Origin of the sequence: Vibrio sp. AIC-3 (assembly GCF_013114515.1) — a bacterium.
Taxonomy (GTDB): Bacteria; Pseudomonadota; Gammaproteobacteria; order Enterobacterales; family Vibrionaceae; genus Vibrio; species Vibrio crassostreae_C.
The window spans coordinates 115,344-230,686 of sequence record NZ_VTXG01000001.1; the positions used below are offsets into that span (position 1 = coordinate 115,344).

92 protein-coding genes, 1 pseudogene and 1 riboswitch (2 of these 94 cut by a window edge) are annotated in these 115,343 nt (G+C 44.3%); of the genes and pseudogenes, 42 read left to right on the forward strand and 51 right to left on the reverse strand.

Annotated features, from left to right (window positions below; translation table 11 throughout):
• From cydB to aspS, 7 genes are all read right to left on the reverse strand, one after another.
• Nucleotides 1-172, reverse strand: partial view of a cytochrome d ubiquinol oxidase subunit II gene (cydB, locus tag F0229_RS00540; protein ID WP_171732038.1) — the 5' portion only. 965 nt of this gene lie to the left of the window's left edge; 172 of the gene's 1,137 nt are visible here — the first part of the coding sequence; its start codon is at nt 170-172; its stop codon lies beyond the left edge, outside the window.
• 14 nt (nt 173-186) lie between these two features.
• A complete protein-coding gene (cydA, locus tag F0229_RS00545; protein ID WP_017630634.1) occupies nt 187-1,773 on the reverse strand; it encodes a cytochrome ubiquinol oxidase subunit I in 1,587 nt (528 codons plus the stop codon).
• A gap of 552 nt (nt 1,774-2,325) precedes the next feature.
• Nucleotides 2,326-3,342, reverse strand: a complete 1,017-nt coding sequence (gene ruvB, locus F0229_RS00550) for a Holliday junction branch migration DNA helicase RuvB (RefSeq protein ID WP_171732039.1) — start codon at nt 3,340-3,342, stop codon at nt 2,326-2,328.
• Between the two features lie 164 nt (nt 3,343-3,506).
• Nucleotides 3,507-4,118: a Holliday junction branch migration protein RuvA gene (gene ruvA, locus F0229_RS00555; protein WP_008219934.1), complete on the reverse strand. Its 612-nt coding sequence runs from the start codon at nt 4,116-4,118 to the stop codon at nt 3,507-3,509.
• Between the two features lie 92 nt (nt 4,119-4,210).
• Nucleotides 4,211-5,671, reverse strand: coding sequence for a methyl-accepting chemotaxis protein (locus F0229_RS00560; RefSeq protein ID WP_136973579.1), 1,461 nt, complete (start codon nt 5,669-5,671; stop codon nt 4,211-4,213).
• A 196-nt stretch (nt 5,672-5,867) separates the two neighbouring features.
• Nucleotides 5,868-6,389 carry a crossover junction endodeoxyribonuclease RuvC gene (ruvC, locus tag F0229_RS00565; RefSeq protein WP_004736470.1) on the reverse strand — a complete coding sequence of 174 codons (522 nt, stop codon included), beginning with the start codon at nt 6,387-6,389 and terminating at the stop codon, nt 5,868-5,870.
• A gap of 172 nt (nt 6,390-6,561) precedes the next feature.
• Nucleotides 6,562-8,340, reverse strand: a complete 1,779-nt coding sequence (gene aspS / locus F0229_RS00570) for an aspartate--tRNA ligase (RefSeq protein ID WP_017062081.1) — start codon at nt 8,338-8,340, stop codon at nt 6,562-6,564.
• Between the two features lie 314 nt (nt 8,341-8,654).
• On the opposite strand from aspS, the gene F0229_RS00575 reads away from it, so the two are divergent.
• From F0229_RS00575 to F0229_RS00600, 6 genes are all read left to right on the forward strand, one after another.
• Nucleotides 8,655-9,560 carry a DUF72 domain-containing protein gene (locus F0229_RS00575; protein WP_029235140.1) on the forward strand — a complete coding sequence of 302 codons (906 nt, stop codon included), beginning with the start codon at nt 8,655-8,657 and terminating at the stop codon, nt 9,558-9,560.
• 139 nt (nt 9,561-9,699) lie between these two features.
• Nucleotides 9,700-10,428 carry a carboxy-S-adenosyl-L-methionine synthase CmoA gene (cmoA, locus tag F0229_RS00580; protein WP_017062083.1) on the forward strand — a complete coding sequence of 243 codons (729 nt, stop codon included), beginning with the start codon at nt 9,700-9,702 and terminating at the stop codon, nt 10,426-10,428.
• A 186-nt stretch (nt 10,429-10,614) separates the two neighbouring features.
• Nucleotides 10,615-11,586 carry a tRNA 5-methoxyuridine(34)/uridine 5-oxyacetic acid(34) synthase CmoB gene (cmoB, locus tag F0229_RS00585; RefSeq protein ID WP_171732040.1) on the forward strand — a complete coding sequence of 324 codons (972 nt, stop codon included), beginning with the start codon at nt 10,615-10,617 and terminating at the stop codon, nt 11,584-11,586.
• 312 nt (nt 11,587-11,898) lie between these two features.
• Nucleotides 11,899-12,639, forward strand: a complete 741-nt coding sequence (locus F0229_RS00590; protein ID WP_171732041.1) for an ATP-dependent zinc protease — start codon at nt 11,899-11,901, stop codon at nt 12,637-12,639.
• Between the two features lie 17 nt (nt 12,640-12,656).
• Nucleotides 12,657-14,162: an inactive transglutaminase family protein gene (locus F0229_RS00595; protein WP_029235671.1), complete on the forward strand. Its 1,506-nt coding sequence runs from the start codon at nt 12,657-12,659 to the stop codon at nt 14,160-14,162.
• A 3-nt stretch (nt 14,163-14,165) separates the two neighbouring features.
• The gene (locus F0229_RS00600; protein WP_171732042.1) at nt 14,166-15,146 is read left to right on the forward strand and encodes an alpha-L-glutamate ligase-like protein; all 981 of its coding nucleotides are present in this window, start codon (nt 14,166-14,168) and stop codon (nt 15,144-15,146) included.
• Between the two features lie 124 nt (nt 15,147-15,270).
• Here F0229_RS00600 and fdhF read toward each other — a convergent pair whose 3' ends face one another.
• From fdhF to cmoM, 5 genes are all read right to left on the reverse strand, one after another.
• Nucleotides 15,271-19,500 carry a formate dehydrogenase subunit alpha gene (gene fdhF, locus F0229_RS00605; protein WP_171732043.1) on the reverse strand — a complete coding sequence of 1,410 codons (4,230 nt, stop codon included), beginning with the start codon at nt 19,498-19,500 and terminating at the stop codon, nt 15,271-15,273.
• Between the two features lie 347 nt (nt 19,501-19,847).
• Nucleotides 19,848-24,308: a chromosome partition protein MukB gene (gene mukB / locus F0229_RS00610; RefSeq protein WP_171732044.1), complete on the reverse strand. Its 4,461-nt coding sequence runs from the start codon at nt 24,306-24,308 to the stop codon at nt 19,848-19,850.
• The gene (mukE, locus tag F0229_RS00615) at nt 24,305-25,111 is read right to left on the reverse strand and encodes a chromosome partition protein MukE (RefSeq protein ID WP_017067527.1); all 807 of its coding nucleotides are present in this window, start codon (nt 25,109-25,111) and stop codon (nt 24,305-24,307) included. Before mukE ends, mukB begins: the two co-directional genes overlap by 4 nt.
• Complete coding sequence (gene mukF, locus F0229_RS00620) at nt 25,092-26,429, reverse strand: chromosome partition protein MukF (protein WP_017055049.1); 1,338 nt, start codon at nt 26,427-26,429, stop codon at nt 25,092-25,094. The genes mukE and mukF overlap by 20 nt, the downstream gene beginning before the upstream one ends.
• Before the next feature lie 125 nt (nt 26,430-26,554).
• Nucleotides 26,555-27,340, reverse strand: coding sequence for a tRNA uridine 5-oxyacetic acid(34) methyltransferase CmoM (gene cmoM, locus F0229_RS00625; protein WP_017063509.1), 786 nt, complete (start codon nt 27,338-27,340; stop codon nt 26,555-26,557).
• Nucleotides 27,341-27,455: 115 nt separating this feature from the next.
• Between cmoM and elyC the strand changes: the two genes are divergently transcribed.
• Nucleotides 27,456-28,307 (forward strand): envelope biogenesis factor ElyC, encoded by an 852-nt coding sequence (gene elyC, locus F0229_RS00630; protein ID WP_171732045.1) that lies wholly within the window; start codon nt 27,456-27,458, stop codon nt 28,305-28,307.
• A 166-nt stretch (nt 28,308-28,473) separates the two neighbouring features.
• Here the strand turns inward: elyC and torR are convergent, their stop codons facing one another.
• Nucleotides 28,474-29,187, reverse strand: a complete 714-nt coding sequence (gene torR, locus F0229_RS00635) for a two-component system response regulator TorR (protein WP_017067841.1) — start codon at nt 29,185-29,187, stop codon at nt 28,474-28,476.
• Nucleotides 29,188-29,472: 285 nt separating this feature from the next.
• Here torR and torD point away from each other — a divergent pair, with 285 nt between their 5' ends.
• From torD to F0229_RS00660, 5 genes are all read left to right on the forward strand, one after another.
• The gene (torD, locus tag F0229_RS00640; protein WP_017062095.1) at nt 29,473-30,120 is read left to right on the forward strand and encodes a molecular chaperone TorD; all 648 of its coding nucleotides are present in this window, start codon (nt 29,473-29,475) and stop codon (nt 30,118-30,120) included.
• Nucleotides 30,121-30,436: 316 nt separating this feature from the next.
• Nucleotides 30,437-31,441, forward strand: a complete 1,005-nt coding sequence (gene purR / locus F0229_RS00645) for an HTH-type transcriptional repressor PurR (RefSeq protein WP_017063507.1) — start codon at nt 30,437-30,439, stop codon at nt 31,439-31,441.
• Between the two features lie 170 nt (nt 31,442-31,611).
• Nucleotides 31,612-31,697, forward strand: a riboswitch (cyclic di-GMP riboswitch).
• Nucleotides 31,698-31,824: 127 nt separating this feature from the next.
• Nucleotides 31,825-32,415 carry a TfoX/Sxy family DNA transformation protein gene (locus F0229_RS00650; protein ID WP_019820997.1) on the forward strand — a complete coding sequence of 197 codons (591 nt, stop codon included), beginning with the start codon at nt 31,825-31,827 and terminating at the stop codon, nt 32,413-32,415.
• 134 nt (nt 32,416-32,549) lie between these two features.
• Nucleotides 32,550-33,230 carry a TVP38/TMEM64 family protein gene (locus F0229_RS00655; RefSeq protein ID WP_017072239.1) on the forward strand — a complete coding sequence of 227 codons (681 nt, stop codon included), beginning with the start codon at nt 32,550-32,552 and terminating at the stop codon, nt 33,228-33,230.
• A gap of 64 nt (nt 33,231-33,294) precedes the next feature.
• On the forward strand, nt 33,295-33,612 hold the full coding sequence (locus F0229_RS00660) for a DUF2007 domain-containing protein (RefSeq protein ID WP_017062099.1): 318 nt from the start codon (nt 33,295-33,297) through the stop codon (nt 33,610-33,612).
• A 131-nt stretch (nt 33,613-33,743) separates the two neighbouring features.
• Here F0229_RS00660 and F0229_RS00665 read toward each other — a convergent pair whose 3' ends face one another.
• The 4 genes from F0229_RS00665 to topA form a co-directional block, all read right to left on the reverse strand.
• Complete coding sequence (locus tag F0229_RS00665; RefSeq protein WP_017062100.1) at nt 33,744-34,541, reverse strand: alpha/beta fold hydrolase; 798 nt, start codon at nt 34,539-34,541, stop codon at nt 33,744-33,746.
• Nucleotides 34,542-34,826: 285 nt separating this feature from the next.
• Nucleotides 34,827-36,281, reverse strand: a complete 1,455-nt coding sequence (gene glgA / locus F0229_RS00670) for a glycogen synthase GlgA (protein ID WP_171732046.1) — start codon at nt 36,279-36,281, stop codon at nt 34,827-34,829.
• On the reverse strand, nt 36,271-37,500 hold the full coding sequence (gene glgC, locus F0229_RS00675; RefSeq protein WP_080582251.1) for a glucose-1-phosphate adenylyltransferase: 1,230 nt from the start codon (nt 37,498-37,500) through the stop codon (nt 36,271-36,273). Before glgC ends, glgA begins: the two co-directional genes overlap by 11 nt.
• Nucleotides 37,501-38,023: 523 nt before the next feature.
• On the reverse strand, nt 38,024-40,654 hold the full coding sequence (gene topA, locus F0229_RS00680) for a type I DNA topoisomerase (protein ID WP_171732047.1): 2,631 nt from the start codon (nt 40,652-40,654) through the stop codon (nt 38,024-38,026).
• Between the two features lie 439 nt (nt 40,655-41,093).
• Between topA and F0229_RS00685 the strand changes: the two genes are divergently transcribed.
• Complete coding sequence (locus tag F0229_RS00685) at nt 41,094-41,339, forward strand: YciN family protein (protein ID WP_017062104.1); 246 nt, start codon at nt 41,094-41,096, stop codon at nt 41,337-41,339.
• A gap of 61 nt (nt 41,340-41,400) precedes the next feature.
• Here F0229_RS00685 and aroA read toward each other — a convergent pair whose 3' ends face one another.
• On the reverse strand, nt 41,401-42,681 hold the full coding sequence (aroA, locus tag F0229_RS00690) for a 3-phosphoshikimate 1-carboxyvinyltransferase (protein WP_017062105.1): 1,281 nt from the start codon (nt 42,679-42,681) through the stop codon (nt 41,401-41,403).
• Between the two features lie 162 nt (nt 42,682-42,843).
• Nucleotides 42,844-43,299, reverse strand: coding sequence for a glycine zipper 2TM domain-containing protein (locus F0229_RS00695; protein ID WP_171732048.1), 456 nt, complete (start codon nt 43,297-43,299; stop codon nt 42,844-42,846).
• Between the two features lie 53 nt (nt 43,300-43,352).
• Here F0229_RS00695 and aat point away from each other — a divergent pair, with 53 nt between their 5' ends.
• From aat to infA, 3 genes are all read left to right on the forward strand, one after another.
• Nucleotides 43,353-44,063 carry a leucyl/phenylalanyl-tRNA--protein transferase gene (gene aat, locus F0229_RS00700; protein ID WP_017063504.1) on the forward strand — a complete coding sequence of 237 codons (711 nt, stop codon included), beginning with the start codon at nt 43,353-43,355 and terminating at the stop codon, nt 44,061-44,063.
• The gene (locus tag F0229_RS00705; RefSeq protein ID WP_171732049.1) at nt 44,063-44,761 is read left to right on the forward strand and encodes an arginyltransferase; all 699 of its coding nucleotides are present in this window, start codon (nt 44,063-44,065) and stop codon (nt 44,759-44,761) included. Before aat ends, F0229_RS00705 begins: the two co-directional genes overlap by 1 nt.
• 81 nt (nt 44,762-44,842) lie before the next feature.
• A complete protein-coding gene (gene infA, locus F0229_RS00710; protein ID WP_001040192.1) occupies nt 44,843-45,061 on the forward strand; it encodes a translation initiation factor IF-1 in 219 nt (72 codons plus the stop codon).
• A 208-nt stretch (nt 45,062-45,269) separates the two neighbouring features.
• On the opposite strand, the gene clpA is transcribed toward infA, so the two are convergent.
• Nucleotides 45,270-47,543, reverse strand: a complete 2,274-nt coding sequence (gene clpA, locus F0229_RS00715; protein ID WP_017062108.1) for an ATP-dependent Clp protease ATP-binding subunit ClpA — start codon at nt 47,541-47,543, stop codon at nt 45,270-45,272.
• Between the two features lie 39 nt (nt 47,544-47,582).
• A complete protein-coding gene (gene clpS / locus F0229_RS00720) occupies nt 47,583-47,903 on the reverse strand; it encodes an ATP-dependent Clp protease adapter ClpS (RefSeq protein ID WP_004737430.1) in 321 nt (106 codons plus the stop codon).
• Between the two features lie 585 nt (nt 47,904-48,488).
• Here clpS and cspD point away from each other — a divergent pair.
• Nucleotides 48,489-48,710: a cold shock domain-containing protein CspD gene (gene cspD, locus F0229_RS00725; RefSeq protein ID WP_004736548.1), complete on the forward strand. Its 222-nt coding sequence runs from the start codon at nt 48,489-48,491 to the stop codon at nt 48,708-48,710.
• A gap of 327 nt (nt 48,711-49,037) precedes the next feature.
• On the opposite strand, the gene F0229_RS00730 is transcribed toward cspD, so the two are convergent.
• Complete coding sequence (locus F0229_RS00730) at nt 49,038-51,263, reverse strand: NADP-dependent isocitrate dehydrogenase (RefSeq protein WP_017067848.1); 2,226 nt, start codon at nt 51,261-51,263, stop codon at nt 49,038-49,040.
• A 321-nt stretch (nt 51,264-51,584) separates the two neighbouring features.
• On the opposite strand from F0229_RS00730, the gene F0229_RS00735 reads away from it, so the two are divergent.
• Nucleotides 51,585-52,313, forward strand: coding sequence for a pseudouridine synthase (locus F0229_RS00735; RefSeq protein ID WP_017062110.1), 729 nt, complete (start codon nt 51,585-51,587; stop codon nt 52,311-52,313).
• A gap of 63 nt (nt 52,314-52,376) precedes the next feature.
• On the opposite strand, the gene F0229_RS00740 is transcribed toward F0229_RS00735, so the two are convergent.
• Together F0229_RS00740 and F0229_RS00745 are read right to left on the reverse strand one after the other, a co-directional pair.
• On the reverse strand, nt 52,377-53,084 hold the full coding sequence (locus F0229_RS00740) for a DUF2057 family protein (RefSeq protein WP_017062111.1): 708 nt from the start codon (nt 53,082-53,084) through the stop codon (nt 52,377-52,379).
• Between the two features lie 77 nt (nt 53,085-53,161).
• Nucleotides 53,162-54,154: a porin gene (locus F0229_RS00745; protein WP_171732050.1), complete on the reverse strand. Its 993-nt coding sequence runs from the start codon at nt 54,152-54,154 to the stop codon at nt 53,162-53,164.
• A 513-nt stretch (nt 54,155-54,667) separates the two neighbouring features.
• On the opposite strand from F0229_RS00745, the gene dinG reads away from it, so the two are divergent.
• The 5 genes from dinG (at nt 54,668) to F0229_RS00770 (ending at nt 59,567) form a co-directional block, all read left to right on the forward strand.
• Nucleotides 54,668-56,743, forward strand: coding sequence for an ATP-dependent DNA helicase DinG (gene dinG / locus F0229_RS00750; RefSeq protein WP_171732051.1), 2,076 nt, complete (start codon nt 54,668-54,670; stop codon nt 56,741-56,743).
• A 129-nt stretch (nt 56,744-56,872) separates the two neighbouring features.
• Nucleotides 56,873-57,652, forward strand: a complete 780-nt coding sequence (locus F0229_RS00755; protein WP_017062114.1) for a TSUP family transporter — start codon at nt 56,873-56,875, stop codon at nt 57,650-57,652.
• Between the two features lie 22 nt (nt 57,653-57,674).
• On the forward strand, nt 57,675-58,223 hold the full coding sequence (locus F0229_RS00760) for a primosomal replication protein (protein ID WP_017070024.1): 549 nt from the start codon (nt 57,675-57,677) through the stop codon (nt 58,221-58,223).
• On the forward strand, nt 58,213-58,383 hold the full coding sequence (gene rsmS, locus F0229_RS00765; RefSeq protein ID WP_017055021.1) for a pleiotropic regulatory protein RsmS: 171 nt from the start codon (nt 58,213-58,215) through the stop codon (nt 58,381-58,383). Before F0229_RS00760 ends, rsmS begins: the two co-directional genes overlap by 11 nt.
• A 50-nt stretch (nt 58,384-58,433) precedes the next feature.
• On the forward strand, nt 58,434-59,567 hold the full coding sequence (locus F0229_RS00770) for a cupin domain-containing protein (protein ID WP_171732052.1): 1,134 nt from the start codon (nt 58,434-58,436) through the stop codon (nt 59,565-59,567).
• A gap of 112 nt (nt 59,568-59,679) precedes the next feature.
• Here the strand turns inward: F0229_RS00770 and F0229_RS00775 are convergent, their stop codons facing one another.
• The gene (locus F0229_RS00775; RefSeq protein WP_171732053.1) at nt 59,680-61,797 is read right to left on the reverse strand and encodes a methyl-accepting chemotaxis protein; all 2,118 of its coding nucleotides are present in this window, start codon (nt 61,795-61,797) and stop codon (nt 59,680-59,682) included.
• Between the two features lie 499 nt (nt 61,798-62,296).
• On the opposite strand from F0229_RS00775, the gene emrD reads away from it, so the two are divergent.
• The 3 genes from emrD (at nt 62,297) to xthA (ending at nt 66,902) form a co-directional block, all read left to right on the forward strand.
• Nucleotides 62,297-63,502 carry a multidrug efflux MFS transporter EmrD gene (gene emrD, locus F0229_RS00780; RefSeq protein WP_017065927.1) on the forward strand — a complete coding sequence of 402 codons (1,206 nt, stop codon included), beginning with the start codon at nt 62,297-62,299 and terminating at the stop codon, nt 63,500-63,502.
• Nucleotides 63,503-63,835: 333 nt separating this feature from the next.
• On the forward strand, nt 63,836-65,926 hold the full coding sequence (locus F0229_RS00785) for a S9 family peptidase (protein WP_171732104.1): 2,091 nt from the start codon (nt 63,836-63,838) through the stop codon (nt 65,924-65,926).
• Nucleotides 65,927-66,095: 169 nt separating this feature from the next.
• Nucleotides 66,096-66,902 (forward strand): exodeoxyribonuclease III, encoded by an 807-nt coding sequence (xthA, locus tag F0229_RS00790; RefSeq protein WP_010437369.1) that lies wholly within the window; start codon nt 66,096-66,098, stop codon nt 66,900-66,902.
• A gap of 71 nt (nt 66,903-66,973) precedes the next feature.
• Here the strand turns inward: xthA and F0229_RS00795 are convergent, their stop codons facing one another.
• The 4 genes from F0229_RS00795 to F0229_RS00810 all read right to left on the reverse strand — a co-directional run bounded on the left by F0229_RS00795 (nt 66,974) and on the right by F0229_RS00810 (nt 70,152).
• Nucleotides 66,974-67,651, reverse strand: a complete 678-nt coding sequence (locus F0229_RS00795) for an ABC transporter permease (RefSeq protein WP_017062123.1) — start codon at nt 67,649-67,651, stop codon at nt 66,974-66,976.
• 2 nt (nt 67,652-67,653) lie between these two features.
• A complete protein-coding gene (locus F0229_RS00800) occupies nt 67,654-68,394 on the reverse strand; it encodes an ABC transporter permease (protein ID WP_171732054.1) in 741 nt (246 codons plus the stop codon).
• Nucleotides 68,395-68,473: 79 nt separating this feature from the next.
• Nucleotides 68,474-69,244 carry an ABC transporter substrate-binding protein gene (locus tag F0229_RS00805; protein WP_010437364.1) on the reverse strand — a complete coding sequence of 257 codons (771 nt, stop codon included), beginning with the start codon at nt 69,242-69,244 and terminating at the stop codon, nt 68,474-68,476.
• A gap of 137 nt (nt 69,245-69,381) precedes the next feature.
• A complete protein-coding gene (locus F0229_RS00810) occupies nt 69,382-70,152 on the reverse strand; it encodes an ABC transporter ATP-binding protein (protein ID WP_004736532.1) in 771 nt (256 codons plus the stop codon).
• Nucleotides 70,153-70,943: 791 nt separating this feature from the next.
• Here F0229_RS00810 and F0229_RS00815 point away from each other — a divergent pair.
• The 5 genes from F0229_RS00815 (at nt 70,944) to F0229_RS00835 (ending at nt 77,901) form a co-directional block, all read left to right on the forward strand.
• Nucleotides 70,944-72,485: a DUF3360 family protein gene (locus tag F0229_RS00815; RefSeq protein WP_008220142.1), complete on the forward strand. Its 1,542-nt coding sequence runs from the start codon at nt 70,944-70,946 to the stop codon at nt 72,483-72,485.
• Between the two features lie 307 nt (nt 72,486-72,792).
• Nucleotides 72,793-75,069, forward strand: coding sequence for a formate C-acetyltransferase (pflB, locus tag F0229_RS00820; protein ID WP_017066931.1), 2,277 nt, complete (start codon nt 72,793-72,795; stop codon nt 75,067-75,069).
• 200 nt (nt 75,070-75,269) lie between these two features.
• Nucleotides 75,270-76,271 (forward strand): lipid A deacylase LpxR family protein, encoded by a 1,002-nt coding sequence (locus F0229_RS00825; protein ID WP_017062129.1) that lies wholly within the window; start codon nt 75,270-75,272, stop codon nt 76,269-76,271.
• Nucleotides 76,272-76,435: 164 nt separating this feature from the next.
• Nucleotides 76,436-77,176, forward strand: coding sequence for a pyruvate formate lyase 1-activating protein (gene pflA / locus F0229_RS00830; RefSeq protein WP_010437353.1), 741 nt, complete (start codon nt 76,436-76,438; stop codon nt 77,174-77,176).
• Between the two features lie 224 nt (nt 77,177-77,400).
• The gene (locus F0229_RS00835; protein ID WP_017070032.1) at nt 77,401-77,901 is read left to right on the forward strand and encodes a YfbU family protein; all 501 of its coding nucleotides are present in this window, start codon (nt 77,401-77,403) and stop codon (nt 77,899-77,901) included.
• Nucleotides 77,902-78,009: 108 nt separating this feature from the next.
• Here the strand turns inward: F0229_RS00835 and F0229_RS00840 are convergent.
• A pseudogene (locus tag F0229_RS00840) lies at nt 78,010-78,150 on the reverse strand (MipA/OmpV family protein); the annotation flags it as partial.
• A 379-nt stretch (nt 78,151-78,529) separates the two neighbouring features.
• Between F0229_RS00840 and F0229_RS00845 the strand changes: the two are divergent.
• From F0229_RS00845 to F0229_RS00855, 3 genes are all read left to right on the forward strand, one after another.
• Nucleotides 78,530-80,464, forward strand: a complete 1,935-nt coding sequence (locus tag F0229_RS00845) for a PrkA family serine protein kinase (protein ID WP_017062132.1) — start codon at nt 78,530-78,532, stop codon at nt 80,462-80,464.
• A gap of 127 nt (nt 80,465-80,591) precedes the next feature.
• Entirely contained in the window at nt 80,592-81,863 is a 1,272-nt protein-coding gene (locus F0229_RS00850; RefSeq protein ID WP_171732055.1) for a YeaH/YhbH family protein, read from the forward strand.
• Between the two features lie 11 nt (nt 81,864-81,874).
• Nucleotides 81,875-83,437, forward strand: a complete 1,563-nt coding sequence (locus F0229_RS00855; protein WP_017062134.1) for a SpoVR family protein — start codon at nt 81,875-81,877, stop codon at nt 83,435-83,437.
• A 144-nt stretch (nt 83,438-83,581) separates the two neighbouring features.
• On the opposite strand, the gene sohB is transcribed toward F0229_RS00855, so the two are convergent.
• Nucleotides 83,582-84,649: a protease SohB gene (gene sohB / locus F0229_RS00860; protein ID WP_171732056.1), complete on the reverse strand. Its 1,068-nt coding sequence runs from the start codon at nt 84,647-84,649 to the stop codon at nt 83,582-83,584.
• A gap of 137 nt (nt 84,650-84,786) precedes the next feature.
• On the opposite strand from sohB, the gene F0229_RS00865 reads away from it, so the two are divergent.
• From F0229_RS00865 to F0229_RS00880, 4 genes are all read left to right on the forward strand, one after another.
• Complete coding sequence (locus tag F0229_RS00865) at nt 84,787-85,527, forward strand: YciK family oxidoreductase (RefSeq protein WP_017629695.1); 741 nt, start codon at nt 84,787-84,789, stop codon at nt 85,525-85,527.
• Nucleotides 85,528-85,681: 154 nt separating this feature from the next.
• Nucleotides 85,682-86,389 carry a translesion DNA synthesis-associated protein ImuA gene (gene imuA / locus F0229_RS00870; protein ID WP_171732057.1) on the forward strand — a complete coding sequence of 236 codons (708 nt, stop codon included), beginning with the start codon at nt 85,682-85,684 and terminating at the stop codon, nt 86,387-86,389.
• Nucleotides 86,390-86,392: 3 nt separating this feature from the next.
• On the forward strand, nt 86,393-87,862 hold the full coding sequence (locus F0229_RS00875; protein ID WP_171732058.1) for a DNA polymerase Y family protein: 1,470 nt from the start codon (nt 86,393-86,395) through the stop codon (nt 87,860-87,862).
• A gap of 94 nt (nt 87,863-87,956) precedes the next feature.
• The gene (locus tag F0229_RS00880) at nt 87,957-91,049 is read left to right on the forward strand and encodes an error-prone DNA polymerase (protein ID WP_171732059.1); all 3,093 of its coding nucleotides are present in this window, start codon (nt 87,957-87,959) and stop codon (nt 91,047-91,049) included.
• 319 nt (nt 91,050-91,368) lie between these two features.
• Here the strand turns inward: F0229_RS00880 and F0229_RS00885 are convergent, their stop codons facing one another.
• The gene (locus F0229_RS00885) at nt 91,369-92,310 is read right to left on the reverse strand and encodes a chemotaxis protein CheV (protein WP_076656977.1); all 942 of its coding nucleotides are present in this window, start codon (nt 92,308-92,310) and stop codon (nt 91,369-91,371) included.
• 167 nt (nt 92,311-92,477) lie between these two features.
• Nucleotides 92,478-93,695 carry an ROK family protein gene (locus F0229_RS00890; protein ID WP_048607464.1) on the reverse strand — a complete coding sequence of 406 codons (1,218 nt, stop codon included), beginning with the start codon at nt 93,693-93,695 and terminating at the stop codon, nt 92,478-92,480.
• 319 nt (nt 93,696-94,014) lie between these two features.
• Between F0229_RS00890 and pyk the strand changes: the two genes are divergently transcribed.
• Nucleotides 94,015-95,463, forward strand: a complete 1,449-nt coding sequence (pyk, locus tag F0229_RS00895; RefSeq protein ID WP_171732060.1) for a pyruvate kinase — start codon at nt 94,015-94,017, stop codon at nt 95,461-95,463.
• 159 nt (nt 95,464-95,622) lie between these two features.
• On the opposite strand, the gene F0229_RS00900 is transcribed toward pyk, so the two are convergent.
• Together F0229_RS00900 and F0229_RS00905 are read right to left on the reverse strand one after the other, a co-directional pair.
• Nucleotides 95,623-96,837, reverse strand: a complete 1,215-nt coding sequence (locus F0229_RS00900) for a patatin family protein (RefSeq protein WP_171732061.1) — start codon at nt 96,835-96,837, stop codon at nt 95,623-95,625.
• 41 nt (nt 96,838-96,878) lie between these two features.
• On the reverse strand, nt 96,879-96,968 hold the full coding sequence (locus F0229_RS00905; RefSeq protein ID WP_100214626.1) for a YnhF family membrane protein: 90 nt from the start codon (nt 96,966-96,968) through the stop codon (nt 96,879-96,881).
• A gap of 145 nt (nt 96,969-97,113) precedes the next feature.
• Here F0229_RS00905 and F0229_RS00910 point away from each other — a divergent pair, with 145 nt between their 5' ends.
• Nucleotides 97,114-97,707, forward strand: a complete 594-nt coding sequence (locus F0229_RS00910; RefSeq protein WP_017067207.1) for an outer membrane beta-barrel protein — start codon at nt 97,114-97,116, stop codon at nt 97,705-97,707.
• Between the two features lie 91 nt (nt 97,708-97,798).
• Here F0229_RS00910 and F0229_RS00915 read toward each other — a convergent pair whose 3' ends face one another.
• The 15 genes from F0229_RS00915 to yceD all read right to left on the reverse strand — a co-directional run bounded on the left by F0229_RS00915 (nt 97,799) and on the right by yceD (nt 110,904).
• A complete protein-coding gene (locus tag F0229_RS00915; RefSeq protein ID WP_017062144.1) occupies nt 97,799-98,203 on the reverse strand; it encodes a hypothetical protein in 405 nt (134 codons plus the stop codon).
• 229 nt (nt 98,204-98,432) lie between these two features.
• A complete protein-coding gene (gene ptsG, locus F0229_RS00920) occupies nt 98,433-99,863 on the reverse strand; it encodes a PTS glucose transporter subunit IIBC (protein WP_048610590.1) in 1,431 nt (476 codons plus the stop codon).
• 445 nt (nt 99,864-100,308) lie between these two features.
• The gene (locus tag F0229_RS00925; protein ID WP_017067206.1) at nt 100,309-101,076 is read right to left on the reverse strand and encodes a TatD family hydrolase; all 768 of its coding nucleotides are present in this window, start codon (nt 101,074-101,076) and stop codon (nt 100,309-100,311) included.
• Nucleotides 101,067-102,032 (reverse strand): DNA polymerase III subunit delta', encoded by a 966-nt coding sequence (locus F0229_RS00930; protein ID WP_171732062.1) that lies wholly within the window; start codon nt 102,030-102,032, stop codon nt 101,067-101,069. Before F0229_RS00930 ends, F0229_RS00925 begins: the two co-directional genes overlap by 10 nt.
• A 6-nt stretch (nt 102,033-102,038) precedes the next feature.
• Nucleotides 102,039-102,671 (reverse strand): dTMP kinase, encoded by a 633-nt coding sequence (tmk, locus tag F0229_RS00935; protein WP_171732063.1) that lies wholly within the window; start codon nt 102,669-102,671, stop codon nt 102,039-102,041.
• 10 nt (nt 102,672-102,681) lie between these two features.
• Nucleotides 102,682-103,698: an endolytic transglycosylase MltG gene (gene mltG, locus F0229_RS00940; protein ID WP_171732064.1), complete on the reverse strand. Its 1,017-nt coding sequence runs from the start codon at nt 103,696-103,698 to the stop codon at nt 102,682-102,684.
• On the reverse strand, nt 103,695-104,573 hold the full coding sequence (pabC, locus tag F0229_RS00945; RefSeq protein WP_171732065.1) for an aminodeoxychorismate lyase: 879 nt from the start codon (nt 104,571-104,573) through the stop codon (nt 103,695-103,697). The genes mltG and pabC overlap by 4 nt, the downstream gene beginning before the upstream one ends.
• A gap of 104 nt (nt 104,574-104,677) precedes the next feature.
• Nucleotides 104,678-105,922 (reverse strand): beta-ketoacyl-ACP synthase II, encoded by a 1,245-nt coding sequence (gene fabF, locus F0229_RS00950; RefSeq protein WP_010437291.1) that lies wholly within the window; start codon nt 105,920-105,922, stop codon nt 104,678-104,680.
• A gap of 93 nt (nt 105,923-106,015) precedes the next feature.
• A complete protein-coding gene (gene acpP, locus F0229_RS00955; RefSeq protein ID WP_004737381.1) occupies nt 106,016-106,249 on the reverse strand; it encodes an acyl carrier protein in 234 nt (77 codons plus the stop codon).
• Nucleotides 106,250-106,415: 166 nt separating this feature from the next.
• On the reverse strand, nt 106,416-107,150 hold the full coding sequence (fabG, locus tag F0229_RS00960) for a 3-oxoacyl-ACP reductase FabG (protein ID WP_171732105.1): 735 nt from the start codon (nt 107,148-107,150) through the stop codon (nt 106,416-106,418).
• 25 nt (nt 107,151-107,175) lie between these two features.
• A complete protein-coding gene (gene fabD, locus F0229_RS00965; RefSeq protein WP_017063479.1) occupies nt 107,176-108,099 on the reverse strand; it encodes an ACP S-malonyltransferase in 924 nt (307 codons plus the stop codon).
• 80 nt (nt 108,100-108,179) lie between these two features.
• Nucleotides 108,180-109,130: a beta-ketoacyl-ACP synthase III gene (locus F0229_RS00970; protein WP_048659715.1), complete on the reverse strand. Its 951-nt coding sequence runs from the start codon at nt 109,128-109,130 to the stop codon at nt 108,180-108,182.
• Nucleotides 109,131-109,135: 5 nt separating this feature from the next.
• On the reverse strand, nt 109,136-110,161 hold the full coding sequence (plsX, locus tag F0229_RS00975) for a phosphate acyltransferase PlsX (RefSeq protein ID WP_017062152.1): 1,026 nt from the start codon (nt 110,159-110,161) through the stop codon (nt 109,136-109,138).
• 9 nt (nt 110,162-110,170) lie between these two features.
• Nucleotides 110,171-110,341, reverse strand: coding sequence for a 50S ribosomal protein L32 (gene rpmF / locus F0229_RS00980; protein ID WP_004737376.1), 171 nt, complete (start codon nt 110,339-110,341; stop codon nt 110,171-110,173).
• Between the two features lie 35 nt (nt 110,342-110,376).
• Entirely contained in the window at nt 110,377-110,904 is a 528-nt protein-coding gene (gene yceD, locus F0229_RS00985; RefSeq protein WP_017062153.1) for a 23S rRNA accumulation protein YceD, read from the reverse strand.
• Between the two features lie 149 nt (nt 110,905-111,053).
• Here yceD and F0229_RS00990 point away from each other — a divergent pair, with 149 nt between their 5' ends.
• Nucleotides 111,054-111,635, forward strand: a complete 582-nt coding sequence (locus F0229_RS00990) for a nucleoside triphosphate pyrophosphatase (protein WP_017062154.1) — start codon at nt 111,054-111,056, stop codon at nt 111,633-111,635.
• Between the two features lie 266 nt (nt 111,636-111,901).
• Here F0229_RS00990 and rluC read toward each other — a convergent pair whose 3' ends face one another.
• Nucleotides 111,902-112,846, reverse strand: a complete 945-nt coding sequence (rluC, locus tag F0229_RS00995) for a 23S rRNA pseudouridine(955/2504/2580) synthase RluC (RefSeq protein WP_017054981.1) — start codon at nt 112,844-112,846, stop codon at nt 111,902-111,904.
• Nucleotides 112,847-113,464: 618 nt separating this feature from the next.
• Between rluC and rne the strand changes: the two genes are divergently transcribed.
• Nucleotides 113,465-115,343: the 5' portion of a ribonuclease E gene (gene rne, locus F0229_RS01000; RefSeq protein ID WP_171732066.1), read on the forward strand. It continues 1,289 nt past the right edge of the window; 1,879 of the gene's 3,168 nt are visible here — the first part of the coding sequence; it begins with the start codon at nt 113,465-113,467; the stop codon falls past the right edge of the window.

A 115,343-nucleotide genomic window follows, 5' to 3' on the forward strand; every position in this document is an offset into this window, starting at 1 on the left:
CCCAGTGAGGGGCAATAGTATTGAGCATAATACGACGTTCAGTGTCGCTCTTACCGATAACAGGAGAAAGAGCGGCAACACCCATATCGAAGCCATCAGTTACGGCGAAACCAACCAGTAGAACACCGATCAATACCCACCAAATGAGTCGTAAGCTTTCGTAATCAAACATTAATATTCCCTCACTTATACTTCAACTGAACGGCTAACTTTGTCTTCAACAGAGTTATCGTTTTGTTCGAAGTGGTAACGGCCTGTCTTCAAGCTACTTGGACCTTTACGTGCGAATTTCAGCATTAGGTAAACTTCAGCAATCAAGAACACTGTGTACAATGCCAGGATAGCGAATAGAGAAGTCCAAAGCTGTTCAATAGTTAGTGCTGATGCAGCAACGTTAACCGGTAGGATTTCACCAACCGCCCATGGTTGACGACCAAACTCAGCAACGAACCAACCTGCTTCAATCGCAATCCAAGGCAGTGGGATTGAGAATAGCGCAGCTTTAAGTACCCATGGTTTCTGTTCGATTTTCTGACGACACGTTTGAACAAACGCAGCACCGAATACAAACAGCATGATGAAGCCACAAGCAACCATCAGACGGAATGACCAGAATAGAGGCCAAACTGTTGGGATTGAATCATCCGCAGCCATTTGGATTTGGTCTTCTGTTGCATCAACAACGTCATCTGTGTAGCGCTTAAGAAGTAGACCGTAACCTAGGTCACCTTTCACTTCATCGAACGCTGCCATGTTTTCTTCAGACTTATCGCCCGCACGTAGTTTCTCAAGTAGTTCGTATGCGTACATACCTGTACGGATGCGATCAACGTGGTCATCACGTAGGTCACGTAGACCCGTTACTTCTTTATCAAGAGAACGCGTTGCAATAATACCCATTACGTAAGGGATCTTAATTGCGTAGTCAGTATCCATTGTTTCTTGGTTAGGAATACCAAAAACAGTAAATGCTGCTGGTGCTTCTTCCGTGTGCCACTCTGCTTCTACAGCAGCTAGCTTCACTTTCTGAACTTCACCAAGCTCGTAACCAGATTCATCACCTAGTACGATTACTGACAGGATCGCCGCCATACCGAAAGATGCTGCAATCGCGAAAGAACGACGAGCAAAGGCAAGGTCACGACCTTTAAGAATGTAGTATGAGCTGATACCAAGGATGAACATCGCACCCGTTGTGTAACCAGACGCTACTGTGTGTACGAATTTAACCTGTGCTACTGGGTTTAGTACAACTTCAGCGAAGCTCACCATTTCCATACGCATAGTTTCAAAGTTAAATTCCGCACCCACTGGGTTTTGCATCCAGCCGTTAGCTACCAAGATCCAAAGCGCAGAAAAGTTAGAGCCAAGTGCTACTAACCATGTTACCGCTAAGTGTTGACGCTTCGACAATCTGTCCCAACCGAAGAAGAAAAGACCAACAAAAGTAGACTCTAGGAAGAATGCAACAAGCGCTTCGATAGCCAGCGGAGCACCAAAGATGTCGCCAACATAGTGAGAATAGTAAGACCAGTTAGTACCGAACTGGAACTCCATGGTTAAGCCTGTCGCTACACCAAGAGCAAAGTTAATACCAAACAATTTACCCCAGAACTTAGTCATGTCCTTGTAAATTTGCTTGCCAGTCATTACATAAACTGACTCCATAATGGCAAGTAGAAATGCCATACCTAGTGTCAGTGGAACAAATAGGAAGTGATACATCGCTGTAAATGCAAATTGCAATCGCGACAGATCAACAACATCAATCATGGTAACTCCTTTGTGTCGGCTGAATGACACTTGTGTGATTATTCACCGCAAAAATCCACGTTAAAACAATTTATGTAATTGTTATTACAAGTTGAAATTTGTAGCAAAAACGTACCGTTATAGTTAGATTATTGTTAAGCATGAGCTAATATAGCTGGCGCTAATATTACTGGTAAAATCAGTATGTTTCAAAAGGTTTATGGGAGAACCCTGCGTTGATTTGTATCAAATTTATTCGAGCAAATTAGAGTTATTTTTGTACAATTATGATTAAAATCACACCAATTATGCTTATCTTAATAACAGCGCATGATATCTGTGACAAATACTCAGCACCGCCTCAACATCAGAATTACAACTACCTATAAAGTATTAACAAAAAATATGACAACTTATTTCATTTCCTGTTATCTAAATCAAACCTGAAATCAAAGTTTCCATTTTTGAAGCTCCCTTTTCGATCTTTTTATCGACTCGCTCAAAGAGTTGTTATTCAGTAAAAAGCAAAAAAAACCAGCGCTTATGCAACTGGGATCTTTAAAAATGAATAATTTAACGATTGGAGGGTTTATCTATTCCAAAGTGTAAATACGCTCTGTCGGTCGCGATTCGACCTCTTGGCGTCCTTTGTAGGTAACCTTGTTGAATCAAGTAAGGTTCTAACACATCTTCAATAGTGTCTCTCTCTTCACCAATCGCGGCAGCCATGTTGTCGATACCTACCGGACCACCACCAAACTTCTCCATAATCGCCAGCAGAAGCTTTCTATCCATGTAGTCGAAACCTTTAGCATCGACATCCAACATGTTTAGCGCTTTGTCAGCAACCTCCGGACAAATATGCCCGTCGCCTTTTACTTCCGCATAATCACGAACACGGCGCAGTAGACGGTTAGCAATACGTGGCGTACCACGAGCTCGGCGAGCAACTTCTAGCGCCCCTTCGGACTCCATAGAAAGACCAAGGCAATCTGCACTGCGCTGAACGATGTTTTGTAGATCTTCAACCTTGTAGTACTCAAGACGCTGAGTAATACCAAAACGGTCACGTAACGGCGATGTCAGTGAGCCAGCACGAGTGGTTGCGCCAATCAAAGTAAAAGGAGGAAGGTCAATCTTGATAGAGCGTGCCGCTGGGCCTTCACCAATCATGATATCTAATTGGTAGTCTTCCATTGCAGGGTACAACACCTCTTCAACCACAGGGCTTAAACGGTGAATCTCATCAATGAACAGGACATCATTTTCTTCGAGATTGGTCAGTAACGCCGCTAGGTCGCCTGCTTTTTCTAGAACAGGGCCTGAAGTCGTACGAATGTTGACATCCATCTCATTGGCAACAATGTTCGCCAACGTGGTTTTACCCAAGCCTGGAGGACCAAATATCAACAGATGATCAAGTGCTTCATTACGCAATTGCGCCGCTTTGATGAAAATCTCCATCTGGTCACGAACGTGGTCCTGACCTTGATAGTCGGCTAACGCCTTTGGTCGTATTGCACGGTCGATAACATCTTCATCTTTAAAGACCGGATTGTCAGGAGCAATGAGGCGATCTGCTTCAATCATAGAGAGTTCCAATTTGAGAGTGTTAACTCTGTTATCTTTAATTCTTGCTTAGCCGTTATCTAATATTCGAGCTAATGAATACTGAGGATATTCTAACGAGATGGTAGTCGCTAGAGATAAACACGATGCAGTAACTGAGCTTACATCGTCAGCGTCGGTTTTTATTAAACCATCGACTTCAAGGCATCACGAATCAACTGTTCGCTCGTCATACCTTCTTTAGCCACTTGAGAAACCACCTTAGAAGCTTGAGTCGGCTTATAGCCCAATGCAAGCAGTGCACTTACCGCTTCTTCTTCAGCATCGTGAACGGTTGGCATAGAGTCAATTGGCGCCGCGTCAGTCGCAGGCGTAAACAGGTCTCCAGCACCCCAACCTTTTAGTCGGTCTTTCATTTCAACAACTAGACGTTCAGCGGTTTTCTTACCAACACCCGGTAGCTTCACTAGCGTAGAAATGTCTTCACGCTCAACACTCTGAACAAACTGGCTCGCCGTCATACCGGAAAGAATACCAAGGCCAAGTTTAGGGCCCACACCGTTTGCTTTGATGACTTCACGGAATAACGCCCGCTCTTTAACCGTATTGAAGCCATAAAGTAGCTGAGCATCTTCACGTACTACAAAATGCGTGTAGATAATTGCCTCTTCGCCTACGTTTGGTAGTTCATAAAAACAGCTCATTGGCATTTGTACTTCGTAACCAACGCCACTGACTTCAATCAATAATTCTGGTGGCTGTTTTTCTATTAATGTGCCGCGTAGACGTCCGATCACAATTCACTCTCTTGATGGAATATAATTTGAGGGACAGAATATAAAAGAACTGGATGCTTATCCAGTTCTTTGTGTTTATTAGGATGATTTATTTAAGCTTGCTTAGCTTGGGAAACCACGCTGTTTAAGCTTTCGACCAGTTCTTTTACTGAGGTGACATGCCCGGTCAGTTCAGAACCATAATTAGCGACTAAACTTGACACGGATTTGGTTTCTGCAACGCTCTGCGCCACTTCTGAACTGGCGAGATCGAGTTCTTTCAATGAGCTCATCTGCATCGCCATAATATTGGTGAGCTGATTAACATCGGTCGAGATGGTTTGCACCTCAGAGATAATGCCGTTCATTTCATTGGCCGTAGTTTCAATGATGGCTCTGCCATGTTCCACTTCTTCTTTACTTCGGTCTAATAAGGTTCGAATTTCTATCGCGGAATGGCTGCTTTTCGCCGATAGCTCTCTCACTTGGTCTGCAACTACCGCAAAACCTCGTCCTTGCTCACCGGCACGAGCCGCTTCTATAGCTGCATTGAGTGCTAATAGGTTGGTTTGCTCGGCAACCGAGGTAATCAAATCAGCGACTTTCATGATTTCTTGATTACTTTGAATGATCTGGCTGATTGCACTGGTTGAGGCTTCTAGTGATTCTGAGCTCTTTTGCGCTTTCATTCCGACCGCTTCGCTGCGCTCTTTTAGCTCACCCACAAATGAATTAGATTCTTCGATGCCTTGAGTCATTTGATGCAGTTGTTGGCTCATCTGTTCTGCTGCACTCGCCTGAGATTCGCAATTGATGTTCAACACTTCAACTTGAGCATGCAGGTCTTGAGACTGCTGATCTAAATGGACAGATACGCCCTGTAAGCTTTCAGAGTTTGAGTTAGCTTGGTCTAGGACAATAGAAAGTCGACCTTCACTTTGCGTCGCTTGATTGGCAATCTGTTGGCTTTCCGAGATCGCATCTTCTGCCATTTCAATCGCCACCTCTTTTTGCTTAGCGGTAAACGCTTGAGCAATGCAAATCACCACCAGCGGCATGATCACACCAGACCATGTTTCAACCACCACCGCTTCCGGAGTAAGTACTAACTGCGGAAATTCAAAGCCATCAAGATGAGCTGAAGTCATCACCAAAGAAACGCCAATCACTAACCCACTCCATACAAGGGCGACAATTCGAGTTCCCGACAAGAAAAAAGCGACCACTAACAAAGGCACCCAATAAGCCTGTGTTGACGCCACCACACCACCGCTTTGGTAGATGATGTTCAACGCGTGTACTGCCATCCCGACAAAACCAAAGCTAAGTGCAAGGCTGGGTTTACTGGTAACACGCAACAGCAGTGCGGAGATCAGTTCAAACACGATAAGGAATACAGATGTGGTGATCAGAAGTTGCTCTTCGTGCTTTGTCCATTTAATTAAGCTGTAGACACCCACAAAGAAGGCGATAAAGGTAAAGAGTAATAAGATATCGGCTTGTCTGACTTGGTTGTTACTCCACCCATTACTTTTGGGTAGAAACAACGCGCGCCACAGCTTGATAGGGTTCATCAGTGATCATCCTTGATTAACTTGTTAGACCTCTGACCAATGTTAATAACATGTTAAATGATGCGCAATGTTATTATTTGGTTTGTGTTCGAAAGATCTCATTTCATCAAGGATTTAGGGGCGTATTGTTTTGAACTGAGCCAAACGAGGCGTAAGGCTCATGTAATGCAAGCTATTAGAAAATAGAGGGATGGGATTAACGGTAGCGCCCTTTTCTCGCGCCTGTCGCTTTACCAGCAAGAGCTACCAAAGTTTTATTGGTGTTGGCGTGAGTGATCGCTACGCCTAGAGCATCGGCAGCATCGGCCTGTGGTTTAGCGGGTAACTTAAGCATGCTCATCACCATGTTCTGAACCATAGACTTGTCCGCACCACCATTACCCGTCACCGCTTGCTTAATTAAACGAGCCGCGTATTCATGAACAGGCAAATCCGCATTTACAGCCGCTACGATCGCGCTGCCCCTAGCTTGCCCAAGCTTAAGCGCTGAGTCTGCATTCTTAGCCATGAAGACCTGCTCTATCGCAAACACATCCGGTTGGAACTGAGTAATAATTTCGCTCACACCGGCGTAGATTTGTTTGAGTCGGCCCGGCAACTCTTTTTCTGAGGTGCGAATGCAACCACTCCCTAAGTAATATAGGTGGCGGCCATTTTGACGAATAACACCGTAACCGGTAATGCGTGAGCCAGGGTCAATCCCTAAGATAATAGACATAACTTCAAATACTGATTATTTATACATGCTTTATGAGCTTAGTATATCGAACGCAAAAAAAAATGCCCGTCAAATTAACGGGCATTCTCTAATTTACTGGCAAGTCTTGGCTAATTAATTGAGAGCTCTCTATCAACTAGGATCTCTTCATCAACAAGAAAAGATAACAGGCTTACGCTTGCTCTTTTTTCTCTGCCAATTTAACTGCGATTGCTAGCTCTTCCAGTGATGCTGGGTTCGCTAGGCTTGGCGCGTCTGTCAGTAGACATGCTGCAGCTGTTGTTTTCGGAAATGCGATAACGTCACGGATGTTCTCAGTACCACAAAGCAGCATTGCTAGACGGTCAAGACCGAATGCTAGACCAGCGTGCGGTGGCGTGCCGTACTTAAGCGCTTCAAGTAGGAAGCCGAACTTCTCTTGTTGCTCTTGTGCTTCGATACCTAGGATACCAAATACCGCTGTTTGCATTTCTGCGTTGTGGATACGTACAGAACCGCCGCCTACTTCGTAGCCGTTGATTACCATGTCGTATGCATCAGAATTTGCTGCTGCTGGGTTCGCTTTTAGCTCTTCCGCGTTCACACCTAGTGGTGATGTGAATGGGTGGTGCATTGCGTGTAGGTTACCTTCGCCGTCTTCTTCGAACATTGGGAAGTCAACAACCCACAGTGGAGCCCATGCAGATGTGTCTGTTAGCTCTAGATCCGTACCTAGTTTAAGACGAAGTGCGCCCATTGCTTCAGCAACGATGCCCGCTTTGTCTGCGCCGAACAGAATGATATCGCCAGATTCAGCTTGAGTACGATCTAGAATACCGTTGATTACGTCTTCGCTTAGGAATTTAGCAACTGGAGATTGAATACCTTCCATGCCTGCAGCACGGTCGTTAACCTTCATCCAAGCTAGGCCTTTCGCGCCGTAGATGTTTACGTGTTCAGCGTAGCCGTCGATTTGCTTACGAGTTAGCTTAGCACCACCTGGAACACGGATAACTGCTACGCGACCTTTTTCGTCGTTAGCTGGGCCAGAGAATACCTTGAATTCAACATCTTTAACCAAGTCAGCAACGTCCACTAGCTCTAGTGGGTTACGTAGATCTGGCTTATCAGAACCGAAACGACGAATCGCTTCAGAGAAAGGCATTACTGGGAATTGACCTAGTTCAACATCTAGAAGTTCTTTCCACATATCGTGAACAAGCTTCTCAGTCACGTTACGTACTTCTTGAGAAGTCATGAAAGATGTTTCGATATCGATTTGAGTAAATTCAGGCTGACGGTCAGCACGTAAATCTTCATCACGGAAACATTTAACGATTTGGTAGTAACGGTCAAAACCAGACATCATCAGCAGTTGCTTGAAAAGCTGAGGAGATTGAGGAAGTGCGTAGAAGCTACCTTTGTGAACACGGCTTGGTACTAGGTAGTCACGAGCACCTTCTGGTGTCGCTTTCGTTAGTACTGGCGTTTCGATGTCTAGGAATAAGTTCTCATCTAGGAAACGACGAACGAAGCTAGAAGCACGTGCACGAAGCTTAATACGGTCGCTCATTTCTGGACGACGAAGATCGATGTAACGGTACTTAAGACGCTGCTCTTCAGAGTTCGTTTGGTTGAAGTCTAGTGGAAGCGCTTCTGAACGGTTAATGATCTCTAGACCCGTCGCGTAAAGTTCTACTTCACCAGTAGCCATGTCTTTATTTACTTGGCTGTCCGGACGAACTCGTACTTCACCAGTAAACTTGATACAGAATTCATTACGCAGTTGGTTAGCGATCGGGAAGATATCTTTCATATCTGGATCGACAACAACCTGAACGATGCCTTCACGATCACGCATATCAATAAAGATAAGACCGCCTAAATCACGGCGACGGTTTACCCAGCCGCACAATTCTACAGTTTGTCCCGCCAGGGACTTGTTCAGGTTACCACAGTAATGGGTACGCATAATGAATTTCCCAATCTCTTAATTATTTACTAATTTCCAAGCTGTCAGTGGTCATTCCACACAACAGAGCAAAGGAACATTTATACGCGGAAACTCGCTTAAAATCGACCTTCCACATTCGAATTTATTGTGTTTTATCTGGCTTTGCTGCTTTTTAGCCCATCAAGTGCGCAAAGATTCATCAAAACCGAAAAAATTGCGATAATTATATCTCGAAAGTACCTTAATCAGCAAAACTCTCGTAAAGTAGATTTTCGTTTCAACCCAAAAACTTTTTGTAATGACTGATGGCGTGATGGATAACGGTGTAATAGATGGATAATCGTGTAATAACAACAGAAACTTTACCTCTAAGACTTGGATTAACTATGTGGTCTCATTCTGAGTGGCAAAGTCAGTTCTACGGTAAAGGCACCAAGCCTGCCGAACGCTTGGAAAAATACACCCAAGTTTTCCATACCGTTGAGGGCAACACCACCTTTTACGCTACGCCAAGTATGTCTACCGTTCACAATTGGAAAGCCGCCAGTCACGATGATTTCAAGTTCACCTTCAAATTGCCCAAATTCATCACCCACCAGCAACAACTGAGACACTGCCAAGCCGAACTCAAAGAGTTCTTGATGACGATGTCGCCACTGCATGACCGTATTGGTCAATGGACGATTCAGCTGCCGCACAGTTTTGAGCCCAGCATGCTGCCTGCCCTACAAAAGTTTTGCACCTTATTCCCAAAAGATATGCAGCTTGGCGTCGAAGTTCGACACTTAGGTTTCTTTGATAAGGGCGATGCGGAAAAACGCTTCAACCAATGGCTGGTTGAGGAAGGCATCAATCGCATCATTATGGACAGCCGCCCCGTTTTCTCTGCGCCACCCACCACAGAAGCGGTGATCGATGCGCATCAGAAAAAACCGCGTGTTCCTGTTCATGCAATTGCTACCGCCAATAACCCGATGATTCGATTTATTGGTCACCCAGACCAAGAACCTAATATTGAGTTTTTTAAGCCTTGGTTTGCCAAAATCCCAAACTGGCTTAATGAAGGCAAGCAGCCCTATTTAATGATCCACACCCCAGACAATAACCACGCACCTGAACTTGCGATTGCTATTTATAAGAGGCTACAAAAGCAAGTCTCTGAAAATACATCATTATTACTGCCCGAACTGGCTCAGTTTCCAGCTCAAAAAGGCAATCACCAAATCTCGATGTTTTAACCTCTCACTTGTAAGTAGCTTCGAACCTTGAGCTAAATCTCAGTTTTCGTGACAGTGGCGTTTTTTTTACGTAAAATACGCCCCCTTTTATTTGGTACGAATTTTGTGCCAATTACGCTGACTGTCGAGAGAAAATGCTATGAGCAACACAGACAATATCTTTTCCGCTCCTATTGATAAAATTGGAGACTTCACCTTTGATGCAAGGGTTGCTGAAGTATTTCCGGATATGATTCAACGCTCGGTGCCTGGCTATAGCAATATCATCTCTGCAATCGGCATGCTGGCTGAGCGCTTTGTAAAGCCACATTCAAATATTTACGACCTTGGCTGCTCGCTTGGTGCGGCGACACTTTCTATGCGTCGTCACATTCAGCAAGAAGGCTGCACGATTTTCGCGATCGATAATTCAGAAGCCATGGTTGAGCGCTGCAAATTGCACGTTAATGCTTACCGCAGTGACACACCGGTAGAAGTGATTGAAGCCGACATCCGTGAAGTGGAAATCAAAGACGCTTCTGTTGTGGTGCTTAACTTTACGCTGCAATTTCTTTCTCCAGACGATCGATACGCTCTGCTTGAGAAAATTCATGCTGGCCTGCGCCCAGGCGGGATCTTAATCCTGTCAGAAAAATACGTATTCGAAGATGAAAGCTCAAATGAACTGCTTATCGACCTGCACCATGATTTCAAACGTGCTAACGGGTACAGCGAGCTAGAAGTAAGTCAGAAACGTAGCGCAATTGAAAACGTGATGCGCCCGGATTCGATCCCTGTTCACAGAGAGCGATTTGATAAGATTGGCTTCTCAAGCAGCGAAGTCTGGTTCCAATGTTTCAACTTTGGTTCAATGTTCGCGATAAAGTAAACATTTTAGATTACGTAACCGTCGCGACACCGTTAGCACGTACTAAAATGTCATCCTCAAGAGCGAGGAACAAACGAATTGGGGATCTCTTATCAAACACGATAAACGAGATTCCCTAGCATGTTTGTCCACACTCTTAATGGAGTGACAAATTTAATTTCTACACCACCAACTCAGTGAAAACCTATGTTTAATTTTGCCAATTTTTATCAACTTATTGCCCAAGATACTCGCCTTCAGCCGTGGCTAAATGTCCTGCCACAGCAACTGACCGATTGGCAAAATGCAGAGCACGGTGACTTTGACCGCTGGCTACGTGCACTAAACAAGATTCCACAAGACGTCCCAGATCAAGTTGACCTGAAAAATTCAGTGACGATTGGTAGTTCTACGCCATACCACACAGGCGAACTGAAAAAGCTAGAAAGCTTATTGAAGACTTTCCACCCGTGGAGAAAAGGTCCTTATACGGTTCACGACATCCATATCGATACAGAGTGGCGCAGTGACTGGAAATGGGATCGTGTGCTTCCACATATATCTCCATTAAAAAACCGTTCGGTTCTCGATGTAGGTTGTGGCAATGGTTACCACATGTGGCGCATGCTGGGTGAAGGTGCTCGCTTAACGGTTGGTATCGATCCTTCCCACCTATTCTTGGTTCAGTTTGAAGCAATTCGTAAGTTGATGGGCGATGACCAACGAGCTCACCTATTACCTCTAGGTATTGAGCAGCTCCCAAAGCTAGAAGCCTACGACACGGTATTCAGCATGGGCGTGCTTTACCATCGTCGTTCACCACTGGACCACTTGATTCAACTGAAAGACCAATTGGTGTCTGGCGGTGAACTGGTTCTTGAAACCTTGGTGATTGAAGGCGATGAGAACGCAGTATTAGTTCCGGTTGACCGTTACGCGCAAATGAGAAACGTCTACTTCTTCCCTTCAGCTCGCGCACTGAAACGCTGGCTAGAACAAGTTGGTTTTGAAAACGTACGAATCGTTGACGAAAATGTCACGACAATTGGTGAACAACGCACCACAGAATGGATGACACACAACTCTCTTCCAGATTACCTCGATCCGAACGATCCAAGTAAAACGGTTGAAGGTCACCCTGCACCGAGACGTGCGATTCTGGTAGCAACAAAGCCATAGATTTACTGCCCACAAAGCAGTGGCATATTGAGTAAATAAAGCACAAGCCTATTAAGGCAGCAAAACAATTGCTTGCATGGTCAAAAAGCCACTGTTAATTTCGCGGTGAACCTTGCTTCCTTAGCTTAAGAATTGAACAAAAATTGACTTATGTTTAATAAGTGAGCTATTCCAAATAGCAATAATTGGCGTAGCGCTCACATTGCGATTCAATATGACCAGACTCTTACAATAGGATGCTTCACGCATCCTTTTTTGTGGGCTAAACTTCTAAATAGTCTGAACTATTCTCTAATTCTCAAAGGTTTTTTTATGTTTAAGCGATTATCGCCTATTGTGGCGGTTGGTTTGCTCTCTGGTTGTACTCTTACAAATGGTGCTACCTACCACCAAGAAACTCTCGACGCTATTTCCCGCTCAGAGACAAACATCGCAAATAAGGTTCAAAATCTTGAACTGCAACTAAGCAATCAAAGTGACTATATTGAAAGCTTAGAAGACGAAATTACTACCCTTTCTAATCAATTAGATACCCATCTAACGAGCATGGAACACAAGGTTATTGAAGAGCTAGAGGAAGAGGAACCGGTCGCTATTGCCGTTGCTCCTATCGCTCCTATATCACAACCGACTATCCTTGGCGGCATCGAAAAAGTGTTTATCGACTCTATCAAGCAAAGCTTTGATGCTCGTGTTGATACAGGTGCAACCACCTCTTCTTTAAACGCTGTCGATATCAAAGAATTCGAACGTAACGGCAAGAACTGGGTTAAATTTCACCTAGACGACAAAGCCCAAGCTAAAGAAGACCAGAAATGGATTGAAGCGCCTGTTGTACGTTATGTAAAAATCCGTCAATCAACCAATGATCAAGCAGAACGTCGAGCTGTGATCGAATTATGGGTGAAAGTTGGAAAAATCCATGAAAAAGCGCAATTTACATTGGCGGATCGCTCTCAAATGAGTCACCCTGTGTTACTAGGGCGCGAATTTATCAAAGACATAGCGCTAGTAGATGTAAGTAAAAAGTACGTACAAACGGAAGTTAAATAACAATAGTAGGGTAAGCTATGACGTCAAGAATTCCATTTTATATCTCTATATTCCTGCTTATTGTGGCAGGTATAACACTGAGTATGTTCAGACATACGACCTACGGTGTACCTTGGACTCCAGGGGAAACCAGACAGGTTTGGGACGTTGAAGCTCGCATCGAGTTCAACGCAGTAGGCAAAGAAGCAAAAGTTTCCTTAGCGGCTCCTCATACTCAGTCTAACTACACACTTATCGGCGAATCGGCTTCATCGCCAGGTTATGGTATCTCTTACTTGAATACCGAATCAGGTCGCCGCGCAGAGTGGTCTATTCGATACGCAGATGGCCCTCAAACTATCTACTACAAAACACAATTCCTAGTCGACAACCAAGCAAAAGTTGATGCTATACCGCCAGAAGGCGAAGTCGCACAGCCAAGCTTCGACGGCCCTGAAGAAGCCGCTTCTTTTGCATTGATTGATAGAGCGACAAAGCGTTCTGCAGACAACCTCACTTTTACCCGTGAGCTCATCAAAACACTTAACGATCCAGACAGCCAAAACTCAGCGCTTATTCTGAATAACATGACTAAAGTGGAAGCGACACACAAGCTACTTTCAGCAGCAAACATTCACAATAAAGTGGTTGGTGTTATCGAGCTAGAAGATGGACGTCGTCGTCAATCTATCCAGCAAATGAACCAGATCTGGGATAACGACCAATGGGTTTTATTCTCTCCTGAATCAAGCGAACAGCAAGTTCAGCCAAACCTGCTAATTTGGGATGAATCAAATGTATCTCTATTAGACGTGGTTGGCGGTCAGAACAGTAAAGTTCACTTCTCGATGATTGCTCAGGAGGTGACTCCCACTGAAGCAACCAACAGTAAAGTCTCTGCGGATCAACTGTTAAACCTTTCCATTCATAGTCTGCCGCTAGAAGAGCAAGCGATGTTTAAAACCATCATGCTGATTCCTATCGGTGCTCTGATTGTTGTGTTCCTACGTGTCATCATCGGTCTGAAAACGTCTGGTACGTTCATGCCTGTACTGATTGCGGTAGCCTTTGTACAAACACAACTGGTAACGGGTATTGTCGGCTTCCTACTTATCGTAGGTACAGGTCTTATTATTCGAAGTTACTTATCCAAGCTCAACTTACTACTGGTCGCCAGGATATCCGCCGTAATCATCACGGTAATCATGATTATTTCTGTATTCACTGTGGTCGCGTTTAAAGTGGGTCTGACTGAAGGTCTATCCATTACGTTCTTCCCAATGATTATCCTATCTTGGACTATCGAACGTATGTCTATCCTATGGGAAGAAGAAGGCGCGAAAGAAGTAATGCTGCAAGGTGGTGGTTCTCTATTCACTGCGGTTCTTGTTTACTTAGGCATGACTAACCCGTTCATTCAGCACTTAACGTTTAACTTTATTGGTTTACAACTTGTTATTCTAGCGACCATCTTGCTACTAGGTAACTACACAGGATACCGTCTAACCGAGCTTCGTCGCTTTAAACCGCTAGCGGAGGACTAAGTTATGTTTGATCAGTTTACTTCACCGTTTAGGTTGAAAGACAAAGGCATAATGGGAATGAACAAGCGTAACCATAGTTATATTGGTCGCTACAATGATCGTTCCAAGTATCCACTCGTTGATGACAAGCTTAAGACTAAGATCATTGCTGAACAGGCTGGCGCTACTGTGCCAAAACTAATTGGCGTTATTGGTCATCAAGCTGAAGTAAAAACAATCCACAAGATGGTAAAAGAGTGGCCGGGTTTCGTAATCAAGCCGGCTCAAGGTAGTGGTGGTAAAGGTATCCTTGTTGTGATCTCTCACAAGGATGGCGTTTACACCAAACCATCGGGTTCGACTATCAATGAAGAAGATGTAGAGCGTCACATCAGTAACGCTCTCGCGGGTCTTTTTTCACTTGGTGGTAAGAACGATGTAGCTGTAGTAGAAAACCTCATCAAGTTTGACGAGTGTTTTGATGGCTTCAGTTACGAGGGCGTACCAGATGTACGAATCATCGTATTCAAGGGCTACCCTGTTATGGCGATGATGCGTCTATCTACTTCAGCTTCTGATGGCAAAGCTAACTTGCACCAAGGTGCTGTGGGCGTAGGTATTTGTATCGCTACGGGTAAAGCCGTTCGTGCGGTTCAATTTGACCACCCAGTGACTCACCACCCAGATACGGGTAAAGAGTTGGCGCTACTACAAGTACCCCATTGGGAAAAGCTGCTGACACTTGCATCAAGTGCTTGGGAAATGACAGGCCTTGGTTACATGGGTACGGACATGGTTTTAGACCAAGAAGAAGGCCCGATGGTACTGGAGCTAAACGCTCGCCCTGGATTAGCAATACAGATTGCAAACGGCGCAGGTTTATTACCTCGCTTGCATCATATTGAAAACCTGGGCACACCGGCTGAATACCCAAAACCAGCAGAGCGCGTTGCCTACGCTGCTAAGCAATTTGGTGTTCACGGTAGCGAAATTGTTCCAAACTAAGCTCATCTAAATTAAAGCGAAACGACTCAGTTATTGATACTGAATCTAGCTCGATAAAAAGGCCGCATAACTCTGAGAGTTACGCGGCTTTTTAATGCCAGCCGTCTTCACCGAGCTAATATGATTAAGCCTCTGTTACTTCACTCTCAGGCTCACGAATAGGATCAATACGCACAGCCGCCACCTTAAATTCAGGGATCTTCGCGTGTGGATCAGTCGCTGTGGTAGTCAAACGGTTAACTGGTGATTCAACAAAATGGAATGGAATAAATACCACACCCTTTTGCATTCGTTTAGTCACAAAGGCCGCGATTTCGATTTCACCACGACGTGTTGAGACCTTAAGCATCTGACCATTCGAGATACCTAGCGCTTCAGCATCATGAACACTCACCATGGCACGCGGCCCTGCTAAGTTATCCAACCCTTTTGTTTTACGTGTCATGGTTCCGGTGTGGAACTGTTCTAGAATACGGCCTGTCGTTAATACTAACGGGTATTCCGCATCCGGTAGCTCAGCAGCGTATCTAAACGGAATCGCCTCCATTTGACCACGCCCACGCGTAAATTGGGTCTGGTGCATGATACGTGTGCCATCAGGGTTGTTCTTATTACTTGGCCATTGCACGCCGTTCACCGTAATGTTCTCCCAACGTAAACCACCATACTGTGGCGTGACACGCGCTATCTCATTGGTGATATCAGCAACCGAATCATATTCCCAATTGCCGCCCATCGCATTAGCCAACATTTGGATAATCACCCAATCTTCTTTCACTTCACCTGGAGGCAATACCGCCGGGTTAATACGCTGAACACGACGCTCGGTATTAGTAAAATGACCAGACTTCTCAGCAAACGAGCAAGACGGTAGCACCACATCGGCATATTGAGCGGTTTCGGTTAAGAAAATATCTTGAACCACGAGGAAATCTAATGCTTCAAGACCTTCAATCACATGCGCTTGGTTCGGGTCACTCAGCACTGGGTTCTCGCCCATTACGTACAGACCACGAACATCTCGATGACACGCTCCATCAATAATTTCGGTCAACGTTAAGCCTGTTTCAGCCGGTAGGTCAGAAACACCCCACTCCATCGCGAATTTTTGACGAACCATTGGGTTGTACACTTTCTGATAACCCGGAAGGTTATTTGGCAATGCGCCCATGTCACACGCACCCTGAACATTGGATTGACCACGTAATGGGTTGATACCGCCGCCTTCAATTCCGATATTGCCACACAAGAGCTGTAGGTTAGCGATTGATCGAACGTTATCGTGACCAGTGGTATGTTGCGTAATGCCCATCGAGTAGTACACCGCTGTACGCTCTGCAGTACCAATCAATCGCGCCATTGCGAAGATGTCTTCCGCTTTAACGCCAGTTACCAGCTCCACTTTGTCTAGTGAATAACTTGGTGACATTACCTCTTGAAGCAAGGTATCAAAGCCATCCACACGGTCTTCGATATACTCTTGGTCGTACCAACCGTGTTTGATGATTTGCTGCATCACACCATTGATCAACATTACATCAGTACCCGGTCGGTGCGCTAAATAAAGTTCAGCATGGTCAGCAATATCGATTCGTTTTGGATCGGCAACGATCAATCTCGCTCCACCATGTCTCACAGCTTGCTTGATATGCGAGCCAATAATTGGGTGTGCTGACGTGGTGTCGGAGCCAATAATAAAGATCACATCTGAGTGCTTGATGCTTGGAATATCATTGGTCATCGCCCCGCTACCTAGCGAAGCCTCTAAACCAGTAACAGTAGATGCGTGACAAAGGCGCGCACAGTGATCGACGTTATTGGTACCGAGTTCACGACGTATGAATTTTTGGAAGGCATAGTTATCTTCATTGGTGGTTTTCGCCGACGAGAACCCCGCTAAAGCGTTACTGCCAAAGCCTTGCTTAATCGCAGTAAACTTCTCGGCAATAAGCTTAACTGCCTCATCCCAACTTGCAGGTTGCAACCAGCCATCTTTACGAATTAATGGTGTGGTTAAACGCGCATCGCTGCCCACAAAATCGAAGCCAAATCGTCCCTTAACACACAACATGCCTTCATTAACCGGAGAGTCTCCGCCTTCGATATAGCGGATTTTGTTTTTCTGCTCATCGATATGCATGGTTAGCTTGCAGCCGACACCGCAATAGGTGCAGATGGTATCGACTTTCTTGAGTACGTCTGTGTCTCCCTGCTTTCTGTCGCGAGCATCCACCATTGCACCGGTTGGACACACCTGAATACACGATCCACATTGAACGCAGTTTGAGTCGCCCATTAAGGTCTTATCTGCCCCAAAGTTAGGGCGACATTCAGGTCTTGATGCAGGTTTGCCATCCGATTGATTCATGAAGCTTAGAACGCCATGAACATTCTGTTCTCGACATGCTTGAATACACTGGCCACAACTAATACAGCGGTTGGCGTCAAAGATAATGAACTCAGAACTGTCATCGACCGAAAATTTTTGCCTTGTTAACCCGACCTTCGCTTCTTCAGCACGAATCGCCTGCCAACTCTCATTCGAAGCCACATCGATTTTGTACTCTGGATGCGTTTGCGTTGCTTTGTATTCGGTCGAGTAGTCTCGTAGGTCGCAATCGGTATTGGCTTGGCAGCCACACTCTAGACATCTTGCAGCTTCCGCTATTGCATCAGCATTCTCAAACCCTGTTTCTACTTCATCAAAGCTTTGTTCACGCTGCTCGGGCGTTAGTTCTGGCATGATCTTACGAGCCATGCGTTGTATCGACTGGTATTGCTCAGGATCCACCGCTTTGAGCTGTTTGTGCTTTCTTGAGTTAAACGGTTTGGCTGGAATATTGTCCATATCACCATGGAAGAAGCGATCGATCGCTTGTGCAGCAATACGCCCATCCCCCACCGCTTCGACTGCGGTTGCAGGGCCGCGTCGGAAATCACCAATACTGAAAATATTTCCGGTTCCGGTATGCATGGTTTGTGGATCAGCATCTGCGGTATTCCAACGAGTAAGAGGAATATCAATCGCTTCATTGTCCATAAAGCTCAGATCAGGCTTTTGCGACACGGCAGCAATAACCGTATCAAACGCTTCAACAAAGAACTCGCCAGTTGGTTTAGGGCTGCGGCGGCCTGAAGCATCAGCAGGACCCAAAGCCATTCGTTCTAATCGTATTTCTGATACATGACCATTTTCATCGGCTATGTTTTCTGCAGGGTTGGTTAAGAAGTGGAACTTCACACCCTCATGTTCAGCTTCTTCGATTTCGTAATCTTCTGCTGGCATCTCATCTCGAGTACGACGATAAATCAGCGTAGTATCCGCGCCATCACGAACTGCGGTTCGAGCACAGTCAATCGCTGTATTACCGCCACCGATCACGGCAACCTTTTTACCAGTGACGTACTGCTGATCGGTCACGTAATCTTTCAGATAATCGACACCCAAATAACAACCTCCGAGTTCGCTACCCGGGTAATTCATCTCGACCGCTTGCGATGCACCAACGGCTAAACAAACCGCATCAAAATCGTTACTTAAATCAGACAGTGTAAAATCAACACCGAGTTTTTTACCGCACTCAACCACCATTCCGTTGCGACACATCAACTCGATTTCTTTATCTAGAATCGACTTAGGTAAGCGATATTCAGGGATACCGTAACGCAGCCAACCACCCGCTTGCGGCATCGACTCATAGACACTGACATCATAGCCTTCGTTAGATAGGTAATAACCCGCCGTAAGCCCACCGGGGCCACTACCAACAATAGCAATGCTCTTGCCTTTATTTGGTTTCTTCGCTGGCATGTAGCTCTCTTGAGCCGCTAGATCCGCATCGGCAGCGTGTCGTTTGAGTTGGCGAATCGCAATGGATTCATCGACCAAGTTACGACGACATTCGGTTTCACAGAAAGCAGGACACACACGACCAATTGAAAGCGGCATTGGCAATGTCTTTTTGATCACTTCAATCGCTTTAATGTGATCATTTTGAGCAATATGGTGCAGGTAAGATTGGATGTCGACCCCAGCAGGACAGGCTGTTTGGCATGGCGCCTCACAGTCAGCGTAGTGATCGGTCATGATGCGATTCAACGCTTCTTGTCGATGATTCGTTAACTGTTTTGACTGAGTGGTAATATTCAGCCCATTAGACACTTCAAGCTCACAAGAGCGAGTAACACCAACGCCATCAACTTCCACAACACACAAATCACACGGCACTTTATCTGCTGTTTTATTCAAACCACATAAAGATGGGATTTCCAAACCACATGTTTTTGCCGCTTCAAGAACGGTTTGTCCTTGCTCGACGATTCGATATTTCCCATCAATAACGATTTGAATCATACCTAAGTCCTACCTTTACCTTTCGCACACGCGAGTTATCAACAATTAAAATTTAAGTAATACAATATTATTAATATTATTAAATCTATGTCATTACCATACATTATCTGTGGTTTTGTGCGTGTGACCTCAAACAAGTTCCATTGATAATAACCATAATGTATGAGTGGTCTTATCAGTGTCGACGAAAGGATTAAGCGGGAGGGGTTCTGCTGTAGAAGTAAGAAGTAAGAAATTAGATTCAAGGTACAAAAAAGCCCCTAATGATTAGGGGCTTTGTACAAATATCATTGAGTCGCTTTCGAGCTTATAACTCAGTTATCAAGCTTATTGCTCGGCTATCAAGGTTATTGCTCAGCTTCTTCAATAAGCTCTTGAACTGGGGATGCCGGTTTGTTTTGAGCAAAACCGCGCAGGCCAACAACATGTACGTGCTCGTGATCTTTAAAGACCTTACGAACCAGTTTGTAGGTTGTGCCTTTCTCAGGGCTAATGTTCTCTGGTGCTGCAATCAAAAGTTGCATACCTAAACGGTCACACAGTTCGAACAAGGTAGAGATAGATTTCGCATCCAGACGAGCTGCTTCATCAAGGAACAACAAACGACATGGAACGATGTCTTTGCTACGAAGTCGACGAGACTCTTCTTCCCAGCTCTGAACAACCATCAGTAGGATAGACTGACCAGTACCGATCGCTTCACCCGTAGACAGTGCGCCCGATTCCGCTTGTAACCAACCGTCTGAACCACGGTTAACTTCAACACTTAATTCTAGGTAGTTGCGGTAATCCAGTAGCTCTTCACCTAGAACTTGTGGAGAACGTTGACCCATATCGATATGTGGGTTAACACGTTGGAACAACTTCGCCATCGCTTCTGAGAAGGTAAAGCGTGTTGATTCAAACAAGTCTTTGTGTTGCTCTTGCTGAGTCGCTAGCCCTGATAGCAAGATCTCGTGGCTTTCACGAATCTTAACGTTCAGACGTACGCCCTTAACCTGACCAAAGTAGATGTTCGACAGCCCTTGGTTCAGCATTCGAATACGGTTCTGCTCGCGCTGAATCGTTTTCTTGATGATGCTTGCTACCGACTCAGAGCTGATCGCCAAGCGGTTTTCACGCTGCGTCAGTTCTTCTGTTAATCGAGCGAGCTCAACTTCCATCTCTTCGATTGCTTCAACCGGATCATCCGTATGAATGATGTCTTGGCGAATACGCTCGCGAAGGTGTTGATAAACCGCAATGTAGAACAGAACCTTACGCTCTGGATGTGCGTTGTCTTCAGATAGACGCAGCGAATCACGTAGGTCGTCATTGTCAGCTACAGCTAGACGTAAAGCACCCAGTGATTTATCCGACATAGAACGAAGCTCGCCCGCCGTTAGGTAAGCCAGTTCACGCTTATGAAGACGACGTTCAACATCATTTTCACGAGCTAAGCGAAGTACTGAACACCAGCCTGCTTTTGCTGCAACAACGAAAGTACGAAGCTCGGTGTACTCTTTTTGAACTTTCTTAAGACGCTTAGCCAGTGCTTTCATCTCAAGTTCAGTTGACGTAATCGTACGCTCGTATTCACTCTTACGGCTGCGAGATGTGTGCAGACGCTCTTGAAGCTCGTCACGACGACGTACAGCACGCTCTTCAGCGCCTTCGTCAGCGTTTACGCCGAACTCTTGTAGCTCTTGTTTGAACTCTTGAACCGTTTCTTGCTTCGCTTGATATGAGCTCTTCAGTGCCGCCAATACTTGGTTGTATTGGTTCATCTGTTCGCGAGCTTGCTTCAAGCCATCGCGGCCTTTGGTTCTTGCTTGTTCAGCTTGAACCAACTTCGCTTTCAGTTGCTCGCTCAGTTCACTGCTCTTATTAAGCAAATCAACAGAATCCGCGTAAGCAAAGTAATGACGACGCTCAATCAGATCAGACAGTGCGAACACTTTGCCTTTTAGCGTTTGTAGCGCGTTGTCTGCTTGACGGTACTCTGCTTCCAAAGCTTCGAATTGCTCTGGGTCAGCGTCTAGTGCAGATACGAACTGTTCTAGAGAAGTAAGCGCCTTGCCGTGCGTCTTCAAGTAAGATTTCGCTTCACTTAAACGCTCTAGTTGCGCTTCTAATTCAGCTAAACGCTCAGCCAATGTTTCGTCTTCTAAAATACGAACCATTGGTGCTAATTTATCTAGCGCACCAAGTGCCTGCTTGCTTTGTAGAAGCTGACTGCGTTGCTGCTGCTCTTTAGAGTTAAGCTCAGCCAGAGAACGAACAATTTGATTACGCTTATCACGAATCGCAGCAAGTGCTTGCTCTGGGTCTGCGTTAAACGCAACGTGCAGGTGCTTCGCAACAAAGCTGTTGAATGCTTGGTATAGGCGATTCAGTTTTTGAGAGTCAAACGCTGCCTTCGCGTGGTTTTCAACCACAACGTCACGCTCTTCGCGCAATTTCTCTAGACGTTGTTCACGAGCCGCACGGCCAAACAGTGGGATCTCAGGGAAACGAGAGTAACGCATTTGGCGATCGTTCAGCTGAACACACACTGCGCCTTCAAGCTCATCGGCATTGAATGAACTGTCATCAAACGCGTCGACATCGCCTTCTAGGATGTAAAGGTCTTCTGGACAATCATCAAGATCCACCAGCTTCTCTTTAATACCATCAAGATCAGAAACCACAATTGCGTGACGAGCCGGGCCGTACATCGCACTGAAGTACGGCGCATCACCAATAGTGATATCATCGTAGATCTCAGAAAGCAGCACGCCACCAAGCGTATCCGCTAGGCCTTTGAGGCGAGGATCGTTAGAACCACCTGGAGACGCTAAACGCTCAATTTCGTGCTCAAGTTCAGCTCGGCGCGTAGCCAACTGATCTTTTGCTACCGCTTGAGATTTCTCATCTTCAAGCACTTGTTGCATTTGAGTCATCACCGCTTGGCTATCTTCTAGCTCAGCGTCGGTTTGATCTCTTAATGCTTCAAGCGCATCGTTTGCCGTGATCCATGCTGGAGCAATAGACTCAAGTTTTTGAATCTCTTGATCGTGGTTTTGTTGTACACGACGTTGCTCACTCTTCGCTTCACGCAGCTCTTCTTGAGCGTACTCAAGAGACTCGATCTGCATAGCATGACGTTCACGTTCTTCATCGAAAACCGCTTCGTCAGTCAGTGAGATGTTGTGTTGCTTTTGGTATTCAGTCGCTAGCTCTTTTGCTTGACGCTGCTGAGCCACATCACGAGCCATGTCGCGGTGCTGAGCGCGCCACTGCTGTTCGTTCTCAACAACGTGTTTTGCGTTACGACCTTTTTCTAAAGCTTGCTTAGCGCTGCTAGACGCTTCTTTGCGCTCCACGTCACCAACGATGCTCTTAACTAAAGACAGTGCTTTGTCGAACTGTGCTGAAGCTGCAGAAGACATATCTAGCTTGTGCTTAGTAGCCAGTAGCGCTTGAGTGCTTGATTCTTCTTGTGCTTTTAGCTCAGAAACAAGAGTTAATGCACTTTCTGCCGTAATCGATTCATCACCAAGCAACTGCTTAGTTTTCTCTAATGCTTGAACCGCTTGCTGGTACTGAAGTGCACGAGTCTGCTGAACATCCAACGCTTGTTGGTAATCAGCAAGCTGAGTTTTCAGGCTATCCACTTCTTCTTCAGTGATGGTTGCCTGCTCTTCAGCAAGAAGTACTCGCTCTTGAGCTTCTTCCACTACCATCATCTGCTCTTCTAGACGCTCATTAAGCTCTTCTAGATCTTCGCTATAGCGAGCAATCTTCTCTTGCTGGCGAAGTGCAGTTTGAACCAATTGAAGATGATCCGAAGCCGCTTGATAATCTTGCTCTAGTGCCGACTCTTGATCGACCAACAGCTCTAATTCTTCTTGAACACGGTTCAACAAGTTGTTTTGATCATGCAAGGTTTCACGCGAACCAAACAGTTCACCACGGAACTTCATGGTTTGATCAAGCTTGTTACGACGGTCGTTGGCATGGCGCATGTAATCTGCTGCCACGTAGTTCGTCGATTCAGTGATCAAGTGTTTGAACAGGTCACGGTCCGACTGAGTTGTCTTGATCGCTTCTAGCGTCATGCGGTTCTCACGCAGTGCTGATTCCATGTCTTGGAATGCTTTCTTCACACCACCGTTTTGCGGTAGAAGATAATCGCGCAGAGAACGCGTAATCGCACTAGAAATACCGCCGTAAAGCGATGCTTCGATCAAACGGTAGAACTTAGAGCGGTCGCTGCTGTTACGCAGTTTCTTAGGTACCACACCGTATTCAAACATTTGCGAGTGGTAATCAACAATCGAAGAGAAGGCTTTAAAATGAGCGCCTTCGTATTGCGCTACCGCCGCTTTCACATCATTCAACTGACATACGCGAGCGTGGCTGTCTGAAACATTCTGAATCAACACATCCGTTGGTTTCACATGGCTTGGAAGGCCTTGGATTACGAACGGTTTGATGTCTACTTTCTTGTCACGACCGGCAACTTGCTGCAGTTTTACTGCAAACAATAGGCGTTGATTACGAGAGTTCACAACATCTAGTGCAGCATAACATGCGCCAGGTTGAAGCTTACCGTAAAGGCCTTTATCACGAGATGACTGTGAGCTACCCGCTTCCGTTGTGTTACGGAAATGCAGAAGGCTTTGGTCAGGGATCAGTGCTGTGATGAATGCCGCCATTGTGGTCGACTTACCCGCACCGTTACCGCCAGAAAGCGTTGTAACCAATCCATCAATATCAAAAGTACGCGCAAAGAAGCCGTTCCAGTTGACCATGGTTAATGATTGATACTTACCTCTTTCAATCATGCTTCACCTTCTACTTTTGTTTGTTCGCCAGCATTTGACTCAAGGTCAAAGTCAGCTTGATCGTTAAAAATGTCTTGTTGACCGTTTTCGTCTACGTCTGCATCTACTTCTGATGTGGCTTCCGCTTGTTCTTCATTCAACAAGCTACCTTGGTTAGGCTCTTGGGTATGCACCACAGCTTCACCATCACGGATAAGACGTAACTGCGCTTCTTTCATATCATCGCCAACACGAACGTCAGCGCCAAAACGGAATACCGCTTCGCTGATACGGAACTTGCCGGTTTCACCAATCGCAATCAACATACCGATACGGCGTAAGCGACGTAGAGAAGTACGTACTTTTTCGAACAGCTTTTCTTTATCTAGGTCAGAACCAGACGCACGGTTGGTTGCTAGCTTCATGAGTTTTTTCTCATCCGCTAACGACATCAACTCATCAAACAGTTCTTGGTTGGTGAAGATACCTTCATGAGCAAGACGTTCTGGGCTTAGGTATAAGAAACACAACACCTTTCCAACCAACATGTCGAGCTCAGACAACACACTACGACCAATCAGAGACGTAGAACGCGGACGCAGGTAATAGAAACCTTCCGGCGCTTTTACCAATTCCGTATTGTAGCGTTGATAGAAATGCTGAAGCTCAACTTCAAAATCAGACAGCAACGCGTGGTTATCTAGGTCTTCTGTTGAAACATGCTTACCTGAACGCAGCATGCTATCTAGCGCAGGGAACAGTGGGTTCGCTATCGCTTTTACCAGTTTCTCTGGCATGTAATCATCAGTACTTGTTAATGACATTTGCTTGTACCTTTGCACCGAAATCGTTAATTGCCTGCCAATCTGGCTGAATAGCCTGATAGTCAGACTCTGAGTAACCTAAGCGCACGGCTTGATCGACAACAATTCTGGCTAAATCAAAATGGTGTGTGCGAGGGTGTGCAGCGAGGTAATCGCGTAACACAAGGCCAAGATCAATTGGCGCGCCTTGCTGTTTGTGAGCTTTTAACATCTCTGCAATTCGATCTGAAAGCAGGTCATTTACTTGCTCAAATTCTTCGTACTCTACGTCGATTGGTGCTTGTCCCATCACTTCGTCATCACGAAGCACGAGCGCTTCATCACGAAGATCCGTCAGCTTCTCAGCATCGGCGTAGGTCAATAACCAAGGCGCATCAAAGTAGTCAGTGACTGACTGACGCAAGCGCTGGCTAAAGGCGCGGTTTTTATCCATATCAATCGCGGTACGGATGAACTTGTGAACATGGCGGTCGTAGCCGATCCATAAATCGATGGCTTGTTGGCCCCAACTGGTGATTCGGTCTAGCTTCATCTGCAAGCCGAACAGGGTTTCGCCAACGAACTCGAGTTCATCGTCACCGTAAACAATTTCTTGAATATCGAGGATCTGTGTTTGCAGTTCATCCCCCGCCGCTTGCAAGGTGTCTTGCAATTCTTTTAGTGTGGACGAGGTTTCTGAAAGCAAGGTTTCACAGTTGTTAATCGCCTCTCGCCAATCCTTGTTTAAAAGGTCGGCAATTTGCTGTTTAACGGTTTGCTGCTGCTCATCCATAACACGTTGGTTAAGATCAATCTGATCGAAAATTTCACCAACAGAATACTTGAGCACGCCGTAAACATTCTTTCTCCAATGTCCTGGAGTTCCGCCTTTTTGTGCTGCTTCAATGGCTTTTGCCATCTCGTCCGCAACCATAGAAAGCTGGATAGACAGTTTTAACTTAGAGAACTGACGGTGGCGTAAGTAATAATCTGAAATACCAATCGCCAATGGTGATAAGCGATAAATACTCGCACCATCGGTGATTTCGCTGGTAAAGCGGCTAATCAACTTCTGTTTAACTAACTCGTTGATGGCATTGTTGGCACGAAACGCGGACGCTTCGCCAGTATCTTCAAACAGTCGAGTGACGATGGTAAATGCATCGTGCAGTTCACCCTCGCCCAACTCTTCATCGAACCTTTCATTGCTTAGTACTGCGATAGCAATCAAAAATGCTAAGCGCTCTGGTGGCAAGTTTAATGAAAAATCATGCTGCTTGACCCAGCCCACCAACTCATCAATTGGCTGCTCTTCGGCAGTTTGAGTCATTTCACTCATTGTGGTTCCTGTTACTGTTCTTCGTCATATCGAATGTATTAGATATGACGCCTATTTCTTTATGACGCGGGCTTCTTACGATTGCATAGCGCATGTTGTGGCTTCTTTTACCACATTCACCGCTGTTATTGCGCAGGTTTTTGAGCCCAAACGTGAATATAACGGCCTAGTGACAGATATGGCTCTTGGCGACATAGCTGTTTTTCCAGTTCCAATACATCTTCAAATTGGTAATCGCCCATGTACTCCATATTACCTATGTAGTCACTGAAAGAGCGAATGCCTGATTTACCACAGATTTCTAGACCAGCGTCTTCTATCCATTGATAAACCTCTTCCGGCTTCAAGCCTTTTTGTGGTTGCAGCTTAAACCGTTTTCGATGTGGCATCCCATTCAATACATGAGGAATGTTGCCACAAATCACATTTTTCAGGACTAATCCGTGGTGGTTGTAAAACATTATCGAGGCAACACCACCTGGCTTAACTTGTTCAAGCAATAAATCAAGCGCCTCTTTAGGATCGGCTAACCATTCCATTACGGCATGAAACATCACAAAATCGACTTTCTCATCGAGATGTTCTGCGACTTTTTGTACCGGTGAATGAATAAATCGATATTGCTCTAGCAAACCCGCTTCGCTGATACTTTCTTCGGCGAGCTTCAGCATTTCAGAAGAGAGATCACATAGAGAAACGTTATGCCCAAGCGACGCAATTTTTTGCGACATCTGCGCAAGGCCGCCTCCAGCATCAAGCACATGCAGCGGCGAAGCTGATTGCTCAAACTTGCTCAAAGCTTGTTCTAAATCTTCCCATACGATGATCTGACGGATCTCTCCTTTGTCAGAGCCGTAAATATTTTTTGCAAATTTGTGGGCAATATCGTCGAAATTACGGTCTTCAGTCACGGCTACTTGAGTTATTATGTCCTATCGTGCCTGCTATTCTGTCACAGGAATTTCAGGAATAAAGAGGCGATGTCTCTTTTTACTACTAAGTGATGTTTTTTCGGACTATTCGGATATGTTTGAGCTGAAAAAAGTAGTGTCTTCGCTATTGATGCCACTGCCAGCAATGTTAATTCTCGCTTTTCTGGGTTTAGCCCTAGTGATGTTTACTACCAAAAGGAAGACTGGTTGCCTAATCACCCTCTCAGCCCTATGTGGTATTTTCCTAATCGCTTTCCAGCCAGTTTCTAGTCAACTTTTAATGCCAATGGAAAGGCAACACACCGCATTTTTACCTGTCGATGAAACCGTCGATTACGTGATGGTTCTTGGAAGTGGTCACGTCGTAGACGACCAAATTCCACCGACATCAGAACTTAGCCGCACCGGCCTGATGCGTTTAAGTGAAGGGATTCGTATTCTACGCCTCTACCCTGGTGCAAAACTCATTTTGTCTGGCTATGGCGCAGGCACTGAAGTAAGTAACGCAAGAATGATGGCTAAAGTGGCTTTAGCACTTGGCGTAGCAAAGCCCGACATCATTCTGCTTGAAACCGCAAAAGACACTTGGGAAGAAGCCCGCCAAGCCGCTGCGTTCGTTAAGAATAAAAGAATGGTGTTGGTGACTTCAGCGAGCCATATGACTCGCGCACTGAACGAATTCAATGCTGCTGGAATAAAACCACTGCCGGCACCAACTAACTACCTTGCACAAGAAGGTATAGTTGAGCCGTGGGAAAAGTACATGCCGAAAGCGCTATACCTTGAGCAGACTGAGCGTTACTGGCACGAAACCATGGGATTGGTTTGGCAAAGCCTGCGTGATTGGCTAGATACAAGCAATGACATTGTTGAAGAGCCTGTTATTCCAGAAGCTTCCAGCTTAATTGAAGATGACGGTGAAGTTTCCGCGGCTCAGCCTCAATAAGCCCATTGAATCTTTAAACTCATCTTAAGCATACAGAGTCGCCAAGTATTTGTAGATTCTCTGGTCGTTAACAGTAAAAGCTGAGTAATAAAAAAGCCGAGACATCAATGATGTCTCGGCTTTTTACGTTTAAATGTCGTTGTTAATTAATCACTCCCGAAGGAAATCAATCACCAGCGAACATGTAACCTTCACCGTGAACCGTCACAAAGATTTGTGGGTTCTTAGGATCGAACTCCATTTTTGCACGCATACGACGAATCAGCACGTCGATAGTACGGTCATTAGGCGCGTCCACTCGGTGGCTAATCATATTCAAAATACGTTCGCGGCTTAATACTTGATTAGGGTAAGAAGACAAAGCCACTAGCAGTTCGTATTCTGCTTTGGTCAGTTTCACTGGTTCGCCGTTCTTGCTTAACGCACGACGAGGGATATCAAATGTCCACTCACCAAAACGAACCACAGACTCATCTGATGTTTCTTCTACAGCGCCCGCTGCTGTTTTACGAGCAGCAGAGATACGCCAAAGTAGGTTTTTAACTCGAACTAATAACTCGCGAAGTTCGAAGGGTTTAGTAACGTAATCGTCAGCGCCCATTTCAAGGCCTACGATCTTGTCGATGCTATCCGTGCGTCCAGTAACTAAAATAATTCCAATGTCTGATTGACTGCGTAATTCGCGAGTTAGCATCAATCCATCTTCGCCTGGTAAGTTGATGTCCAGCATAATGAGGTCAACGTTGTTTTCTTCTAACACGTTTCTCATTTGAGCGCCGCTTTCTGCTTCGCTCACTGTGTAACCCTCGTTCTGGAAGTATCCAACCAGTTTACTGCGGGTTACCACATCATCTTCTACGACTAATACGTGATAGCTCATGTACACCACTTTTCTTATTTAATAGTTTCAGTGACTATTCTATTCATAACTAGTAACAATTCTAGTGGTACAGAAGATAAAAGCCAGAAACATGGATTTTTTTTGATACAAGACAATCTTAAACCTTGCTATTTATCGTCCATCGCAATTCAATATAGGCATTACTACTAACGAGTAACTTTGCGTTTCGCAAATAACCTTGTTATTCAGCCTTGGTGTGCTTATGCCCAAGTGACTTCAAGATGCATATAAGCAACATCACAAGACTAAGTCAGGATCTAACAAATGAAAGATACGAAAGCGTTCAACGAGCAAAGAGCAGAAATATACTGGTGGCTATCAAGCTTATTTGCCAAAGAGCTCACTCAAGAAGAACTCGATCACTACCACTCTGTTGAAATTCGTTCTTTCCTAACTGGTTTAGGCGAAAATGAGACACTAAAGCCAGCGATTGATAAGTTAGTGGATGCGCTGAACCGCCTACAAACTCGTGAAGATGCTCAGCTAGAACTGTCTGCAGACTTTTGCGATCTTTTCTTAAAGACAGATAAGCACGGCGCTCTTCCTTACGCTTCAATGTATATCGGCGAAACTGGCCTTTTGAATGATAAGCCAGCAAAAGATATGGAAGAGATCATGGCTAAGCACAACTTAGTTGTGAACCAAGATCTAAAAGAGCCAGCAGACCACATTGCTATCGAACTCGATTTCCTTGGTAACTTGATCATTCGTTCAAACGAAACGAATATTGAAGAAGAACTAGAGAATTCATTTGCCGCTCAACAGCAGTTTATCGAACAACAACTGCTGACTTGGTTACCAAAGTTCAACGTGAAATGTCATGACGTTGATGAATTCGGTTTCTACGCCTCCGTCTCATCGTTGCTACTCGCATTCTGTCAATTAGACACTCAATATTTAGCTGGTGAATAGCTTATTGGATGACTCGTTAAATAAATTCAGAAGAATGTGACAATTCACCCGGGTTTCCGGGTGAATTTTATTGCGAGTAATTTCTAGTCAGTCTAAAATTGTGACCGCAAACGATAAAATATGAAACATTCACGAAATGCTATGCTTATTATAGTTTTGAGCATTTCGGTGTTAAGACAAGCCGCTCAATAGCGGTTTTTTGTTTTTTAGCACTTTTAGTACCCAAAGAGCCCTACAAATTTAAGCTCTTAGTTAGGTAGCTTAACGGCTACTTTATTCCGTACTTTGGGAAAGTAGCTTCTAATAGGATAAAACCATGGCCACTATAAAAGATGTCGCTCGCTTAGCCGGCGTATCAACAACAACCGTTTCTCACGTAATCAATAAAACTCGCTTTGTTGCAGAAGCAACGCAAGAAAAAGTAAACAAAGCCGTAGATGAACTGAACTATGCACCAAGTGCTGTTGCTCGTAGCTTGAAGTGTAATACAACACGCACCATCGGCATGCTAGTGACTCAATCAACTAATCTATTCTTCTCTGAAGTTATCGATGGTGTTGAGAGCTACTGCTACCGTCAAGGTTACACTTTGATCCTGTGTAATACGGGCGGTATCTATGAGAAGCAACGTGACTACATTCGAATGCTTGCAGAGAAACGTGTAGATGGCATCTTAGTTATGTGTTCTGACCTAACTGAAGAACTAAGAGAGATGTTAGACCGTCACGCTGACATCCCTAAAGTTATTATGGACTGGGGCCCAGAGAGTTCTCAAGCTGATAAGATCATCGATAACTCTGAAGAAGGTGGCTACCTAGCGACCAAATACCTTATTGAACGCGGTCACTCTAAGATTGCATGTTTAAGTGGCCACTTAGACAAAGCAGCATGTGTTGAACGTATTGCCGGTTACAAGCGCGCACTGAACGAAGCTAAAATTTCTGCCGATGACAATATGATCATCGAAGGCAACTTCGAGTGTGATACGGCTGTTCTTGCTGCAGAACAAATCGTTGAGATGGAAGATCGTCCAACGGCGGTATTCTGCTTTAACGACACAATGGCACTCGGCTTAATGAGCCGACTGCAAGAAAAAGGCATCCGCATTCCTGAAGATATCTCAGTGATCGGTTACGACAACATCGAACTCGCTGAATACTTCTCTCCGCCGTTAACGACAGTTCACCAACCAAAACGTCGTGTTGGTAAGAATGCATTCGAAATTCTATTGGAGCGCATCAAAGACAAAGACCACGAAAAACGCGTCTTCGAAATGCATCCTGAAATTGTTGAGCGAAGCACAGTTAAAACGTTAAATTAATTGATAAATTCAGTTTAATATAATTAAGCGCACCTTTAGGTGCGCTTTTTTTATCAACAACAGGAATGAACCTGGTATCATACTGGAAAGATCATTAATTGAAGCAATATCACATTTTGAAATAACAAGTGTGAGCCTCATTCAACAAAAACTTTATTCTATTCAATCAGTCACGCACAGGGCAAACCACTCGAAAGAGTGAGACGCAAAGCTTCCGGCCTAAACCACTCGTTGGTATGGTAGCGGGGTTACCGATGGCAAAATGCAGTAACTACTAATAATTTAGTAATTTACGGCTTATTGACAATTTAATTGCAACATTTTGCTAATCTCTCGGACCTGCTTATTTGGTGGCGTAGTTCAAATACACCGAGATAAATAACATGGATAAACCGATACTAAAGGACTCGATGAAGTTATTTGAGTCCCTAGGAAAAATAAAATCACGCTCAATGTTTGGTGGCTTCGGTCTTTTTGCTGATGACACTATGTTTGCTCTGGTTGTAAATGACCAGTTGCACATACGCGCAGACAAAGGCACAACGAAACAATTCGAACAACAAGGGTTTCAACCGTACGTCTACAAAAAACGTGGTTTCCCTGTCGTTACTAAATATTTCGCTTTACCTGAAGGCCTCTGGCAAGACCAAGAGAAAATCTTGCAGCTTGCAACCACGTCTCTAGGTTTTGCTAAAGAAGAAAAAGCTGAGCAGTCTTCTGCTAAGCCGACCCGACTCAAAGATCTGCCTAATCTTCGACTCGCTACCGAGCGTATGTTGAAAAAGGCAGGGATCGATTCTGTAGAACGTTTATATGAATCTGGCTCTGTAAACGCATTTAACGCCATCAAAGAATCGCATGCGTCTTCTGTCAGTATTGAACTACTTTGGGCGCTAGAAGGCGCGATTAATGGTACACATTGGTCTGTTATACCGCAGCAGCGTCGCGAGGAGCTTATCAATCGCGTCAATTAACATTGTCAGTGCAATCTATATACATAACTAAGCCGCATTTACTGCGGCTTTTTTTATATCTGGTGAAAGTTAATCTATGCTTTGCCTGTCTATCTATACTATCGGTATGCATTGAAAATTTAGAGGAAGTATCAATGAGTAAGAAAATGATATTGGGTATTGTGTTGGTCGTAACCATCGTCTTGTTAGGCATCAATTTCGGCCAATACTTAACGCTTGAAAATGCTAAGGCCCAACAAGCTGTGTTAAATGACTACATTGACAGCAACTTTATTGCGGCTGCCGCTATCTATTTTGTCGCGTATGTCATGATTACGGCTTTCTCCATTCCTGGTGCCGCTGTTGTAACCTTATTAGGGGCCGCGCTATTCGGCTTCTGGAACAGCTTGCTACTGGTATCTTTCGCAAGTGCGATCGGTGCGACCTTAGCTTTCTTAAGTAGCCGTTACCTGTTGCGTGACTGGATTCAAACCAAGTTTGGTGACAAATTGGCGACGATTAACAAGGGGGTTGAAAAAGACGGCGCATTTTACCTGTTTTCTCTGCGTCTGATTCCTGTATTCCCATTTTTCCTTATCAACCTATTGATGGGTCTAACACCGATGTCAGTGAGTCGTTACTACATTACGAGTCAAATCGGGATGTTACCGGGGACGGCGGTTTTCTTGAATGCTGGTACTCAGCTCGCAGAAATTGATTCACTTTCGGGCATCGTCTCCCCTTCAGTACTATTGTCATTTGCATTATTGGGGATATTCCCAATAGTGGCTAAATGGTTGATGGGTAAGTTTCGCTCAGCACCCGTAGCTGAATAATGTATATAGCAGAATAGTTTATAATATCTAAACAACACAGATAGCCGAATAAGGTTCTATTTCAATGAAAATCTTCAGTGCATCGAATCCGACAGAAGCTCATATCATCTGTGGATTGTTAGAAAGCGAGAATATTGCCTGTGAAGTCCGTGGTGAGGGGTTGTTCGGATTAAAGGGGGAAATCCCATTCACTGAAGAAACTGACCCTTACGTATGGTTATATGAGCCAGAATTGGCCAGTAAAGCTCGCATGCTCGTCAATGACTACCAAAAGCAGCAAGATTCGATCATCTATGAAGAGTGGCGTTGTGGTGAGTGTCATGAAGTCAACGAAGCGCAATTCGGCTCTTGCTGGCAGTGCGGTGCTGCCTCACCTGAATAGCAGGGTTTCAGTGACCTGATAGAACGATTCGGTCAGATACCTCCTCCAATTAAAAACGGGAAGCTAAAGTTAGCTTCCCGTTTTTATTTCAATTCGATTAACTCATCATCTTTGATTTCACGCCTAGAAAATCACTGAATTTGTTTTTGAATAAACGCAATCGAACGCTGATTAAACTCTTCAGGGTTTTCCACGTTACACACGTGTCCACAATTCGGGATTTCTACTAGCTCACTCGATTCATGCGCTGCAACCATTTCTTTTACAGGCTTAATAAACATGTAGTCACGTTCACCCATCAAATAAAGAGTCGGTATTGGTAGCTCTCTATCTTTAAAATATTTCATCAAGGGGTTTACATCAGCCGTTAAGATAAACCAGCGTTTAAATTCTTTCTGGCACAGTTTTTTGGCTTCGCGGATAAAAAGGTGACGAGACTCTTTTTGGCTTTTTTGTGGCATCACAACATAAGCAAAAAGGCTGTATAACCACATGTAAGGAATGATGTGCTTGCTGAGGTTACCCAACTTGATTAACACTTGAGAGCGAGTGTTTAGCTTGGTGACAGCGCCACCCAGTACCATTGAACGTACACGGCCAGCCGCCAGTTCGGCAACGTTACGCACAATAATCGTGCCCAAAGACATGCCAACGAAATGTGCAGAACGGATCTTAAGATGGTCTAACACTTTAAGAATATCAAGCGTCACCGATTTGAACGTATAACGATTCGAAATCAGCCCTTTAAGTATATTGTCTGATTTACCGTGCCCTCTCAGATCAATGAGAAGTAAGTTGAAATGCTGTTTATACGCTTTGATCTGCTTGAACCAGATGGAGGAACTGCCTCCTGCGCCATGCACAAATACAACCCACTCATCGCTCGTAGGGTGAGTAAATGTTTTATGAAATAGTAAACTCTCAGACATACCTATCGCTTTAATTATTGGAATGGAGCTATGCCTCATCACGAGGCGATGACTAAGGATACCACGCTATTAAGAACTTTAAGTGATAATAGTGTCAAACCTATCATTAGTCATGTGAATACCTACCTCACCTTTTCTACCTGACAAAAATGAGTTTGCAAGCTTTGTCTTCGTAAACGTGATGTGCTCTGACCAGGAAACAAAAAGGCACTCAACAATTAGAGCGCCTTCATTTATTACGAGCTGTTGTTGCCCGCCCGCTAATTTTAAAGCTAAGTCAACAAGTTAAAATGCTGAATGATACATAGCTAGGTATTCTTTAGCCGCATCTTCCCAACTAAAATCTTGCTGCATCGCATAAAGCTGAGCACGCTTAATTTCAGATGGGTTTTGTGCATAAAGCAGTAATGAACGATGTAACACAGCCAATAACGCCTGCGGTGTTGGCTCTTCAAAAGCAAACCCAGTCGCGACTTCAGGATCTTCATCGTAATCATTCACGCTGTCTTTTAAACCTCCCACAGAACGAACAATCGGCAAAGTACCGTAAGCCATGCTGTAGATTTGGTTTAAGCCACACGGTTCAAATTCCGAAGGCATCAAGAAGAAATCAGAGCCTGCTTCAACCAAGTGCGCAAGTTCATTATTGTACGCTTCTACGAACGAGAACTTATCTGAGTGAAGCGCTGATCGCTCTTTCAATTGACTCGCCAAAACCGGATCGCCAGTACCGACAATCACGATCTGAAGATCATTTTTCAAAAACTGTTCGATGATAGGCAGTAAGTAATGAACACCTTTTTGATTCGTCAAGCGACAAACCATGCCATAAACCGCGCAATCGGCAACGGGTAAACCTACATCTTGTTGCAGTTTTTGCTTACAAGCTGATTTTCCGCGAGCCATGCTGTGCTTGGTCGCTTTGTATTTACGAGGAAGGAAAGCATCAGTTTCCGGATTCCAAGCCCCATAATCACACCCATTCAAAATGCCGAACAGATCAGCAGATCTGTGTTGGAATTCTGCAGCCATACCGTGGCTACCTAATTCCGTTTTCAACTCTTCTGCATAGGTAGGACTTACTGCGTTCACTTTATCCGCACACATCACTCCAGCTCTTAGCATAGTGACATGAGTGTCACTCACTGAAGCTTCAGGCGCATGGTAACGGTGCATCTCTGGCAGGAATTGAAGTTCATCGTAGGCGAACACACCTTTGAAAACCGCATTGTGAATCGAAATAACACTGCGCGTATTTTCAAAGAAATCGTGTTGTTGATAACGCGATTTAAGCAAGAAAGGAACGAAACCAGTATGCCAGTCATTTGCATGAATGATATCCGGTTGGAAACCAAGCTTAGGAAGCATATCAAGACAGGCTGCACTAAAGAACGAGAAGCGCTCTCCGTTATCAGCATAAGCTTGATTGTTTTCTGCGTACATTTCCGGGCGGTCGAAATACTTGGCACATTCAATACCAAAAACTGGAACGCCTTCTACGCTCAGTTTTTTAACTTGATAAGCCGTATGAGGCCAATGATCGAGTTCAGTCGATAAAATAACTTCTGCTGAATCAATGTTTGGAATGTTTCTATATGCGGGGATAGTCACTCGAACGTCCTGTTCGAGTGTTTGCAACGCTTTCGGCAGTGCCTTGGCTACATCAGCCAAGCCACCACTTTTAATCAAGCCTTCAACTTCAGACGCTACAAAAAGTACCGAGAGAGTCTTAGTAACCAACTCGTGCTCCTTTAGAAATCACTACGACACCATCGTCAGATACGTGGTAATGCTTTTTGTCTTCTGTCAGGTTTACACCAATTTGAGTGCCTGGTGCGATGTCTGCATCTTTATCAATGATAACGCGGCGCAAGATACAACCCTCACCCACTTTTACATCACCGAGTAAGATGCTTTCGCTAATATCACACGCTGATGCGATATTGCTGCGGAAGCCCAGTACACTCTTTTCAATACGCGAACCACGTACATAACTACCGCTACACACAAGGCTATCAATGATCTGAATTCGACCATTTGCCGAATCAGTAAACGTAGCTGGTGGTAGTGGCGGGTAATAAGTGTGTAGAGGCCATTTACGGTTGTATAGCGAGAATGGCGCATCTTTCTTAAGAAGGTCCATGTGCGCTTGCCAGTACGCGTCAATCGTACCTACATCGCGCCAGTAAACTTCTTCTTTCTCACCAGTAATACGGTTGGTGCTAAAATCATAAACAAACACATCACCACGTGGGAACATGTTTGGAATAATGTCTTTGCCGAAATCGTGTGTCGAACCTTCTCTATCAGCATCTTCCGTTAGTTCGGCAAAAAGCTCTTTCGCTTCGAACACGTAGTTGCCCATTGAAACGAGCGCTGATTCTGGATCGCCCGGGATCGACTTCGGATTTGCAGGTTTCTCTTCAAAGCCAATCATACGGCCGTCAGCATCAACCTCAATAACACCGAATTCTGATGCTTCAGCAAGCGGCATGCGCAATGCTGATACTGTTAGAGCCGCTTTCTTCTCTTTATGGAAATCAAGCATCTGTTTGATGTCCATCTTATAGATATGGTCTGAACCAAAAATACATACTTGATCAGGTTCTTCCAACTCCATAAAGCCCATGTTTTGGTAGATAGCATCTGCTGTGCCTTCATACCAACGCTTTCCTTTACGCATTTGCGCAGGAATTGGGTCGATAAAACGGTCTGTTATGCCACTGATATTCCAGCCTTTTTTCATATGGTGGAACAGTGACTGTGACTTAAATTGTGTTAATACGTAGATCTTCATTAGATCAGCATTAACGAAGTTGTTCAAAGCGAAATCAATTAAGCGGTAACTACCACCGAAAGGAACCGAGGGTTTGCTGCGAGATTCAGTTAAAGGTCTTAAGCGAGAGCCTTCACCACCAGCAAGAATCATTCCCAATACACCAGCCATTTTATTCTCCATATATCTATAGCTTGTCGATGTTAGTACTCGTAGAGGTATCTTCCTCTGGGGGATGAGCACCAACACTTATTTCGGTATTTAGCGAATATCCATTCACATACAGTGACAATATCCTAAGCCAAACGTTGTTATGTGTGCACTATTCTTTGCACTTGGTTTTATATACGTTATCGACTTTTCGGCCGAATTCAATTTTTAATACGCCATTCTGTGGTACGTAAGCTGATTGCTTTCCCAAGACTTAAAGCAGCTCACATTACACCGTCAAGACGAAACATTACATTAACACCCGACACACATCAGGTATACAACTAAACGCTGATCTGTGAGTTACAATATTTTAATTAAGTTACATTCTCGTTAAAGTTGCATAAGAAAATCTGATTAATTGCCATTATTTATTTTACGATGTGAATTTAATAAATTCTCGCAGACGAAACACCAGCTCAACAAGTTGCATATTTAGTCATATTGAGATCAAAAAAAGCAGCCATTAGGCTGCTTTTTCATCAATAACGTTCAGTTATTTCTCTTTAGGCTTTTTACGCTTATCCGTAACTTCCCACTTACCGTCGATGTACAACGCAGTCCAACCGGACGGTTTTCCATCTACTTCAGTACGCACGTAGTTTTCTTTGGTCTTACGACTAAAACGAACCACTGTCGGCTTACCATCAGGGTCAGCAACTGGCGCTGATGCTAGGTATTGGAACTTAGGTGAGATACGGTCTTTAAAACGAACCAGCTCTTCCACTAATGGTGCACGTGTTTCACGTGATTTAGGGAAGTTGCTCGCAGCCATAAATAGACCAGAAGCACCATCACGAAGAACAAAGTACGCGTCTGAATTTTCACACGGAAGTTCAGGGAAATGCACCGGGTCTTCTTTTGGTGGCGCAACTTCGCCATTTTTCAGAATCTTACGAGTGTTCTTACAATCTTCACTCGTACAGTCCATGTATTTACCAAAACGACCGTTCTTCAGAACCATGTCAGAACCACACTTGTCACACTCAACAAGTGGGCCATCGTAGCCTTTCACTTTAAATTCGCCGTGCTCAACCACATAACCTTCACAGTTCGGGTTGTTACCACATACGTGCATCTTACGCTTATCATCGATTAGATAGGCATCCATTGCCGTTTCACAAATAGGACAACGCTTTTTAGCTCGAAGTGCTGCTGTTTCAACGTCTTCTTCAAGCACGTTGATAATGCCTTCTTCATCACCAAGGTTGATTGTTGTCTTACAACGCTCTTTTGGCGGAAGTGCATAGCCAGAACAGCCAAGGAATACGCCTGTCGAAGCAGTACGGATACCCATCTTACGACCACAAGTCGGACACTCGATATCAGTTTCTACGATGTGGTTTGGCTTCATGCCACCAGCGTCTTCGTCTAAGTCTGCTTTTTCCAAATCGCCAGTAAAGTCTTCGAAGAAGTTATCTAGCACGCCTTTCCAGCTTGCTTCGCCTTCTGCGATTTGGTCCAACTTCTGCTCCATACGAGCAGTGAAGTCGTAGTTCATTAGGTCATTGAAGCTGCCATCTAGACGGTCAGTAACAATTTCACCCATCTTCTCAGCATAGAAACGACGCTGTTCAACTTTTACATAACCGCGATCTTGAATCGTTGAGATGATTGATGCGTATGTTGAAGGACGACCAATACCACGCTTCTCAAGCTCTTTAACTAGCGCCGCTTCAGTGAAACGAGCCGGTGGCTTAGTGAAGTGCTGTTTAGGGTCTAGCGCAATCAGATCAAGCTTATCGCCGATCTGTACTGCTGGAAGGATCGTATCTTCGTTCTTGCCCATTGGACGCTGAACACGAGTCCAACCATCAAATTTAAGGATACGACCTTTCGCTTTCAACGTGTACTCATCTGCTTTAACGCTTACTGTCGTTGAATCGTATTGAGCTGGCGTCATTTGACACGCTACGAATTGATTCCAAATTAGCGAGTAAAGCTTGTGTGCGTCTGCGTCTACGCCGTTTAGATCTTCCGACTTAACATCTACACTTGAAGGACGAATCGCTTCGTGGGCCTCTTGAGCGCCCTCTTTGCTGCCGTATACAAGTGCTTTAGGTGGAAGGTATTGCGCGCCGTACTCAGAACCAATGTATTCACGAGCGGCTTCTACAGCTTCTGAACTCAAGTTGGTTGAGTCAGTACGCATATAAGTGATGTAACCCGCTTCATACAGGCGTTGAGCCAGCATCATGGTTTTCTTTACGCCATAACCAAGACGGGTACTCGCCGCTTGTTGCAGTGTCGACGTGATGTAAGGTGCAGACGGCTTACTCTTTGTTGGGCGGTCTTCACGTTTACATACTTCGTATTGCGCTTTTTCTAAAACGCTAACAGCAGCTTGTGTTTGCGCTTCATTTTCAGGTTTAAACGCAACACCGTCTTTCTGTGCTACTTGCAGTCTAAAGTCGGTTTTCTCTGCTGTTTTAGTATCAGCATGCACATCCCAGAACTCTTCAGGGATAAAGGCGTTGATCTCGCGCTCACGCTCTACCAGTAGTTTTACCGCTACTGATTGAACACGGCCAGCGGACAGGCCTCGTGCTACTTTTTTCCAAAGCAGAGGTGACACCATAAAGCCAACAACACGGTCCATAAAACGTCGTGCTTGTTGTGCGTTTACGCCATCAATATTTAGCTCACCTGGAGTTTCGAAAGCTTGTTGAATAGCATTCTTGGTGATTTCGTTAAAAACCACTCGCTTGTATCGCGTTTCATCGCCACCGATGATCTCACGAAGGTGCCATGCGATAGCTTCTCCTTCGCGGTCCAAATCGGTTGCGAGATAAACATGGTCTGCGTTCTCAGCCAGTTTTTGCAATTCAGCAACGACTTTCTCTTTACCAGGTAGGATTTGATAGTTCGCTTCCCACTCTTTATATGGGTTGATACCCATCTTTTTGATAAGAGCTTTGCGATCTTTTTCTTTCTTGATACGAGCTTTGTCTTCTGGGCTCATACCCTTGGTTGAAACTGCAGCAGCCTTTTGACCAGTACTTTGACCTGCCGTTGGTAAATCACGTACGTGACCTACACTCGACTTAACGACAAAGTCTTTGCCAAGATATTTATTGATAGTTTTAGCCTTGGCTGGCGACTCCACTATAACGAGCGATTTACCCATATTGACTCTAACGTCCTTAATCACGATGCTTCAGCACCAACAATTTAGCTTGTGGGCTTTTACGCATGATATTCTAAATTCATTGCTTCTTTTTTTACTATTGTGCGAGATTACTAGAAGATCAACCGCTTTTTTCAAAATTGGATCTGATCGCTCGACAATTCGACGACTCATAGATAAAAGGGTCACAATATAAAGAAGCTATAAAGTACTCACTAAGAATACTTGCAAGAGCCTATTCATCAGGCATTACGTCTAAACGGGCTCATACTAAGCTTGTCCGCGAATCTAACGCGAGCCCCATTCAATTATTTTTGCCGTAAATCACAAAATAAATTGTGGATGTTTGAAAAGACTCTCTTAATCGGTTGTGAAATCATTGAATTTCTAGTTCGACACCATAAACTCAACGTTATATTCAGTTATCAGAGATAAACTCATGACAAAGAAAGTAATAGCAGAATTTGATTTACTGCTTATCGCAAACCAAATTATCCAATCACATGATGACTACATTGAAGGCATGCGCGCAAACAGCGTAGTAGAAAAAGACGATGTACTCGTCTTCAAAGGTGAATACTTCTTAGACAGCAATGGAATGCCGACAGAGAATACAACCGCGGTATTTAACATGTTTAAATACTTAGCGCACCACCTTTCGAAAGAATTTACAATTCAGCAATAATTAAAAAGCTTGCCACTTAGGCAAGCTTTTTTGTTCCTAAACCTTTACATACTAAGCATTTTTATAGACTTAGCATTTTCAGCTTGTCGAAATAATCAGGGAATGTCTTTGACGTACAACCTGGATCATTAATCGTCACAGGCGTATCGCTCAAAGCAACCAGCGAGAAACACATCGCCATACGGTGATCATCGTAAGTATCAATCGCCGCATGAGTCAGTTCAGCCACAGGGTTAACAATAATGTAATCTTCACCCTCTTCCACTTCAGCGCCGACTTTGCGTAGCTCTGTTGCCATTGCAGCCAAGCGGTCTGTCTCTTTCACACGCCAGTTGTAGACATTACGGATTGCCGTTGTGCCTTTCGCAAACAATGCGGTTGTCGCGATAGTCATCGCAGCATCTGGGATATGGTTATAGTCCATATCAATGCCTTTCAGCTCGCCACAACGAGAGATAACGTAGTCGTCACCCCATTCGATTTCCGCACCCATTTTCTCAAGCGCATCAGCGAATTGGATATCACCTTGGATACTGTTTTTACCAATACCAGTGACCTTAATCTCACCACCTTTGATAGCAGCGGCTGCAAGGAAATATGACGCAGATGATGCATCACCTTCAACCAAGAAATCACCCGGTGCCGAGTAAGATTGCCCGGTAGGAATCACAAACTCTTGGTAATCATTATTGATCACGTCCACACCAAATTGCTTCATGATGTGCAGCGTAATATCGATGTAAGGTTTAGAAACCAATTCACCGTCAATTTTAATGGTCACTTCACCTTCAGCTAAAGGCGCAGCCATCAAAAATGCCGTCAAGAATTGACTAGAGATCGAACCGTCGATAGAAACCGTACCGCTCTTCAAACCGGTACCTGTGATCTTCAATGGCGGGTAGTTTTCGTTCTCTAAATATTCAACGTCGGCACCGGCTTCTCGTAGTGCTGTTACTAAGTGGCCAATTGGGCGCTCTTTCATGCGAGGCTCACCAGTAAGAACGTATTCACCGCGACCTAAACATAGTGCAGCCGCCAACGGACGCATCGCCGTACCCGCGTTACCTAAGAAAAGCTCTAGGGCTTTGTCACTTGAGAATGCACCACCAACACCTGTCACTTCACAAACGGTTTTGTCTGCAGACAACTGATAATCAACACCTAACTGAGTCAATGCATTCAACATATGACGAATATCATCACTGTCTAGCAAGTTTGTTAGGCGAGTGGTTCCCGTAGAAAGTGCAGCCAAAAGAAGTGCACGGTTGGAAACGCTTTTTGAACCAGGTAGGTTAACTTCCCCGTTCACTTTTTGAATTGGTTGTAACGTAAGGCTTTCCATTAAATCTTATAGTCCTTGTACCACCCGAAGTCACTGGTGCGTATTTATTTTCGGGTGATGAATAATTCTTCGTACTTGCAGACTAACGAACTTTTCCAACGAACTCCAGAGCTAATCCGGCCCAAACCGGTGATTAATTAGCCAATCAATCGTATTTATATACTAGTACACAAGATCAACTCGAACACCATCTGAAAAATAGAGAATTCGTACATTATCGCCTCGGTTGAACAGCATCGAGTTATCGACATCTTGGATAATGTTGACCAACTTGTCGTCTTTGGTTTTGACCAATAACTCGACCAGTTTGTACTCTACTTTATATTGTGTGTTACCTCGGTTACGAGCAATACCCGCACCTGCTACTGCACCTACAGCTGTCGCCACTTCTTTACCAGTGCCGCCGCCAAACTGGTTACCAATCAAGCCACCAATCGCCGCACCTAACAAGGTTTCCCAACCATTCGCTTTCGACTCAACGATCTCTTGCTGAGTGATGTATCTGACCGTATCAATCTCACCATAAACCACCTCGTTTACTGGTCGAGCTTGGTTTCTGTTGTAAGCTGCATTTGCCAACATGGGCAAAACAAGTAAAATCCAAAGCAACTTCTTCATGGTAAAACTCCTAAAGACCTCTTGGTCAGTGATTAATCTGTAATGCGGTACTTATGACTATATACCTAACCGAACTTGATACTACTAGTATAGAGTTTCCTTCGCCTTTCGACGCGCTTGATGACCCCAACGGTCTGCTCGCCTTCGGTGGTGATTTATCACCAATGCGAATTTTAAACGCTTATAGCCAAGGTATATTTCCATGGTATGGCCCAGGCGAGCCTATACTTTGGTGGAGCCCTGCACCGCGAGCGGTATTTAATCCTAAGACATTCGAACCGTCAAAAAGTCTTAAAAAGTTTCAAAGAAAGCACAATTACCGAGTCAGCATCAACCAAGCGACGGACAGAGTAATTGGTTATTGCTCTTCACTAAGACCCGAAGAAGAAACCTGGCTAAACAGCGACATGCAGTCAGCCTACCGCAAACTCGCTTCATTAGGTTTCTGCCACTCGGTTGAGGTTTGGCAAGATGATGAACTGATCGGTGGACTTTACGGCTTACAAAGAGGCCAAGTCTTTTGCGGTGAATCGATGTTCAGCCTAAAGACCAATGCCTCTAAAATTGCGCTGTGGTACTTTTGTAAACACTTTACCCGATTCGGCGGACAACTGATTGATTGCCAAGTCATGAACCCTCACTTGGAATCCTTGGGCGCTATCGAGGTTGATAGGGATGAATTCCTAGGCTCTCTGCAATTACTCAAAGAGTTCTCCGTTGACGATGCATGCTTTAAAACCCAATGGCTAAAGGAAATGCCTTAATGAATCCAGATTTACAACAAATCAGAATTGGATTAACAGACAATCACGCTTGCAGCTACTTACCTCACTTCAAAGAGAGAGTGGCGGTCACGCTTGACGAACACATGCACACCTCAGATAACTATGAAGTTCTGCTTGCGAATGGATTTCGCCGCAGTGGTTCAACCATTTATAAGCCACATTGCGATAATTGCTCAGCATGCCAAGCGATTCGGCTTTCAATTCCTGAGGTTAAGCTTTCCAAAAGCCAACGACGGATCCTTAACAAAGGAAAATCACTACGTTGGGAACTGAAAGATGAGATGGATGACAACTGGTTTGACTTATACAGTCGCTATATCACCGCTCGTCACCGTTCGGGAACCATGTACCCACCCAAGAAAGAAGAGTTTCTACAATTCTCTAAAAATGAGTGGCTTACTACAAAGTTCATGCACATCTATGATGAGAACAAGTTGGTTGGTATCGCCGTAACCGACATCATGGCTCACTGTACGAGCGCGTTTTATACCTTCTTCGATCCTGATATAGACATTTCGATGGGAACACTTGGCGTTCTATTTCAGATCCAACATGCCCAGAAAGAACAAAAACAATGGTTATATTTGGGTTATCAAATCGATGAATGCCCTGCGATGAACTATAAAGTACGATTTCAACGTCATCAAAGGCTAGTAAATCAGCGGTGGCAAGGGTAGAATACGCGACAACTTTACATATTTTGATTTTAACGGCACAATCAAGCCGTTGAAAACCGCCAAATTTCGAAAGAGGATTAGATGGCTAAAGAAGACGTAATCGAGATGCAAGGCACTGTCCTTGATACTCTACCAAACACAATGTTCCGTGTTGAGCTTGAAAACGGTCACGTAGTGACAGCACACATCTCTGGTAAAATGCGTAAGAACTACATCCGTATTCTTACTGGTGATAAAGTAACTGTTGAGATGACTCCATACGACCTTTCTAAAGGCCGCATCGTCTTCCGTGCTCGTTAATTTTTAATTAGCGAATACAATAAGAAGCGGAGCTTAAGGCTCCGTTTTTTATTGCCTGAGCTTTTTACTACACAAGCACATCAATCTCGCATCTCGCATCTCGCATCTCGCATCTCGCATCTCGCATCTCGCATCTCGCAAGCATAAAAAAACGCACAACCTAAGTCATGCGTTTTATATTTAAGCCTTTGATTTATCAATCACTTCGTTAGTGCATGACCTCTTCTTTAGCACCAACATAGATGAAATCCAATTCGTCTTTTTTCAGGGATACTTTAACCGTACCGCCATCAACCAAGCTACCGAACAGTAACTCGTTAGCAAGTGGTTTCTTAAGCTTCTCTTGAATAACACGTCCCATTGGACGAGCACCCATGGTCTTGTCATAGCCTTTATCAGCTAACCAGTGACGAGCATCCTCAGAAACCTCTAAAGACACGCCACGAGCGTCCAGTTGAACCTGAAGCTCGACAATGAACTTATCAACTACTTGGCTAATCACACTTGGGTCAAGGCTGTTGAACCAAATGATATTATCAAGACGGTTACGGAACTCAGGAGTAAATACCTTCTTGATTTCGCCCATCGCATCTGGCGCATGATCTTGTTGGATCAGGCCGATCGATTTCTTCTCGGTTTCAGCCACACCTGCGTTGGTCGTCATCACTAGAATCACATTACGGAAGTCCGCTTTGCGACCATTGTTGTCAGTTAGCGTGCCGTTATCCATTACCTGCAGTAGCAAGTTAAAGATATCTGGGTGAGCTTTCTCGATTTCATCCAGTAACACAACAGAGTGCGGGTTCTTGATTACGGCATCCGTTAGCAAACCACCTTGGTCGTAACCAACATAACCAGGAGGCGCACCAATCAAGCGGCTCACTGAGTGTCGCTCACCGTACTCAGACATATCAAAGCGCAGAAGCTCAATACCCATCAACTTAGACAGCTGAACAGTCACCTCTGTTTTACCGACACCAGTAGGACCAGCAAACAAGAATGAACCAACAGGTTTATTGTCTGCACCCAATCCAGCACGGGTCAGCTTAATCGCTTCACTCAATACATCGATTGCAGGGTCTTGTCCGAATACCAACATTTTCATGCGCTCATCCAGTTTCTGGAGTGTATCTTTGTCTGAAGACGATACTGACTTTTCAGGAATACGCGCCATTTTCGCAACCATTGACTCAATATCAGCCACGCTTACCGTTTTCTTACGACGGCTTGCAGGTGCCAAACGGCTACGAGCGCCCGCTTCATCGATTACGTCAATGGCCTTATCAGGAAGGTGGCGTTCATTAATGTATTTAGCTGACAGTTCCACAGCGGCACGCAACGCTTTGTTGGTGTAGCGCACTTCGTGGTGAGCTTCGTATTTTGGCTTCAAGCCAATCAGGATCTTGGTCGTATCGTCTAGCGATGGTTCAATAATATCTATTTTCTGGAAGCGACGAGCTAAAGCACGCTCCTTCTCAAAAATACTGCTGTACTCTTGGTACGTTGTTGAACCGATGCAACGTAATTTGCCACTGCTTAGTAGTGGTTTAATTAAGTTTGCCGCATCAACCTGACCACCCGATGCAGCCCCGGCACCGATAATGGTGTGGATCTCATCGATGAACAGAATCGCGTCTTCTTCTTTCTCCAGTTGCTTAAGAATCGCTTTAAAACGTTTCTCAAAGTCACCACGATATTTGGTTCCGGCTAACAGTGAACCGATATCTAGAGAATAAATTACGCTGCTCTGAATGATTTCAGGCACTTGTCCTTCAACGATGCGCCATGCAAGACCTTCCGCGATGGCAGTTTTACCTACCCCCGCTTCACCCACTAACAGAGGGTTGTTCTTACGACGACGACACAGAACTTGGATAGTGCGTTCTAGCTCTTTGTCACGACCGATTAGTGGGTCAATATTGCCCTGCTTTGCGACTTCGTTAAGGTTAGTAGCAAAATTTTCTAAACGGTCTTCAGAGTTAGCTTCTTCAGCATTTTCTGCACCACCAAATGAATCGGATGATGAAGGACTGTCGCCTTCGTTGCTCGCTTTGGTAATACCGTGTGAGATGAAGTTAACAATATCTAAGCGACTAATGTCGTTTTTCTTAAGAAGATATGCCGCGTGAGATTCTTGCTCACTAAAAATAGCCACAAGTACGTTAGCACCTGTTACTTCGCTGCGACCTGAAGATTGAACATGAAAAACAGCGCGTTGAAGTACTCGTTGGAAGCTCAACGTAGGCTGAGTTTCGCGAGTTTCGTCGCTTTCAGGGATAAGTGGGGTCGTTTGATCGATAAAAATATCGAGCTCATTGCGAAGAGCATCGAGATCAGCCTGACAAGCTTGGAGCGCTTCCTTGGCCGCATCATTTTCTAATAATGCTAGTAGGAGGTGTTCGACAGTCATGAATTCATGTCGCTTGTCTCGCGCACGAGCAAATGCGCCATTTAAACTCGTCTCTAATTCTTTATTTAGCATAAGTACCTCCTAAGGGAACAACAGTGTTGTTCGAGCAATTTATACTTGCTCCATTGTACATAGTAGCGGATGCTCATTTTCCTTTGAGTACATCGTGACCTGCGCTACCTTTGTTTCCGCTATTTCAGCACTGTATGTGCCGCATATAGCTTTACCTTCATAATGAACCTTGAGCATCACTTCCGTTGCTTTTTCGATATCTAGTGAGAAGAATCGCTCTAGGATCTCGATTACAAAGTCCATGGGCGTGTAGTCATCGTTATTCAACACAACGTTATACATCGCCGGTGGCTTTACTTTTGTTGCTTCTTTCTCCAGTAAATCTGAGCCTGGAGATGCCCATTCAAAGTTTCTGCTCATATCGCTTTGCTAAGGGTTATTTTTCGGAAGTCGTGAGTGTTTACCTAACTCAAATTTACCACATTCACGCTTTACCGTGTACTAAGAAACTGCACCTAGAAACAGTACCAAAAAATATTCCTCTATACTGAGCCTAATCCACCATTTCCATCGCTGCAAATAAAAGATCTCGATTAACAAGATTAACATATGTGATTGATTAAAAAGACGCCATAACTATTGATACTAACGATAAGATTACCGCTAAGTTACTATTTGGTTAATAGTTTGCGGTTAATCTCGAATGTGATTTGTTATTAAAATTGATCACTTTTATACCAATTTACTATTGACTGTGCTCAATCATTAGCTACATTGGAGCTAAAAGGTTTTTTAATACACTTTTGCAACATGAATTAAAATCAGTAACACGCTTCAAAAATTAACAATAAGGAATAATTACGCAGGGTAGCGTTAATTTCCGTAAGCAATGTACGAGATTCAAGCTATTAGCTGAAATTCTTTAGCTGGTAGGAATGATATCAATCGCACTTACAACAATTGATATAACAACGTTAGTAACAAAATGCATGAGGGATGTATAGCATGGCTACAGGTACAGTAAAATGGTTTAACAATGCCAAAGGGTTTGGCTTTATTTGTCCAGAAGGTGAAGACGGCGATATTTTCGCGCACTACTCCACAATACAAATGGAAGGTTATCGAACCTTAAAGGCTGGTCAGCAGGTCGACTATGAAGTAGAAAGTGGACCTAAAGGCTCGCATGCTAGCTCCGTTGTTCCTGTAGAAGGCAGCGCCGCAAAATAGGCGAATGCAAACTCATGTTAACCTCCATCAGTCGTCATTAACGGCTGACAGGTAAACAGAATATTGAAACCGCTCATTTAATACCTGTAACACAGGATTACGTGAGCGGTTTTTTTCGTTTTGGGGGCTCTAAAGTTGCTCACTGGACAATGAGCTCGAAGAGCTACTCCCCTTAAGCTAGGTCTTAAGAAGTATTAGACAGAAAAAAGACGCTTTAACATTATCGTTAAAGCGTCTTTCGTTTTGACTTTATCTATAACTTAGCTATCAGCCTAAGCAACTCGTTAGCAAATCACGTTCATGAGTGACTAACGATGAGTCCAATCACTATGCATCAATAAACGCGTTTAGCGTTGAGCTTGGGCGCATTAGTGTTGAAACCAATGCATCGTCAAGTAGGTAGTAACCACCTAAGTCGCCAGCCACACCTTGAGCGTTGTTCAGCTCTGCAACGATCGCTTCTTCACTTTCAGCCAGTTGACTTGCCACACCTGCAAACTCAGCAGCAAGATCAGCGTCAGCCGTTTGCTCAGCAAGCGCCTTAGCCCAGTATGCCGCTAGATAGTAGTGGCTACCACGGTTATCAAGCTCACCTACTCGACGTGAAGGAGACTTGTTGTTATCAAGGAACTCACCCGTCGCTTTATCAAGCGCATCAGCTAGAACTTGTGCTTTAGCGTTACCTGTTACTACGCTCAGGTGCTCTAGAGATGCCGCTAGTGCCAAGAATTCACCTAGAGAATCCCAACGCAGGTGGTTTTCTTTCTCTACTTGTTGAACATGTTTAGGAGCAGAGCCGCCAGCACCTGTTTCAAACAGACCACCACCGTTCATTAGTGGAACAATCGATAGCATCTTAGCTGATGTACCAAGCTCTAAAATCGGGAACAAGTCAGTTAGGTAATCACGTAATACGTTACCAGTAACCGAAATAGTATCTAGGCCTTCTTTGATACGAACCAGTGAGTATTGAGTCGCTTCAAGTGGAGCAAGGATCTTAATTTCAAGACCATCGGTATCGTATTCAGGAAGGTATGCTTCAACTTTCTTGATAAGCTGAGCATCATGTGCGCGTGACGCATCTAGCCAAAATACCGCTGGAACACCCGATGCACGAGCACGCGTTACCGCAAGCTTAACCCAGTCTTGGATTGGTGCATCTTTAACCTGACACATACGGAAGATATCGCCTTCCTCTACGTCTTGCTCAAGAAGCACAGCGCCTGAAGCGTCAACAACTTGAACCTGACCAGCAGCTTCAAGGATGAAAGTCTTATCATGAGAACCGTACTCTTCCGCTTTTTGAGCCATCAAGCCAACGTTTGGTACGCTACCCATCGTTGTTGGATCGAACGCGCCGTTCTCTTTACAGAAATCAATAACCGCTTGGTAAATGCTCGCGTAGCTACGATCTGGGATCATTGCTTTGGTATCTTTTTGCTTACCTTCTGGATCCCACATTTGACCAGAAGAACGCAGCATTGCAGGCATAGATGCATCCACAATGATATCGCTTGGTACGTGTAGGTTAGTAATGCCACGGTCCGAATCAACCATCGCTAGTGGTGGCTGAGTCTCGTATACCGCTTGCAGGTCAGCTTCGATTGCTTCTTTCTGCTCTTGAGGAAGCGCATCAATCTTCGCGTAGACATCACCGATGCCGTTATTTACATCAACGCCTAGCTCTTCAAACAGCTGACCGTGTTTAGCAAATACGTCTTTGTAGTAAACCTTAACCGCGTGACCAAAGATCACTGGGTCAGATACTTTCATCATCGTCGCTTTCAAGTGAAGAGAAAGCAGTACACCTTGCTCTTTAGCCGATGCGATTTCTTTTTCGAAGAATGCAACCAAAGCGGCCTTATTCATCACTGACGCATCAATGATCTCTTTATCTTGCAGTGCAAAAGCTGGCTTCAATGTTTTCTTCGCACCATCTTTGCCAACGAATTCAATGCTAACTTCTGTAGCACCTTCAATGGTTACTGACTTTTCGCTACCGAAGAAGTCTTTGTCGTCCATACTTGAAACGTGCGACTTAGAATCTGCAGACCAAGCACCCATTGAGTGTGGGTTCTTCTTCGCGTAGTTTTTAACAGAAAGTGGAGCGCGGCGATCCGAGTTACCTTCACGCAATACTGGATTTACTGCACTGCCTTTGATTTTGTCGTAAGTCGCTTTTACTGCTTTCTCTTCGTCAGTGTTTGCTTCTTCTGGGTAATTAGGAAGTGCGTAACCTTTTGACTGTAGCTCTTTGATTGTTGCTTGAAGCTGAGGTACAGATGCAGAGATGTTTGGAAGCTTGATAATGTTTGCTTCTGGTGTCTTAGCCAATTCACCTAGTTCTGCTAATGCATCACCAATACGTTGCTCTTCGTTCAAATAGTCAGGGAAGTTGGCAATAATACGCCCTGCAAGTGAAATGTCGCGAGTATCAACGTTAATACCAGAAGAAGCTGTAAAAGATTGAATGATAGGCAGCAGAGAGTATGTTGCTAGCGCCGGAGCTTCGTCTGTAATGGTATAGATGATCGTTGGTTTTTCAGTAGGCATGAAATTTCCCTATAGTTCTTACAAGCTCATTTAAAGTAGTGAGCGTGTTATAAATTGACCAGTAAGCCACTCTAAGAGTGAAAACTGCTTACTCGATAGTCGTACTCTATCTTATTTTTCATACAATCTTGATGACAGCATGAACCAAATCCGTGAGTGCGTTGTTATAATAAAACACGAAGGTATAATTAAACAAATCAGGCTTAAGAGTCCATCAACTTGTTCTATTTTGTGTCTTTTAGGCGCGCAAATGATAGCTCAATTCCGTTTCAGTGAAAACTTTTCAGCACACTTCGTTTACATTTTTGCAAGGTAGTTAACATGTCTACTCGCTCACGCAGCGCATCTCGTTCAGACAAACCGGCTCGTTCTGGTGCAACATTAAAACAAAGCGGTAATAGACAAAGCCGAAGCAGTGATAAGAATAACACTGGCAATTCGCACAACAAATCTCACTCAAGCAAGCACCGATATAAAGGCAAGCCTACCAATGCAAAACCTAAGGTTGCGCTCGAAGATCGCAAAGTAATTCTGTTCAACAAGCCTTTCGATACTCTAAGCCAATTTACAGATGGCGAAGGGAGAAAAACGCTAGCGGACTTTATTCCAGTGAAAGACGTTTATGCTGCAGGTCGCCTTGACCGCGACAGCGAAGGGTTAATGGTCTTGACCAACGATGGTATTTTTCAAGCTAAGCTAACTCAACCAAACTCAAAATCCCCAAAGACTTACTGGGTACAGGTTGAAGGCGCACCTTCTGAGGAAGATTTAGATAAATTGAGAAAAGGTGTCGAACTAAAAGACGGCATGACACTGCCCGCTCAGGTTGAGGTGATGTCTGAACCTGTTGTGTGGGATAGAACCCCTCCAGTACGCTTCAGAGCCGCGATACCGACAACATGGTTGGCTATTACAATCATTGAAGGACGTAACCGCCAAGTAAGACGCATGACAGCCAATATCGGCTTCCCTACCCTACGTCTTATCCGCTATTCAATGGGCAACATGAATGTGGGGCAGCTACAGCCTGGTGAGTGGAAAGAGATTTAACTCATAGCAATATAAAAAAGCAAGATATTTATTATATCTCGCTTTTTTACACATAAAAATTGATTACTCTTGGTCAATCATCCACTTACGGAATACTTTACGGTCTTCTTTTGAAGTGCTCAGATACAAAGCTTTAAGTTGTTTCAAAGACTCCGATTTATCTACAACCTGAGCTGATGTGTTAGCCGTTAAACCTTCAGCGTTTACTAGCGTGTTTTCTTCTAAACTTGTAGCATTAACCTTAACTGCAGGACGAACTTGGTTTTCTACAACTAAATAACTCATGGTTACAGCAGCAGCACCACCAACTTTATTATATTCTGTAGCTTCTTCAGAATAACTTCTATTTAGTTGAACTCCGTCACTAGCTAAAATGTCTTCATTTTTGATTAAGGCTTGTCCTTGCTTGTTTTTAATTTCCCAATTCAAGTTTCCAATGTTTTCTTGAGCAGAACGCAAGTTTTTAAACTCAGGCATAGATAAGGTAAGTTCTTCGTTTTTTGCCTCAAATTTAGCGATAATAACAGAACTGTAGACTTTCCTTTGATTATCTCTTTCATCAAATACTGGTTCATATTGAAAAACGATTTGGTTTTCACCGTCAGGTAAAAGCACTGTCTTATCTGCAGAAAACAACCCTTGTTCAAAGTCAGGAACACTCATGTTTACTGAAAGTAAATTTACATTTTCAGGGACATCCAATATTACTTCGGCATCAACTACTGTAGAAGCAACTAACAGCCCCAAAAAAGAATATTTGAAACTTTGCATTATTGTATCCATCCTTATAAAAAATAGGCAAAAAAAAGCCCAACTCTATGTTGGGCTTTTTCTAACAATATATCAAATTACCAGTAAACACGAGCACCGATACCGAAATTGTTTTCGCCCTCAACAGTCTGAGGCGCTACAACCATATCACTACCTTGAGCGTTGAAACCTAGAGTACTACCGTCTGCATAACCATACTCAGCATAGACACGTGCCCAGCTAGCGTACTTGTATTCAGCACCAACGTAAACAACGTTGCTATCTTCTAATAAATCGTGATCTTGAGACACGAACTCATAACCACCATATACTGTTGTTTTATCAGCAACGCCATACGTAGCAGCTACTGAGAAACCTGTTTGGTCTGCTTTATCAATAGCAGATTCAACAGAAGATGCCGCAACAGTTGCACCAACTGTTAGAACATCTTTAGAGTACTCAACAGTACCTTCGTAGTATGTGTTTTCAAGGCCTGTAAAACCAGAACCAGCTACATCATCAGTTGTTTGACCACCACCAACGTGGATATTTACGTCACCAACAGAAAAACCAACGTAAAGTTCAGCTAGCTCTTGATTAGAATCATCTTCTGCTAATCCGTATCCTGCTTTTACCCAGAAGTTGTCAGAATCGTAAGAGTACTTTACTTGTGAGTCATGAAGAGCACCGTTCAAAGTAGAGTAAAGCAGTGCAGAACCACCAAAGAAGTATGAGTAATCAGCGCCGTATACATCATCTGATGTAGTCCATTGCTTACCAAATTTGATTGTTCCCGCTTGATCGCTGCTAAAGCCAAAAATGTGGTTACGTACATACATGTCGCCACTGTCTTTCAATGCAAATTCTACTTTACCAAGAACTTTAAGATCATCAGATGCATTATATTGAGCGTCAACACCAGCACGCGAAGAACCTGAACCTAATTTGGCATCTTGCCCGTCTAGGAACTTAAGCTCTGTACGTAGTTGACCGTAAAAGTCTACTGCGCCGTCTTCTGATTTATAAATTTCCGCTGCGTTTACTGAGCCTGCTGCTGCAACAACTGCAAGTGCTAATAGAGTCTTTTTCATAATAAATCCACTGCCTTTTCTAAGAATGGGAGATCCTTGCCCGGTTCCCTTTTATTTTTATGACTGGTCATTACCACTCTTTGTTGGTTAATCACCGTCACTAAATTTCGAGGTCTAGATTGCAAAAGATTATCCTGCGTGTCAAATAAACTAAAAACAAACCTAAAAAAAACACAAAACTTTCAAAATCAATCGCTTACATTTTTTTTCATTGTTTTACGAGCAGCTTATCCTTAGTTTTATCAGGAAATATAATAATCCAAAAAAAGAACAAAACAGCATTTAACACCACAAATAACTTGTAAAAACGCCACATCTCAGGATTTAACACCTACAAGCAAGTCTTTTTTAATATTTATATTTCGCAACATAAATAAAATAGTTAAGTTCCTGATGGTTCAGTTTTTTTTTGTGAACAAGATCTACCTTTGATTCAAAAGCAAGCTATTTCACCGTAAATGTACCGACTAGTGATATGTGCTACTATCCTCGCTCCGTTACGTAGGTCACAGTATGCTAACTACTAAAATTCAAAAATCTATTCGCACCAGTTATCAAAACCTCCAAGATCAGTTGGACAACTTTGTACCTCGACGTGCTCAAAATTACCTTGTTGCAGAAATAGCGAAGACACTTTGTGGTCAATACCACAAAAGTAATCGCATGATTGTTGCAGAAGCGGGAACCGGGATCGGGAAATCACTGGCTTATTTAATGGCAACTATTCCTGTCGCTGTGCTCAATAACCGAAAAATAGTCATATCAACGGCGACGGTTGCGCTACAAGAACAGCTCGTCAATAAAGATCTCCCTCTATATAGAAGACTGACTGATCGAGAGTTTTCTTTCATATTAGCGAAGGGCAGACAGCGTTATTGTTGTTCCGAAAAGCTAGCCGCTGCCTGCGGGGTTGATGACGGACAAATGGCCATGTTCGAATCTAAGCCAAAGAAGAAGGATATCGACCAACTTCAAACCATGTATCGTAGCCTAACCCAAGGTAAATGGGATGGTGACCGTGATTCGTGGCCAAATCCCATCGACAACATGATTTGGCAGATGATTGTCAGCGATAAGCACAGCTGTAACAACAGTATGCCTACGCATAGAGACTGCCCTTTCCAGAAAGCTCGCTCAGAGCTAGATAAAGCAGACGTGATTATCGCCAATCACAGTTTAGTGATGGCTGATGCAGGCTTAGGCGGCGGCGTGATACTGCCTGAACCAGAAAATAGCATCTATATATTCGATGAAGCTCACCATTTACCGCATGTAGCCAGAGATCACTCTTCTGCGGCTGCGAGCTTAAAAGGCGCAGCATCGTGGTTGGAGCGTTTGAATCAATCAATCACTAAGCTTTCAGGCCTCGCTGACGAGAAACGTGTCCATCGATTTCGAAATGAGCTGCAAGACTCAGTGCAACAGCTGATCCCTACCCTGACTCAAATGAGTAAACAGTTTGACGCTAACCACTTTGAAGACGGCTTGTATCGCTTCGAACATGGCGACTTACCAGAGTGGCTTGAGAATGAATCTAAAGATCTCAAGCAGCTCACGCAAAAGGCGAGCCAAGCCGTTGCGAAGATTGCAGACCTAATTGCAGAACGAGTTAAAGACGGCGAGCTTTCAGCAAAACTTGCAGAGCCGGCACTGGCAGAAATTGGCTTCTATATACAAAGAACAGAGAACCTTGCTCAAGTTTGGCGCTTAATGGCTGAACCGAAGAGAGAAAAAGGCGCTCCTTTGGCTCGTTGGCTCGAACTGAATAAAGAAAGCGAAGGCGATTTCGTTGTGAATGTTTCGCCACTAGAGGTAGGTTGGCAACTGGATCAACAAATCTGGAGCCGCTGTGTGGGTGCCGTATTAGTATCTGCGACCATGAGGGCGCTCAACTCTTTCAGCTTTTTCTGTCATCAAGCCGGTATCAGCCAAAAAGCAGAAGATGGCGTACAGTTTTTGGCTTTGGCATCACCGTTTGATTACCAGAATCAAGCTGAGCTGATCGTTCCGGCAATGAAGTACGAACCACAAGCACCTCAGTTTACCGAATATCTTATTGAAATTTTGCCTAAGGTAATAGAAGACAAAAAAGCCAATCTCGTTCTATTCTCTTCTTACTGGCAAATGAACAAAGTTGCAGAGGCTTTAACAACAGATTTCGTTAAAAAGTCGTGGGCATTGCAGGTTCAAGGTGATACTTCACGAACTGAAATTCTAAAAAAACATAAAAAGCTAATAGACCAAGGTAAAACCAGCGTTCTTTTTGGAACTGGCAGCTTTTCTGAAGGTCTTGATCTACCGGGTGAGCTTCTTGAAAACCTCGTTATTACCAAGATTCCTTTTGGTGTTCCTACCTCTCCCGTAGAGCAAGCACATTCAGAATATATTGAATCACGCGGTGGTAACCCTTTTATGCAGATTACTGTTCCAGATGCGAGTAAAAAGCTTATTCAATCTGTGGGTAGACTACTGCGTAAGGAAAGAGATTCTGGTAAAGTCACGATCCTTGATAGACGCATAGTAACGAAGCGATACGGAAAGTCCCTACTCGATTCACTACCGCCTTTTAAAAGAACAATAAAATACTAATATCCCCTGCCCTTGAGGTAGTTATGGGCCTGTCATCGCTAGGCCCTTGCATTCACAACCCAACATGACTAATCCATCGGTTTTTCATGTGGCTGCCCTATCAGCCGATAACGAGAACACTAGCTATTTATGGAAATGATTGAGCCAACCATGTTGGTCATACTTGCTCTGGTTGCATTTGCAGCAGGCTTTATTGATGCTGTCGCAGGTGGCGGAGGGATGTTAACCGTTCCAGCTTTACTGTCACTTGGTTTACCGCCACACATCGCATTGGGTACTAACAAGCTTGCAGCAACCTTCGCTTCATCTACAGCTGCATTCACTTACTACCGTAAAAAGCTGTTCAAGCCTGAGTGTTGGGTCAATGCATTCATATCTACTTTAATAGGTGCGACCATCGGCACACTCACTGTTGATGCCATTAGCACCGAGTGGTTAGAGAAGGTATTGCCGTTAGTCATTCTTGCCGCAGCGGTCTATACCATTTTTCATAAGACTCCAGATGTGAGCCATAATGTGTCTCCTAAGCCATGCCCTGTGCTTAAGAGAAAACAAAAGTACCAAGGATTCATTCTTGGCTTTTATGATGGGGTTGCTGGCCCAGGAACTGGCGCGTTTTGGACGGTAAGCTCTATGGCGCTTTATCGCTTAAACATCTTACTTGCCTCTGGTCTATCCAAAGCCATGAACTTTACCAGTAACTTTACCTCTTTGGTGACCTTCGCGATTCTTGGTCATATTGATTGGGTTCTAGGTTTAACCATGGGCCTTTGTTTGATGGCCGGTGCATTTGTTGGCGCTCACTCTGCTATTCGGTTCGGTGCTACATTTATAAGACCTGTGTTTGTTACAGTTGTAAGCGTACTTGCAATTAAACTGGCATACGAAGCTTGGTTTGTGAACTTATAGGCAGTAGCCAACGGGAAGTGAAATGAATCAATTTTCAAAGCTAAAAAGTGTTATTGATACCTTGATTGGCCATTGCTCGCAGGTTGACAAATCTCGAGGGGCTTATCATCAAGCCTTGTTTGACCGAGCCTTATTTAAATGCGGCGCCTCTGTTTTGCTTCCCTATGCACTTGAAACTCAGGCAACGTACCGCACCATTGTACGTGAACAAACCTCAAATCAACTGACCGCGTCCAGAGCCAACTACCTGACAGAAAAGCTGACCAATCAGATTGCAGCAATCCAAAGAGAGTTAGCCAACCACGATTTACGCTTGGACCGAAAAAGCAAGTCAGGGAAAACCCTGAACGACCTATACAACGAACTCGCCCAGCACCAAGACTGGCAAAAGCGATTGGTCGATTTAGTACGAGTACGAAAGTTAGCGTTTGATTCTGCGCCTCGCCACAGTAAGAAAAAAGCGGAAGAGGCTTGGCAGTTAGCAAAAGAGCGATTAGAACGCTGTGAAGACTCAATGAAAAATATTGAGAGACTGATTAACTTAGAGAACCCTAAGCGAAATGAACACTGATAACACACCATCACCACTGGATAACGCACCAGAAGAAGTTAAGTTAGCTGTCGACCTGATCTATCTGCTCGAAAGCAACGAAATCGATCCAAAAGTCGCGTTAGAAGCAATCAAAATTGTCCAGCAAGATTTACAAGCCAAACTAGCATCTAGCATCTAGCATCTAGCATCTAGCATCTAGCATCTAGCATAAAAATATACAGGATTCACATGTACCAACTCAGCTTTTCTATGCCCGAGTTTCTTGAAAACTACTGGCATAAAAAACCAACCATCTTAAAGGGTGGCTTCCAAAACTTCGTCGACCCAATTTCGCCGGAAGAACTTGCTGGTTTATCGATGGAAGAAGAAGTGGATTCTCGCTTTGTCTCTAACCTCGACAATCAGTGGACTGCAGAACACGGCCCATTCTCTGAAGAAAAGTTTGGCGAATTAACCGAAACTCATTGGCAACTGATCGTTCAAGCAGCGAACCACTGGCACCAAGGCGCAAATCAGCTGACTGAGGCGTTCCAAGCGTTACCAAACTGGTTATTCGACGATCTCATGATCTGCTACTCAGCACCTGAAGGCGGCGTAGGCCCACATATTGATCAATACGATGTCTTCATCATTCAAGGTCAAGGCAAACGTCAATGGAAGGTTGGCGCTAAAGATGTTGGCCAATACAAAGAGACTGTTCAAGCGTCTGCACTTCGTCAAATTGAAGGTTTTGACCCAATCATTGATGAAACTTTAGAGCCGGGCGATATCCTTTATATCCCACCAGGTTTCCCACATGAAGGGAACACGTTAGAGCCGTCAATGAGCTACTCTATTGGCTACCGCTCGCCTAAAGAACAAGAACTGATCAGCAACTTTGCCGATTTTGTACTTGCACATGATATGGGTGACGTTCATCTTCACGATCCAGAATTCAAAACGCAAGATGGCTACGGAAAAATTCGTTCATCGGATTTAAGCAATCTCACAGACATGTTGAAATCTGCACTAGAGCAACCTGAAACCATCAGTGAATTCATGGGTTGTCTGCTAAGCCAATCACGCCACCAGCTTGATATCGTTGCTCCAGAGCCACTATGGACTCAAGAAGAGATCGCTCAATACTTAGAGTCTGAAGGTGAGATTCACCGAGTATCAGGCTTAAAGGCGCTCTACCACGAAAATGAAAGCAACACGGCTTACATCAATGGCGAAGTGGTTAAGGTTGATGAAGCGGATTCTTCGTTACTCAACATACTTTGCGATGAGACCATGATTACCTCGGCTACTGCCCTATCTCCTTCGCGCATAACTGTCGTGACTGAATTGGTCAACAAAGGCTACTGGTTTATCGAAGAGTAAGCAGCGTCAACCGCTGGTTATTGCATAGCCTCTAAATAAACAATTAAAAAAGGGACAAATGAAATCTTCATTTGTCCCTTTTTCTATTCAAGAACTGGTTAAGGCTTAATGCTTATACCTTGAACTGATTGACCAACTTCTGTTGTTGTTGAGACAGTTGGTCAATTTCATTGCCGACTTGCTCAGAAGCCGCGGCTTGCTCCAAGATCTTCGCACTCAAATCGCGAATATTAACCACGCTTTGATTTACTTCACCGGAAACCGATTGTTGCTCTTCGGCTGCTCGAACGATCTGACTGTTCATATCACTGATCGCCTCAATAGAAGTAAAGATCGACCCCAGATCTTCAACTGCTTTCTGAACGTGTAGTGCTGTATCGTTAGCTAGGATATTGCCTTCTTGTATTGCTTCAACGACATCTTGAGTTCCAGCATGAACCTTGTCGATCACCGCTCTGATCTCACCAACCGATGACTGGGTGCGACTTGCGAGGTTTCTTACCTCATCCGCAACAACAGCAAAACCTCGACCTTGTTCGCCAGCACGAGCCGCTTCAATCGCCGCGTTCAATGCCAGTAAGTTAGTTTGCTCAGAGATCCCTTCAATCACACTTAAGATCTCGGTGATGTTTCCGTTATTTTTTGCCAATTCTTCAACAATAGGAACAGCACTCGACATACGCTCAACCAGCTTTCTCATTTCACCGGCTGAAAGTTCAATGACTTGTTGCCCTTGTTGAGCAGAACGATTCGCTTCACAAGCAGCATCAACGGCCACTTCTGCGTTTTGTACCACTAAGCCCGCAGTTTGAGTCATCTCTTCTGCCGCTGTCGCCACAAGATCCACTTCTTTAAATTGAGATTCACTGCTTTCTCGAGTACTTGATGCCGATGCTTTAGCCTGGCTTGTCGTGCTCGCCACTTGCTCAGTGGTGTGAATCACTTCTTTGATCGTGTGTTGTAGCTTGTCTAAGAATAAGTTGAACCCTTTGGATAGCTGACCAATTTCGTCTTGAGATTTCACTTCCAAACGTTGGGTCAAATCACCTTCACCAGAAGCAATATCATTAAGTCGCTCAACCACTTGTCGAATAGGCTTCACAATTGAAAGGGAAGCAAATGCGATAATGGCTAAGCCAAAGATAATAAACACTGTACCGGCGATCACTTCTGTTTTGATGCCTTCACTTAGCTTAGTGCTAATGATGGAATCCAATTTATTTGCGTCAGCGACGACACTGTCTCTTGGGATCTCAAACAACACCCCCCAAGTTTGGTTAGCTGCAACAACAGGTGCAAAGGCAAGTAACCACTCACCGTTCTCGCTCCATTGCGTTGTCACTTCACCACCAAAGATAAAGTCGGTCATTAAATCACTGTTTGTATTGCCACTTTGGAAAGTTGAACCGACTGCAATGCTTGAATCATCAGAAGCGATGACCGAACCATCTAGACTAACCACGTAAGCTTTACCCGCACCGTTAAACAAGCTCTGGTCAGATTGAGTAATCACACTGGTTAAACCATCAAGTCTTAGATCAATACCAAGAAAACCAATAGCAACGTCGTCAACCAAAATAGGGACTGAAATAGAGGACGTAAGTAGTGCTACACCACTGCTGTTCACGACTTTCGGCGTACTAATACACGTTTGCCCTGAAGACAAAGGACAGTAAAAACGTTCGCTATTGCTGTCATCATTCAAGATAGATTCTGAAAGAACGTTCGCTAGAACATTTTCACCGTTATCTGCCACCTTCCAGTAAGGAGCAAAACGACCTTTTTCGTTAGAACCAACATAATCAGCATCGACATAATTCGCATCTTCACTATCGAGCAAGTCAGGCTTGAAAACTAGATACGCTCCTTGAATAGAGTCGAAGTTTAAAACCGAGCGACGAACCATTTCATCCAAGGCGGTACGAAGCTCTTCACTTGGTGTAAAGTTTTCGTCTGCATTGTTTTTTAGAAACTGAGCACTGGCCGCAAGCATCTCTGCGCGGTAAATAGCTTCGTCTACATAACGTTGAGTTTCTTGAGCGTTTAGCTGAGAAACAGACGCCAGCAACTGCTGAGTTTTATTGATAACTGATTCTGAACTTTGAGATTTGATGACTTGTTGATTGCTCGTCGCGTTGTAGATCGAGAAACCAATAAGAGACAGTGACGTAATGATTAAACAACAACCTGCTAAGAGGGTTATTTTCCACTGTACCGATAGAGAGCGCATTTAATATCCTTATTTAAGCCAAAAGACTTCCATAACCATAACTATCACATCGACAACGAATTGCTGTACACAATGTAAATGAGTTAGACGAATAGCTTAGCGGATAATTACAGCACAAATTGCTTACATATAAAACGAAAGTTTATACAAATGTTAATAGAGCGTGTTTTCTTCCTTTTTTCTGTGATTTCAAATGATGTACTCATATAATCATTAGCTGTGTTGCTTAGGTTTTAGCGCTTTGGACATAGCCAGAACATCGATATTTAAAGGAAGCCCACTCCACCCTCTCCCTCTTTAAAATGCAGTAATTTCGGATTAGTTTTTATAATCCAAGTTATAGATTTTTATCTTGCTCAACTTCACACTTTTTGATTGCTAAGCCCGCAATCAAGCTCTAATATCTCGCGCCTAGATTCCCTGAATACTTTATTCATTTGGCTCTCCTTTAATGGAGCGCTAAGGCTTTTTACGTCTTAATTTTTGGAGAGATACGCAAATGTCCGCCTCGTTTCCATTAGCGAAACTTACCTTTTTAATCGCTATTCTGACTGCCGTAGGTCAAATGACTCAAACGATGTACGTGCCTTCTATCGGTCATATGGCAGGTGAGTTCTTAGTTTCGGCATCTTCACTGCAGGCAGTGATGGCGTGTTACTTGATCCCTTATGGTCTGTCGCAATTTGTTTACGGCCCACTTTCAGATCGCCTAGGTCGTAAACCGATCATCGTGATTGGTTTGATCATCTACATCATCGGTACTTTGGTGGCATTGTTCGCTCACGAATATGAATGGTTCTTAGCGGGCAGCTTTATCCAAGGTTTGGGCATCGGTTGTGGTGGTGCGATGTCTCGTACATTGACTCGCGACTGTTTTGAAGGCGCAGAGCTGCACCGTGCAAACAGCTTGATTAGCATGTGTGTGATTTTCTCACCATTGATGGCTCCTGTACTGGGTGGTTACCTAACAGAAGTTTTCGGCTGGCGTTCTAGCTACTTATTCCTTGCGCTGTTTGGTATTGCTGTTGTGATCACTATGATGACGAGCATGATGGAAACACTGCCGAAAGAACGACGCAAGCATGAATCGGTTGCCAACAGCTACAAGTTCGTTCTGTCTGATAAACGTTTCCAAGGTTTCTTATTGGTATTAGTCGCAACCTTTGCTGGTGTAGCCGTATTTGAAGCAGCGGCAGGTGTGTTGCTTGGTGGCGTACTTGGCTTACCGGCAACCACAGTAAGCTTGCTGTTTGTCTTGCCTATTCCAGGTTACTTAGTCGGTGCAGGCTTATCTAGTTACATCGCACAACGTCGCTCTGAGCGCCGCGCACTGAATGTTGGTCTAGTAGCAATCTTGGTAGGCTCAACTGTGGTGCTGATACCAGGTCTGTTTGGTCAAACAACAGCATTAACTTTGATTGGCGGTGCCACAATTTACTTCTTGGGCGCTGGTATCTTATTCCCAGCAGCAACAACGGGGGCACTTTCGCCATTCCCATACCACGCAGGTACAGGAGGCGCGATCTTAGGTGGTATGCAGAACCTAGGTGCTGGCATCGCAACACTGTTGGCATCGTTCTTCCCTGCTCAAGACCAACTGCCACTCGGTTGCCTGATGATTGCTATGTCATTCATCGCTATGCTTGGTTTACGTTGGGTTAATCGTAAACCTGACCACTCAAACGAAATGCCATTGGCTATTTAACGTAAAACTCGAATCTTGCTAAACAAAGGAAAGGGACATACTGAAAAGTGTGTCCCTTTTTGTTGCACATTTATTCCTTCCACTCTCACGTATCAGTAATTTCATTTAACATTACTTTGATTTTTTGAAAACAATAACAGACACTTACGATGAAGGTGCATATCCAGAATCCAATTATAAATAATATCACTGGAAGATACCCAACCAACAAAGGATGCTGGCATCAAAAAGAGTAAGGTGCACACTAAGGATATATAGATGCGTATCGCTTTAACCACATTAGCCGTATCAATAGCGCTTGTCGCCGGATGCAGCAATCAAGGAATCTCAGCCATGAACCACTACTCTCAATCACAACTCGTCGCTCAACAAACCCAAGCACCCGTTGCTAAGAAAGTCCCTCACGCAATGACGATTCATGGTGAAACCCGAATCGATGATTACTATTGGATGCGCGATGATGCACGCCAAGATCCAGAGATATTGCAACAACTTGAGCAAGAGAATCAGTACGCAGATACGGTGTTGAAACATACAGAAGCAGCACAAAAACAATTATTTGAAGAGATTAAAGGCCGAATCGCGAAAGACGACAATTCGGTACCGGTTCGCAAAGGCAGTTACTACTACTCGAATAAGGTCACAGGCGACAACGAATACCCAGTTCACCTGCGTGAAAAAAACTTTTTAGGCACAGACAAGCAAGTCATCTTAGATGTAAACGAGCTAGCAAAAGAGCATGAATTCTTCAGTATTGGTGGCTTAACGATCAGCCCAGACGAAAACTTGTTGGCCTATGGCGAAGATACGCTAAGCCGCCGCATTTACACCATCAAGATCAAAGACCTCACAACAGGTGAATACCTAAAAGATGAAATTGAAGGCGCTTCAAGTGCTATCGCATGGCAAAACGACAACCAAGCCTTCTACTACATCAAAAAAGATCCACAAACATTGCTGGGTTATCAAGTTTACCGCCACGTGTTAGGCACAGCTCAGGCAAGCGATGAGTTAATCTACGAAGAAACCGATAGCGCTTACTACACCTCTTTGAGTAAAAGCAAAGATGGAGAACAGGTCTACATTTGGCACTCGAGCACAGAAACCAGCGGTGTTTCAGTCATCGATGCCAACAACCCAAAGGCTACAGCTGAGGCTTTCTACCCAAAAGAGACCGGCATAGAGTACAGCATCGCTAAGCTAGGTGATTGGTATTACATCTATACCAACTACCAAGCGGTCAACTTCCGTTTAATGAAAGTCACAGCCGAAGAGATGCATGATCGCTCAAAATGGGTCGATGTCATCCCAGCAGACGATAATACTCAGCTTGTAGATTTCGAGTTGTTTGATGACCATCTTGTTTACGAACAACGCGCAGGTGGTTTGTCTACAGTGAAAGTTCGCCAACTCTCAACAGGTTACGAGTTCCCACTTGAATTTAACGACACCGCATTTGCCGCTTACCTAACGAGTAACTATGAATTAGATAACTCAAAAGTTCGTATCTATTACAGCAGCTTAACCACGCCAGGTACTTACTATGATTTCGACCTAAGTACAGGTGAATCCGAACTCATGAAGCAAACACCCGTATTAGGTGATTTCGAAGCGGATAACTACCAATCAGAGCGAATCATGATTACGGCTCGCGATGGTAAGCAAGTTCCTGTCTCTTTGGTTTATCGTAAAGACTTATTTAAGAAAGACGGCACTAACCCAATCTACCAATACGGCTATGGGTCTTACGGCTCTACGATTGAACCTACCTTCAGCTCAACTCGCCTAAGCCTACTGGATAGAGGTTTTGTTTATGCCATCGCACATGTCCGCGGTTCAGAAATGCTTGGTCGCCCTTGGTATGAAGATGGCAAAAAACTGACCAAACAAAACACGTTCAACGACTTTATTGATGTAACCAAAGAGCTTGTTGAAGAAGGCTACGGCGCGAAAGATAAAGTGTTCGCCGTTGGGGGGTCTGCTGGCGGTCTATTGATGGGAGCAATCATCAACCAAGCACCAGAACTGTACCGTGGTATTGGTGCACATGTTCCGTTTGTAGACATTGTGACAACCATGCTCGATGAATCGATCCCTCTAACCACCAATGAGTATGACGAATGGGGTAACCCGAACGATAAAGCCTACTACGATTACATGCTGGGGTACTCACCGTACGACAACATTAAGGTACAAAACTACCCGAACATGTTGGTAACGACAGGCCTGCATGACTCACAGGTGCAGTACTTTGAGCCAATGAAATGGGTTGCGAAGCTGCGTGAAATGAAAACAGACAACAACGTATTGCTGTTCAAAACCGATATGGAAGCCGGTCACGGTGGCGCTTCTGGCCGATTTAAACGATTAAAAGAAGACGCACTTGAATACGCGTTCTTTTTGGATTTACTTAAGACTCAATAGATTCTACGTAACTGTAAGTATTCACATCATTTAATGTCGCCATTTTGTCTCTACAAAGTGGCGACAGAAATTATTAAGCATGGTTAAATACGTTGAACCATGAAATCCACCAAATCAAAAACCTTTAAAAACAACCAGTGACAAAGGTTTACGAGAGGTATAAAAATAAATGAAAGTAATTAGCTTCAACATCAACGGTCTTAGAGCCCGCCTTCACCAACTGCAAGCTATTATCGACAAACACCAACCCGACGTGATTGGTCTGCAAGAGATAAAAGTGCACGATGAAGCCTTCCCAATTGCTGATGTTGAAGCAATGGGCTATAAGGTTTACTTCCACGGTCAAAAAGCCCACTACGGTGTGGCAATGTTGTGTAAGCAAGAGCCTATTTCTGTGCAGAAGGGTTTCCCAACAGATAATGAAGACCATCAAAAACGCATGATCATGGCGACGTTTGAAGATGAAAATGGTGAAAAGGTTACCGTGCTAAATGGCTACTTCCCTCAAGGGGATAACATCAAGCATGAAACAAAATACCCGTACAAACGCCAGTTCTATAAAGACTTAATGACTTACTTAAACGATTATCACAACAAAGATGAGCAAGTGATTGTGATGGGCGACATTAATATCAGCCCTATCGACGCAGACATCGGCATTGGTGAACCTAATGCGAAACGTTGGTTAAAAACTGGTAAATGTTCTTTCCAACCAGAAGAGCGCGAATGGTTGAAAACATTGATGGATTGGGGCTTTGTAGACAGCTTCCGCTTGCTGCACCCTGAAGTGAATGATCAATACTCGTGGTTTGATTACCGCTCAAAAGGCTTCGTAGACAACCGCGGCCTGCGTATTGATGTAGTCCTAGCGACTCAAAAGCTTGCTGATAAGTGTACTGAAGCTGGCATCGATTACGAGCTACGCGGCATTGAAAAACCGTCTGATCACGCGCCAATTTGGTCGACGTTCAAGTAACGAGTTAAACAGACACTTTCAATAAAAACGGCGCTCAATGAGCGCCGTTTTGTTAACTATGTAAAATGCAATTAGCTAAGTGGTCTTAGGTAAGCAAGGAAACGTTTCTCTGCGAATTTGAAAATCGCGATGATGATGAACGTTAACGCCATGTAGAACAGACCTGCCGTTAGGAAAGACTCGAATGGAGCGTAGTAACGTGAGTTAACCAAACGTGCTGCACCGGTTAAGTCCATAATGGTTACGATACCCGCTACCGCAGAGCCGTGAAGCATGAAGATGACTTCGTTACTGTAAGCCGGCAATGCGCGACGCAGAGCACTTGGTAAAATGATACGACGGTAAGTCTTCGGTGTACTCATGCCGTAAGCTTTTGCTGCTTCGACTTCACCTTTAGGTAAGCCGTTAATCGCACCACGAATGATCTCTGCGGTATAAGCTGACGTGTTAAGAATGAATGCCACCAAAGCACAGAACCATGCGTTTTCCCATAATGTGTCTTTCACTGGGAAGAATTGGTCCATACCGTAGTAAATCAGGTACAGCTGAACCAGTAATGGCGTACCACGGAAGAAATAGATGAATGACCAAGCCGGAGCATTAATCAGCATATTTGGGCTGTTACGAGCGATAGCTAATGGTATGGCTACGAATAAGCCAATGATCAAAGCAACGCAAACCATCCAAGCCGTTGTCCATAAACCACCAAGGTAAATCGGCAGGCTTTCAATTATCAATGAAAAGTCCATAACTACCTCGCGTGGATACTGAATTTACGTTCAACCAGCTTAAGCAGGCCCGTTGAAACACTGGTGAAGAATAAGAAGATAATCGCCACAGTCATGTAGAAAGTGAATGGCATTTTGGTTGAACCCGCCGCCAGTGCACTAACACGTACCATGTCTTCTAGGCCAATAATCGAAACCAGCGCAGTGGTTTTAAGTAATACCAGCCAGTTGTTACCAAAACCCGGTAGCGCATGACGAATCATCTGCAGTAGCAGTATGCGGTGAAACGCCTTTACAGGGCTCATACCATAAGCTTTTGCCGCTTCCATCTCACCGCTGTCGACAGCCATGATCGCACCACGGAACGTTTCTGCCATATAGGCACCGAAAATAAAACCTATGGTTAAGACACCAGCAACAAATGGGCTGACATCAATATAATCAGGTAGGTAAGAGGTCCATTCGTGGTTAGGATCACTGGATGCAAACCACTCGTTGAGCCACTCGTTGATGGAATACAAACTGTTGTTTAAAAGGATTTGTCCACCAAAGAAAATCAGCATCATCAGTACGAGATCGGGAATGCCTCGAATGACGGTTGTGTAGAGGGTTGCAATAGCACGAGCCCAGCGATAAGGCGCGAGTTTTGCTAAGGCACCTAGCATACCAAGAACCATAGCTAAAATTAGCGACAGCAAGGCAACTTCGATTGTGAGCACCGCCCCTTTCAGGATCGACGCTTCATATCCTTGTAAATCAAACATAATGGATTCCAACAGAACTGCGAAAAAGTTGGTAAGACAGGGAGAGGAGAACCTCTCCCTTAAGAATTGACGCTAAAGATTACTGACCGTATACGTCGTAGTTGAAGTATTTAGCCGCGATATCTTGGTAGATGCCTTTTTCACGTAGTGAAAGGATTGCCGCATCTAATTGCTTAGTCAGATCTTTGTCTTGCTTACGTAGAGCAATACCAAAACCTTCGCCGAACCACTTAGGATCAGTTAGTGATGGGCCAACAAACTCGTAGTCTTCACCACCAGCTTTGTTCAGCACGCCTTCTTCTAGAGCAGATGCATCACCTAGTACAGCAGCAACACGACCGTTTGCTAGATCAAGGTAAGCTTCGTCGAATGAACCGTAACGAACGATCTCTACTGTATCGCCGTAGTTGTCTGTTAGGTATTTATCGTGAGTTGTTGCACGTTGAACTGCAATCTTTTGACCGCTTAGATCATCAAAGTTAAGGCCTGCACCTTTCTTAGCGATGAACTTGTTTGGGATAAGTGCGTATTTACCAGTGAAGTCGATTTTTTTCTTACGCTCTTCCGTGATAGACATTGCCGCGATGATCGCATCATATTTACGAGCAAGTAGAGAAGGAATGATACCATCCCAGTCTTGTGCAACGATCTTACACTGCACCTGCATTTCAGTACAAAGTGCGTTAGCCATATCGACATCGAAGCCTTTCAGTGACCCGTCAGCTTCTGTCCAGCTAAATGGAGGGTAAGCACCTTCAATACCAAAGCGTACTGTTTTCCATTCTTTTGCTTGAGCTACGCCCGTTGCAGCAGTTGCAGCAAGTGCCGCGACTAATAACCACTTTTTCATATCCCTACTCCTGTGATTTAGGTTTTTATGTTTTGCTAGTTTTAATATTGTGTTTGTTGTTGCTTATTAACTTACTTGTTGTGTTTTATTGTTCACACCGTCGCTGTTTACCGTTGGCAACGGCGTTTCAATTCTGATTAGTAAATCGATGAGATAAATTGTTGTAAACGTTCAGATTCAGGTTCCGTAAACAGTTTAGCTGGATCGCCCTGTTCTTCCACTAGACCTTGATGCAGGAACATCACATGGTTTGATACGTCACGAGCAAAAGCCATTTCATGTGTTACCACAAGCATGGTTCTTCCTTCTTCTGCTAGATCTCGCATTACACCAAGTACTTCCCCTACTAACTCAGGGTCAAGTGCTGATGTTGGCTCATCAAACAGCATCACTTCCGGATCAACCGCTAACGCTCGAGCAATTGCCGCTCGTTGTTGTTGTCCACCGGATAAATGACCTGGGTAGTAATCTTTGCGCTCATACAAGCCTACTTTTTTAAGTAGTAGCTCTGCATTTTCAATCGCTTGTGCTTTAGGTACACCTAAGACGTGAACAGGCGCTTCGATAACGTTTTCGAGAACGGTCAGGTGAGACCAAAGATTGAAGCCTTGAAAAACCATCGCTAAGCGAGAACGGATTCGCTGTACTTGTTTTTCGTTGGCAGGAACAGATACGCCTTGGCGGTTGTTTTTCATTTGAATTAATTCGCCATTAACCCAAATCTCGCCTGCAGTTGGTGTCTCTAAAAGGTTGATACATCTAAGGAAAGTACTTTTACCCGACCCTGAAGATCCGATAATCGATACAACATCGCCTTTATGCGCAGAAAGTGAAATTCCCTTTAAAACTTCATTTTGACCAAACGTTTTGTGTAGATCCTTTATGTCCAGCGCTGGTACATCTTTCATGCGCTTTCTCTCCCAAGTTTGTGAAAATGCAAGGTACTCCGACCTTTTCATGCGATACAAACTAGCACCACACGAAACAACATGCAACAAATTATTAACCTGATAAATTGGAATAAATAGCGATTCACTCTGACTTATTATGCAAAAGGTAGCGTTTTCGCCTCAATTTAATGAATGAGTTCTATCAATAAGCTGCAATTACACCCCTTACATTGTTTAAATAAAGTTAATCAAAATGAGATTCTCGTAGCTGGATGTCTCACAAGAAAAACACGTTTTGTGAACTTATAAACATTACTGTCGACAAAATATAGCGCACACATTCAGCACACTGCCCTCACCATAAAGCACAATTATTTTAAGGTTATTACATTGTAAGCATTTCACTCGGAACAGTTGGGAAGCAAGTAATAGTGAAATAACTCAGTAAGAATTGAGTATTGAACTCGAGCCATGACGACAAAGGCTCGAAGAAGATAGGTAAACGTCAATTTGTGAAAACTAATTACACGATTCATCAATGGGAAGTTAATGAATCGCTGCGTTTTGTAGCTTTCTTTCACATATACTCATAAAGTGATCAAGATCAATCACCCTAAAGGGTAAGCTTGTTAGACTCCTCAGCAAAGAATAAGGCATTAAAAATGCCAAACATTTCTTTTAACTTAGCTGCATAAAGCACATCAAAACCGTGCAACATGATGTTAATGAGTTATAACTAAGAAATAACGCAATTACGCGAACTTATAGAATTCAATTTTAGAATTACTAACATAAAATATGAGGAATCTATGTCAGACGTTGTGAACAATGCGAACTCTGAAGTAGAAGAGAAAAGCTATAAAGAGCTACACCGCCCTGCTTCTGAATTTGAGAACCGCTCAGATTATCTAGATCACGAACTTCAAATCATGAAGCCTCGCCGCTTTGGCCTAAACCTTCCTGGCCGTGACTTCCGCTTTGAACTAGAAGACCTTGTTCCTGCACTGGCTGGTACCATTGGTATCATCGCGATGTACTCTGCAGTAATGATGTCTTGGGCTGAAGGCCTAACTCAAGCTTGGGATCACGTAAACCTTGGTAAAGACTTTGCGATTGAAGTCGCTCGTGTAGAAATGCTTATCCCTGCACTGCTGTTCTGTATCCTTGCTTCTGGTTTCTTTAACCCTAAAGCTAACCTTGCCGGTAACCACGGCCCAATGATTCCTCTTATTGGTACCATCGCTCTTGCTGGTGCTCACCCTCTTGCATTGGCAATCCTTATCGGTGTCTTCGGTCTTATCCTAAGCTTCCTAAAAGGTGGGTCTAAACTTGTTAACCTTACCTCTGAAGGTACGGCGGGTGGCTTGCTCATCTTCTTGGGTCTAACCGGTACAATGAGCCAAATCAACTCAATTCAAGCTTGGGCTGTTGGTCTTCAGTCTGACACTGTCGCTGCTGGTAGCATGGGTTACATCGGTTTGATTGTTCTAGCCGTTACCATCGGTCTATATGCATTCCTTGCTAAAGTGAACAAGCGTTGGTTAGCAATCCCTGTTTGTGCTTTCACTGGTCTAGCTATTGCTCTAGTACTTGGTGCTGGTTTCGATATCAAATTCGTAACTGAAACAGGCATTCCAAACCTAAACCCAATCTACTGGTGGGGTTCTACTGAAGAAGGTTGGATGCTTGGTTTACCAAACGTTGAGCACTTCATCGCTTCTCTACCATTTGCAATCCTAGCAGTAGCAATGTGGTCACCTGACTTCCTAGGTCACCGTATCTTCCAAGAACTGAACTACCCTAAAAAGTCTGAAAAAGTACTGATGGACGTAGACGACACAATGACTATGTGTTCAGTTCGTCAAATGGTAGGTACAGCAGTTGGTGGGGGTAACATCACTTCATCTTGGGGTACTTACATGATCCCAGCGGCTATCGCGAAACGTCCAATCCCTGGCGGCGCAATCTTGCTTGGCTCTCTATGTATTATTGTTGCGATTCTTGGCTTCCCAATGGACGTAGCAGTATGGCCACCAGTGATGCGTGTTGCGCTACTTGTAGGTGTATCTCTACCTCTACTTGAAGCGGGTATGCAGATGGTTAAAGATTCAAAAGACTCTCAAGCAGCTGGTATCTGTATCTTCGGTTCAGCGGTTGTTAACCCAGTATTAGCATGGGCACTGACTATGCTTCTAGATAATAACGGTCTAATTGGTGATAAAGAGCGTGCGAAGCGTCTATCATTTGTAGATAAGATTGTTATCCCAGTTGGCGTTTTAGTTATCTGTCTAGTAGCAATGCTTGCAGTTGGTATGCTAGAAAGTCAATATGGCCTAAAAGCTTGGCTATAATGGTCCTTACTACACAAAAGTAGTATTAGGATTAAAAAAAAGTTTGGGTGGCAACCCCTGCCACTCAAATTTTTTCAACTTTTTTTGGCATTTATTGATTTAGTTTAAGGTTTGCAGAAATTTTTTAGCGTAGTCTTGAATTCATAGAGTAAAGACAACATATAAAAGGTAGTGACAATATATATAACCATATGACGCTTATATGCTCATATATATTGTTATTAATAAGAGTGTACTACCCTTACGAGGGGCGCTGGCTCAACAGTGTTAATGTACGTATTTTTTCTACTAAAAAGGTAGGTATGTCATGGCAGAGCAATTTGCTAAAGCTTGGGAAGATTTTGCTGCAGGTGAGTGGCAAAGCGAAGTAAACGTTCGTGATTTCATTCAAAAGAACTACACGCCGTATGAAGGCGACGAATCTTTCCTAGTTTCTGAGGGTACTGAAGCAACTAACAAGCTTTGGTCTTCGGTAATGGAAGGTATCAAACAGGAAAACGCAACTAAAGCACCTGTAGATTTCGATACTTCTGTTATCTCTACCATTACTGCTCACGATGCAGGTTACATTGAGAAAGATCTTGAGACTATCGTTGGTCTACAAACTGAGAAGCCACTAAAACGTGCAATCATCCCTAACGGTGGTGTGCGTATGGTTGAAGGTTCTTGTAAAGCATACGGTGAAACTCTTGACCCAATGGTTTCAAAAATCTACTCAGAATACCGCAAAACACACAATGCTGGCGTTTTCGATATCTACACTCCTGATATCCTAAAATGTCGTAAGTCTGGTGTTCTGACTGGTCTTCCTGATGCTTACGGCCGTGGTCGTATCATTGGTGACTACCGTCGTGTTGCACTTTACGGTATTGATTTCCTAATGAAAGACAAGCAAGCTCAATTTGCTTCTCTTCAAGAGCAATTCGAAAACGGTGAAAACCTAGCAGAAACAATGCAACTGCGTGAAGAGATCTCTGAGCAACATCGTGCTCTAGGTCAAATCAAGCAAATGGCTGAGAAATACGGTTTCGATATCTCTGAGCCAGCTCAAACAGCTCAAGAAGCTATCCAGTGGACTTACTTCGGCTACCTAGCTGCTGTTAAATCTCAAAACGGTGCTGCAATGTCTCTAGGTCGTACTTCGACTTTCCTAGACATCTACATCGAGCGTGATATCGCTGCTGGCAAGATCACTGAAGAACAAGCACAAGAAATGATCGACCACTTCGTAATGAAACTGCGTATGGTTCGTTTCCTACGTACTCCTGAGTACGATGAGCTGTTCTCTGGCGACCCAATCTGGGCAACAGAGTCTATGGGTGGTATGGGTATCGACGGTCGTACGCTAGTAACGCGTTCGAACTTCCGTTTCCTAAACTCTCTATACACTATGGGTCCTTCTCCAGAGCCAAACATCACTGTTCTTTGGTCTGAGCAACTACCTGACGGCTTCAAGCGTTTCTGTGCGAAGGTATCTATCGATACTTCTTCTATCCAGTACGAAAATGATGACCTAATGCGTCCTGACCTAGAGTCTGATGATTACGCTATCGCTTGTTGTGTATCTCCAATGATCGTTGGTAAGCAAATGCAGTTCTTCGGTGCTCGTGCTAACCTTGCGAAAACAATGCTTTACGCAATCAACGGCGGTGTGGACGAGAAACTTAAGATGCAAGTTGGTCCTGTTTCAGACAAGATCACTGACGAAGTTCTTAACTACGATGACGTAATGGGTCGCCTAGACACATTCATGGACTGGTTAGCTAAGCAATACGTGACTGCACTAAACAGCATTCACTACATGCACGACAAGTACAGCTACGAAGCGTCTCTAATGGCTCTTCATGACCGTGACGTTCGTCGTACTATGGCTTGTGGTATCGCTGGTCTATCTGTTGCAGCTGACTCACTATCTGCAATCAAGTTCGCGACTGTTAAACCAATCCGCGACGAAGATGGCATCGCAACTGACTTCGAAATCGAAGGCGATTACCCTAAATACGGTAACAACGACTCTCGTGTAGATGATATTGCTTGTGAACTAGTTTCTACGTTCATGAACAAGATCCGTAAGCTTAAGACTTACCGTAACTCTATCCCTACACAGTCAGTTCTTACTATCACGTCTAACGTGGTTTACGGTAAGAAAACAGGTAACACTCCAGACGGTCGTCGTGCTGGCGCTCCTTTCGCTCCTGGTGCAAACCCAATGCACGGTCGTGATGAGAAAGGCGCTGTAGCTTCACTAACGTCTGTAGGTAAACTACCGTTTGCTGACGCACAAGATGGTATCTCTTACACGTTCTCTATCGTGCCAAACGCACTAGGTAAAGAACAAGACAGCCAACGTGCTAACCTTGCAGGCCTAATGGATGGTTACTTCCACCACGAAGCTGGCATTGAAGGTGGTCAACACCTTAACGTTAACGTTCTTAACCGCGAAACTCTTGAAGACGCAGTTAAGCACCCTGAGAAATACCCTCAGCTAACAATCCGTGTATCTGGTTACGCTGTTCGCTTTAACTCTCTAACTGCAGAGCAACAAGCTGACGTAATCGCACGTACATTTACTGAGTCTCTATAAGCTCACGCTCAATAGACAGTAAATAATATTAGCCTCGCCAATGTGCGGGGCTTTTTTATATCTGAAATAAATCGCACTACACTCACCTATCCCGCGAAATGTTAGGTTGAGCAAAAAAGCACCCTGCCATTCACTTTTTTTCCACAAATTCTGTCAAATTACGGTAATATCGCGGTTCATAATTTAAGAGTAACTGCTCCATGAAATACCTGCGTTGTTTACCCCTGATTCTTCTCTCTTTCTCATCTTTAGCCTCTGAGCGTTCTACGTTAACTTTTGCTTTAGATAATGATGGTATTTTTGGTGTCGACCAAGACTATACCAACGGCTTATTTCTGGGTTACACATCATCAAGTATTACGCCATATAACTGGGTAAAACCATTGAGTCTTTCCTACTGGGGCGCAAGCTCTCTAGACAAGTGGGAAATCACCATTGGCCACAAGATGTATACGCCTTCTGACATTGAGTTAGAAACGCCATCGCCTAATGATCGCCCATACGCAGGTTACCTTCACACTGAATTCAATTACATCAGCTTAAACCCACAGCAAGCCCAGCGTTTTAATATCACGTTTGGTACTACGGGCGAACGTGCACTGTCTGAAGATGCTCAAAAGCTGGTTCACTCAATCACTAAGTCGGATGAGCCGATGGGTTGGGAATACCAAGTCGATGATGAATGGGCGGGAAGCGTTGGTTACCTAAGCCATTTCAACCTAATGCGTAATCAAGCTCTTGCGAATACTGACTACGAAATCTCTAACGTTTCTGAAATCAACGTCGGTAACTTTAGAAGTGACATTTCAACGGGCTTCATGTTTCGTTGGGGTACAGACTTAGGCGGTAACTTTGGTGCAGCTAACATCACCACAGAAAACCCATTCAAACCGGGCATGATCGGCGCATCAAACGCTGGTTGGTTTACCTATGCAGGCCTCGAAGGTCGCTACCGATTCAACGACCTGACTATCGAAGGCGATCGCTCAGGTGTTGATGAGTACGCTAATAAAAACAACGAAGATCCAGCGATCTACGATGTGACTTTAGAGAACATTCAAGCAACTGCTGTATTGGGTGTCGCTTGGTATAACCGATACGTTGGTGCCTCTTTCGCGCTAACCGCAAAAACACCGGATTACGAAGAAGCGAAAGAGTCAGTGTACACCACTGGCGGTATCACAATGTTTGCTTTCTTCTAGCCACCAGTAAGGGCTTTCGTCCTTTACTTTTCAAGTTTAATAAAGGCAATCATCTTCACAGGTGGTTGCCTTTATTTTTAAAGGTCTCGTTACCATTTGACCCTATTTTATGTACCGTTTTTGTAATAAAATAAACGGTATAAATTCCTCTACGAGAATAGCTCATGTCTACAACTGGTCGCATTCACTCATTCGAATCTTGTGGTACTGTCGATGGCCCTGGTATCCGCTTTATTGTGTTTCTTCAAGGCTGCTTAATGCGTTGTATGTACTGTCATAACCGTGATACATGGGATCTTCATGACGGAAAGGAAGTAACGGTCGAAGAGATCATCAACGAAGCAAAATCATACCGTCATTTCATGAAAGCATCGGGCGGTGGTATCACCTGTTCTGGTGGTGAAGCGATGCTACAACCTGAGTTTGTTCGTGACTTTTTCCGCGCAGCTCAAGCTGAAGGCATCCACACTTGTCTTGATACTAATGGCTACATTCGTAAGCACACTGAAGTGGTTGATGAAGTCCTAGAAGCCTCTGATCTAGTTATGTTGGATCTTAAGCACATGCGAGATGAGATTCACCACGATTTCATTGGTGTATCAAACAGACGTACTCTGGATTTCGCACGCTACTTACACAAAATCGGTAAGAAGACGTGGATTCGTTATGTGATTGTCCCTGGCTACACGGACACACCTGAAGATGCTCATCTGCTAGGCGAATTCATCAAAGACATGGATAACATCGAGAAAGTAGAGCTGCTTCCATACCATAAGCTGGGTGCACATAAGTGGGAAGCACTTGGTTTTGACTACCCTCTTGAAGGTACAAATCCGCCAAGCAAAGAGAAAATGGATGAGATTGTTGCTGTTCTTAGCCAGTATCATTCAAACGTAAAATACTAATACTGCAGACGATGCTCAACCTCTATTTTAAACGCCTCAATTTCGATTGGGGCGTTTTCTTTTCTAGCGCTAACTATCCTTTCACTTTTCTTTACAACTTTTGTTTATCAATTAAAAAAATCATATTAAATCCGTGTTGAGATCATGTTTCCACGCGTAGGAATGCTGTTACTCTTACTGCAACAAAAGAATATAACATTTAGTTTTTTAGTGAGGCTCATCCCATGGAAATGACCAATGCTCAGCGTCTAATTCTATCAAATCAATACTACCTAATGTCTCAAATGAACCCTGAGAACTCGGCGAAATACCAGCGTCTACAAACGATTGTAGAACGTGGTTACGAACTCCAAATGCGTGAACTTAACAAAGAGTTTGGTTGTTTGACTGAAGCAGAATGTCGCGAAATTATCGACATCATGGAGATGTACCATGCAATGCAAGAGTCGAACAAAATGCTTGCAGAACAAGAGCGTGCTGAAGTAGACCAACGTCGCCTGCAGTTCTTAGGTTTTGATATCGCTTCTGAAGCGCAGATCGTACACTACGTGCGTTTCCTTGTTGATTCTGAAGGTCTTTACCCTCAATTCGACAAAGCCGATCACCACTTCAATAGCCAGATGCCAATGCTAGAGAAGTACCGTCGCATGCTAACAACATGGCGCAACTGCCCTCGTCAGTACCACCTATGTGCGACAGAGCTATCTCAAATCTTTAGCGCTTAATTCGTTAATAGATCTGCGATAACTTTTAAAAAGTTTCAAGAAAAAGGGTTACTCATCATGAGTAACCCTTTTTTTAATGTTCGCACACAAAGAGAAAAACCAAAGCAACTAGAAAACGTAAGCAACACCAACGTTCGCGGCCATGTTGATACCACTTTCAAGTATTGGGCTATTCTCTATATCACCTTCAAGGTTGGTATAACGAACGCCACCAGTTACTCGAACATTTGGCGTAACATGCAGATAGCCACTATTTTGAACCCATTATTCTTCACTACATCTACCTATTTATTGAGCAATTTTTGATAACTTCGCGCATTATATGGTACTCCATTCCAAAAATCAATAGAGCCCAGTTATATATCTAATGCACATAAATCCATTGTGAGTATTGTTAAGCGACCTAAAATCTCAAAACAAACGGCCAGATCCCCTCGAATGTAAAATAATTTGATTCTACGCGCCTCAAGTTGCCTATTGCGCTCGCCACGTTTTTCACACGCAAAATTGTAAATAAATACATAATTGTTAAGCAAAATTGTGGAAGCGGGTCTAACCTTAAAATGTAGGGAGAGCCTATTTTTCAATCGCTCGTCAGTTTTGACTGGTTAACAAGGGGAATGTGACTATGAGTATCTTTGACCACTATCAATCACGTTATGAAGCAGCCAAGGAAGAAGAGCTGACATTGCAGGAGTTCTTAGGGCTGTGTAAAGACGATAAAAGTGCTTACGCTAATGCTGCCGAGCGCTTATTACTAGCCATTGGCGAACCAGAGGTTATTGACACTGCTCAAGACCCTCAACTGAGTCGTATTTTCTCGAACCGTGTCATCTCACGCTACAGCGAATTTAAAGATTTCTACGGTATGGAAGATGCGATTGAACAGATTGTTTCTTACTTAAAACATGCTGCGCAAGGTTTAGAAGAACGTAAACAAATCCTTTACCTACTTGGCCCTGTGGGCGGAGGTAAATCTTCTCTCGCTGAAAAACTCAAAGCCCTGATGCAGAAACTACCAATCTATGTATTGTCTGCTGACGGTGAACGAAGCCCAGTAAACGATCACCCATTCTGTCTATTCGACGTTAACGAAGACGGCGACTTATTGAAGAATGAATATGGCATTGAGAAACGCTATCTTCGCTCAATTATGTCTCCGTGGGCAGCAAAACGTCTGCACGATTTTGGCGGTGATATTTCCAAATTCAAAGTCATCAAACTGCGCCCTTCTATTCTCGATCAAGTTGCGATCGCGAAAACGGAGCCAGGTGATGAAAACAACCAAGATATCTCGTCTCTGGTTGGTAAAGTTGATATTCGTAAACTTGAACACTTCTCTCAAGATGATCCTGATGCCTACAGCTACTCTGGTGCGCTTTGTAAAGCCAACCAAGGTGTGATGGAATTCGTGGAGATGTTCAAAGCGCCAATCAAAGTATTACACCCTCTACTTACGGCAACACAAGAAGGTAACTTCAACGGTACCGAAGGGCTTTCTGCACTGCCATTTGACGGTATGATTCTCGCTCACTCGAACGAATCTGAGTGGCAGACCTTCCGTAACAACAAAAACAACGAAGCATTCCTCGACCGTGTGTACATTGTAAAAGTCCCTTACTGTCTGCGTGTGTCTGAAGAAGTTAAGATCTACAAGAAACTGCTTGAGCACAGTGAGCTATCCCAAGCGCCTTGCTCACCAAGCACACTCGATCTGCTATCGCAATTCAGCATTCTTTCGAGACTAAAAGAGCCTGAAAACTCATCTCTATTCTCTAAGATGCGTGTTTACGATGGTGAGACTCTAAAAGACACCGATCCAAAAGCGAAGAGCTACCAAGAGTACCGAGATTATGCTGGCGTTGACGAAGGCATGTCTGGGCTATCAACGCGTTTCGCCTTTAAGATCCTGTCTCGTGTGTTTAACTTCGACCAAGCCGAAGTGGCCGCGAACCCAGTGCACCTGTTCTACGTTATTGAGCAGCAAATCGAACGGGAGCAGTTCCCTCAAGAGACCGCCGAGAAGTACCTAGAGTTCTTGAAAGGATACCTAGTGCCACGCTACGTAGAGTTCATCGGTAAAGAAATTCAAACCGCTTATCTAGAGTCTTACTCTGAGTACGGTCAGAATATCTTCGACCGCTATGTCACCTACGCAGATTTCTGGATTCAAGACCAAGAGTACCGCGACCCAGAAACAGGCCAACTATTTGACCGTGCTTCTCTGAATGGCGAACTAGAGAAAATCGAGAAGACAGCCGGTATCAGTAACCCTAAAGACTTCCGAAATGAGATTGTGAACTTTGTGCTTCGTGCCAAAGCCAACAATAACGGTCAAAACCCAGTGTGGACGAGCTACGAGAAACTGCGCACTGTGATTGAGAAGAAAATGTTCTCTAACACAGAAGAGCTACTTCCTGTTATTTCGTTCAATGCTAAGACCTCAACGGATGATCAGAAAAAACATGACGACTTCGTTGCTCGTATGATGGAAAAAGGCTACACCGAGAAGCAAGTGAGACTGCTATCTGAGTGGTACCTAAGAGTTCGTAAATCCTCATAACTAAACGGTATTGAGCTGCTCAACTGAGCAGCTCGTATAAACCAATAACTTTTATACCTTAGTAAATCAATAACTCTTATACCCGAATAAAAAGTAGGATCGCGACATCAGCTGAGAGGGAGTTCTTATGGCACAATTTATCGATCGGAGGCTCAATGGCAAAAATAAGAGTGCTGTGAATAGACAGCGTTTCTTACGACGCCATAAAGAGCAAATCAAAGAATCTGTGGCCGATGCAGTTAACCGACGCTCAATCACCAATACAGAAACAGGTGAAGACGTCACTATTCCCCATAAAGACATCAAAGAGCCGAACTTTCACCAAGGTCAAGGCGGCGTAAGAGAGCGCGTTCACCCAGGTAATGATCAGTTCATCACTGGCGATAAAATCGAACGCCCTAAAGGTGGTGGTCAAGGTGGTGGCTCAGGCCAAGGCGACGCAAGCCCTGATGGCGAAGGCCAAGATGAATTTACCTTCCAAATTTCAAAAGATGAGTATCTTGATATTCTCTTTGAAGATTTAGCTCTACCTAATCTAGAGAAAAATCAGGTCAACAAAATCACCGAATGGAAAACTCACCGCTCTGGTTACCAAAGCGCGGGGATTCCATCCAACATCGCTATCGTTCGTTCACTACAGCAATCTCTGGCTCGTAGAACCGCGATGACAGCAGGTAAAAAGCGCGAGCTTAACCTACTGATGGAACAGCTTGACCAAGTTAAAATGACGGAGCCGGCACAACCTTTTGAGGAAGGTCGCCTCAAAGAAGAGATTGCCGAGTTACGTAAAAAGATTGAAAGCGTGCCGTTCATTGACACCTTCGACTTACGTTTTAAAAACTACGAGAAGCGCCCTATTCCATCTAGCCAAGCCGTGATGTTCTGTCTAATGGATGTATCGGGCTCTATGGATCAGGCCACAAAAGATATTGCGAAGCGCTTTTATGTTCTTCTGTATCTGTTCTTAAATCGCACCTACGAAAACGTCGATGTTGTGTTTATTCGTCACCATACTCAGGCTAAAGAGGTCGACGAACATGAGTTTTTCTACTCACAAGAAACGGGTGGCACCATTGTTTCAAGCGCACTGAAACTGATGAAGGAAATTGTCGCAGACCGCTACCCTGCTAATGAGTGGAACATCTATGCAGCACAAGCCTCTGATGGCGATAACTGGGCTGATGACTCGCCTCGTTGTAAAGAGCTGTTGGTCAACACGCTTCTGCCAACTTGTCAGTATTACTCTTATATCGAAATTACACGCCGCTCTCACCAAACGCTTTGGCACGAGTATGAGAAGTTAGAAGCAAGCTTTGACAACTTCGCCATGAAAAACATTAAAACGGTGGATGATATTTTTCCTGTGTTTAGAGAACTGTTCCAGAAAGAGACAGCGTAAGGGAGTTTGCCATGACAGCGAAATCAAACGTTGCAGAGAAAAACAAAGCTGCAAAAAAGAAAAACGACAAGATGCTGCCTGATGGTCCAGATTGGACGTTCAACCTCTTGGAGAAATACCACGTAGAAATCAAACGTGTTGCGCAGCATTACCGTTTAGATACTTACCCAAACCAGATTGAAGTGATTACTTCAGAACAGATGATGGATGCCTACTCGAGCATTGGTATGCCTATCAATTACAACCACTGGTCTTTTGGTAAGAAATTCATTCAAACCGAGCAAAACTACAAGCATGGCCAAATGGGCTTGGCATACGAAATCGTAATCAACTCCGATCCGTGTATCGCTTACCTGATGGAAGAGAACACGGTCACAATGCAGGCGCTGGTAATGGCTCACGCTTGTTATGGCCACAACTCTTTCTTTAAAGGCAACTACCTGTTCCAAACATGGACCGATGCCAGTTCCATCATCGATTACTTGTTGTTTGCTAAGAAGTACATCAGTGGTTGTGAAGAGAAATATGGTGTTGCTGAAGTCGAGCAGCTCCTTGATTCTTGTCACGCACTGATGAATTACGGCGTAGACCGATACAAACGCCCTGAGAAGATTTCCATTGCAGAAGAGACAGCAAGACAAGAAGAACGCGAAGCTTATCTGCAATCTCAAGTGAATGAGCTATGGCGAACCGTTCCTCAAAATAAAAGTAAGGAAGAAGAGACCAAGATCCGCTTTCCTAGCGAGCCTCAAGAAAACATTCTCTACTTTATCGAGAAGAACGCACCACTGCTTGAACCTTGGCAACGAGAGTGTGTTCGCATCGTTCGCAAAGTGAGCCAATACTTCTACCCTCAAAAACAAACTCAAGTGATGAACGAAGGCTGGGCAACCTTCTGGCATTACACCATTCTTAACCACCTTTACGACGAAGGCTTGGTGAGTGATAAGTTCATCTTAGAATTCCTACACAGCCATACCAGTGTCGTCGCACAACCTGCCTACAACAGTCCTTATTTCAGCGGGATAAACCCTTATGCGCTTGGCTTTGCGATGTTTAGAGACATCCGACGCATCTGTGAAGAGCCAACCGATGAAGATAGAGAGTGGTTCCCTGAGTTAGCCGGAAGTGATTGGTTAGAAGCGGTGCACTTTGCGATGCACAACTTCAAAGATGAAAGTTTCATCAGTCAATACCTTTCTCCAAAAATCATTCGAGACTTTAAGCTGTTCTCTGTACTCGACGACGACCGTAAAAATACCATTGAGGTGAGTGCTATTCATGATGATCCGGGCTATCGCCTGATTCGTGAGAAGCTTGCGGCGCAATACAACCTAAGTAACCTTGAACCAAACATTCAGGTGTTTAATGTCGATGTTCGTGGTGACCGCTCAATGACACTGCAATATGTGCCTCACGACCGCATCCCGCTTGATAAAGGCTACGACGAAGTGATGAAGCATCTCTATCGCTTGTGGGGCTTTGATGTGATTTTGGAAGAGCTCAAAGACACGGGTCATCGAGAAATCCTGACGACTTGTCCGAAACGCAATGACTATGGAGCCAAGATTTAATACCCATCATAGTAAGTAGATTATGGGTATAAAACTCCGCTCCCCCTACAACATAGTGGTCACCCGCTCGGAAGTGGAGCAATAAAAAAGCGCATAAGTCTGATGACTTATGCGCTTTCTTTTTAAGGCTCGAACTAAATAAGCTTAAACAATCGGCTTTTGACCGCGTTCAATCAGCTTCATCAGCACGCTGTCTGCAGATTTACCTGCCACGCCAGCTAGCTTGTCTGACAGCTTTTTCTTCTGTACGTAGTGGATCGCTAGAACCGTTTTGTCCTTACATGCCGCTACGACTAAGTCATCAGAAGTGCTGATCTCATCCACCAGTCCAAGTTCATGTGCTTGTGTACCAAACCAATGTTCACCCGTTGCTACTTTTTCAAGATCTAACGCAGGACGATGGTCACGGATGAAGCCTTTGAATAGGCCATGTGTCTCTTCTAGCTCTTCTTTAAACTTCTCACGTGCTTTATCGCTGTTCTCACCAAACATAGTAAGCGTGCGTTTGTACTCACCCGCCGTTAGCTGCTCGAACTCAATATCGTGCTTTTTAAGTAGTTTGTTGAAGTTTGGCAGTTGAGCGATAACACCAATAGAGCCAACAATAGCAAACGGTGCAGATACAATTTTGTCTGCGATACATGCCATCATGTAACCGCCGCTTGCCGCCACTTTGTCTACCGAGATAGTCAGAGGCAAACCTGCCGCTTTGATACGATCAAGTTGAGAAGACGCTAAACCATAGCCGTGAACCATGCCACCGCCAGATTCAAGCTTAAGTAAGACTTCATCGCCTTCACGAGCCACAGCCAGAACCGCCGTTACCTCTTCACGCAATGAAGCCACTTCTTTCGCATCAATGCTGCCGTTAAAATCAAGAACGAATAGATGTGGTTCACGCTTGCTATCAAGCTCACCCTCTTTCGCTGCTTTCTTCACTTCTTTACCGCGTGATTTTACTTTCTCTTTTTCCGCTTTCTTTTCTGCTTTATCACGGGCTTTGATGAAAGCATCATCGTGTAGATGGTGCTCTAATTGTTCAATCGTCTGTTTATGGTGTTCAGATAGGTTCGTGATTTCCAGCTCACCTTTAATCGCGCTTGATTTTCCACCCACAGATTTAGCAATGACTAAAATTGCAATGATGGCGATTACAACGGTCGCAATCTTGGCTAAAAACAAGCCGTAGTCCAACAAAAATTCCAATGTCATATCCCCTATTGTATGAATTAGTGTATTGTAACCATCTTGTCACGATTACCAAGAATTTCTCATCATTCCTGCGGTTATCTGTGTGATTAAACATCAATGGAATGACGAACATAATAAAAGAAAGAAGGATAAGCACAGTGGATTACCCAATCTCTACAGATGCCCTCAAAGATAAAGTAATTTTGGTTACAGGTGCCGGTGCTGGCATTGGTCGCCAAGCAGCACTAAGCTTCGCTCAACATGGTGCAACTGTCATTCTGTTAGGCCGCAATGTTAAAAACCTTGAATTCATTTACGATGAAATCGAAAGTGCTGGTTACCCACAGCCTGCGATCATCCCATTGGATCTAAAAGGCGCGACAAAGCAGAACTACATTGATATGGCTGAAACCATTGAGTCACAGTTCGGTCGTTTAGATGGCCTACTTCATAACGCTGGCGTTCTCGGTACTCTGAGCCCGTTTGAGCAGATTGATGAAGAGACTTTTGATGATGTTATGCAGATCAATGTAAAGTCTGAGTTTTTGATGACTCAAGCACTACTGCCTGCACTAAAGAAAGCAGAAGCGGGTCGTATCGTATTTACCTCTTCAACGGTTGGTCACTCTGGTCGTGCATTCTGGGGCACTTACGCAATTTCTAAGTTTGCTACCGAAGGCATGATGCAAATCCTAGCGGACGAGCTTGAAGACACAAATATCCGTGTTAACGCAATCAACCCAGGTGGCACTCAAACACGTATGCGTGCAAAAGCGTACCCTGGAGAAGATGCGAATAAGCTAAAAACGCCACTCGACATCATCCCGCTGTACCTACACTTAATGAACCCAAGTGTGACAGACATTAATGGCCAATGTATTGATGCTCAACCTAAGTAGTTGATATTATAACCAATAGTAAAAAGTCGCTTTAATAGCGGCTTTTTTTGTATCTAAATCAAGCACCTAAAACTTAGTTCCTTTGATTTTCATCATTTTGCTTTGCATCTTTTTCATTGTTAAATATACTGTATGAATATACAGGTATTTAATTGTGCATGAACTCATAAAAAACTTACAAGACCGCCAGCTAATCTGGAAAGGGCTACAATCAACAACGCTAGGAAGTACCACTTCTACAGGCTATCCGCAATTGGATAAACAGCTTGATGGTGGCTTTCCGACACACGGCGTTATTGAAGTTGAATCACAGCAAGGGATCGGTGAACTTCGCCTTCTTACGCCCTATTTAGCTCAACAAAACTCTCAAAAACTGGCCATATTCATTAACCCGCCAGGGAAGATTTGTGCCGAGTTTTTTAGCAACCAAGGCATTGAATTAGAGAACATTCTCATTATCCAGCCGCAACGTGAGCTCGATGCGTTGTGGGCGGCTGAGCAGTGCCTCAAAAGCGGCGCTTGTCACTCTGTATTATTATGGGGAGCCGACCTCGAAACCCACCAGACCAAGCGCCTACAAGCAGCCAGTGAAACCGGTAAGTGCCTGCAGTTTCACTTTAAAGCCACCAGCCATAATCAACTATCCCTACCTGTTTCTTTGAGCATGAAGCTGTCTTCTCACGCCCAAGGATTGAAGGTAGAGGTAACAAAAAGAAAAGGCAGTTGGTCATATGGCAGCTTTATTCTAGACATGACACACAACTGGCCGTTACTCACAGAGAAAGTCGTTTATGAAGACAGTTCAGACCGCGCTTTGTCTGGTAACACTGTGCTGGCTTTTCCTATTGCGAAGCAAGGCTAGCGTATGTTGTGGCTTTATATTCACTTTCCATCTCTGCAGCTGGATACCTTGTTTAACTCTAATGAATTGGGTTCGAGCGAAGACTCACGCGAACAACCTATTATCATCGTGGATGAAAAAGATCACCGAGTACTGCAAGCAAACCCAGTTGCGTTGCAATCGGGAATTTCACTTGGTACGGGCTTAGGATCTGCGGCGGCGCTGTGTCACAACTTACACGTCCACCCTTACAGTATTGAACTGGAGAAAAGTAAGCTCAAAGAGATCGCTCAATGGGCGTATTTGGTCACTTCCGACATGGCGTTATTGCCACCTAATGGTTTGTTGATTAAAGCCTCTAACATGCTGTCACTTTACGACGGGCTAGATAACTACTGGCATGAGCTCAAAAGCCACTTAGAAACGCTCAATATCCAGTTCAGCTTCGCTACGGGTTATTCGCCGCTTTCTGCGATCCTTTTGGGTAAGCAAGCGATCAACCAAGCAACAAACAATATTGAGCAGATGAAAACTTGGGTCAATCAACAAGCATTGAATTCCAGTGAGCTACCGACCAAGCAAGTTGAACGCCTGAACCGTGTCGGTATCAACATCGTTGAAGATCTATTAAAGCTGCCTTTGCAAGAGGTCGCACGCCGCTTTGATATCGACTTGGTCAATTATATCGGTCGCCTAAACGGCCAGTTCAAGCACCCAATTGATTTCTATCACCCACCAGAGAATTTCCAGCAATATTTGGAGCTGTTGTTTGATATTGAAAACATCCTATTTATCGAAAAGCCGTTGCTGAAATTACTAAATCAACTCGAGTGTTTTTTGAAGCTACGCGACCGAGTGGCTTTCGAGTTAACACTGACTTTGCATCTAAGAGATAAAGACGACCACCCTGTCTCTTTTTATTCGGCACAAGGTGATTACCTTGCTGGAAAATGGGCGAACCTTACCCATCTAACTTTAGAATCACTAAAGCTCACAGCACCGGTTCAGGGCCTAACCCTCAGCTTGATTCGTCATGGAGAACCGCAAATGGCCTACCATGATCTTTTTGATGGCAATACCGGAACACTTGCTGCGCTAGACCTGCTTTCACTGTTACAAGCGAAGCTTGGGCAGGCCAGTATTCAAACACCGAAAATACAGCATGACCCAAGGCCAGAAAAAGCCAATCAGTACTCGATCCCAACACTGAGTAAATCTGTGTCAAAGAGTAAAACTCCCTCAGAGTTCGAGCAACAAACCACAGATCTCAGCGTCAATCAGCAGCGACTCAGGCCCAGTATTTTGCTGCCGGAGCCAGAAGCCTTAACCGAGAAAATTACCTTATCTCAGGGCCCTGAACGTATTGTTTCTGGCTGGTGGGATGGCGAGAAAATCATTCGTGACTACTTTATTGCTCACAGTGAAAACGGTCGATGGCTATGGGTATTCAGAACACCCGATAAACAGTGGTTCTTGCACGGTTTGTTCAGTTAGTAAGGCAGTTTGGTAAGTCGTTCTTGCCACTTGTCCCATTTAAACGCCCCTTTTTCAATCATGTTTACTCACAATGATTAAGTGAGATTACGTTATGTCTCAGCAGTACTCAGAGCTTTTCTGCCAAAGTAATTACTCCTTTCTTGAGGGAGCTTCACACGCGGAAGAGCTGGTTTTACAGGCCGACTTTTTACGTTACAAAGCACTCGCGGTCACTGATGAGTGCTCGGTCGCGGGTATCGTTAAGGTTCACTCTGCAATCAAGCAACACAAACTGTCGCTCAAGCAGATTGTCGGAAGCATGTTTTGGTTAAATGAAGAGTGCCAAGTTGTCTTGTTATGTCCAAATAGACAAGCCTATGCCGAACTGTGCCGTATTATTACCAACGCTAGACGTCGTAGCAGCAAGGGACATTATCAGCTCTCTGAGTGGGATATCATGTCGGCTAGGCACTGCTTCATCCTGTGGTTGCCTCAACAGAAAAATGAAGACGCACATTGGGGACAGTGGCTTTCTCAGCACCACTCAGGTCGGTTATGGATTGGCTTACAACGACACCTGAAACAGACCGATCAACAGTACATTGATTACTGCGTTGTTCTGTCACAACATCACCAACTGCCTATTACAGCTTGCGGTGGCGTGTTGATGCACAATGCTAACCGCCTGCCCTTACAGCACTCACTCACTGCGATTAAATACCAAAAGCCAATAACCGAAGTGGGAAGCCATCTGTTGGCGAATGCCGAGCGCTGTTTACGAAGCATCAATAAGCTCTCTCATATATTCAAAGCTGAGTGGCTGGAAGAGAGCAACCGAATTTCTGAGCTGTGTGAATTTGATTTAGGTAGCCTACGCTACGAATACCCAAGTGAACTGATTCCTCAGGGTGAGACACCCATGAGTTATCTGCGCATGTTGGTCGAGAAAGGGAAACAGGCTCGCTTTCCACAAGGTGTGCCTAATGACATTCAACAAATCATAGATAAAGAACTCGGGCTGATTGGTGAGCTCAACTACCCTTTCTTCTTTCTCACCATTCATGACATCGTGATGTTTGCCAAAAGCCAAGACATTCTTTATCAAGGTCGAGGTTCAGCGGCCAATTCTGTAGTCTGTTACTGCCTAGAAATCACCTCTGTCGATCCAAGACAAATCTCGGTGCTGTTTGAACGCTTCATTAGTAAAGAGCGTGATGAGCCGCCTGATATTGATGTCGACTTTGAACACGAACGACGTGAAGAAGTCATCCAATACATCTACAAAAAATACGGTAGAGAACGGGCTGCGCTTGCCGCAACGGTTATTTCTTATCGCTTTAAAAGCGCGGTAAGGGATGTCGGAAAAGCATTAGGGCTGCAAGAAACCCAGCTTGATTACTTCATTAAGAACACCAATCGCAGAGACAAGAGCCTAGGTTGGCAGGCTCAGCTCACCCAATTAGGGCTGCAACCAGACTCTTTGAAGGGACAACAGTTTATCCATTTGGTGAATGAGATTATCGGCTTTCCACGTCATCTGTCTCAGCATGTGGGCGGCTTTGTGATCTCTTCTGGGCCCTTGTATGAATTGGTTCCCGTCGAGAATGCCGCGATGCACGATCGAACCATTATCCAATGGGATAAGGATGATCTAGAAACCTTAGGCTTGCTGAAAGTTGATGTGCTCGCGTTGGGTATGCTCTCTGCGATTCGTAAATGTTTCGACCTGATCAAACGTATTCACGGGCGATCACTGACCATTGCTGAGATCACTCGCCTTAAGGATGATCCTCAGGTTTACGGCATGATTCAACGGGCAGACACGGTCGGGATATTCCAAATTGAGTCACGTGCGCAAATGAGCATGCTGCCAAGGCTGAAACCGAAAACTTATTACGACTTGGTGATTCAAATCGCTATCGTACGCCCAGGTCCTATTCAGGGCGATATGGTGCATCCATTTCTCAAGCGTCGAGATGGCATTGAGCCAATCAGTTATCCATCTAAAGACGTGGAATCAGTACTGTCGCGTACCTTAGGTGTACCTATCTTCCAAGAGCAAGTGATTAAACTCGCGATGGTGGCTGCAGGGTTCACTGGTGGTGAAGCAGATCAACTCAGACGCGCAATGGCCGCTTGGAAGAAAAATGGCAACGTCTTTAAGTTTAAAAACAAACTCATCGAGGGAATGCAAAAGCGCGGCTATGAGACAGAGTTTGCCGAACAGATCTTTAAACAGATATGCGGCTTCGGCGAGTACGGATTTCCGGAAAGCCACTCGGCTTCGTTTGCGGTGTTAGCGTATTGCTCAGCTTGGTTGAAATGCTACTACCCTGAATGTTTCTACGCTTCTTTGTTGAACAGCCAACCCATGGGCTTTTATAGCCCATCACAGTTGGTACAAGATGCACAGCGACATAATGTGGTGATACTTCCGGTATGTGTGAACGCTTCTCAAAACGACCACACGGTTGTCTCTCATCAGAATGGTCTAGCGATTCGCTTAGGGCTGCGACAAATCAAAGGGTTCAGCGAGCATGGGATTCAAAGCGTGATCGCCAATCGTCCACCATCCGGTTATCGCCACCCTAGCCAGGTGAAACAGTTATCGATGAATAAGAAAGATATCGAGCTACTGGCATCGGCCAATGCGCTACATAACGTCTCTGGAGACCGCTTCCAAACTCGCTGGGCGATAATGGATTCCGCGTCTGATCTACCTCTGTTTAGCCAGGTCTATGACGATACTGAGGATGAGCATGGCGAACACACACTGCACAAGCCCAACGAAATGCAAGATCTACTCGAAGACTTCACCAGTGTCGGAGTTTCACTGAACAAGCATCCAATCACTTTGCTCGAAGAAGCGGGACGATTAGGTCGATTCACACACATGAAAGATTTAATACAACAAAGACACAAATCGATGGTCACCGTTGTCGGATTAGTCACAGGAAAACAATCTCCCGGAACCGCGGCAGGTGTCACCTTTGTCACACTAGAAGATAGCACTGGTAATATTAATGTCGTGGTATGGGGAGCAACCGCGCGCGCTCAACAGCAAGCCTACCTCACAGCCAAGGCGTTAAAAGTACAAGGGATATTAGAAAAAGAAGGAGAGGTCGTGCATGTTATCGCGGGGAAACTTATCGATATTACCGATGAAATTGTTGGTTTGAAAACCAAATCACGAGATTTTCATTAACGATTCAAATCGCCCTACCAGAAACGCTAGAAACGCTAGAAACGAAAAAGGGAAGCATCTGCTTCCCTTCATTTCAAATTGTTGAGTTACACCTCAACGTCAGCTTCCGTACGTCTTTTCTTAAATTCCCTATATAGTAATAAGCTCAAAGTCATAACGACTTTAGACGTTAACCATATCATTAAAAGGAACTACCTTAGATTGTGTGTGAAAAGTTACGTGAGTAATTGAGCATATTTTGTTACGAGAAATATGCCACATCAATAATAGCAAACGTTTTCTATAAGGTCACTCAAAACAAACTGCATGTCGGTATAAATTACAGGATCTGACGCATACGCTCTTGAGTTACCTCAACCAGCAAATCTGGTTGGAACTTAGAAATAAAGCGGTTACACCCTACTTTCTCCACCATCGCCTCATTAAAACTTCCACTTAATGAAGTATTTAGCGTAATGAACAGATCATGCATTCTAGGGTCAGTACGTACTTCGTGTGTCAGTTTATAGCCGTCCATTTCAGGCATTTCAGCATCGGTGATCATCAACAATATTTCTTGATTGATGTCTTTGCCTTCATCACACCAGCCCTTAAGTAAGGTCAGTGCTTCTAAGCCATCACAACACTCAATAATATTCAACCCAAGCTGCGACAAGGTGCCTTTGATTTGATTACGCGCTGTTGAAGAGTCATCAACGATAAGCACGTTACGTCCTATCATTTCCTGAGCTAACTGCTGATCTAACACACCTTCAGATATCGATACATCGTAATCAATGATCTCAGCCAACACTTTCTCAACATCGATGATCTCGACGATCTTGTGCTGCTCTTCTTCTTGAATATGCGTGATAGCGGTTAGGTAGTTTGCGCGGCCTGTTGTCTTTGGCGGCGGCTGGATTTCTGTCCATGTCGTATTGACGATATTACGAACTTGCCCAACCAAGAAACCTTGTACGGTTCGGTTGTATTCCGTAATGATCAGGTTACTCTCTTGAGATTCCGCACGAGATGGCGGAAAGCCAATGGCACTTCGCAGATCAATCACAGGTACCGATTCACCACGTAGAGAAGCAACCCCCGTAATATGATGGTGAGAGCCCGGTAAGCGAGTAAGTACTGGCACTTTTAGGACTTCTTTCACTTTAAATACGTTAATCGCAAATAGTTGACGACTATTTAAGCTGAATAATAAGAGTTCCAGACGGTTTTCACCGACTAGCTTGGTTCTCTGATCAACCGAATTTAAAACGCCAGACATACAACACCTTAGTGACAAATAATAACTGTGGCTACAATAGCCTACTTCAATAGGTTAAAGCAAAGCGCTAATGCACAGAATGCTTAAACTAAGTACAACAAATGATGTTATACAAAGCTTAAGTACATGGAAAGGTTCGGGGTAAGGCTTAAAGAAGAGAAAAAGAGTTAACCTTCAATAACTTTCATTAACAGTTGGCCATCGTATAAGGCCTGCTTGATGAGCGCAGCACCTGGCATGGTTGCCTGCTTATAAAAACGAGATTCCACCAGCTCTAAGTCTTTATGGTAAACCGATAGACTCTGCTCTTCGATACACTTTTGAATCGCCGGGTATAACACGCTCTTCGCCTGATTGATAACACCACCCACCAAGATTTTCTCTGGGTTGAATAGGTTAATCACAATCGCAATCGCAGAGCCTAGATAACGGCCTAACTGCTCAATCACTTCGACAGCCAATGGATCACCATCAGCAGCGGCAGCGCAGATCTGTTCAATAGTGACGTCTTCAAACACAGTTAGCGTTGATTCTTCACCATTTGCCAGTCGCTCTTTGACTTGCTCACGGATTGCCTGAGAACTCGCCACCGTTTCTAAACAGCCTCGGTTACCACAATGACAAAGCTTACCCTCTTTATCGATCTGGATATGACCCAGTTCACCGATATTACCGTGACGCCCTTGCAGAACGCGACCATCGAGAATGATCCCGGCACCTAAACCGTGGTGAATAGAGATAAGAACAGAGTTGTCGTTATCTTGTGAGTTACCAAACAGCTTCTCTGCTAATGCCCATGCTCGGGTATCATTGGCAATAAAAACTGGCAGACCGGTTTCTTTGTAGATCTCCGGCCCTAACGCTAAATTTTCAACGTTGTAGTGCGGCATTTGCAACACAATACCCTGCTCTGAATTCACAAGGCCTGGCAGTGTGATAGCGATACTCGTCACCCTGTCGAGTTGCTCAGCATAGGTTTGGAAGAACTCATCGATTTCATGAAGAAGACGCGCCAGCACATCATCTTGATCACGTTCGTGGATATCAATTTTGGTATCGATAAGCACGTCGCCGCCCAATTCATGGAGCGCGATCGTCAAGTATCCGCGACCAAGACGCATCGACAAAAATTGCCAACCTTCGTTATTGGTTTGTAGACCGACAGCAGGACGTCCACGAGTCGTGGCTTCTTGAACCGTGGTTTCGTGAATAAGGTGAGCTTCAATGAGTTCACGGGTAATTTTAGTAATACTCGCCGGAGCCAACTCACTTTGCTTGGACAGATCGATACGAGAAATAGGACCTTTAAGGTCAATTAGTTTATATACACGACCAGCATTGACCTGTTTGATATGATCAATATGGCCCGGTTGAGCCATGTACATTTTACGCTCCAGAAATCATCAACGAGGTAATTTTTTTACTTTGCGAAGTAATTGTGAAGTCACTTGGTATATCGCCGTGACCAGTATCACGTATATACATGAATCTTTGTGTATCGAGTCAAATTGTTCGAGGAAAATTAACACCCACATCGATAAATCGAGACTTAATTTTCATAAAAAAACATCGCGCTTGAGTGCTAAATACAATAAATATCAGTAAATACAGAAATATCTTCCTAGCTCCCAATAAATTATCAATTAATGCATATACTTAATTCAGTCTTGTAAAAGATTACTTGGTCTCACTCTAGGAGTATTCATGACAGCCGAATTAAGAAAAACGAAAATCGTCACAACGCTAGGCCCTTCTACTGATAAAGGTAACGTGCTTGAAGAGATCATCAAAGCCGGTGCCAATATTGTTCGTATGAACTTCTCTCACGGCACCAGCGACGACCATATACAACGCGCAAAAAAAGTCAGAGCAATAGCAAAAAGACACGGTACTCAAATCGCCATTCTCGGAGACTTACAAGGTCCCAAGATTCGTGTGTCGACATTCAAAGATGGCAAAATCCAACTTGCCGTAGGCGACCTGTTCACTCTCGATAGCAGCCTAGGTTTAGGTGAAGGCAATCAAGAAGCCGTTGGCCTTGATTACAAAGAACTGCCTAACGACGTATCCGCCGGCGATATACTGTTGCTTGACGATGGTCGTGTTCAACTCAAAGTAACCAAAGTGGAAGGCTGTCGCGTTCATACCGAAGTCATCATTGGCGGCCCACTCTCAAATAACAAAGGCATCAACAAAAAAGGGGGTGGCCTTTCCGCAGAAGCGCTAACAGAAAAAGACAAGCGCGACATCGTCACCGCCGCACAAATCAAAGTGGATTACCTAGCGGTGTCTTTCCCTCGTAATGGTGAAGACATGCACTATGCTCGTCAGCTTGCACGAGAAGCCGGCTTAGAAGCTCACCTCGTCGCAAAAGTGGAGCGAGCAGAGACAGTAGCTACAGTTGAGAACATGGATGACATCATAATGGCCTCAGATGTGGTCATGGTTGCTCGTGGTGACCTCGGAGTGGAAATTGGCGACCCTGAGTTAGTCGGAGTACAAAAACAGCTTATACGCCGTGCCAGAGCGCTTAACCGAACTGTCATCACCGCAACTCAGATGATGGAATCAATGATTTCTGCGCCAATGCCAACCCGTGCCGAAGTTATGGATGTTGCCAACGCCGTACTCGATGGCACCGATGCTGTGATGCTGTCTGGTGAAACTGCAGCTGGTGACTACCCAGTCGAGACCGTAAAATCGATGGCTGAAGTCTGTATTGGTGCGGAAAAAATGGCAGGCATTAATAACCAATCCAATTACCGTATTGACCGCACCTTTGTTACTGCCGAAGAAACCGTTTCGATGGCGACCATCTACTCTGCAAACCATATGGAAGGCATTAAAGGCGTTGTCACTCTCACCGAGTCAGGCCGCACCGCACTGATGATGTCTCGCCTGAGTGCCGACATGCCGATCTACGCGCTGTCTCGTAACGAAGGAACGCTTAATCGCTGTACCTTATACCGAGGTGTGACACCAATCTACTTCGAGACAGAAGCCGAAGACAGCTTTGACATTGCACTATCTACACTCACTTGCTTGAAAGAGAAAGGACACCTTAAGTTTGGTGACCTAGTGATCGTCACTCAAGGCGACATTATGGATGTAGCAGGGTCAACCAACTGTATGAGAATCTTGCCTGTCACCTAATATTTGACCTTAAGGCGAAACGATTCGCCTAATCTCAAAAACTTAAAAGGGTTATCGAACCAAGTTCAATAACCCTTTTTCATTTCAGAACACGACTCACTAAAATCTGCTTAAACAGCATAACGAGCTCACAGCATGCTAGCTCATCAACTTCGGGAATTAGTTACCCGCAGCAATGGTGGCTAACTGTGGCATATGCGAGTTGCGAGCGTTTTCCGTTGAGGTATAGGTCTCCACAAATCGGTAACCGGCTTCTAAACCCAATTCGTAATCATGCAGTAAATCATCTTTATGACTCATTAATGAGCTCGATTTAAGCGTTTGACTAGGTGCTATCTGAACCACAAACGCGTCGTCTGGTGGCGAATTCAAAAAATCCTGAGTCAATGAGTAGGTCTGATAATGCACCATCAGCATGTCAGCCAACCCTGAATCAAACTTATCTCCGATTAAATGACTTAAGCGATAAATATCATCTGCACCAAATAGCCAGCGACCACCGTTCAGCAGGTCTAAATGCCCACGGTCACGCTTCTGCTCTTTTGAGCGCATAATTTGTTGTTGGAAGAAAGAGGTCCAGTCGGTTTTCCACTGTTCCAGTTTCTGTTGCCAATGGCCTTGAACACTGTCGAAAGATTCGCGGAACCACTCCAGTTCTTCTGCAGATATAGGTTTAGGCGCTTTGACTGAAGATCCCTTAACTGGTGCTTCAACCAAATGGGTATTACCTTCCTCCACCACTGGCTCAGTACGAATCACCACAATAGAACGAGCTTGTCTTCGCCAGGCTTCCTGAACTGGGATACACGCCGATACACCACCGTCCACATAAGCACTGTCACCAATAAAGACTTCGTCATTGTACAAGCGAGGAATAGCACAGGTCGCAATCATCACCTTGTACCAATCTTCGCCCAATAATGGGAAGTAGTGGTCTCGTAAGTCTTTGGAATCCGTTACAGCCGCATAGAAGTGGCGATCGCCTAGCGTTTGTCGCCCTAAATCCAGATCGAGCTTATATGGGTAAGCCATGATTTGTTCTAGCGCCCATTCTAATCCTAGGTTCTTTCTGTGTCGTATATAGGAAAAGAGATTGAAGAACTCTGGTGAGGTTGTGAGGTCGAGAACAAAAGAACGTCCAAGGCCTTTATCACGGCACAGATAAGCACATAAGTTGAGAGCACCTGCTGAGGTACCAAAAAATTCGTCGAAGGGGTCAAAATTTGAGAGAAGAAAGGCATCCAGCACTCCAGAAGTAAAAATACTTCTCTGTCCGCCACCTTGAGCGACCAGTGCTGTTTTTCCAGCAATAAACTTAGCGTAATAATCCAAGTCTATTGCTGTATCAATATTGGTTATAATCCCACTATTCATTATTCCCTGAGTATCAAAACTCAGCCTCGCAATAGATGGTATTAACTACCAATCGCAATAAAGCCAAATGAAAGAATGATCATGTAGATAAACACGGTAATTTGTAGGGCATTTTTCAGATTATGGTCCATAGACACCTCTGGCTTGTTATTAATTTGTCGAGTCTCTATTTAAGTACTATCAGGTGTGTGAAGTATCTTCAAGAATCGTCGAAATTAGTCGCACAATATTGATGTAACCATCACAATTAGTATGTGTATGGATAAGGATATACTCATGAATAACAAAGCAAATATGATGGCACTGATTACGCTTCTCTCCGTTTCAAGCGCGTATGCTTCGCCGGAGATCATCATTACACCTATGGTAGGTTATACCGGCGGTGGCAGTGTCGAAGACCAGGACGGTAAAACCTATGACATGAAAGGCTCTGAAAATTACACCTTTGCCATTGAAACGCCACTTGAAAAAGGACGCATCGGCTTCTTCTACTCCAATCAGAGCTCAGAATTAGAAACGCTCAACCTAAGCTCCTCCATCCAATACCTGCACCTTCAAAGCAGCATCTACTACCCTGCTTCGCCTGTGTTGTCGGGTTATCTAGGGCTAGGCCTGGGTGCTTCTTACGTCGATGTAGACTGGGCAAAAGATAAGTATGGATTCTCAACTTCTATCTTTGGTGGCTTAGAGTACAAATTTAGTGACCGACTAGCGTTGAACACACAAGTACGTTGGTTAGGCACGGTTGTCGACAACGATACCTCCGGTGTTTGTAATATCCCAAATAACGGGCAAGAGTGCATCATTCGCTTTGATACCGACTGGATGAACCAATTCCAAGCCAATGTCGGACTGAGTTTTACTTTCTAAGCGGCTCAATGAAGCAAAAATATAAGATCGGCCCAAACTAAAAACCAGCTAAATGCTGGTTTTTTCATTATTAAAACGGTTTTAGTTCAGGTTAGAACTTATAGGTAACACCTAAAGCGCCGCCCACTTGCAACTCAACACCTTTATACATATCGAGTTCAGGGTGAACTTGAGCGTAAGCATTCCAACCTTCGTAGAAATTCACTTTCACGCCTAACGGCAAGCGTAAGCCAAAGTCGTCATTCCATTCAGCCCAAGCACCAGCACCGACGTACCAGCTCAACGGAGCTTCAGTCTCGAACTGACCACGCTTCAAAATGTAATCAAAGGCAGCGCCGTCATTGCCAATCGTAGCACGGTATTTCTGATCAAATTCCACAACGACACTCAGGTCTTGGTCAATGGCGAGTCCCACTTCCAAAGCTGGAGCTTCAGAAGCTTGAGCAAACGAGGCTCCGCTGCAGCACATAAGGCCGATCAAGTAACGATGTTTCATAATATTCTCAGACTGTATTTAAAAAACGGAAGTCTACTGGAATCTCAGCAAAAGGTGTCATCGCTGGGTAAAAGATAAAAGACACGAAAAATTTAAGAGCAACCATCAACTGATCGAGTTGAATGATAAGTATCTGAGTTAATGGAGATTAAGCACAATAGATCTTTCATAGAGCAGAAAACAAAAAAGGAGGCCTTTCGGCCTCCTTTCAATTTATTGAATCAGAGAATTAACCGTTGTTACGGATCCACTCATCCATGTCTGTCTTAAGGTTGTCAGACTTAGTACCGAAGATAGCTTGTACGCCACCAGCAACTACAACAACACCTGCAGCGCCTAGTTTCTTCAGTTTGTCTTGGTCAACAACTGCTGTATCAGCTACTGCAACACGTAGACGAGTAATACAAGCGTCAAGACCAGTGATGTTCGCTTTGCCACCGAATGCAGCAACTAGCTCACCAGCAAGTTCAGAACCAGTCGCAACTGACTCTTCTTCAGTCTCGTCTTCACGGCCTGGAGTTTTAAGGTCTAGAGCTTTAATCACAGTGCGGAATACGATGTAGTAAATTGCAGCGTAAGCAATACCACATACAACCATTAGACCCATCTTAGACGCGTTGCCAGATAGAACTAGGAAGTCGATTAGACCGTGTGAGAAAGATGTACCATGTACAAAACCTAGAGTGTTCGCAAGAACGTATGCAGAACCAGCTAGTAGAGCGTGGATTGCGTACAGTACTGGAGCAACGAATAGGAAAGAGAATTCGATTGGTTCAGTGATACCCGTTAGGAATGAAGTCAACGCAGCAGAAGCCATGATGCCCATTACTTTAGCGCGGTTTTCAGGCTTAGCTGAGTGTGCAATCGCGATTGCAGCAGCAGGTAGACCGAACATCTTGAACATGTAACCACCAGCTAGCTGACCGAAGCCATTGCCCGCTGCACGAGATGCGTCATCAGCAACTAGGTAACAAGTAAGAACACCGTTTTGAGTTTCGCCAGCAGCGTTTACACAAGTACCAGCTTCAAAGAAGAAAGGTACGTTCCAAACGTGGTGAAGACCAAATGGAATTAGAGAACGCTCAACGATACCGTAGATACCAAACGCCACTTGTGGGTTTTGGTGAGCAGCCCAATCAGAGAACGCAGAGATAGCGCCGCCAACTGGTGGCCATACTACAGATAGTAGGATTGCTAGACCAATCGCAGAGAAACCTGTGATGATTGGCACAGCACGCTTACCAGCGAAGAAGCCAAGGTACTCTGGTAGTTGAATACGGAAGAAACGGTTGAATGCCCAAGCAGCAACACCACCGACTAGGATACCACCTAGTACACCAGTATCGATTTTATCAACGCCCATTACACCAGCCATTACGCCAAGTGTAGCAGTCATGATGCCGTAACCAACGATAGCAGCTAGACCCGCTACACCATCGTTGTTAGTAAAGCCAAGTGCAACACCTACTGCGAACAGTAGTGCCATTTGACCGAATACTGAACCACCAGCTTGTTCCATTAAGTTTGAAACGATTTCTGGAATGAAAGGAAGATCTGCTGCACCGACACCTAGCAAAATACCCGCAACTGGTAAAACTGATACTGGAAGCATCAGAGACTTACCAACTTTCTGCAGGCTAGCAAAAAGGTTCTTAAACATGTTTATGCTCCTGATAAAGATAAAATAATTATATTGGGTTCTAACGGCACACCCCCGTAGCCTATATGTTAGCACCCTGCGAAAATGTAACCATGTATTGCATTATATTTTCTGCCGCTAAATATATATTGATGGGGAACTAACTTTCTAGTCACTTACGAAATTTAGTTTCAAAACACGTCTTGGATCACATGTCAAATCTAGAAATGCAATCCTTTACAAGCATTTAATCAATTGAAATATATAAGTATTTTTCAAGAGCCCTATTATTTTACTGAGTAAATAAAATAGGAGCGAATGTTATTTTTAGTAACAAAATTACAAATGTTATAATTAGCGCTCTCAAGTTCAACATAATTCGTAAACATTAAAAAAAAACGTATTTTTAGTGATCAAAAACACAAAAAGGGAGCTTTCGCTCCCTTTTATTTGTTTACTTAGATTTTTATCGCAAAAAAAGTTTTTGGTAATTTTTGGTCGTTTGTTCGGCAACCTCTTTCATCGACACACCTTTTAATTGCCCAATGTAGGCCGCCACTTCGACGACATATGCAGGCTGATTCTGCTTCCCACGATATGGAATGGGCGCCAAATATGGAGAATCTGTCTCGATCAGCAACCTGTCTAGCGGTAGGTTCTTAACAACTTCTTTAAGTTCTGTAGCCTGCTTAAAGGTCACAATGCCTGAAATTGAGATATAGAAACCTAGTTCCATTGCTGCTTCAGCGAACGCTTGATCTTCGGTAAAGCAGTGAATCACACCACCACACTTCTCAGCTCCGCCATCACGTAAAATAGCTAATGTGTCTTCACGTGCGTTACGAGTGTGAATGATCAAAGGTTTATTCAGCTCAACGGCTAACTCAACATGCTGCTTAAATCGCAGCTGTTGCAGCTCCGCCGTCTCTGGTTGGTAGTGATAATCTAAACCTGTCTCTCCAATCGCCACAACCTTAGGGTTGCTCGCGTATTCACGCATTGTCTCTAGGCTGAAATCACTTTCAACATCGAGAGGGTGAACGCCACAAGAGGCTTTAACGTTATCAAACGGCGAGATCATCTCGAGCATATTTTCAAACGAATCGAGTGTCACACCGACAGAAAGCAATTGGTCTACGTTAGCAGCCTTCGCCTTGTTAACCACATCTTCTACGCTGGTGTGTAAATCTTGGTAATCCAGTTTGTCTAAATGACAGTGGGAATCTACGAACATGTTTCCTCGCAAGTGGCTATCAGCCAATTCATTATGAGTAGCTCCGTATTGAGCCCAGGGTGTTGCTTTAACTGCTCAATCAATGTCAGCAGTTTATTCGATGCTGCATAAGAACTTTGATAAGACATCGCCTCACACAATGCTTTCGCACTCGGAGTGAAAGCCTGATTCGCCAAACCAAAATGCAGCTTCTGTACATCTGACAATAGATGCCAAAGCCAGCCAAGTTGAATCAAAGGGTCTTTGCTAAGCTCTGTAGAGAACTTTAGCATGTCAGGTTGAGTGCCTTTTATCACATTCACAAAGCCATCGAGCGCTTTTGTTGAAGCTTCAACGCCACCTTGCTCAAACATCGCTTTTGCTTTTAAAGGCGCGTTGTCATTGAGTGCTAAAATATACTGCGGTACCGCTTTGCCCACTTCACCATCTAACCACGCTGATGCTGTCTCTAACTGCGGACAAACCACATTGAATTGCTGACAACGGCTAATAATAGTCGGCATTAAGCGATTACTGTTACGAGTAGACAGAATGAAGATGCACTTGCTTGATGGCTCTTCCAGAGTTTTCAATAGTGCGTTGGAAGCCGATTCGTTCATTGCTTCAGCAGGGTTAAGCAAAATAACGCGCAAACCACCTAACTGAGAAGACTCTTGAGCCCAGCGGTTACTGGCACGCACTTGATCAACCGTGATCGACTTACCTTCTTTCTCGGGTGAGATCACATGAAAATCAGGATGACTGCCCGACTTCATTAACTCACAGCTGTGGCAAAACCCGCACGACTCGCTTTCATAGTTCGTGCACATCAATGCGTCGGTAAGTTGGCTAATCAAAGCATCAACGCCGAGCCCTTCCGGTGCATTAACAATCACAGAGTTAGGAAAACGCTCTGCATCGAGACTTTTTTTCCACTCACTCCATACCGGTGTGAGCCAAGAATACACTTCAGCCATGACTACCTACTGTTTGTCGAGCCAAGCAGTTAGCGCGACTTTAATATCAGCGGCTACTTGCTCAATTTCTTGCTGCGAGTTAATCACAAGTACAGAATCATCTTGTTCTGCAATTTCTAGATAGCGCTCACGCGTGCGGTCGAAAAATGAGATGTCCATCTTTTCAATTCTATCAAGCTCACCACGGCCTCTAGCACGCTCTAGCCCTACTCTAGGGTCTAGGTCCAAATATAGCGTTAGATCGGGTTTAAAGCCGCCTAGCGTGGTTGCTTTCAGTGATTCCATAGTCGTGCGCGCGATCTGGCGACCACCACCTTGGTATGCCTGTGAAGACATATCATGACGATCACCCAATACCCATTGACCATTGGCGAGTGCCGGCTTGATGACGTTCTCGACTAATTGAACACGTGCTGCATACATCAACAGCAATTCAGTCATGTCTTGAAGCTTCTCGCCTTCGTGCTCTTCTTTAACCAATGAACGCATCTTTTCAGCTAAGACAGTACCACCCGGCTCGCGAGTATTAACAATATCTTCAACACCCGATGCTTTTAATGTCTCAACGATGGCATTGATTGCTGTGCTTTTGCCAGCGCCTTCAAGGCCTTCAACCACGATAAATTTCGACTGATTCATAATTATTTCTTTATCTGTTTTTTCTTAATTGCTTTAAGTAAGCTCGCACTGCACGGTTATGCTCAGTCAAACTCTTTGAAAATACGTGACCACCTGTTCCACTCGCAACGAAATACAAGTAGTTGCTCTTCTCTGGATTCAACGCCGCGTTGATAGACGCTTTGCCTGCCATAGCGATAGGTGTCGGTGGCAAGCCACTCATTGTATAGGTGTTGTAAGGCGTTGGTGTGCGTAAGTCTTTCTTACGGATGTTGCCATCGTAGCTGTCACCCATGCCATAGATAACCGTTGGGTCAGTTTGCAAACGCATACGCTTGTTTAGACGGTTAACAAACACAGAAGAAACACGCTCACGTTCTGACGCAACAGCGGTCTCTTTCTCAATGATAGATGCAAGAATTAACGCTTCGTATGGCGATTTAAGAGGCAGCTTATCCGCTCGATTTTCCCACTCTTCATTCACCACGCTCATTAGGTCTCGATGCGCGCGCTTCAACAAATCTAAATCAGTGGTGCCGTAGGTGTAGTGATACGTTTCTGCTAAGAAGAGACCTTCTAGCTTTTCGTTTTCAATACCCAACTTTTCAGCGATCTCTTTTTCAGAAACGCCATCCAATGTCTGTTGAATGAATTCGTTGTCTTTTAGCTGAACAAGCCATTCGTCAAAACGACTGCCTTCAACAAAGGTAATAGTAAACTGGTGTTCTTTCCCTTCTGCAAGCACCTGTAGCGCTTGCTCTAAGGTTAAACCCGGTTCAAGCAGGAAAGTACCCGCTTTTACGTCTACAAGCTCAGGATGTAACTTACGGATTAATTTCTCGTAAGGAGAAGCCTCAAACAGCCCCTCGTTAATCAACTGGGCTAGAACGCGGTTAAAGCTGCTACCTGAAGCAACAGTCACGACTTGTGGTTTTTCTAATTGAATAACTTGTTTCAGGTTATCTTGCGCTTGGTTGTAAACATAAAAACCAGCAGCACCGGCTGCAATTAAGCACAAGATAATAAAAATAAATAACTTTTTGATCACGAGTTTAGTTGTCCTTGAAGGCTACGAGTAATGGTTCCAATGTTAAATTGGGTATCACTAATACGGGTAACTGGGGCAACCCCTAAAATGGAGTTTGTCATGAAAACCTCATCAGCTTGCATGAGTTGAGATAAGCAGTAGTCACTAATTGTAACGGAAAGTTCAGCCTGATTCAGCGCGGTTAACACTTGCTTACGCATAACCCCCGCGACACCACTTTGAGTGAGTTGAGGTGTATATATCGACTGACCTTTGCGCCAGAACAGATTGGCCATGGTGGTTTCAATCACATTGCCCGATATATCAAGAACCACGCCATCCACTTCATTAGCTTGATCCATTTCATCTTTCATCAAAATCTGCTCAAGGCGATTATTGTGCTTATGGCCAGCCAGTAGTGGGCTCAAACCTAGCGCTTGATGGCAGATACCGAGTTCAACACCGGAGTCTTGCCACACTGAATAATGGCTTGGGTAATCAAAGGTACTGATGGTGATTGTCGGCTTGGCGATATTCTTGGTACTGTAGCCACGCCCACCCGCTCCACGACTAACGTGCAGCTTGATCCCTGCTTTTTGATTATGAGGCTTGTTGGCGTTATGGAGCTTCTTTGAACCATCAAGGCTCTTTGTGCCATGAAGAGCGTTATGTTGGATGTGTTGAAGCGCAGTATCGAGCCAAAGACTAACAACATCCCAATCAAGAGCAGAAATGCGTAGCGCTTTAAGGCACTCGTCGACACGGTGCTGATGATCGTGAAGATGTTGTATCTCACCATCACTTACGAGCATTGTCGTAAAACAGCCGTCTCCGTACTGAAACGAGCGATCCAAAATATCGATAGTTTGCTGGCTTTCTCCATCAACCCAAAACATGTTTTTCCCCATAAAAAGAAACGGCTCAATGCTAAAGCATCAAGCCGTTTAAAAACAAGTCTAATTGTGACTATCTACGAGTGTTTACGTCTTTAATAAGATGATTAAATCTTTTTGAAGATCAAACAGCCGTTTGTACCACCGAAACCGAATGAGTTACATGCAGCATATTCCATGTTGCTAACTTCACGCGCAGTGTGAGGTACTAAGTCAATATCTAAGCCTTCTTCAGGATCATCTAGGTTGATTGTTGGTGGAACAATTTGGTCAACCAGAGACATAGCCGTGATGATAGCTTCAGCAGAACCAGCAGCACCTAGAAGGTGGCCTGTCATTGATTTCGTAGAAGAAACCAATACTTGCTTGCTGCCTGCTTCGCCAAGAGCACGCTTGATGCCCTTAACTTCCGCTACGTCACCTGCAGGAGTCGAAGTACCGTGTGCGTTTACATAACCGATTTGTTCACCAGTAATGCCAGCATCACGCATAGCCGCTTCCATTGCTAGTGCGCCACCTGAGCCATCTTCACTTGGAGATGTCATGTGGTAAGCGTCACCCGACATACCGAAGCCAACTAGCTCACAGTAAATCTTAGCGCCACGAGCTTTCGCATGTTCGTACTCTTCAAGAACCATCATGCCTGCACCGTCGCCAAGAACGAAGCCATCACGGCCTTTGTCCCATGGACGAGAAGCTTTTTGAGGCTCATCGTTACGAGTAGAAAGTGCTTTAGCCGCACCAAAACCGCCCATACCTAGTGGAGTTGATGCTTTTTCAGCACCACCCGCTAGCATTGCGTCTGCATCGCCGTATGCAATCATACGAGCCGCGTGACCAATGTTATGTAGGCCAGTCGTACATGCAGTAGAAATCGCGATGTTTGGACCGCGTAGGCCACGCATGATAGACATGTGACCAGCAATCATATTCACGATCGTCGACGGTACGAAGAACGGGCTGATCTTACGAGGGCCTTTTTCAGTTAGAGCTTGGTGACCGGCTTCGATCAAACCAAGACCACCAATACCAGAACCAATAGCAACACCCACACGTGGAGCGTTTTCTTCAGTAATAGTTAGGGCTGAATCATCTAAAGCTTGAATACCTGCTGCGACGCCGTACTGGATGAACAAGTCCATCTTACGAGCATCTTTTTTAGTCATATACTCTTCGCAGTTAAAGTCTTTAACTAGACCTGCAAAACGAGTTGAGAAATTGGTTGCATCAAAATGATCGATATTAACGATACCACTTTGACCAGCTAGCAGGGCTTTCCAAGAAGATTCTACAGTGTTGCCTACCGGTGACAACATACCCATGCCAGTGACAACTACACGACGCTTGGACACGATTTTACACTCCGGGGATTGAGGTGATTTAAGATGAGGATAGATGAGTTAGATAAAACACAGGCGGTCGAGGTGACCGCCTGGGAGAGATTATTACTGAGCGCTAGTTACGTAATCGATAGCTGCTTGAACAGTAGTAATTTTCTCAGCTTCTTCATCTGGGATTTCAGTGTCGAATTCTTCTTCTAGAGCCATTACTAGCTCTACTGTGTCTAGAGAATCTGCACCTAGGTCATCAACGAAAGAAGCTTCGTTTTTAACTTCAGCTTCGTCTACACCTAGCTGTTCAACAATGATTTTCTTTACGCGTTCTTCGAGGTTGCTCATTTTTTCTTTTCCTTTACAGAGTTCGCTTTATGCGATGTTTTCCGTAGTTTATTCAATCTATTGAAAGTTGCAAGGTCAACTTTTCTGGTCAAACCACAATTTTCACGATTTTAACCGAAATTACGTATGATCTTGACTTAAATCATGCACAAATGTTGCACATAATTTACACCATGTACATACCGCCATTGACGTGAAGTGTTTCACCTGTGATATAAGCTGCCGCAGGTGACGCCAAAAATACCACAGCTTCAGCGATTTCGCGAGGGTCACCTAGTCGACCTGCTGGTACATTCGCCAAAGTTGCTGCACGTTGGTCATCATTTAGCGCTTTAGTCATGTCAGTTTCGATGAAACCAGGAGCTACAGTGTTCACTGTAACGCCACGAGACGCAACTTCACGAGCCATTGATTTAGTAAAACCAATTACGCCTGCTTTTGCAGCTGCGTAGTTAGCTTGACCAGCGTTACCCATTGTACCTACTACAGAACCAACGTTTACTATACGACCTTGACGCTTCTTCATCATGCCACGCAATACAGCTTTAGACATGTGGAAGATAGGCGTTAGGTTAGTATCGATGATGTCATTCCATTCGTCGTCTTTCATACGCATCAGTAGGTTATCACGAGTGATACCTGCGTTGTTAACTAGAATGTCAATCGCACCGAATTCATCGTTGATGGTTTTCAGTGTAGCAGCAATTGAGTCAGTATCCGTTACATTAAGAGCAAGACCTTTACCGTTCTCACCAAGGTACTCGCTGATTGCAGCTGCGCCGCCTTCAGATGTCGCAGTACCGATAACTTTAGCACCACGCTCAACTAAAAGTTCAGCGATTGCACGACCGATGCCACGGCTTGCGCCTGTAACTAGTGCAACTTTGCCTTCTAAATTCATCATAACTTCTCTATTAAGTGGTTATTTACTTAGCAGCTTCTAGTGATGCAGTATCATTAACTGCAGCAGCTGTCATAGTTTTTACGATTCGTTTTGTTAGACCAGTAAGAACTTTACCAGGGCCTAATTCAAGTAGCTTCTCAACGCCTTGCTCATTCATCGCTTGTACACCTTCAGTCCAACGAACTGGGCTGTATAGCTGACGAACAAGTGCGTCTTTAATTTTTGCAGGGTCTGTTTCAGCAATAACATCAACGTTATTGATAACAGGCAATGCTGGCGTGTTGAACTCTAGAGCTTCTAGAGCCACTGCTAGCTTATCTGCTGCTGGCTTCATCAGTGCACAGTGAGACGGCACAGAAACAGGTAACGGAAGTGCACGCTTAGCGCCCGCTTCTTTACAAAGTGCACCAGCACGCTCTACTGCAGCTTTGTTACCCGCGATAACAACTTGGCCAGGAGAGTTAAAGTTAACTGGAGACACAACTTCGTCTTGCGCAGCTTCTTCACACGCTTTAGCAATCGCTTCATCGTCTAGACCGATGATTGCGTACATTGCACCAACACCTGCAGGAACCGCTTCTTGCATCAGTTGACCACGTAGTTCAACCAGCTTGATCGCTTCTTTAAAGTCGATAACGCCGGCACATACAAGAGCAGAATATTCACCTAGGCTGTGACCTGCTAGATTTACAGGTTGCTCTAGGCCAAGCTCTTGCCATACACGCCAAATTGCAACAGACGCTGTTAATAGAGCCGGTTGAGTGCGAAAAGTTTCATTTAGATTTTCTACAGGACCATCTTGAACCAATGCCCATAGATCGTAACCAAGTGCTTCTGAAGCTTCAGCAAATGTCTTTTTAACAACATCATACTGTTCGCCTAGGTCAGCAAGCATACCGATAGCTTGAGAGCCTTGGCCTGGGAATACGATAGCAAATTTGCTCATTGTAATTTTCCTTTAAGCAAAGCAAAAAATTGAATAAGGCACATAAGTTATGTGCCTTGTTTGTTGATTATCGCTTAGGGTTAGAATTTAACTAACGCAGAACCCCAAGTGAAGCCGCCGCCAAATGCTTCAAGTAGAAGCGTTTGACCACGTTTAATTCGCCCGTCGCGAACAGCCTCATCTAGGGCCGTTGGTACGGTAGCTGCTGACGTGTTGCCGTGCTTATCAAGAGTAATCACTACTTGATCAAGCGACATCGTCAGCTTTTTAGCGGTTGCCGAGATAATACGGTAGTTCGCTTGGTGTGGAACTAACCAATCAAGCTCTGACTTATCCATATTGTTCGCCGCTAAGGTGTCTTTAACTAGCTTAGAAAGCTGAGTTACCGCCACTTTAAATACTTCGTTGCCCGCCATGTGCAGCCATTTGTCTGCATCACCGCCGCGCTCTGGTACTTCTAAGCTTAGAAGCTCACCGTATTTACCATCAGAGTAAATATGAGTAGACAAAATACCTGGCTCTTCGCTTGCGCCTACAACCACCGCGCCTGCTGCATCACCAAATAGGATGATAGTAGAGCGGTCAGTCGGATCACAGGTTTTTGACAGTGCATCAGCACCAATTACCAAAACGTTCTTACACATGCCAGTCTTGATGTGTTGATCAGCAACAGACAGTGCGTAGACAAAACCAGAACACGCTGCAGCCAAATCAAACGCAGGGCAGCCTTTGATACCAAGCTTGCCTTGTACCTGACATGCCGAAGACGGGAATGTGTGGCTACTGCTGGTTGTCGCAACGATGATTAAATCAATCTCATCTTTGTCGATACCTGCCATTTCAATGGCATTCTCAGCAGCGTAAAACGCCATATCAGCAACGGTTTCGTTTTCCGCTGAAATACGACGCTCTTTAATACCAGTTCTAGCAACGATCCACTCATCGCTAGTCTCTACCATTTTCTCTAAGTCTGCGTTCGTACGCACCTGAGATGGCAAGTAGCTGCCAGTACCTAAAATTTTGCTATACATGAAGACTAATAATGCCTCTCGAGTAAAACCGCTTCCAAACGATCGCTAATGCGGCTGGGGACTTGTCGTTTGACCTCGTGTACTGCTTCACCAATCGCGTTGACGACTGCAGACACATCAGCACTTCCATGACTTTTAATGACAATGCCGCGCAATCCTAACAAACTTGCGCCGTTATACTGGTCGGGGTTCAAGGTTTTTAATTCAGTAAATAGCTCAGAAAACAGCATTCTGGCTATCCAACCCTTTATTGTTGAAGCCATCATGCGCGTTTTTAGCTTATCAATAAAGAGCTGAGCCGTACCTTCGCACGTTTTTAAGCAGACATTGCCCACAAAACCATCACATACGACGACATCAGCAGCATCTTGAAGTAATTGATTACCTTCAATATAGCCTATGAAGTTCACAGACTGAGTATTAGACAACATTTCAGCGCATCGTTTTACAAGGTCATTGCCTTTAATTTCTTCTGCGCCGATATTCAAGATAGCGACACGTGGCGCGCGACCTAAATGTTGTTCCGCTAATGCACTGCCCATTACGGCAAACTGAAACAGTGAATCTGCGTCACTAGAAACGTTCGCCCCTAAATCAAGCATCCATGTACGGTTGCCAGAAGCAGTAGGCAAAGCTGAAACCAATGCAGGCCTATCAATGCCGGGAAGAAGTTTGAGTCTGAAACGAGATAGCGCCATCAGTGCGCCGGTGTTACCACCACTCACACAAGCATCAGCCTGTGATTCAGCAACCAAATCAATAGCAGCACGCATAGAGCTACCCTGACTGTTACGTAAGGCTAGTGACGGTTTTTCAGAATTGGAAATGACTCGATCACAATGCTGGATACTCAAACGAGAATCAGGCATTCGACCTAATGAAGATAATTGAGATGTGATCGCGTTTCGATCACCTATTAGAATGACTTTTAGCTCTGGGAAATACGACAGTGCCTGCACGGCGGCAGGCACTGTTACACGAGGACCGAAGTCCCCGCCCATTGCATCAAGCGCAACGGTTAGATTTTGCAAAGGTCAACCTTACTTGTTGATAACCTTTTTGCCGCGGTAGAAACCTTCGGCAGTCACGTTGTGACGTAGGTGAGTTTCACCTGAAGTTGCGTCTACAGAAAGTGCAGCTGTAGTTAGCGCATCGTGTGAACGACGCATGCCACGCATTGAACGTGATTTCTTGCTCTTTTGTACGGCCATTGACCCTACTCCTATGTAAATTCTTAAAGAAGCAATTACTTCTTTAAGCTTTTTAAAACATCAAATGGATTCGGCTTTTTGTCTTCCTCAATTTCTTCAGGAAGTTCACCAAACACCAAGTTATTTGAGTTAACGCTACATTTCGCATCGTCGTGCATTGCTATTTGTGGCAATCCAAGGATGAACTCGTCTTCAACTAATTGAATCAGGTCTAACTCACCGTACTCGTTCAGATCTACCAAATCGTACTCTTCCGGTGCTTCCTCTTCACTTTTCTCACTGTAAACAGGAGTATAAGTAAATTGGACATCGCACTCATGTGCGAAAACCTCATTACAACGTTGACACTCTAAATCGACTTCGACGTTAGCTTTACCAGAGATAACGACTAATCGTTGTTCATCAAGCCCAAATGACATTGAGACTTGCGCGTCACGTTTTACGCCTTCAGTTGCTTCAGTTAAACGCTTCAAAAGACTGACCTGAATGATACCATCCATATCGAGTCGTTTTTGAGCCGTTCTTGCCGGATCAACTGTACGCGGTATTTTTTCCTTTTGCATAGGGCGCGAATCTTATCTTCCAAATCGTGTTTAGTCAAAGGAAATGGCAAAAAAAATGTACTTTCCTGCCTTTCCTATTCAGAGCATTATGAATAGCAGGACAAGTTACGTTATCCTGAGATAAATGCTTCCTTGAATTGTAAATTAAAATGAGAAATTACCAACTAGTTTTAGCCTCTACATCACCATTTAGGCAAGAGATCCTCAAAAAACTACAGTTAAGCTTCATTACAGCCAAGCCAGACTGCGATGAAACGCCGCTTCCTGAAGAGACACCACAACAGTTGGTGATGCGCCTTGCTGAGACCAAAGCTAAGTCTTGTGTTGTGGAGCAACCTAGCTTAGTCATTGGTTCTGATCAGGTTTGTGTGATTGATGGAGAGATCATAGGTAAGCCTCACACTCGAGAAAAAGCGATCGAGCAGTTATCTCGTCAAAGCGGCAAGAGCATTACTTTTTATACTGGGCTTTCGGTTTGGAACAACGAGACCAATGAAGCTGACACGCGTCTCGACACCTTTGTTGTGCATTTCCGCGATTTAACTAAGCAACAGATCATGAGTTATGTCGAGAAAGAACAACCTTATTACTGCGCGGGCAGTTTTATGTGTGAAGGGTTAGGCATCGCGTTGTTTAAACAGATGGAAGGTAAAGATCCAAATACTTTGATCGGCTTACCGCTGATCGATCTAGTCGATATGTTAGAAGCGCAAGGAATGGGGGTACTATAACGGATACGCTCTCTTTGTTAGAGATTCCCTACTCCTTCCTTCGTCAGTCTAGGGAATGGCGGAACACGCAATTTTATCTAACCAACTAATGATATAGAGCGTGATTTTAAAAAGTCGTCATCCTCAAGGGCGAGGAACGAGCGACTTGGGGATCTTCTACAACAGATGAAAACAAAAAAGGTTGACGATATTCGTCAACCTTTCTCATTTATGGATACTGAAGAACAAATTTAGAGGCACTCTATACCTTCGTATCTCGTATCTTCTTAAAGCTTACGTAAACCAGTTAGGGCTTTCTCTAGCCTTCTTTCCATTGGCGCCGAGATATCCATCTTCTCTTCACTACCTGGGTGTGTGAACTTGATGTTTGCTGCATGTAGGAACAGACGATCAAGACCAACCTTACCCGTGTAAGCATCAAAACGACGATCACCGTAGCGATCATCCCAAGCAATTGGGTGACCAGTATACTGAGCGTGCACACGAATTTGGTGTGTTCGGCCTGTAATTGGGCTTGCTTGAATCAACGTCGCCTCTTGGAATTTTTCTAAAACCTTAAAACGGGTTTCAGAAGCTTTACCATTCGGGTTAACTCGAACAATGCTGTTCACTTCATTTTTCAACAAAGGTGCGTTGACGACTTTGCAGCTGTTCTTCCATTCGCCCATAACTAAAGCGAAGTAGTATTTTTGAACCGTTTTTTCACGGAACTGTGCTTGAAGGTGTCTTAGCGCCGAGCGCTTCTTAGCAACAAGCAAAATGCCAGACGTATCTCTATCGATACGGTGCACTAATTCAAGAAAACGAGCATCAGGGCGAAGAGCACGTAATGCTTCAATCGCGCCAAATTTTAATCCGCTACCACCATGAACAGCAGTGCCAGACGGTTTGTTAAGAATTAGCATGTGATCATCTTCATAAATGATGCACTGTTCTAATTCTGAAACCTTGTTGAGTTTCGTGCTCGGCACGTTCTCTTCTGTTTTCTCTTCAATAGTAACCGGAGGGATACGAACTAAATCGCCAGCTTTTAGTTTGTACTCAGCCTTGATGCGTTTTTTATTTACGCGGACTTCGCCTTTACGCACGATTCGGTAAATCATGCTTTTCGGGATGTTTTTTAATTGGTTGCGTAAGAAGTTATCAATACGCTGACCAGCCATATCTTCGTCAATGTCGACGAATTGGACTTGGGTTCTAATTTCGCTCATTGCGCTATTGTATCACTGTCACTTTTGATAATTGAGATTTTCTTAGCCCTATTCCGAACTTATTTATCCCTAATCCTTACCGATCTATCCCAAAATGGTCATTGAAGTTCTATATTTCTTTGATTCTTCGAACAAAAAAGCATCAAGATTCCTGCAAATTAAAATATCAATTGATAAATTATTTATAGACAGTGAGTTAGAGCTATCAAAACCCAAACAAAAACTGTTTTTTTTACAGCATTCCGACAAAGCAGATTGCTGTGTTTACCGACCGCTGCTATAGTTCACAGCTGCTATCAATGGTTTGACTATTATTTAAACAGCTAACCATTCATAAGCAAGTAAATGAGTAGATAACTCAGATTAGACAGTGCTGCAATCGGCGTAAGACACGGTCAACTGAGTTCCTTATCGCTCTACTCACGTACACTCATGTTGAGTATTCACCGCCACATCGCGGATCATAGGCTAAATCCCTATGATGACTGACGTGCCCCAGAGCATCCCTCTCCAGCCGGGAGGCTGCACCGATAAAGCCATGGGATCTGGCACCATGAGAAACGAAATAAAGCGATAAGAACAATGATGAAAATAAGAAAAGACAATGAGAATTTCTAAATGAAAAGAATGTTAATTAACGCAACTCAAAAAGAAGAGTTGCGTGTCGCTTTGGTTGATGGCCAACGACTGTTCGATCTAGATATCGAAAGTCCAGGTCACGAGTCAAAGAAAGCGAATATCTACAAAGGACGTATTACCCGTATTGAACCAAGCCTAGAAGCGGCATTCGTTGATTACGGCGCAGAACGTCACGGTTTCCTCCCTCTTAAAGAAATTGCCCGCGAATACTTCCCTGAAGGTTATACATACCAAGGCCGTCCTAGCATTAAAGAAGTGCTAAAAGAAGGTCAAGAAGTAATCGTACAAGTAGAGAAAGAAGAACGTGGTAGCAAAGGTGCTGCACTGACAACTTTCATCTCTTTAGCTGGTAGTTACTTAGTTCTTATGCCTAATAACCCTCGTGCTGGCGGTATTTCTCGTCGTATCGAAGGTGATGAACGCACTCAACTGAAAGCAGCATTAAGCACTCTTGAGCTTCCTCAAGGTATGGGCTTAATCGTGCGTACAGCGGGTGTTGGCAAAAGTGCAGAAGAGCTAGAGTGGGACCTGAATGTTCTATTGAACCATTGGGGCGCTATCAAGCAAGCTTCTGATTCAAATGCAGCTCCTTTCCTAATTCACCAAGAGAGTAACGTTATTGTTCGCGCAATTCGTGACTACCTACGTCGTGATATTGGCGAGATTCTAATCGACAGCAATACTATTTTTGAACGTGCACAAGCGCACATTCAATTAATACGCCCAGATTTCATGAATCGCGTTAAGAAATACGATGGTGAAGTGCCACTATTCAGCCATTACCAGATTGAAAGCCAGATCGAATCTGCTTTCCAACGTGAAGTTCGTCTTCCATCTGGTGGTTCTATCGTAATCGACCCAACAGAAGCACTGACTTCTATCGATATCAACTCTGCTCGTGCAACAAAGGGCGGCGATATTGAAGAAACAGCACTTAACACTAACCTAGAAGCTGCCGATGAAATTGCACGTCAATTACGTCTACGTGACCTAGGTGGTCTTGTTGTAATCGACTTTATCGATATGACCCCGGTTCGCCACCAACGCGAAGTAGAAAGCCGTCTACGTGATGCCGTTCGTTTAGATCGCGCACGTGTTCAGATTGGTCGTATTTCTCGCTTTGGTCTTCTAGAGATGTCTCGTCAACGTTTGAGCCCATCACTAGCAGAAGCAAGCCACCACATTTGTCCTCGTTGTACAGGTACTGGTGTTGTTCGTGATAACGAATCTCTAGCACTTTCTGTTCTACGTTTGATTGAAGAAGAAGCTCTAAAAGACAACACAGCACAAGTACTTGCTGTTGTGCCTGTTCCAATCGCTTCTTACCTTCTGAACGAAAAACGTCGCTCAGTAAACCACATCGAGAAGAACCAAGAAGTTAAGATCACTGTTGTTCCTAACTCAGACATGGAAACGCCGCATTTTGAGGTTATCCGTGTTCGTGAAGGTGAAGAGTTCGATCTACTATCTTACTTGCTGCCTAACAAGCTAGAAGCTCTAAAAGAAGCGGAAAGCAAAGAGCCTGCTGAACAGACTATTCGTCCTAAGAAGATCGAAGAACCTGCTCTGAAAGGCTTCGCAGCTCCTGCTCAATTAGCACCAACTCCTGCTCCAGCACCTAAAGCTGTAGAAGAGAAGAAAGCTGAACCAGCAGCGACTCAAGAACCAGGCCTAATTGGTCGTTTCTTCAAAGCTATCGGTAGCTTCTTATTTGGCTCTTCAACTCAAGAAGAGAAAAAGGAAGAAGAGAAGAAAGAAGAAGAAAAACCTAAAAACAATCGTAACAACGGCAACCGTCAACGCCGTGATCGTAACGATAACCGTCGTCGTAACCAACGTGGTGAGCGTGGCGAACAGC

Coding starts and splice junctions, on each gene's coding strand:
- cydA (WP_017630634.1), bottom strand. CDS start 1,773: ATGATTGATGTTGTTGATCTGTCGCGATTGCAATTTGCATTTACAGCG.
- ruvB (WP_171732039.1), bottom strand. CDS start 3,342: ATGATTGAAGCAGATCGCCTCATTGCTCCTGACAATCCGGTCTTTAAA.
- F0229_RS00560 (WP_136973579.1), bottom strand. CDS start 5,671: ATGAACCCTATCAAGCTGTGGCGCGCGTTGTTTCTACCCAAAAGTAAT.
- ruvC (WP_004736470.1), bottom strand. CDS start 6,389: ATGTCTATTATCTTAGGGATTGACCCTGGCTCACGCATTACCGGTTAC.
- aspS (WP_017062081.1), bottom strand. CDS start 8,340: ATGCGTACCCATTACTGTGGTAACCTGAACAAGTCCCTGGCGGGACAA.
- F0229_RS00575 (WP_029235140.1), top strand. CDS start 8,655: ATGGATAATCGTGTAATAACAACAGAAACTTTACCTCTAAGACTTGGA.
- cmoA (WP_017062083.1), top strand. CDS start 9,700: ATGAGCAACACAGACAATATCTTTTCCGCTCCTATTGATAAAATTGGA.
- cmoB (WP_171732040.1), top strand. CDS start 10,615: ATGTTTAATTTTGCCAATTTTTATCAACTTATTGCCCAAGATACTCGC.
- F0229_RS00590 (WP_171732041.1), top strand. CDS start 11,899: ATGTTTAAGCGATTATCGCCTATTGTGGCGGTTGGTTTGCTCTCTGGT.
- F0229_RS00595 (WP_029235671.1), top strand. CDS start 12,657: ATGACGTCAAGAATTCCATTTTATATCTCTATATTCCTGCTTATTGTG.
- F0229_RS00600 (WP_171732042.1), top strand. CDS start 14,166: ATGTTTGATCAGTTTACTTCACCGTTTAGGTTGAAAGACAAAGGCATA.
- fdhF (WP_171732043.1), bottom strand. CDS start 19,500: ATGATTCAAATCGTTATTGATGGGAAATATCGAATCGTCGAGCAAGGA.
- mukB (WP_171732044.1), bottom strand. CDS start 24,308: ATGATTGAAAGAGGTAAGTATCAATCATTAACCATGGTCAACTGGAAC.
- mukE (WP_017067527.1), bottom strand. CDS start 25,111: ATGTCATTAACAAGTACTGATGATTACATGCCAGAGAAACTGGTAAAA.
- mukF (WP_017055049.1), bottom strand. CDS start 26,429: ATGAGTGAAATGACTCAAACTGCCGAAGAGCAGCCAATTGATGAGTTG.
- elyC (WP_171732045.1), top strand. CDS start 27,456: ATGTTTGAGCTGAAAAAAGTAGTGTCTTCGCTATTGATGCCACTGCCA.
- torR (WP_017067841.1), bottom strand. CDS start 29,187: ATGAGCTATCACGTATTAGTCGTAGAAGATGATGTGGTAACCCGCAGT.
- torD (WP_017062095.1), top strand. CDS start 29,473: ATGAAAGATACGAAAGCGTTCAACGAGCAAAGAGCAGAAATATACTGG.
- purR (WP_017063507.1), top strand. CDS start 30,437: ATGGCCACTATAAAAGATGTCGCTCGCTTAGCCGGCGTATCAACAACA.
- F0229_RS00650 (WP_019820997.1), top strand. CDS start 31,825: ATGGATAAACCGATACTAAAGGACTCGATGAAGTTATTTGAGTCCCTA.
- F0229_RS00655 (WP_017072239.1), top strand. CDS start 32,550: ATGAGTAAGAAAATGATATTGGGTATTGTGTTGGTCGTAACCATCGTC.
- F0229_RS00660 (WP_017062099.1), top strand. CDS start 33,295: ATGAAAATCTTCAGTGCATCGAATCCGACAGAAGCTCATATCATCTGT.
- F0229_RS00665 (WP_017062100.1), bottom strand. CDS start 34,541: ATGTCTGAGAGTTTACTATTTCATAAAACATTTACTCACCCTACGAGC.
- glgC (WP_080582251.1), bottom strand. CDS start 37,500: ATGGAGAATAAAATGGCTGGTGTATTGGGAATGATTCTTGCTGGTGGT.
- topA (WP_171732047.1), bottom strand. CDS start 40,654: ATGGGTAAATCGCTCGTTATAGTGGAGTCGCCAGCCAAGGCTAAAACT.
- F0229_RS00685 (WP_017062104.1), top strand. CDS start 41,094: ATGACAAAGAAAGTAATAGCAGAATTTGATTTACTGCTTATCGCAAAC.
- aroA (WP_017062105.1), bottom strand. CDS start 42,681: ATGGAAAGCCTTACGTTACAACCAATTCAAAAAGTGAACGGGGAAGTT.
- F0229_RS00695 (WP_171732048.1), bottom strand. CDS start 43,299: ATGAAGAAGTTGCTTTGGATTTTACTTGTTTTGCCCATGTTGGCAAAT.
- aat (WP_017063504.1), top strand. CDS start 43,353: ATGACTATATACCTAACCGAACTTGATACTACTAGTATAGAGTTTCCT.
- F0229_RS00705 (WP_171732049.1), top strand. CDS start 44,063: ATGAATCCAGATTTACAACAAATCAGAATTGGATTAACAGACAATCAC.
- infA (WP_001040192.1), top strand. CDS start 44,843: ATGGCTAAAGAAGACGTAATCGAGATGCAAGGCACTGTCCTTGATACT.
- clpA (WP_017062108.1), bottom strand. CDS start 47,543: ATGCTAAATAAAGAATTAGAGACGAGTTTAAATGGCGCATTTGCTCGT.
- clpS (WP_004737430.1), bottom strand. CDS start 47,903: ATGAGCAGAAACTTTGAATGGGCATCTCCAGGCTCAGATTTACTGGAG.
- cspD (WP_004736548.1), top strand. CDS start 48,489: ATGGCTACAGGTACAGTAAAATGGTTTAACAATGCCAAAGGGTTTGGC.
- F0229_RS00730 (WP_017067848.1), bottom strand. CDS start 51,263: ATGCCTACTGAAAAACCAACGATCATCTATACCATTACAGACGAAGCT.
- F0229_RS00735 (WP_017062110.1), top strand. CDS start 51,585: ATGTCTACTCGCTCACGCAGCGCATCTCGTTCAGACAAACCGGCTCGT.
- F0229_RS00740 (WP_017062111.1), bottom strand. CDS start 53,084: ATGCAAAGTTTCAAATATTCTTTTTTGGGGCTGTTAGTTGCTTCTACA.
- F0229_RS00745 (WP_171732050.1), bottom strand. CDS start 54,154: ATGAAAAAGACTCTATTAGCACTTGCAGTTGTTGCAGCAGCAGGCTCA.
- dinG (WP_171732051.1), top strand. CDS start 54,668: ATGCTAACTACTAAAATTCAAAAATCTATTCGCACCAGTTATCAAAAC.
- F0229_RS00755 (WP_017062114.1), top strand. CDS start 56,873: ATGGAAATGATTGAGCCAACCATGTTGGTCATACTTGCTCTGGTTGCA.
- F0229_RS00760 (WP_017070024.1), top strand. CDS start 57,675: ATGAATCAATTTTCAAAGCTAAAAAGTGTTATTGATACCTTGATTGGC.
- rsmS (WP_017055021.1), top strand. CDS start 58,213: ATGAACACTGATAACACACCATCACCACTGGATAACGCACCAGAAGAA.
- F0229_RS00770 (WP_171732052.1), top strand. CDS start 58,434: ATGTACCAACTCAGCTTTTCTATGCCCGAGTTTCTTGAAAACTACTGG.
- F0229_RS00775 (WP_171732053.1), bottom strand. CDS start 61,797: ATGCGCTCTCTATCGGTACAGTGGAAAATAACCCTCTTAGCAGGTTGT.
- emrD (WP_017065927.1), top strand. CDS start 62,297: ATGTCCGCCTCGTTTCCATTAGCGAAACTTACCTTTTTAATCGCTATT.
- F0229_RS00785 (WP_171732104.1), top strand. CDS start 63,836: ATGAACCACTACTCTCAATCACAACTCGTCGCTCAACAAACCCAAGCA.
- xthA (WP_010437369.1), top strand. CDS start 66,096: ATGAAAGTAATTAGCTTCAACATCAACGGTCTTAGAGCCCGCCTTCAC.
- F0229_RS00795 (WP_017062123.1), bottom strand. CDS start 67,651: ATGGACTTTTCATTGATAATTGAAAGCCTGCCGATTTACCTTGGTGGT.
- F0229_RS00800 (WP_171732054.1), bottom strand. CDS start 68,394: ATGTTTGATTTACAAGGATATGAAGCGTCGATCCTGAAAGGGGCGGTG.
- F0229_RS00805 (WP_010437364.1), bottom strand. CDS start 69,244: ATGAAAAAGTGGTTATTAGTCGCGGCACTTGCTGCAACTGCTGCAACG.
- F0229_RS00810 (WP_004736532.1), bottom strand. CDS start 70,152: ATGAAAGATGTACCAGCGCTGGACATAAAGGATCTACACAAAACGTTT.
- F0229_RS00815 (WP_008220142.1), top strand. CDS start 70,944: ATGTCAGACGTTGTGAACAATGCGAACTCTGAAGTAGAAGAGAAAAGC.
- pflB (WP_017066931.1), top strand. CDS start 72,793: ATGGCAGAGCAATTTGCTAAAGCTTGGGAAGATTTTGCTGCAGGTGAG.
- F0229_RS00825 (WP_017062129.1), top strand. CDS start 75,270: ATGAAATACCTGCGTTGTTTACCCCTGATTCTTCTCTCTTTCTCATCT.
- pflA (WP_010437353.1), top strand. CDS start 76,436: ATGTCTACAACTGGTCGCATTCACTCATTCGAATCTTGTGGTACTGTC.
- F0229_RS00835 (WP_017070032.1), top strand. CDS start 77,401: ATGGAAATGACCAATGCTCAGCGTCTAATTCTATCAAATCAATACTAC.
- F0229_RS00845 (WP_017062132.1), top strand. CDS start 78,530: ATGAGTATCTTTGACCACTATCAATCACGTTATGAAGCAGCCAAGGAA.
- F0229_RS00850 (WP_171732055.1), top strand. CDS start 80,592: ATGGCACAATTTATCGATCGGAGGCTCAATGGCAAAAATAAGAGTGCT.
- F0229_RS00855 (WP_017062134.1), top strand. CDS start 81,875: ATGACAGCGAAATCAAACGTTGCAGAGAAAAACAAAGCTGCAAAAAAG.
- sohB (WP_171732056.1), bottom strand. CDS start 84,649: ATGACATTGGAATTTTTGTTGGACTACGGCTTGTTTTTAGCCAAGATT.
- F0229_RS00875 (WP_171732058.1), top strand. CDS start 86,393: ATGTTGTGGCTTTATATTCACTTTCCATCTCTGCAGCTGGATACCTTG.
- F0229_RS00880 (WP_171732059.1), top strand. CDS start 87,957: ATGTCTCAGCAGTACTCAGAGCTTTTCTGCCAAAGTAATTACTCCTTT.
- F0229_RS00885 (WP_076656977.1), bottom strand. CDS start 92,310: ATGTCTGGCGTTTTAAATTCGGTTGATCAGAGAACCAAGCTAGTCGGT.
- F0229_RS00890 (WP_048607464.1), bottom strand. CDS start 93,695: ATGTACATGGCTCAACCGGGCCATATTGATCATATCAAACAGGTCAAT.
- pyk (WP_171732060.1), top strand. CDS start 94,015: ATGACAGCCGAATTAAGAAAAACGAAAATCGTCACAACGCTAGGCCCT.
- F0229_RS00900 (WP_171732061.1), bottom strand. CDS start 96,837: ATGAATAGTGGGATTATAACCAATATTGATACAGCAATAGACTTGGAT.
- F0229_RS00905 (WP_100214626.1), bottom strand. CDS start 96,968: ATGGACCATAATCTGAAAAATGCCCTACAAATTACCGTGTTTATCTAC.
- F0229_RS00910 (WP_017067207.1), top strand. CDS start 97,114: ATGAATAACAAAGCAAATATGATGGCACTGATTACGCTTCTCTCCGTT.
- F0229_RS00915 (WP_017062144.1), bottom strand. CDS start 98,203: ATGAAACATCGTTACTTGATCGGCCTTATGTGCTGCAGCGGAGCCTCG.
- ptsG (WP_048610590.1), bottom strand. CDS start 99,863: ATGTTTAAGAACCTTTTTGCTAGCCTGCAGAAAGTTGGTAAGTCTCTG.
- F0229_RS00925 (WP_017067206.1), bottom strand. CDS start 101,076: ATGTTCGTAGATTCCCACTGTCATTTAGACAAACTGGATTACCAAGAT.
- F0229_RS00930 (WP_171732062.1), bottom strand. CDS start 102,032: ATGGCTGAAGTGTATTCTTGGCTCACACCGGTATGGAGTGAGTGGAAA.
- tmk (WP_171732063.1), bottom strand. CDS start 102,671: ATGAATCAGTCGAAATTTATCGTGGTTGAAGGCCTTGAAGGCGCTGGC.
- pabC (WP_171732065.1), bottom strand. CDS start 104,573: ATGTTTTGGGTTGATGGAGAAAGCCAGCAAACTATCGATATTTTGGAT.
- acpP (WP_004737381.1), bottom strand. CDS start 106,249: ATGAGCAACCTCGAAGAACGCGTAAAGAAAATCATTGTTGAACAGCTA.
- fabG (WP_171732105.1), bottom strand. CDS start 107,150: ATGAATTTAGAAGGCAAAGTTGCACTAGTTACAGGCGCAAGCCGTGGC.
- fabD (WP_017063479.1), bottom strand. CDS start 108,099: ATGAGCAAATTTGCTATCGTATTCCCAGGCCAAGGCTCTCAAGCTATC.
- F0229_RS00970 (WP_048659715.1), bottom strand. CDS start 109,130: ATGTATAGCAAAATTTTAGGTACTGGCAGCTACTTGCCATCTCAGGTG.
- rpmF (WP_004737376.1), bottom strand. CDS start 110,341: ATGGCCGTACAAAAGAGCAAGAAATCACGTTCAATGCGTGGCATGCGT.
- yceD (WP_017062153.1), bottom strand. CDS start 110,904: ATGCAAAAGGAAAAAATACCGCGTACAGTTGATCCGGCAAGAACGGCT.
- F0229_RS00990 (WP_017062154.1), top strand. CDS start 111,054: ATGAGAAATTACCAACTAGTTTTAGCCTCTACATCACCATTTAGGCAA.
- rluC (WP_017054981.1), bottom strand. CDS start 112,846: ATGAGCGAAATTAGAACCCAAGTCCAATTCGTCGACATTGACGAAGAT.